Origin of the sequence: Afipia sp. Root123D2, assembly GCF_001425835.1 — a bacterium.
GTDB lineage: Bacteria > Pseudomonadota > Alphaproteobacteria > Rhizobiales > Xanthobacteraceae > Afipia.
This window is the reverse complement of sequence record NZ_LMDP01000002.1, coordinates 55,810-171,152: the sequence shown is the minus strand read 5'-3', so window position 1 is coordinate 171,152 and position 115,343 is coordinate 55,810. Positions and strand designations below refer to the sequence as shown.

Here is a 115,343-nt window from a genome sequence, read left to right as displayed (position 1 = left end):
TCGCATTACCGCCGCTGTTCGTCAATCAGTTGACGCACGTCATCCTGCGTAATGTGCTGGATGGTTGCGACGCCCCGTTCGTTTTGCGCGCCGGTGAACTGTTCTTCCGGCCCCAGCGCATCACGCTCAATCAGCAATCGCTGCTGGCGGTTGATGAGGAATGGATCGGGAGCGAAAACCCGGTGCCGACCACGCCGCTGTTGTCGTTGCTCGAAATCCCCGAAGAAGCCCAGATCGACATCATCGACGACGAGAATTCCGACAGCTATTGGCGCCGCAGCGACATGTTCGACATGGGACTCGATCTTACTGGAGGCGGGCGGGGTCCGGCTGCTGTCGCCGAAGTCATGACGCGCTGGGTCGCGCATCTGCTTGCCGTCGATGTGACAATCGAGCCGCTGACGGAGTTACGCGACGTCAGGTTGACCTGGTATGTCGGGCTGGATTCTGAAGCAACCGCGATCGGCGACCAGCTCTGGAACGGCGAAGAGCTGGACGATCAGGCCGCTGGCCGGGTGGCAGGACTTTTCCGGTTGCTCTTTTCGGACGAAGCGGTTGCCAGTCACAGTTTGGAGAATGAACCGGTTTATCTCATTATGGCGACGACGCCGGAGAGGATACTGCGGATGAAACCACAGAACCTGATTACCGGGCTGCCCATCAAGCATCTGGAGGTGGTCAGTTGAGCTCCGCCGCTGCCCCGCTGCTGTGTATTCCTGTCGGCGTAGTGGTGGAGCGTCGTAAGGCGGAATCTGAGTGGACCGATTTTATCTGGCGGGCCGTTGGTGTTCTGCCAGGAGAGCCCGACATGGAACCCTGGACGACATTGCGCGAACAGGAGGACACCACGCTCTTCTATGTTGGAAGTGCTTCGGTCGATCTCTACCGCTCGGAGACCCAGCGCTACCGCGAAAATCTCGCCTCCGGCGCAGCGAGCATCTGGGTGGTGATGAGTCCATCCGAAGGGGCGTGGCCCTATGCGGTGACCGCCACCACGGCCGATCCGGCGGAAGGCGAAAGTTTTACCGAAGCGGCAACCAACCTTGTCGAGCCGGTACCGATGCCGGAGGTTATCCGTGATGCGATTGATCGCTTCATCGCCGGGCATCACGTCGAGAGGGAAGAGTTCGTCAAGCGCAAGCGCGGCAACGCCGATCCCGAGGCGCTGGCACGGCGCGTGCTGAGAGGCCGGGACGAATGAGCAACGAAGAATTTCTCAACAGGTGGTCCCGTCGCAAGCGCGACGCGGAGATTTCTCACAAACCTCTGCCCCCGGCATCTGTTTCGGGTCCGCCGGAGACGGAGGATGCTCGGAGCGCGGTCGAGTCCGGGATTGAAACTGCCGACGAATTCGACCTCTCAGCGTTGCCGCCGCTCGACTCGATTACAGCGGCCACCGATGTCACCGCGTTCTTGCGCAAGGGTGTTCCGCTGGCGTTGAGCCGTGAGGCGCTCCGTCGTGCATGGCTCGCCGATCCGGCAATCCGCGATTTCGTCGGGCTTGCCGAGAACGCCTGGGACTTCAACGACCCAAACGCGATGCCGGGATTCGGACCGCTCGATTACACCCCGGAGCAGGTGCGTGATTTGGTCGCAAGGATTGTCGGTAGTCCGGAGAGGGTGGTCGTCGAGGACGATGCGAATTCTGCTGCGTCGCAGCTACAGCAGGATGCCGTGAATTCCGCCAATGCGGAGTCGAATGAATCTTCCGATCAAGAAACGGTATCCAGTGCAACCGAGTCAGTCACCGATCAGTCAGAAAACGAGTTAGAGCACGTGGACGCTGGTACTACGGCCTTGCCAAGCTCTTTCACGGCCATTCGCGACAGCGAACCTGACATTTCTTCTGTTGTGCATCGCACGCATGGAAGTGCGCTTCCACAATAGCCATCGTCGCGACCGCTGCGACAAACGGCATAGTCACCGGCTATAGTGGGCCATTGACGACCACCACCGCGCGGGCCTAGCTTTGAATGGTTCCAAAGTGAAGAAGCGCATCCGCGCTCACTCGGAAAAACGAATATGCGCGATTCTGGACTAGATCGAGCAATTCAGATGGCGGGGGGCGTAGCCGAGCTCGCCCGCCGGATTGGCATTCGTCAGCCTTCGGTATCGAACTGGAGCAGGGTTCCAGCGGAACGTGTGGCCGCTGTTGAAGCTGCGACCGGTATTTCGCGCGTCCAACTTCGTCCCGATTTGTACAGCGAGTTAGCCGTGGCTGATGAGGTTCACGATATCGATGTGGCCCGTGCCCAGGAATACGCACTGCTTGCCACGCTGTTATCCCGAACCCCATCAGCGAAGTTGATCGCGCAGCTCGCAAAGCTGCGTGGCGATGCGACGCCGCTGGGGATCGCGCATGCCCGCCTTGGCGATGTGGCGTCGAAGATCGCTCCTGCCACTATCGAGCGCGAGTATTTTGATCTTTTCATCGGTCTCGGACGCGGCGAGCTATTGCCCTACGCATCGTTCTACCTGACCGGCTTTCTCAATGAGCGGCCGCTGTCGCGCCTGCGGCAGGATCTGGCTGTGCTCGGTATCGAGCGTGTCGAAAACAGTTTCGAGCCGGAGGATCACGCAGCGACGCTTTGCGAGATCATGGCCGGTTTAGCCGGTGGACGTTTCCCCGCTTCGGCGGACGCGCAGCGCGAGATGTTTGAAAAGCATATCGCGCCATGGATGGGCCGTTTGTTCGCCGACATGGAGAACGCTGAAACCGCGAATTTTTACCAATCGGTCGGGTCGCTCGGCCGGATCTTTCTGGAGATCGAAGCGGAGGCCTTTACGATCGCCAATTGATCGGCAGTCGAACGGCCACAAGGAGGACGTGCGATGAAAGATAACGACAAAGCAGCCGTTGGCCGTCGCGATTTTCTGCGCGGTGTCGGCATCGGCGCACTCGGCGCCGGAGCGGCCGTCGTATCGCCGCTGATGTCCGAGGCAAAAGCCGATAGCGAGACGAACGATGAGAAGCGCAAGGCGCGCTACAACCCCAATTCGGCGGACATCAAAGCTTATTACCGCGTGAATCGTTACCCCAAATAGCGGGAGGCGGCCGTGCTGATCAAAAGAACCCAACGACAAAACTCCCAAGCGGTGCGTCAAGGTTCGGCGACGGGAACGCTTGCCGATCGGGGGCATGGCCTCGATCGCCGAACATTTCTGCGCCAGTCCGGTCTGGCTGCGGGCGGTCTGGCTGCCTTGAGCACTTTGCCCGGCAACGTTCGCAAGGCTGAGGCAGCGGCCGCAGGGCCGCTCGCTTCGGGTGCAACGGTGCGCAAGAGCATCTGCACTCATTGCGCCGTCGGCTGCACCGTCACGGCCGAGGTGCTGAATGGCGTCTGGATCGGTCAGGAGCCAAGCTGGGATTCTCCGATCAATCGCGGTTCGCATTGCGCCAAGGGTGCGTCAGTGCGTGAGCTTGTGCATAGCGATCGCCGCCTTCGCTATCCGATGAAGCTCGTCAACGGGCAGTGGACTCGCGTGTCGTGGGAGACCGCGATCGATGAGATCGGCGACAAGCTGATGCAGATCCGCGAGAAGTCGGGCGCGGAATCGGTCTACTGGCTCGGCTCGGCCAAGATGACCAATGAAGGGTCGTATCTGTTCCGCAAGCTCGGTGCTTATTGGGGCACGAACAACACCGACCACCAGGCGCGCATCTGCCATTCCACAACGGTCACCGGTGTAGCCAACACCTGGGGCTACGGCGCGATGACCAACAGCATCAACGATATGCGCAATGCGAAGACGTTGGTCTACATCGGCAGCAACGCCGCCGAGGCGCATCCGGTCGGCATGCAGCACATGCTCGAATCGAAGGAGCTCAACAAGGGCAACTTCATCGTATTCGACCCGCGCATGACCCGTACCGCGGCGCACGCAACCGAGTATGCGCGCTTCCGACCCGGTACAGACATTCCGGTTCTGTACGGGATGATGTGGCACATCCTGAAGAACGGATGGGAGGACAAGGAATTCATCAAACAGCGCGTCTACGGGTTTGACGATCTCCGTAAGGAAGTCGAGAAGTGGAATCCGGAAGAGGTCGAGCGCGTTACCGGCGTGCCCGGCGTCCAGATGGAACGTATCGCCAAGGCGTTCGCCACCGAGAAGCCGGCGACACTGATCTGGTGCATGGGCCAGACCCAGCACTCGGTCGGCACAGCCAACGTGCGGGCGAGCTGCATTGCGTTGTTGATGACAGGTAACGTCGGAAAATCGGGCACTGGCGCCAACATCCTTCGCGGCCACGACAACGTTCAGGGCGCAACCGACGTCGGCCTCGATATCGTGACATTGCCGTTCTATTACGGCCTCGCGGAAGGCGCCTGGAAGCATTGGGCGCGGGTCTGGGAAACGGACTTCGAATGGCTGAAAAGCCGGTTCGACGATCCGAAAATGATGAACACTCCCGGTATTCCGCTGACGCGCTGGTTCGATGCCGTGATCCTGCCCAAGAGCGATGTCGCCCAGAAGGACAATATCCGGGCGATGTTCGTGCAGGGCCACGCCAGCAACAGTATCACCCGCATTCCGGAATCGATGAAAGGACTGAAGGAGCTCGAGCTTCTGGTTATCGCCGATCCGCATCCAACCACTTGGGCATCTCTCGCCGTGCAGGCCGGCCGTAAGGACGGCATTTACATCCTGCCGGTTGCCACGCAATTCGAGTGCAAAGGTTCGCGCATCGCGACCAACCGCGCAATGCAGTGGGGCGAGCAGATCGTCAAGCCGATCTTCGAGTCGAAGGACGATCTGGAGATCATGTATCTCGTCGCCAAGAAGCTCGGCTTCGCGGACAGGATGTTCAAGAACATCAAGGTCGAGAACAACCTGCCGGAGGCGGAAGACCTTCTTCGCGAAATCAATCGCGGAAGCTGGTCAACCGGCTATTGCGGCCAGTCTCCGGAGCGCATCAAGGCGCATATGAAGAACCAGGACAAGTTCGACCTGGTGACCATGCGCGCGCCGAAGGATCTGCCTGACATCGGCGGCGACTATTACGGACTGCCGTGGCCATGCTGGGGCGCGCCCGAAGTACGCCATCCCGGTACGCCGCTTCTGTACAACACCAACCTCGCGGTCATGGACGGTGGCGGCACCTTCCGCCCGCGCTTCGGCCTCGAGCGCGAAGAGAAGTTGCCGGACGGCACGACTCGCAAGGTCAGCCTGCTGGCCGATGGCTCCTACTCGAAGGATTCCGAGATCCAGGACGGCTACCCGGAGTTCACGCTGGCCAGCCTGAAGAAGCTCGGCTGGGATACGGATTTGACCGAGGCTGAAATGGCCGTGATCAACAAGGTCAATCCGGCAAATCCGGATGCGGTGTCATGGTCGATCGATCTGTCCGGCGGTATCCAGCGCGTCGCGATGAAGCATGGCTGCGTGCCTTACGGCAACGGCAAGGCGCGCATGAATGCATTCGGCCTGCCGGACCCGATCCCGGTGCATCGCGAGCCGATCTACACGCCGCGCGTCGAACTGGTGGCGAAATATCCGACGCTGCCCGATGCCAAGCAGTTCCGTCTGCCCAACATCGGCTTCTCCGTGCAGAAGGCGGCGGTGGAAAAGGGCATTGCCAAGCAATTCCCGCTCATTCTGTCGTCCGGTCGCCTTGTGGAATACGAGGGCGGTGGTGAGGAAACGCGAACCAATCCCTGGCTGGCCGAACTGCAGCAGGACATGTTCATCGAGATCAGCACGGCGGACGCCGCTGACCGCGGGATCAAGGACGGCGGCTGGGTCTGGGTGACCGGCGCGGAGAACGGCTCGAAAGCCAGGATGAAGGCGCTGGTGACCGAACGTGTCGGCAAAGGCGTCGCCTGGATGCCGTTCCACTTTGGCGGCTGGTTCCAGGGCGTTGATATGCGCGGCAATTACCCGAAGGGCACCGATCCGATCGTGCTCGGCGAAAGCGCCAATACGATCACCAGCTACGGGTACGATCCCGCGACCGGAATGCAGGAACCAAAAGTCACTCTCTGTCAGATCGTCGCGGCATAAGGAGCAGCAACCATGGCCCGGATGAAATTTCTCTGCGACGCCGACCGCTGCATCGAATGCAATGCCTGCGTCACCGCCTGCAAGAACGAACACGAGGTACCTTGGGGCATCAACCGCCGCCGCGTGGTCACCATCAATGACGGTAAGCCCGGCGAGCGATCGATCTCCATGGCCTGCATGCACTGCACGGACGCGCCCTGCGCGGCCGTCTGTCCGGTGAACTGTTTCTACACCACGGCCGACGGCGTCGTGCTTCACTCCAAGGATCTTTGCATCGGTTGCGGATATTGCTTCTACGCGTGCCCGTTCGGAGCGCCGCAGTATCCGAAGGTTGGGAATTTCGGCTCGCGCGGCAAGATGGACAAGTGCACGTTCTGCGCCGGTGGCCCGGAGGCTGACGGCAGCAAGGAAGAATATGAGAAGTACGGCGCCAATCGCCTCGCCGAAGGCAAGCTGCCGCTCTGCGCCGAGATGTGTTCGACCAAATCGCTGCTGGCGGGCGACGGCGAAATCATTGCCCAGATCTACAAGGAAAGGGTGACCAAGCGGGGTTACGGCTCGGGTGCATGGGGCTGGCAGACAGCCTACCGGGAGACGATCGCGTCGTGATTCATAAGGCCGGAATGGCTGCGCGGGGGCGCGGCTGACAGAAATCGAGGGAGAACGCTCATGGCGTCTTTTGCAAGGTATCTCCGCTTCGTCACTGGCGCCGTGGCTTTCTTCCTCATGATCGCGTTGTCCGTTCCTGTGACCGCGCAGCAGCCAACACAGGTCAATCCGACCGCCAGTTCAGTCAAGGAGCAGCAATTGCTGCAGGAACTGAACCGGATCCAGGGCCGGGTGAGTATTCCTGACAAACGGTCAGGCGTTCTCGAGCAGCCGGCCGGCCGCGACTGGCGGTATTTCCACAGCGTGACATTGCGCTGGGTCGGCGCGATTGCCATCGTCGGAATGCTTGCCGCTCTCGTCATTTTCTATCTGATGCGCGGCATGATCCGCATCGAGGGTGGTCGATCGGGGCGCACCATTGTCCGCTTCTCGGGATTTGAGCGGTTCGTGCACTGGATGACCGCGACCTGCTTTATCATTCTGGCCATTTCAGGTCTAAACATTACCTTCGGCCGGCCGCTGTTGTTGCCGCTGATCGGGTTCGACGCGTTCTCCGCATGGTCACAGTGGGCAAAATACGCCCATAACTATCTGAGCTTCCCCTTTACCATCGGGGTGATCCTGATTTTTCTGATGTGGATTGGCGGCAATATCCCCAACAAGGTCGATATCAAGTGGCTCAAGGAAGGCGGCGGCATGGTCGGCCATGAGCATCCGCCGGCCTATCGCTTCAACGCCGGGCAGAAAGCAATCTATTGGATCGTCGTGATTGGAGGCGGCGCGGTTGCCATCACCGGGTACCAACTGATGTTCCCGTTCTATGCCACGAATATCGAAGGTATGCAGTTTGCACAAATCGTTCACGCAGTTGTGGGCGTGCTGTTCGTGGCCGTCATGCTGGCGCATATCTATATTGGCACCATCGGAATGGAGGGTGCATTCGAGGCAATGGGCGAGGGAACGGTCGACCTGAATTGGGCCAAGGAACATCACAGCCTGTGGCTCGAAGAGGAGAATGCGCGAACGGGCGCCAATAAGACGCGCCATCAGCCGTCATCGACACCAGCGGAGTAACGGAGTCGCTTCGTTGTAAATTTCGGACAGTCGCTGGATTTTCGGACGACCGGTTATTTTGGAGAGTACTTCATGAAAGCCTTTTTGCTGGCGTGTGCTTGCGCCGTCATCATTGCGCTTGCCGCGGTCCCAGGTCTCAATATCGTTCAAGAACCGGTCAGCGCTGCATTTTCGACGTCAGGCGTTCGTCTCTAGCGCATCGAGCCTAGTATTAGGATGTTCGCCAAATCGGGCGAACGGCGGACGGACAAATATCCGTGCATGACCGATTCAGCTTCAGCCGGCTGTTGAAGTGGGCGCGAATCGAGCCGCAAATTCAGGTCTTCGACACGGCAACTCCCGCGCGATTTAGGCGGGAATCATGTCCTGGCTTGTGATTTCTGAAGGGCAAAACGGCCTAAAAGGCAGGTTTATCCCCATTTCAGTGCGTTAAATTGGTGTGCCGCTCAACTGGAAGGGTTGAAATCGGGTACTGTCAATCGCCCGAATCAACGGAGATCAAATGGCAACCCAGATGACAAAATCGCAGCTGATCGAAAAGATCGCTGCGTCGAACGAGATTTCGAAGAAGGAAGTCAAAGGCGTTCTCGAATCGCTGGCATCGATTGGCTACAAGGAACTGAAGAAAAGCGGGGTGTTTCTTGTCCCCGGCTTCGCAAAGTTCGTTGTGATCAAGAAGCCGGCAACGAAGGCACGCAAGGGCACAAACCCCTTCACCGGTGAGCCAATGACGTTCAAGGCAAAGCCGGCTCGAAAGATTGTTCGCGCGCGTCCCGTAAAGGCTGCGAAGGACGCTGTATAAAGCGCGGAGCGAGGACCTTCCTTTGAGGTCTTCGCTTCTTGATCTCAGTCGGGAGCGTGTTAAAGCGCTCCCGACTGAGTTCAGGAGAATCGAATGGCGAAGAAAGCTACAAAGTCTGCAAAGAAGGCCCCGAAGAAGAAGCTGGTTCGCCGGCCATTCTCGAAAGACGACATCAAGGCCTTGAGAGCACACTCTAAGTCCAGAACGCCCGTCGCCAAGATTGCAAAGCAGATGAAGCGCACAGAGGGCTCGCTGCGTCAGAAGGCGCAGAAGCTCGGCATAGGCCTCGGTCACCAGCGCTGACTTGACGGTATCGCGCGCGCGCGGAGCTGCATCGATACAGATGTGCCGCCTAAGCAGCCAGGCTGAGGCCTGAGGTTTTGACGCGATTGCGACCGGCAGCTTTAGCTTCATAAAGGGCTTCATCGGCGCGAATAAGCAGCGATTGAATCGTTTCGGCTCCCGTGGAGTAAGCGATTCCGGCGCTGACAGTCGTTCGGATGGAGCCCGAAGACGTCGGAATCGGCATGGCTTCGATTTGCGCTCTTATCCGCTCAGCGATAGCTGCCGATGTTCGCGGGTTTGAATTCGACAAGACGATACAAAACTCCTCGCCTCCTATTCTCGCGGCAAGATCGGTTGTGCGGATATTTGCACGAATGAGTCCAGCGAAGGCTTTGAGTGTCTGGTCGCCGGAATCGTGCCCGAACCGATCATTGATTGCTTTGAAATGATCCAGATCCATCGCCACGAGAGCAGTATCCATCGGGACATTGTCCTGTGGATTTTCAAGGAGTGCCCTGCGATTCAAAAGCCCGGTTAGAGCATCGGTCATTGCCTCTCGTTTGTGCCGGTTCGCAATGCGCGTCTGATTGAGGGTGAGTGACAGGGTTCCGATGCCGGTCAACCCGACGATCACGACGATCGAGTTTATGTCTTCCGCCCAATTGGCCGGTCTCGATGTCAGAATGAATTGACCCTGGCTGGCAAGCGCGTAACCGCACATGATGAACGATGCCGATACTATGAAATAGAGCGTCGCATTGGCGGTCATCAGAAGCGGGGCCTCTGCTCGTGCCGCCCAATATTGACGAGCGGTGGCAATGAGCAGCACGCCGATCAATGTATTCCCGGCAATTGTTCCGATGCCGGAATAGCCTGTTGCGAACGCGATGACTGTAGTCGCGACGCTAAGCGTAACGATAGCAACTGTGATGGGCCAATTGGCTTGATCGGAACAGAATTTGGCCGATCCTGCATAGAGCAACCCAAATCCGACAATCAGAAGCGAGAACGATGCGGACAGGATCGTGGCATCGTATTTTTCAACGACGCTGCCGAAGAGCACTACCCCCAGCACGAGAAAAGCAAGACCGATCGACCAGTTGAGCAGGTGGGTTTCGGCCCTTCCGACAATCCACATCATGAAAAGTGTGAGGCCAAGGGACGCACCCGAAAAGCCAATCGCGATGAGAACCGAAAACTGATCGAGAAGCATGACGGTGGTGCCACTGACTTAAGCCAAAAGGCCTTATACGTCAGCGATCGTTACCTAATCCGAGAACGCCGGGCGGTTCACTTCCTAAGGTAATCAAACGGTTACGGATTCTGCGCGAATTGGACATTTTGAAACACATGCCGGCTTTGACCGAGGACGACCATGAAATTCAAATTCGCTCTTGCTGTGCCTTGTCCAAAGGTGTCGAACGGCTAAGCGGGCATGTTTCGTTTTTAAGTTCGATAGATTCAGATGTCGTGAGACAAACAGACACGAAAGAAGTTCCGATGGCATCCATGGTAAGCCGCATCGCTGTCGTTCAAGGGGCGGATAGCGAAAGCATTCAAAAATTGTTGGCGGCAGCCGTAGCCCATTGGCGCGTTGGGGGAACTAGAGTCACTGGCGTGACTGCGGAAGCTCACGGCTTGCCCGATCGAACATGCAGTGCAGGCCTCCTGCGGGGGATCGGTTCGGGCGATCAGTTTCCGATCTACCTCGAGACGGCGCCGCCCGGTACGTCATGCCACCTTGATGCCCGCGGAGTAGAAGCTGCCTGCGCATCGATCATTGACCAGATTGCGAACAGCGATCTGGTCGTTCTTAGCAAATTTGGAAAGCTTGAAGCGATGCGGAAAGGACTTTTTCCAGCCTTCGAAGCCGCAATTGCTGCGGGGAGGCCGGTCTTGACCGCTGTGTCAGCCAAGCATCGCAGTGCCTGGCAGGCTTTTGCCCCTGCGGCCACTTATCTTGAGGCAGACAAGTCAGCGCTGACGGATTGGTGGTCTCGCTTGTCTTCCGCCTGATCGGGCAGGGTGGGACAAGATGCGACGTCACGAGAGGCGCTGAGAGTCTCTTCAACTCAGCTGAGCCGCGTGGACATGCCGGGTTTGTTAAGCGTCGAGATCCGAGGGTGCGGCCTCTGGGGTGGGCGGCGAATAGTCGGCGCATCGGCCCGCGATCACTCACGAAACGGTTCTTACCATGTCCTCGTGGAGTTCTGAGCAGCAACCTTTTTCGAGGGGAGGGGCGCCTGTGTGCTCCGGTCGCGCCTTGTCGGCAGGTTGCTTGACTTGTTATAACAATCTGCCAATGTCCTGACTAATGGCCAAAAGGCCGATTTCAGGGAGGATTGAACAATGAGGAATTGGCAATCGACGCGACGCGACTTTCTGACCGGTACGGTCGCGGCATCGGCACTTGCGGTCGCGGCACCCAGCCTGATCCGGAGCGCGCGGGCGCAGGGCGGGGATCTCGGCGCCTACACTTCGGCGAAGATCAACTGGAAGCAGTGCGCCGGCGAGACCATCACCGTTGCGGTGATCCCGGCGAGTTATTTCGACAACCTCATTTCACTGGCGTCGCAGTTTCAGGCGCTGACCGGCATCAATGTGCGGTTCGAGAAAATCCCGCCGGCGCAAATCCGCCAGAAGGCGGTGATCGATCTGACATCGAAGACCGGCACCTACGCGACCCACGCGGCCGACCCGATGTACTATTCGCTCTATGTCGCGAACAAATGGGTCGAACCGCTCGATAAATACGCGAACGATACCTCACTGACCGATCCGTCGTGGTTCAAGCTGGACGATATCATCCCGGCGTGGCGTGCCGCCAATAGCATGGACGGCAAGCTGTATGGCGTGCCCTACGATGGCGAAGTCACCGTGCAGGTCTATCGGAAGGATCTGTACGACGCCAAGGGCCTGAAGCCTGCGGACGATCTCAAGACGTTCGTCTCGAATGCTGCGGCGCTGCATGCGCCCGACAACCGTGTCTGGGGTGCCGCGCTGCGGGGTCTCGCCGGCGCGGGTCAGAACATCTACATCTATTCCTCGATCTTCCGTGAGTTCGGTGGTGAATGGTTCAAGGGCGGAAAGCTCACCCTGAACGGACCAGAGGCGGAAGCCGCGCTCGCCTGGTACATCGACGTGATGAAGAAGTATGCGCCGGCTGCGGCGCAGAACTGGAACTGGCCCGATATCGCCGACGCGTTCTCGCAGGGGACGATTGCGACCTACATCGATGCGCATTCGTCGGCCTCCGTCATTAACAACGTCGAGAAGTCCAAGGTGGTCGGCAAGATCGGTTATGCCCGCTGGCCGAAGGGTCCGTCAGGCAAGCGCGTGACTTCGATCTGGAACTGGGGTTTTCCCATCAATGCCGCGCTCACCGACAAGCAGAAGAAGGCGACCTGGCTGTTTATCCAGTGGGCGGCCAGTGCGGAAACGCAGGCACTGACGTCCTATCGTTTCGCTGGTCCAGCCAAGCGTTCGGGCGTCAATCGCGTCTCGCTGTGGCGCGATCCGGATTACGTCAAGCTGGTCAGCGCCTTCGGTGACAATTTCGTCGAGACCGCCCTCGAGTCGTTGCAAAACGATACCGATGTCGACTGGCGACCGCGCGTTCCGCAATGGCCGGCGATCGGCGATACGCTGGCGACGGCGGTGCAGTCTGCGCTGGCTGGTCAGGCCACGGTGAAGGCGGCGCTCGACGATGCGCAGAAGCGCGTCGAACCGATGATGAGAGGCTGACGGCTTCTCCGATGGCTGATCTGGTGGCAACCTTCAACGAGGCGCCCGACCGGGTGTTTGCCGCAAGGGAGCGCCGCTTCGCGGCGGCGCTTCTTGCGCCGGCTTTCGTCGCGTTGCTCGCCACCACGACGTTCCCTCTGTTGTATCTCGTCTGGAATAGCGCTTTTCGCATCGATCTGGCGATGCCGTTCACCAACGGCTTCGTCGGATTCGAGAACTATCACGCGCTGCTGTCCGATCCGCGTTTCTGGTACTCGCTCGCCGTCAGCCTGATTTACACGATCTCGACCGTGGTGCTGCAGGTTGCGGTTGGGCTGGCGCTGGCACTGCTGGTGATCGGCATGAAACGCGGTCAGGCGCTGTTTCGGTTTGTCGCGATCCTGCCGGTCGTGCTGTCACCGGCCGTGGTCGGTATGGTTTGGCGTACCTTCATGCTGGCGCCTGAATTCGGCGTCGTCGATTTTCTGTCGATCAATGCCGGCCTCGGCAGTCAGAATTGGCTGGGCGACCCGACGCTGGCGCTGGTTTCGGTGATCGTCATCCACACCTGGCAATGGACGCCATTCGCCTTCATGGTGCTGCTTGCCAGTCTGGCATCGCTGCCGGATGACATCTACGAAGCCGCGCGAATTGATCGCGCCAATGCCTGGCAGCGGTTCCGGCGCATCACGCTGCCGCTGCTGCGCCCCGCCATTGTCATGGTCATCATCATGCGCACCATGGTTGCGCTCACCGCCTTCGCGGCGATCTTCACCGTGACCGGCGGCGGCCCCGGTACGGCGACGGAAATCCTGAATCTCTATGCCTATCGCAAGTCATTCACCGAATTGTCATTTGGGTATGGCTCGGCGCTCGCGGTCGCGCTGCTGATCGTGACCATCATCATCTCCGGCGTGCTATTTGCGATACGGAGAGCAAAATGATCGGAAAAAGAATTCGCCTGATCGCCGTGCTGCTGATCTCGGCCACACTTCTCCTCGCGTGGGTGTTTCCCATTCTCTGGAGTTTTCTGAATTCGCTCAAGACAGAGCGCGACGTGCTGGCCTATCCGCCGAAGCTCTTCTTCCAGCCGACGCTCAATGCTTATCGCGACGTGCTGTTCGGCGCGGAATCGATCATGCCGAATCTCGTCAGCAGTTTCATCATCTCGATTGGAACGACTGTCATCACGATGGCGATGGCGGTACCTGCCGCCTACGCACTGGCGCGCCTGCGTTTCCGCGGCAAGAAATTCGCCGGGTTCTACGTGCTGGCGACGCAGATGCTGCCGCCGGTCGGCATTATCATTCCGTATTTTCTGATCCTGCGGAACATCGGCTGGATCGACACTTATCAGGGCATCATCCTGATCTATCTGTCGTTCTCGCTGCCGTTCGCGATCTGGCTGCTGGTGTCTTATTTCGAGGATATTCCCTACGAGATGGAAGAGGCGGCCTATCTCGATGGCGCGAGCCGGATGCGGACGTTGTGGCGGATCATCATTCCGCAGGTGCGCGGCGGCATCGCCGTCACCATCGTCTTCGTGTTTCTCAATGCCTGGAACGAGTTTTTGTTCGCGGTCGTGCTCAGCGGAAACACCGTGCGGCCGGTGACGATCGCCATGTTCAATTTCGTGTCCGTTGAGCAGACGCTGTGGGCCAAGCTCGCTGCGGTTTCCGTGCTGGCGATGCTGCCGGTGATCGTGCTTGGTATCGTCGGGCAAAAGCACATCGTGAAGGGATTGACGGTCGGTGCCGTCAAGGGAGGAGGGCGCCGATGACCATGCGCGGTCAGGTTCATCTCGCCAGCGTGGTCAAGACGCACGGCAATTTTCATGCCTTGAAGGGCATCGACGTCCGGATCGAGCCCGGCGAATTCTTCGCATTGCTCGGGCCGTCGGGTTCGGGCAAGAGCACGACGCTGCGCATTCTGGCCGGCCTCGATGCACCGACCTCGGGCCGCGTCATGATCGACGGTGAGGATGTCACCTCGCGCGATGCGCGTGACCGTGACATCGCCATGGTGTTCCAGAGTTACGCGCTTTATCCGCATATGACGGTCGGCGAGAACATCGCGTTTCCGCTGGAAATGGCGGGCATGAAGAAGGCCGACATTGGCTTGGCGGTGCAGGATGCAGCGCGCAAGGTCAAGATCGACCATCTTCTGGATCGCAAGCCCGGACAGCTATCCGGCGGGCAGCAGCAGCGCTGCGCTTTGGCACGTGCGATTGTCCGAAACGCACGATTGTTCCTGCTCGACGAACCGCTATCCAATCTTGACGCCAAGTTGCGGCTGGAGACGCGCGTCGAGTTGAAGAAGCTGCAGCGCTCGCTCGGCGTTACCGCGGTCTACGTCACGCACGATCAGGAAGAGGCGATGACGCTGGCGGATCGTATGGCGGTTTTCATGGAAGGCGAAATTCAGCAGATCGGGCGTCCGATCGATGTGTTCGCCAAGCCAAATTCGGTTGATGTCGCCGCCTTCATCGGAAGCCCGCCGATGAATCTGGTGCCCGCCCGTTATGTAAACGGCATGGTGCGAATCGGCGATAGCGATTTCCAGACGTCGCATTCCGAACAGGGGGAGCGCGATGTGATCGTCGGTATCCGGCCGAGCGCGGTCCGCCTCTCGCCAACGGGTGTGGCGGCCAAGGTCGAACTCGTCGAGCACCTCGGTGACGCCGCTGTTCTCGATCTTGACGTCCATGGGCAGCGGATGCGCGCCCGCGTTGGTGACGAGGGAATTCCCAGCGAAGGCGATGAGGTCTTTATTTCTGCACGCGCTGAGGACATTCATCTGTTCGACGCCGTCACTCGTAAACGGTTGTGAACTGATGACCACGCTCAAGGCACGCACTGCGGCGAGAGTCCGCAAGATCGAGGAGGCCCCCGGGACCCCTCTGCATATCCGCGTGCGCGACGAAATTCGCCGCAAGGTCGAAGTAGGCGAACTGATCGACGGCGACGGCCGGCTGATGACAGAAGCGGAACTGACGAAATTCTTCGGTGTCAGCCGGATCACCATCCGTAGCGCGATCCGCCCGCTGGTCGAGGAAGGGATGTTCGATCGCGAGCGCGGGAAGGGCACCTATCTGCGCTCCAATCGCCCGGAGAACTGGGTCGGCCAGTTGATGGGTTTTTCGGAAACCATCCGGGATGCCGGTTACGTCGCGGGGGCTCGCATCCTGCGCAAGGGCATGACTAATGCACACGATGACGATGTGCGCGACAAGGTGCGCGAGCGTGCGGTCTGGGAGTTGCGGCGCCTGCGTCTGGCTGATGACACGCCAATCGCGATCGAGCATGCATTCTATCCGCCCGACATCGGCCTCGAACTCGAATCACGCGACCTGATTTCGATCATCATGTATCGGGTGATGGAAAACGATCTCGGGTTTGCGATCAAGGAAGCCAATCAGACGATCGGGGCAACGCTCGCTGACAATGACAGTGCGAAGCTGCTCGGCGTGAAACCGGGAAGCCCGTTGCTGTCGATCGAACGATTGACGATGTCTTCCGACGATCGGCCACTCGAGTTCCTTCGCGCCGTCTATCTCCCGGAATACTTCCGCCTCAGCATCAATTTGACGCGACGGCGGACCTGACCGCCATTTTGATGCCTTTCGTCTCCTCAAGGATCGATCTAATGAACAACAAAACGTCCTCCCGCCGCCCGAACATCGTGATCATCCTGAATGACGACATGGGATTTTCCGATATCGGCTGCTATGGCGGCGAGATCGAAACGCCGAATCTGGATCGGTTGGCGGCGAACGGCCTGCGTTATTCGCAGTTCTACAACACCGCCCGTTGCAGCCCATCGCGCGCATCGCTGCTGACCGGCCTGCATCCGCACCAGACCGGGATCGGTATTCTGACATACAACACGGGTCCTGAAGGTTATGCCGGGAACCTCAACAAGAAATGTGTCACGCTTGCGGAAGTGCTGAAGCAGGCGAAATACCGGACCTATCTCAGCGGCAAGTGGCACATCGCCAGCAATCTGACGGAGCCGACCGACGCATGGCCGTTGCAGCGCGGCTTCGACGAATTCTTCGGCACTATCATCGGGGCAGGCTCGTTCTACTATCCAAACACCCTGACGCGCGGGAACGACAATATCGACCATGAGGCTGAGAAGGACCCATCGTTCTTCTATACTGACGCCATCAGCAATCAGGCCGTTGATTACATCAGGGATCACACCAGCAAGCATCCGGATACGCCGTTCTTTCAGTATGTCGCCTACACCGCGCCGCACTGGCCGCTGCACGCGCACCCGGAGGACATCGCCAAGTACAAAGGCCGGTTCGATGCTGGCTGGGACAAGCTGCGCGAAAGCCGTCTGGTGCGGATGATCAGGGACGGCCTGATCCATCCCAACTGGAAACTGACCGATCGCGATTCGACCCAGCCGCCGTGGACCGAAGCTGAGCACCGCGAATGGCTGCTGCGTTGCATGGAAGTCTATGCCGCACAGATCGACCGGATGGATCAGGGCATTGGCCGTATCGTCAAGGCTCTCGAGGACACCGGCCAGATCGACAACACGTTGCTGGTTTTCCTCTCGGACAATGGCGCCTGCGCGGAGGACATCCCCGACACCGTCACGGCGAAGGAGCTTGTCGACAATCTTATGATTGCGCGCGAGACCACGCGTGACGGTAAACCAGTTCGCTTCGGCAACGATCCCAGTCTCATGCCCGGCGCGGAAGATACCTATCAGAGCTACGGCACCGCGTGGGCCAATCTCTCGAATACGCCGTTCCGTCTTTACAAGCACTGGATCCATGAAGGCGGCATCGCGACGCCGCTGATCGTGCACTGGCCGAGCGGCATCGAGGCCAGAGGAGAGCTGCGGCACAATCCCGGTCAGTTGACCGACATCATGGCGACGGTGCTCGATGTCTCAGGTGCGTCATATCCGAAAGTTCACGACGGCAACGAGATCCTGCCGTGCGAGGGCGAGAGCCTGGTTCCGTCGTTTTCGGCAGCCTATCCGCCGCGCGGGCCGCTGTTCTGGGAACATGAAGGCAATGCCGCCGTGCGTATCGGAAAATGGAAGCTGGTGCGGAAGTATCCCGGCCCGTGGGAACTCTATGACATGGAGATCGACCGCACCGAGATGCATGACCTTGCGGCTCAGCATCCGGATCGGGTGAAGGATATGCGTCAGCAATACGATGCATGGGCGAAGCGCTGCGGCGTGATTCCGCGCGAGAAGATTCTCGAGTTGATGAAGGCGCAGGGAGAAACCGCGTTCTGGGAAGAGGACGAGGAAAAGGTGTCCTGAGTAGAGCGCCGAAAGTCCGGCAGTCTCCATCCCGAGGTGTTCATACAAGGATGGTGCTTCAAGGCGACCGATGATGAGCGTGCGACTGACATGTTGCGGGGCCAAAGGCGGGGAGGGCGATCGCTCCGTCAGCCGTCCCGCGATCGTGCCGGCCCGCGCGCCTGTACACTTTCGCTGGCGTGCTCTTGATGGAGGCGCGTTCACCATGGGCACGAACGCCGGCGGTGCCTATCCGCTCGACGGCGAGGGGCCGGCACGGCAAGTCCGGGTCGATGGCTTTGCAATGTCCGCTTATGCAGTGACGAACGCGCAGTTCGGCGATTTTGTGCGCGAAACCGGCTATACGACCGATGCGGAGCGCCTGAACTGGTCGTTCGTGTTTGCGGGTCTTGCCGACGAGGAAACTCGCAGGCAAGTGACGCGGGTGCCAGCGGATACGCCATGGTGGCTGCCGGTACCGCGCGCTTATTGGGCTCAGCCGGAAGGGCCGGGAAGCACGGTCCTCGACAGGCTCGATCATCCGGTGGTTCATGTCTCTTGGCACGATGCCAAGGCATATTGCGTATGGGCTGGGGTCGATCTTCCCTCCGAAGCCGAATGGGAATACGCGGCGCGCGGCGGACTGGACGGTTCGCTCTATCCATGGGGCGATGAGCTACAGCCGGGCGGCGAGCATCGCTGCAACATCTGGCAGGGCGATTTTCCGCGCCACAATACGGCAGATGACGGCTATCCCGGCACAGCGCCGGTGAACGCGTTTCCGGCAAATGGCCATGGTCTCCACAATATGTCCGGAAATGTATGGGAATGGTGCGAGGATGTGTTCTCGCCCGACTACCATCGCAACACTCCGGTCGATAATCCGCTATGCCGCGATGGCAGCGATGCCCGTTCGCTGCGCGGTGGTTCGTTCCTCTGTCATGAGTCCTATTGCAACCGCTATCGCGTCGCTGCGCGCAGCAGTAACACACCGGACAGCACGGCAAGCAATATCGGCTTTCGTGTCGTTCGCCGCGAGCCCGCGATGAGGTTCCGATGACTCTTGTGGCGCCGCGTGAGAGCAAGGAGGGCGAGGCCACAGGAACATTCTTGTTGCCGGCTTCGCTGCGGGCGTTCGTCCGCAATCGTGAGACCGGGCTGGTCATCACCGGAATGTTGATTGGGGTGATCAGCGGCGTGCTGGTCGCGGCCATCGGCCAGCTGAGCCAGCTCGCGCATGTCTTGTTGTTCGATATTCCGGTGGACGGCCATCTCAGCTCCACGCCGGTCATCTCGTGGCAGCGATTGATCTTCGTGCCGATTGCGGGCGGTGTTGTGCTGGCCATTCTTGCGCTTGTGTTCAACAACCGCCTGAAAGGCCAGCTAGCCGACGCCATCGAGGCGAACGCGCTGCTCGGCGGGCGGCTGTCGATGCGTGGCAGTATTTTTGTCTCGATCCAGACTCTTGTCTCGAACGGGTTTGGCGGCTCTGTGGGTCTTGAGGCGGGATACACGCAGATCTGTTCGGCGATTTCCTCGTGGTTCGGCCGCACCCTTGCCGCGCGCCGCAGCGACATGCGTCTGCTGGTCGCCTGCGGTGCGGCGGCGGCAATCAGCGCAGCGTTTTCGGCGCCGCTGGCCGGCGCGTTCTATGCATTCGAGGTAATTCTTGGCGCCTATACATCCGCGAGTCTGGTTTCGGTCATTGCCAGCGCCGTCTGCGGCTGGATGGTCGCCCGTAGCCTGACCCATCAGGCATTTCTGATGGTGCCGGGCTTTCCGACGCCGGTGTCGGTGGAAATGATCGGCCAGTCTGTGTTGATCGGCGTGATTTGCGCGCTGGGCAGCATCGTGCTGATGCTCGCGGTCGCCTATGCCGAGCGGGCGTTTCAGGCGTTGAAGTTCATTCCGACGGCGTTCCGGCCGATCCTCGGCGGAGCCATTCTCGGCGCCATGGCGTTGCTGACGCCGGTTGTCCTCGGCGCTGGCCACGGCGCGATGCAGATCCTTCTGGTGAGCAATCCGAGCTGGATACTGCTGTCGACCGCGATTTTCCTCAAGGTTTTAGCCTCGGCGATTTCGCTGGGATCCGGCTTTCGTGGCGGACTGTTTTTCGCGTCCTTGTTATTGGGCGCGCTGATCGGCGAGCTCTACAGCGTTGTCGCTGCCATGGTCATTCCCAATGCGGCGTTGCAGCCGGGCACTGCCGCGATTGCGGCGCTTGCGGCGTTGAGTTCAGGCGTGATCGGCGCGCCGTTCGCCATGGTATGTCTCGCGCTGGAGATCACGGGCGATTTCTCGGTGACGGTTGGTGCGATCATTGCGTCATCGGTGACCGCGCTCATGGTGCGCGAGCTGTTCGGTTACAGCTTCGCGACTTGGCGCTTCCATCTGCGCGGCGAGGTGATCCGCGGCCCGCAGGATGTCGGCTGGACCAGGCAACTACGTGCGAACACGCTAATGCGCACCGATTTCGAGGCCGCGCCTGCTTTCATGCCAGTCGCCGAAGCGCAGGCGGCCTTTCCGTTGACCACCAAGCAGATCGTGCTGCGCGATCAGGAGGGCCGTTACGCCGGCCTCGTGATGGCTGCCGACCTGCATGCGGTCTCCGATCCGCCAGATCAAAAGCTGGAATCGCTCGCGCGCCAGCACGATGAATTCCTGTTACCGCACATGAATATCCGCGAGGTTACAACCGCTTTTGAAAAGACCGAAACCGATGTGCTCGTGGTGGTCGATCGCAGCGACCGGCGTATCGCAGTCGGCACCATCAGCGAATCCTTTGTGCTTCGCACCTATAGCGAGGAACTGGAGCGGCGGAATCAGGAAATGTTTTTCCGCTAGGTGCAGATCACGGTCGAAGATCCATCTCGATCCGTACGAAATCGCCGCGATACGTTACTTCGCCAAGATAGATCACCCGCTTGTCGGGCGCGAGAAAGATTCTACGCACGTCCGCGACCGGCGAGTTCAGCGGAACTTTGAGAAGCCGTGCGACTTCAAGATCGGCAACCCCAATGGTCAGGGTCTGATGTGCGGAGGCCACGGGCGGATCGCGCATTTCAGTCAGGATCGGAATCACCGTTTGGGTGCGAAACCGCTTGGGGTGTTTGCGGAACACGGTTTCGTCGAGATAGATCGAGATCACGCAATAGGGTTCGCCTCTGCGCGAATGCACGCGGCGCATGAACACGTAGCGCTCCGCGGGAATGCCGTCATCGGGCTTGAGCGGCGCGCGCGCGCGTCCCTCACTGATATTGAGGATTTCCGGCGAGGTCTCGCGATAAACCTCCGCGAGATCGGACAGCGTGGTTTCGACCTTGAGCCAGTGATTGTCGCTGGCCTTGCCGGTGACGAACGTGCCGCGACCTTGCTGCGCTTCGACAAGGCCTTCGCGCGCCAGCAACTCGACAGCCTGGCGCACAGTGACGCGTGAGACCTCGAATTCCTCAGCCAATTCTTCGTTTGCCGGAAGACGGAGGCCTTGTGGCCAGAGGCCACGGGCGATCCGCTGCCGGAAAATGTCGGCAATCTGGGCGTATTTCGGGACGTGGCTTTCCTGCATCAGCTTCATGGTCCGGCCGTTCGTCCGCTTCCGTTGGGTCATGTATCCTCGAGAATGAGCGACGCTCCCTTTTCACCGATCATCAGGCTGGTCGCGTTGGTGTTGGCCGAGGTGATCAGCGGCATCACCGATGCATCGATGACCCGAAGCCCGTCAACGCCCCGCACGCGAAGCTGCGGATCGACGACGGATTGCGGATCGCTTCCCATTCTGCAGGTTCCGACACAATGAAATACCGTGCCGCCCGTTGTAGAAGCAAATGTCCACAGATCGCTGGGCGAGGCCGCGCCCTGTCCGGGCAGAACTTCCTTGTCCCACAGGTTGCGGAAGGATGGCTGGTGGAAGATATCGCGCAGCATCTCGAGACCTGCGACGATGGTCTTGCGGTCGCCCTCTCGATCGAAATAGTTCGGCACGATGGTCGGCTGATCGAAAGGATCGGTCGAGCGGATCGCAAGATACCCGCGCGATTCAGCGTGGCATTGCCAGACCGAGGCGGTGAAGCCGGGATAAGCATGGAGTGGCGTACCCGGCTTGTCGACTGATAGCGGCATGACGTTGAATTGCACATCGGGCCTGCGGCCATCGGAGTATTGCGTGCATGCCGCGCCGCCGACCTGACCCGCGCCGACGGTCAACGGACCTGTGCCGGAGAACAGCCACTGCAGTCCCATGCGGGTGAGGCCGACCGGACTCCTGACCTGATTGTTGAGCGAGATCGGCTCTTTGAGCCGTACGATCATGCGCGCCTGATAGTGGTCCTGCAGATTGCGGCCGACTTCCGGCGCATCGACAAGCGTGTCGATGCCGTGCTGTTTCAGCAAGGCTGAAGGGCCGATGCCGGACAGTTGGAGCAATTGCGGCGATTGCAATGTACCGCCGCAGAGAATGACTTCGCGCGTCGCGCGTGCGGAATGCGTGTGCTTTCCGCGAATCCATTCGATGCCGGCGGCGCGATGGCCGGTGAACAGCACGCGGCTGGCCTGTGCCCGGTCGATCAAGGTGAGGTTCGGCCGATCGAGCACGGGATGGAGAAAGGCCCGTGCCGAGCTCGATCGCCAGCGCGATCCGATGCCGAGCTGATATTTGCCGACGCCGTAGGTCGATGCGCCGTTGAAATCGGGATTGTAGGGCAGGCCGTATTCGGTCCCGGCTTTGACCCAGGCTTCGGATGCCGGATTCTGCACCCGCAGTTCAGAAACCTCGAATTCGCCGAAGCCGCCGTGGAACTGGCTGTCACCGCCCTGGTAATTTTCGTAATGTCGGAAATGTGGCAGAACTGCGTTGTAGCTCCAGCCAGTCGCGCCCATGCGCTCCCAGTCGTCGAAGTCCTCATGCTGGCCGCGGATGAAGATCAGTCCGTTGATCGAGGACGATCCGCCGACGATCCTGCCGCGCGGCCAGATGATTGAGCGTCCGCCGATATGCTCGCCCGGCTCGGTGGCAAAGCTGCGCGAAAAACGATCGTCGTAGATCGTGCGATAATATCCGACCGGCAGCTTGATCCAGATGTTGCGATCCGGACCGCCGGCTTCGAGCAGCAGCACGCGGCACGACGGATCTTTCGACAAACGATTGGCGACGATGCATCCGGCGGAGCCGGCTCCGACGATGATGTAGTCGTATTCGCTGACGGCGGTGTTGGTCATCGCTGATCCGGTCACGCGGTGCGAAGGTTGGCGATGGATTCGATGTCGGGCGTCAATCCCAGGCCGGGTTCGTCGCTCAGCGTGATTGCGCCATCGACAACGTCGGCGACGGGGCCGCAGAAGCGGTCGCGCAGTGGATTATCGTTGGAATCGATCTCGAGCAATCCATCACCACCGACGGCCGCGAGCAGGTGGGCCGATGCCAGCAATCCGATGCCGCCGCCGAGATAGTGCGGACAGAATCGACGCCCGGCCGCGAGTGCATTGCGCCCGATGGTCACGCACTCGCTGAGCCCGCCCCATTTGGCGGCGTCCGGTTGCACGACCGTGATGGCTCCCTCGGCAATCAGTTGCGCGAAGCCATCGCGGCTGGCGACGTTCTCGCCGGCGGCCAGCGGCATCGAAACGGCGCCGGCCAGCTTGATCCATTCTTGACGCGGCCTGTCGGCGCGGATCGGCTCTTCCAGCCATGCAAGATCGAACCCGGTGAACCCGTCCGCACGTTTCAATGCTTCATCGAGATCCCATGCCTGATTGGCATCGGCGGCGAGTGAATCGGTGCCGACGATCGCACGAAGCTGTTTGAGGTTGTCGCGATCCTGTGCGGCATCGAAACCGATCTTGAGCTTCAGCGCACGATGTCCACGCGCGAGTGCGGCCTCCGCCATCGCCGCCGATCCGGTGGGGTTAATGCCGCTGGCATAAACACCAAAGCGCGGCGAGGTCCCGCCGAGCAACCGCCACAATGGCTGGCGCTGGCGCCTGGCGAACAGATCCCACAATGCGAGATCGAGGCCAGCGATACTATGGGCGAACGGACCCGGCTCGCCGCACTGCAGTGCGAGCACATCGAGCCGCGCTGTTAGTTGCTGAAATATCTCGCCCGGATGGCCGATTGAAACGTTCTCGACCAGTGGCGCGATAATTTCATTGACGATGCGGACGCGATGCTCGGCGCCGACCGCCGGAAAGTTCGACCAGACTTCGCCCCAGCCGATGACGCCGTCCGTGTCCTCGATCTGAACGAAGACGGCAGGGCGGTTGAGCATGCGCCCGAACGAGGTGACGACCGACGTCGACAGTGGAAAGCGATAACTCGAAGCGCGCACGGTGCGGATAGCAAATTGTTCTGCTGACATGGTTGCCCGGAGCGTTTTGCTTCTCTTGTATGGTCATCCTATTTATAGTATGACTACGCCGAGAAGATCAATGCGGATTTCGGAAACAGCCGGCCCTCATGTCAAAAAACGCTGCTTCTCGCTTCATTCTGGGGTGTGCGCCGTGGCTCGGCGTGATCGTGCTGTGGTACGCCGTTCGCCTCAGCGGCCTCGTCAATCCGGCGCTGATTCCCGCTCCGCACCAGGTCGCGGTGCGGTTCTATGAGCTGCTGTTTCACGGCGGGCTGCTGATCGATATCTACGCGTCGACCAAACGCGTGTTTTTCGGTGTCGTGCTCGGCATCGCCGCCGCGGTCCCGGTCGGCTTCGCGCTCGGCTGGTACCGTCCGGCGCGCACCTTCGCCGATCCGATGGTGAATTTCTTTCGCGCCTTGCCGCCGATTGCGCTGATCCCGCTCGTGATCGTCTATTTCGGAATCGACGAGGTCGCGAAGCTGGTCATCCTGTTCTATGCCTCGTTCTTTTCCGGCGTCATCGTGATGTACGAGGGCGTCTCGCAGATCACGCCGCTGTACATCCGCGTCGCGCAGACGCTGGGCGCGAACCAGCGCGAGATTTTCGCCAAGGTCATCGTGCCGCTGACCGTCCCGCATATCCTGACGGCATTGCGCGTCGCGCTCGGTGTCGCGTGGGCGACGCTGGTGGCATCCGAACTGATCGCCGCTCAGCGCGGCCTCGGCGCCATGATCCAGAACGCATCGACCTATTTCCTGCTCGACGTCATCTATGTCGGCATCATTTGCATCGGCACCGTCGCGCTTCTGATGGATATGGCCTTGCGCAAGGTCAGCACTCATCTTCTCAAATGGCAAGACAGGGCTGTCGCATGAGCGTTACCAACGATCCTGGGCCGCTGGCGCGTTTCGAGCATGTCTCGCTGTCTTTCGATACGCCGAAGGGCATGCTCAATGTCGTCGATGATGTCACTTATGACATCCGCGAGAATGACTTCATTGCGATCATCGGCCCGTCCGGTTGCGGCAAGACGACGATGATGAGCATGCTTGCTGGTTTTCAGAAGCCGAGCGGCGGCCAGGTGCTGTATAACGGCCAGCCGGTCCGGGGACCCGGGCCGGAGCGCGGCGTGATCTTTCAGGAATACGGCGTGTTTCCGTGGCTCACCGTGCGCCAGAACATCGAGTTCGGCCTGAAGCTGAGCGCCAACCACACGCCGGTATCGGAACGTCGCGACATCTGCGAGCATTATCTGTCGCTGATGGGCTTGAGCGATTTCGCCAATGCGTTTCCCAAGCATCTGTCAGGCGGCATGCGGCAGCGGCTCGCGATCGCGCGCGCCTATGCGGTTAAGCCGCAATTCCTGCTGATGGACGAGCCGTTCGGCGCGCTCGATGCGCAGACGCGCTCGAACATGCAGAACCTGCTGCTGCAGGTGCTGGCGACCGAAGGCAAGACGGTGATGCTGATCACCCATTCGGTCGATGAGGCGATCTATCTTGCCTCGCGCATCGTGGTCGTCACCGCGCGGCCGGCACGGATCAAACAAATCATCGACATACCCTTCGGGTATCCCCGTGACGAAAGCGTTCAGGAAAAGCCGGAGTTTGGCGAGCTGCGCAGCCATATCCGGGAACTCGTGATGAGCGAATACCGCGCACAACAGGCCCAGACCAGGGCCGTCTCATTTTCCGAATAACCAACAAGCTTCTGGAGGAGATGAACAATGCATAGAAGGCAATTTTTGACCACGACCGCAGGCGTCGCAGTTGGTGCCATGATCGGCGCTCCGGCAATCGCGCAAGCGAAAACCAAACTGCGGGTCGGCTATCTGCACACCGTCGCTGTGGATGGCCAGATCTGGACCGGCGTCGATCGCGGATCGTTCGACAAGCAGGGCCTCGAGCTTGAATTGCGTCAGTTCAACACCGGCCTCGAAATCTTCCAGGCCTTGATCGGGGGCAGCCTCGATGTGCTGGCCACCGGCGCGGTGCTTTCGAACTTCCCGGCACGCGGGCAGGGCAAGGTGTTCCTCATCAACGATATCGAGGTCGCGACCGCCCAGCTTTGGGTGCGCTCCGACCAGGGCATCAAGACCTTCGCCGATCTCAAGGGCAAGCGCATCGCGACCGCAACCGGCACCACCGCGCATGTCTTCCTCGACAAGGCATTGCGCGCCAACAAGGTTGATCCCAAGGAAGTCGAACTCGTCAACCAGAACATGTCGGCGGCGGTGACCGCGTTCATCTCCGGATCGGTTCCGGCGGTGGCGCTGTGGGTACCGTTCAACGTCACGGTGCGCGACAAGGTGCCGGGCGCGGTGAAACTCGCCGATGCGTCGGCTTACTATCCGCAGGCGGCGATCATCGGCGGCTGGGCAGCGCGCAACGATTACTATGGCGGCAATCAGGAGACGCTCGCCAAGCTGATCCGCGGCTGGGCCGAGGCTAACGACTACATCATCGCCAACAGCGGGCCGGCGATGGAGGCGCTACAGAAGAACCACTATCCGCAGACGCCGCTCAGCGACATCAACGAACAGTTCAAGGCGCAGAAGATGTTCTCGTCGAAGGACTGGAAGCGGATGTATTCGGACGGCACCGTGGCCAACTGGCTCCAGCAGTCCACCGACTTCTTCATGGCGAATGCCGGCGTCAAGGATTTCACGCCGGCCAAAACCTATTTCGATCCGAGCCTGTACCTGAAGACGGTGGCCTGAGGCGGCTGCATCTGTCCGGCCCGGCGTGTCACCACGCCGGGCCGATCAGGCGCCGACGATACGCCTTGAGGCGGCGTCCTGCGCCATTTTCCAAGAACATCAGATAAGAAGTTTGTTCCTGGCGGCAGAAATGCCCGCCAATAGCGAATTTCCGTGCGTTGATCTCCGCGAAGTCCCCGTCAGCCGCCATCCGGGACGCAAGTCCCGGATGGCGGCTTGCCGACTTGATACCCATAATCGGTTGGCGTAATTGAATACAATGATTCAATTCGCCATACGTCTCGAGCATAGTGGCGATTGAGACTCGGGGAGCGACGCTGTGCCGCGACTGACGGTGACGAAATCGGAGCTGATGCCGGAAGGAAGTGACGCGATCTTTCGCAAATTCATTCATGATTTTCTGGCCTTCAGCTCCCGCGTGGGCCAGTGCCGGGCGGGTTTTGGCGAGCGGCTGGGGATCTCGGGCATCGCTTATACGACGCTGATATCGATCGCTCATCTGCAGGGAGAGAAGGGCGTCGGCGTGAGCCGCATTGCCGAGCACCTCCATCTCTCGGGCGCTTTCGTCACGATCGAGGTGTCGAAGCTGGTCGAGGCGGATCTCGTCAAAAAGCGGGTCAACAAGAGCGACCGGCGCCGCGTTTTGCTGACGGTCACGCCAAAGGCGAGGCGGCTGCTCGACGAGCTTGTCACTGTGCAGGCCCCTGTCAACGACGCGCTTTTCGATTGCCTGAGCGCCGCCGAATTCCAGCAATTGTCGTCGATGATGGAGCGTCTTGTGCCCTGTGGCGACAAGGCGGCTTCGATGCTCGCTTTCACGGCGAAGTGGTCGAAAGCGCAGCCTGAGAAGGCAAAGGCAGCCGCCCCCGCGGACAAGCAGAAAAATAAAAAGCGCGCGGCTTGACCGCATTTCAATAATAGCTTTCTATCAAAGCAGTTATTGGGAACAGGACGGCCGTCGGCGCGACGGCCATGCGGGTGTGATCATGAGCGGCAATATCCAGGTTACCGTCCACGAGCGCGGCGGCTCTTCGGCTCGATCGTTTGAGATCAAGGATCTCGTGATCGCGGGCTGGACCGGGCGCGATCCTGTCGCGCGCGACAAGCATATTGCGGAGCTCGAGGAACTCGGAGTGCCGCGGCCGGCCTCGACGCCGATCTACTACCGTGTCGCCGCGAGCCGTCTCGTCACTGCGACGAGCATCGAAGCGAGCGGCGGCGAGTCGAGCGGCGAAGTGGAATTCGCGCTGATCCGGGCGGGCGGGAAGTCCTACGTCGGCGTCGGGTCGGATCACACCGACCGCAAGGTCGAGACCTACAACATCACCGTCTCGAAACAAATGTGTGACAAGCCCATCGCGCCGGAGGTCTGGCTCCTCGACGACGTTCTCCCGCATTGGGACAGCCTGGTGCTGCGCTCGTTTGCGACGATCGACGGCAAGCGCGAGCTTTATCAGGAAGGGACGCTCACCGGCATGTTGCCGCCGGCTGAATTGATCGAGCGCGGATTCGGCAAGGCGGGAATGCCGGACGGCACCCTGATGTTTGGCGGCACGTTTGCCGCCAAAGGCGGCATCCGCCCGGCGTCACGGTTCGACTACGAAATCGCCGATCCGGTCCTGAACCGCACCATCACGCACGGTTACGAGATCGTGTCGCTCCCGATCCTCGGCTAGGGATCGCCGTCACCGGGAAACCACACTCTCCACGGCGGAGGCGACAGCGAACAGTGTCGCGTCCTGGCCGTGCTCTTTCGCCAGCATGAGTCCGACAGGGGCGGCATTGTCGCCGCGCGCAATCGGCAGCGAAATCGCGCAACCATCGATCATGTTGATGAGTGTGCAGTTGCGCAGGGAGAGCAGGTTCAGGCGTCCGAATTCACCGTCGTCCACAAGGTCTTCCAGTCTGGGCGGCAGGATCGCGACCGTGGGCATCAGGACGGCATCATAAGGCGCGAACCGCTGCGTCGCGCCGGCGATCAGTGTGCGCCGTTGCGCGACAAGATCGAGATAGTCGGCGGCAGTTTGCTTTGCACCGCGCTGGATGCGCACCAGAACGCGCGGATCGTATTTCGCCGCTGCCTTCTCGATAAGTTCGCGGTGCCAGGCATAGCTTTCCGCTGCCGGAAATCCGCCTTTGGCATTGATTTCAGCGACCCGGCTGAATTCCGGGACCGCGATCCTGTCGATCCGGGCGCCTGCGTCGCTGAGGCGGGCGATGGCGGTGTCGAACGCGCTCGCAACGTCATCGTCGATGTCGTCGAACGCGACATTCGTGGCAACAGCGAAGCGCAAACGATTCAGCGCCGGCGCGTCACGGCGGGCAAGTGGTGTTCCCGATAGAATGGAATCCAGTGTTTCGCAGCAGGCGACGGACCGCGCGATAGGTCCGATCGAATCGAGCGACGTTGCCAGCGGCAGGCAACCGTCGAGCGGGACGCGCGCGGCTGTCGGCTTGAATCCGACCAGCCCCGTGAACGCCGCCGGAATCCGGCAGGAGCCGCCGGTGTCGGTGCCGATCGCTGCATGGGCCATCCCGTCGGTGACGGAAATGGCGGCGCCGGACGACGAGCCACCGGGCGCTCGGCCGGTTTTGCGATCCCAGGGATTGCGTGGCGTGTCGTAATGCGGGTTAAAGCCAAGGCCCGAGTATGCGAATTCGGACATGTTGGTTCGTCCGATCAGCACGAAGCCGGCTTGCCGCAAGCGGGCGACGATCGTGGCATCGGCGGTCGCGGCCGGTGCATTTTCCAGCGCTTTCGAACCGGCTCTGGTTTGCTGCCCGCGGATATCGAACAGATCCTTGATCGAAACCGGAATGCCGGCATAGGCGGAGGGGGCAGCACCGCTGCGGCGCAATTCATCCATCGCGGACGCCGAAGCGAGAGCGGCCTCCCGATCGAAAGCGATCATCGTGCGTGGGCCTTCGCCTGCCGGATCGGCAATGCGTTCGAGGCACGCTTCGACGAGTTGCCGGGATGTCGTGCGGCCGTTTGCAAGATCGTCGGCCAGCGATGCGAGGGTCGATGTGTGCTTCATTTTGTTTTCATTTCCGCGACTGCTTGAGTGCAACCTATAGCGACCACGCCCGCCTCGAACAACTTTGCCGCAGCCGATATTCTGGTTCTTGACAGGCAATGTCTCTCTCATATAGCTTTATAACAAAGCTATCAATAACGGGGGGAGGAATGGCCGAGACCGCAGATCAGAACTCCCGGGCGCTTCGGCGGGCGCTGGGCCAGTTTGCGACCGGCGTCGCCGTCATCACGGCGGAAGCGGCGGACGGCAGTGTCATCGGCCTGACGATGAGCTCGTTCAATTCCGTTTCGATGGATCCTCCACTCGTGTTGTTCTCGATCGACCGCAAGGCATTCAGCCTCGCGGCAATGTCGGAAGCGAAGGGCTATGCGGTCAACATTCTTGGTTCCGATCAAGAGCATCTATCGAACAAGTTCGCCAAGGCGCTCGGCGACAAATGGACCGCTGTCGAACACACGCTCGGATATTGCGCGGCGCCTTTGCTCGCGGGCGCTCTCGCGCATTTCGAATGTGAGCCGTACGCGCAGTATGACGGCGGCGATCACGTGATTTTCGTCGGCCGCGTCGTGCGATTCGCGGCCGAGACCACCAGCGACCCGCTGATCTTCTTTCGTGGCTCTTATCGCGGGCTCGCCAAACAGGAACGCAGCCCCCAGTGGCCGCTTCCAATGCACTACTGACATTCCGAAACGGAAACCGATCGAGGGAAGCAATGATTAAAACCGGTGCTCAGCATATCGCCAGTATTCGCGACGGTCGCGAGGTTTATCTCGACGGTCAGCGCGTGAGTGATCCGACGACGCATCCCGCCTATCGCTCCGCGATCGGTTCGATCGGAAAAATGTTCGATTTTCAGAGCGCGCCGGAAAATCGCGATCTGATGACCTTTGAGACCGAGACCGGGACGCGCGCCAACCGGATTTGGGAGTTGCCCAGCTCTTATGAAGCGCTCGTCAAGCGCCGCAAGGGTCTGGAAGCATGGACCGAACTGCACGCCGGCTTCATGGGGCGCGCGCCGGATCACGTCGCGTCCTGCATTGCCGGCATGTACATGGGTCTCGAGGTTTTCGAGGGGTATGATGCCGACCGTGCCCGTGCGCTGGCCGATTACTTTCGCTATGCGCGGGACAACGATCTTTATCTGACCTATGTGATCATCAATCCGCAAGCCGATCGCTCCAAGAGCGCGGCCCAGCAGGCCGATCCGTTTCTGTCCGCGGGCGTCGTCGATCGCGACGCCGAGGGCATCACCGTCCGCGGCGCGAAGATGCTCGCGACCGGCGGCATCATGGCGAATGAGGTGTTCGTGACCTGCATTCAGCCGCTGCAGCCCGGTGATGAGCGCTACGCGATCTCCTTCGCGGTGCCGATGAACATCAAGGGATTGAAGATCCTCTCGCGTAAATCCTACGAAGCTGCGGCGCCGTCGGTGTTCGACAATCCGCTGGCGAGCCGCTTCGACGAAAACGACGCCGTGCTCTATTTCGACGACGTGAAGGTGCCATGGGATCGCGTTTTCATCGTCGACAACATCGACATGTGCCAAAAGCAGTTTCATGCGACGCCTGCGCACGTCTATCAGAACTATCAGGCGATGATCCGCCTCTCGGTCAAGTTGCGTTTCCTCGCCGGCATTGCGTTGCGGACTGCCGAAACCAACGGCATTGTGGGCTTTCCGCAGGTGCGCGAAATGCTCGGCCAGGTGGCCGCAGAGGTCAGTATGGTGGAAGCGCTGGTGGTCGCGATGGAGACCAAGGGCCAGCAGCGGGGCGCTTACTTCGTGCCGGATCGCCAGATGCTGTACTCGGCGCAGGTGATCACGCAGCAGCTCTACGCCAAGATCAACAATGCGCTTCGCGAACTGGCTGGCGGCGGCATGATCATGCTGCCGTCGTCGGTGAAAGATTTCGAGAATCCGGAGCTCGCAAGGCTGATCGACAAAACGCAGCAATCGCCGGCGGCGAGCGCGGCCGACAAGGTGAAGTTCTACAAACTTGCGTGGGACGCCGTCGGATCGGAGTTCGCCTCACGCCATTCGCAGTATGAAATGTTCTTTGCGGGCGCGACCTTCGTTACGAAGGGACATGCGTTCCGCTCATATGACTGGAAGTCCGCATCTTCTTTGCTGGACCAGATGTTATCGAGCTACGATATCAACGATGAACTGGCGGGCGCCGGCAAGCCGTCCCGCTCCGTCGCTTAACCCGAGGAAAGTACAATGGCAGTCAATAAGGCTCACGACGAATTTCATGCTCTCGATATGTCGAGCGGATGGGAAACGCCGCCGGGATATCCCGCGGGTATTCAGCAAAAGATTCTGGCGGGCGCGCTGGACGAGGCCAACAAGCGGGGAACCCGCACGCGTATTCTGCGATTTGCACCGGGCGTCTACACGACGAAGCCTTTCGTGCACGAATACTGGGAAGAGGTTTTTCTGTTCTCGGGCGATCTCACGGTCGGCAACGACGAGAACGGCAACGGTGGTGAATCTTTCAAGCCGCACACCTATGCGTGCCGCCCGCCTGGCGCTTTCCACGGTCCGTTCAAATCCGAGAAGGGCTGCCTTTTGATGGAAATCCACTATTTCGATCCCGCGTAATCGCGCGGGGCTACCCTCCATGGTTGGCCCCGTCCGGATCTCGCGCGTCGTTGCTTCGGCGCGCGAGTCTTTCGGTCCGCCAGGTCGCGAGGCCAGACTTGACTACCTTTGGAGTTTAGCTATGATTTTTTTGTATTTTCGACTGCCAAAGGCAAGCATGTCAGCCTCGCTCGCCGGCATTTTTGGTAACGCTGAATTCGGAGAACCCCGAACATGATGCAGTCGAAGATTCTCGATACGAGCTTCCGCTCAGCGCTGTCTCGCATGGCAAAGAACAAGCGCCTGCTTGCCTATGACAAGCCGGTCGATCAGCACCTTGAAGCGACAGCCATTCTGAAGAAATTCGATGGACGCGAAGCGATCCTGTTCTCGGCGGTCAAGAACAACACGACGCCGGTGATCGGAAACCTGCTGAGCTCGAAGGAAAATTGCGAAGCGGCATTCGGACTCGATTTCAATGGCATCCGCGGTCTGATCCAGCGGGCCATGAATGCGCCGATCGAGCCCGTGCTGATGGACAAGGCCCCGGCCCAGGAAGTCGTGCTGAAAAGCGGCTTCGATATTGGCAGCTTATTGCCGGCCGCCTTCCACGCCCCAGGCGATGCCGGGCGTTACATCACGGCGGGCATCGTGGTGGTGAAGGATCCTGTGACGGGTGTCTACAACGCGTCCTATCATCGTTTGCAGATCATCGGGCCGGATCGTGTCGCCATCAAGCTCGACCTTGGCCGGCATCTGCGCGCCGCCTTCGAGCGCGCCCAGCAGAAGGGTGAGGATCTGCCGGTGGCGGTTTGCATCGGCACGGATATCGCCCTGCATTTCACGGCGGCGACGATGGGTTCGCAAATGCCGGAATCGGCGGACGAACTGGCGGTTGCGGGCGGCCTCGCGGGCAAGGCGCTCCCGGTTGTGAAGGGCGTCACGCAGGATCTTTTGATCCCGGCTGAAACCGAATTCGTTCTCGAAGGGAAGATCCTGGCGAACGAAGCCGTGCCGGAAGGGCCGTTTGGCGAATTCATCGGTTTCGCCGCGCCGGCCGCCGACGCACCGGTTCTGCAAATCACCGCCGTCACGCATCGCAAGAAGCCGATCTATCATATCATCAACGGCTTTGGGCGTGAGACGATCATGCTTCGGAAGTATGTGCTCGAAGCGAGCCTGCTCAAGGTTTTGCAGTCGGCGATTCCGAACGTTGTTGACGTCGAGATGACCGTCGGCGGTCTGCATCGCTTCCACGTGGTCATCCAGGTCAAAAAGACCAGCCGTCAGCACAACGGCCTGCAGCGTAACGCCATGCTTGCCGCTTTCGGTGCCCTGAAGGATCTCGATCTGGTGACCGTCGTCGATGACGACATCGATATCCGCGACGTTCATGATGTCGAATACGCGGTCGCGACCCGTATGGAAGCGTCGAGCGACCTCGTCATTATTCCTGCGGCAAGAGGCCACGAGTATGTGCGCGTCAGCAAGGACGGCATCCGCACGAAGTTGGGAATTGATGCGACGGTGCCGTTCGAAGATCAGGCGAAGTTCCGGCGCGTCGAGTTCGCGCCGACCGAGGTGAAGGAAACGGCATTCAACGCCGATCCCGCCACGGTGTTGAAGGTTCTGAACCTTTCCTGATCGATCGCTGAAATCCAGCAGAAAATAGAAGATTTTCCAAAGGGAGGGGTCCATGAAGAAAGTTACTCTTGCAGTTATTTCCATCGCAGCGCTGTTCTGCAGTGCTGCGTCCGCAGAAACCTGGCCGAGCAAGCCGATCAAGCTTGTCGTTCCTTACGCGCCGGGAGGCTATACCGACGGCGTATCGCGCATCACTGCGCGATTCATGGAGAAGGATCTCGGACAGACCGTCGTCGTCGAAAATCGCGCGGGTGGCGGCGGCATCGTCGGCACCGACTTCCTCTCGAAGTCGGCGAACGACGGTTACACGCTCTGCGTATGCAGCGTCGGGGCGGTTTCCGTCGCTCCGGTCGCTCAGAAAACGTCCTACGATCCGCTGAAGAGCTTCCGGCCCATCAGCATCGTCAGCACGATTCCGCAGACTGTCATCGTCAACCCGTCCCTGCCGATCAATTCGATCGAGGAACTGGTGTCCTACGCCAAGGCGAACCCCGGTAAGCTCAACTACGGCTCCAGCGGAGCAGGCGGATTGATGTACTTCTCCGTCGCGCTTTTCGAGGCCCGCACCGGAACCAAGATGGTCCACGTTCCGTTCAAGGGCGGAGCGCCGGCAACCGCGGCGGTCGTATCCGGCGAGGTCAATCTGACCTTCACCAATATGACGGACGCGCTGCCGCAGATGGAAGCAAAAACGGTGCGTGCGCTTGCGGTCACCTCGAAAGACCGCAGCGAGTTCACGCCGCAGTTGCCGACCATCGCCGAGAAGATTCTGCCGAATTATAATGTTGAATCCTGGAACGGCGTGATGGCCCCGGCCGGTACGCCGGAAGCGATCATTCAGAAGCTTTCGGCCACTTACAAGAAGATGGCCGCCGATCCTGAAGTGAAGAAGCAGATGGCAGTTCTTGGCGCGTCGACTGTGTTCACGACGCCGGATGAATATCAGGGGCGGATCAACGCGGAAGTTGAGCAGTGGAGGACGCTGCTCAAGGAGATTTCCGGCAAGAAGTAACGCGGCATCACGCGGCGTTGCTGTCAATCTCTCAATGATGCGCGGGGAAGTGGGCGAACCCACTTCGCCGCGCTGGAGGTAACGATGAAGCCGTTCGCCTGGCGGGGGAATACAGACTTCTATTCGGGGCTGTTGCTTGCGGGCATCGCCGTTTTTGCCCTCATTTATGTCCGTACGCTCGACATCGGAACAGTACATCAAATGGGGCCGGGCTATTTCCCGCTCGGTCTCTCGCTCATCCTGCTCGGCATGGGCCTTGTTCTGATCGTCAAGGGTGTTTTGTCCGGCGGACCGCCGGTCGAGACGGTCCATTTGAAGCCGCTGTTCTTCGTTCTGCTGTCCTTCGCTCTGTTCGGCGTGCTGATAGAACGCGCGGGGTTGATCTGCGCAATTCTCGCACAGGTGCTTGTCGCGCACTTCGGGTCGCGTGAAACGCGCCTTTCCCAGAGTCTCATTCTCGGCGTCGGGCTCGCGGCCGTATCGTCCGTGCTGTTCGTTTTGCTCCTCAAGATACCTGTCAGCTTGCTGCCATGATCGATATTTTCGCTTCACTAGGGCACGGGTTTGCGATCGCAGCGACCCCTGGAAACCTGCTTTTCTGTCTGATCGGCGCGGTCTGCGGCACGCTCATCGGCGTGCTTCCGGGATTGGGGCCGGTCGCGACGATCTCGCTGTTGCTGCCCGTGACGTTCGCGCTCGACCCTATCGGCGCGATCATCATGCTGTCGGGAATTTACTACGGCGCGCAATACGGCGGCTCGACAACCGCGATCCTCGTCAACATACCGGGTGAATCCACATCGGTCGTGACAGCGGTCGACGGCTACAAGATGGCACAGCAGGGCCGCGCCGGAGAGGCGCTGGCCGTTGCGGCGATCGGCTCTTTCATCGCCGGGTGTATCGGCACACTGGTGATCGCACTCGCGGGACCGCCGCTTGCGCTCATGACGCAACAGTTCGCATCGCCGGACTATTTCTCGCTCATGGTGCTCGGTCTCGTCTCGGCGGTCGTGCTGGCCAACGGTTCGATGTTCCAGGCCATCGCGATGATCTTCCTGGGGCTGCTCCTCGGAATGGTCGGGATGGACATCAATACCGGCCAGCCACGATTGACCATGGACCTGATCGAACTGTCCGATGGCATCAATTTCGTGGCGCTCGTGATGGGCCTGTTCGGCATCGCGGAGGTGATCGCGAACCTCGAACTGGTCTCATCGCGTATCGTCAATCATTCAACCATCAACAGCATTTGGCCCTCGATGAAAGTCCTGCGCGGGGCATGGGCTTCCGTGATGCGCGGTACGCTCATCGGGACGATCTTCGGCATCTTGCCGGGCGGCGGTGCAACGATTGCGGCATTCTCGGCTTATGCGCTGGAAAAACGCGTCGCGAAGGATCCGTCGCGCTTCGGCAACGGGGCAGTGGAGGGCGTTGCCGCGCCGGAGGCGGCCAACAACGCCGCTGCCCAGACGTCGTTCGTGCCGCTGCTCACGATGGGGATTCCGACCAGTGCAACGATGGCGCTGATGATCGGCGCTCTCACGCTGCATGGCATCGCGCCCGGTCCCATGGTGATCTCGCGCCAGCCCGATTTGTTCTGGGGCCTGATCGCAAGCATGTTCATCGGCAATGCCATGCTCGTCATCATCAACCTGCCGATGATCGGAATCTGGGTGAAGCTGTTGTCGGTGCCCTATCGGCTCCTCTATCTGATCATCCTGGTCGTCTGCGCGATCGGCGTGTTCTCGGTGAACAATTCGTCATTCGATATCTACATGACGGTCGGTTTCGCTCTGCTCGGCTATATCCTGCGAAAGCTCAACGCCGAGCCGGCGCCGCTTCTGATGGGGTTTGTGCTCGGTCCGATGCTCGAGGAGAACTTCCGTCGCAGCCTTATCACCGCGCACGGCAACACCATGGTGTTCTTCGAACGTCCGATCAGTCTCGCGCTGCTGATTATCAGCGCCGGGCTTCTGCTTTCCATTGCGTTGCCTTCGATCGTTCGCTGGCGCGGCGAAGTCTTCAAGGAAACCTGAGGCCTTCAAACAAACCTGGCTGATTTGGATCGACGTGCCGAGCCGCCGCGGCCTTCGGCGGCTTCAAACACTCGGGAATCGGCCGCGAGGGTGGCGCGTGGTCGCTCGATTTCTATTCCGAATGAAGACCGTCTGCACTTACGCAGCTTGAAGACAGGAACGGTTTAAAGAGATGGTATCGACTTCTCGTGTTATGCCGGCTGAGGCCCGAAACGGGGGCAATATTCTGGTTTCGGCGCTTCGCCTGAACGGCATCGACCGGATATTCGGCGTGCCGGGGGAAAGCGCGTTGCCGATTTTTGATGCGCTTTACGGCGACAACAATCCGATCCAGTTCGTGGTTTGCCGCCATGAGGCGACCGCCTCGCATATGGCCGAGGCGGACGGCAAGATGAGCGGCCGCCCCGGAATTTGCATCGTGAGCCGCGGGCCGGGTGCGGCGCATGCGATGATCGGTCTGCACACCGCCTATCAGGACTCGACGCCGATGATCCTGATTATCGGCCAGGTGCCGCGCGCGCATCGCGGCCGGGAAGCCTTTCAGGAATTGAACTACACGCGGGTTTTCGCCGATATGACCAAGTGGGTCGGCGAGATCGAGAGCGCCGATCTCATTTCTGAATATGTGAGCCGCGCCTTTCACATTGCAACGCAGGGCCGCCCTGGGCCCGTCGTTCTTTCGATTCCCGAGGACGTGCTGAGCGAGATGAGCGGTGTGAGCGACGCGGTGCCCGCTATCGCGGCGGAGACCGCACCTATGCCTGCGCAAATGCTGCAGGTTCGCTCCTTGCTGCAAGCCGCGAAACGTCCGCTCGCGATCGTCGGCAACCTCGGATGGACTGCGGAAGCAGCAGACCGTTTCAAGGAATTTGTCGCCAGGAGCGACATTCCCGTGATCGCCGGATTCCGTTCGCAGGACATTCTCGACAACCGCAGCGATCAGTATATCGGCGATCTCAGTCTGGGCGGGAGCGCCGCGTTGCGCGAGCGCGTCAAGAATGCCGATCTGTTGCTGGTGATCGGCGATCGTCTCGGCGACGTGACGACGAAGAGCTATACGCTGCTCGACGCTCCGGTCCCGAAGCAAACGCTGATTCACGTTTTCCCGGGCGCGGAGGAACTGGGGCGGGTTTACACGCCGACGCTTGCGATCCAGTCAAAATCGTCGCACTTCGCCGACGCACTGGCAGACATCGAGCCGCTCGACAGCAGCGCCTGGCGGCAGTGGCGCGAAGAGTGCAGGGCTGCCTTCGTCAATTATCAGAGCAACCCGCCGAAGGCTGCCGGTTTCGATCTTTCACAGGTCATTCGCTTTCTTGCCGAACGTTTGCCGGACGATGCGATCGTCACCAACGGTGCCGGCAATTATTCGATCTGGCTCCACCGTTTCTATCGTTACCGGAAACTCGGCACTCAAATTGCTCCGAAGTCCGGCGTTATGGGATACGGCCTGCCGGCCGCGATCGCGGCCAAGCTGCGCCACCCCGGCCGCGATGTCGTGTGTCTCGCCGGCGATGGTTGTTTCACCATGGCCTCGCCGGAATTCGCCACCGCGGTTCAACGCAACCTGCCGATCGTGGTGATCATCGTGAACAACGGCATGTACGGCTCGATCCGTATGCATCAGGAAATCCATTTTCCGGGGCGGCCGAGCGGAACGATGCTTCTCAATGCGGATTTCGCGCTGCTCGCGCAATCCTATGGCGCGCACGGCGAAGCCATCGAGCGTGACGAGGATTTTCCGGCTGCTTTCGAGCGCGCGGTGAAGGCCCGTAAGCCGGCAATTATCGAATTGCGCGTGAACGCCAATCAACTCACGCCGGATCGCGTCTTGTGAGCAGCCAGCCGCGCAAATCCGGGCCAGGCGCGGCCTTGACGGCTCCGGGCATTCTGGTGTGAGTCGCTGAGGACGAAGATATGGACCACAGACCATGCAGCCTCTTCAGAAGCGGCTAATCGTTGGAATAAGCGGCGCTTCCGGCGCCGTGTACGGCGTGCGGTTGCTGGAGGTGCTGAAGGATTCCGGCATTCAGACCCATCTCGTGATGTCCAGGGCCGCCAGGATCACGCTCGCGACCGAGACCAGCTATAAGGTGAGCGATGTCGAGCGGCTCGCAGCCGTCGTTCATTCCAACGAAGACATCGGCGCGGCGTGTGCGAGCGGCTCCTTCCATACGCTCGGGATGGTCATCGCGCCTTGCTCGGTGAAGACGATGTCGGAAATCGCGACAGGCGTCACCGGGCACCTGATTTCACGCGCAGCCGACGTCGCCTTGAAGGAGCGCCGTCGCGTCGTGTTGCTGTTGCGCGAGACGCCGCTGCATCTCGGTCATATCCGCTCAATGGCGGCGGTTACGGAAGCCGGCGCGGTTGTGTTTCCGCCGGTGCCGGCTTTCTACGCCCGCCCGGCATCGCTTGAGGAAATGGTCGACCACACGATCGGCCGTGTTCTCGATCTTTTCGATATCGACGCGGGCCTTGTCCGCCGATGGACGGGAGAGCGTTCGCGTCCGAAAGCGAAAGCGGACGAATAACGCCTCAGTCGTTTTCCAGGATTGAGCAGGAACGCATGGATCAACCCTTCGAACTCGATAATCCGTTCTGGCAGTTTTCCCTGAAAGTCTATGCCGCGCCCGGTGTTGCGCAGGAATGCCTGCTGCTGCAGGACGAGTCAGGCGTCGACGTGAACATGCTGCTCTATTGTGGCTGGCGTGGTGCTGAGGCGGATGTTCTCTCGGCTGCGACGATCGCGCATTTGAACGAGGCCGTACGCGCATGGCGCGCGGATGTTATTGGTCCTTTGCGGGCGGTTCGTCGAAGCTTGAAGGGCATGGCGTCGCTCGACCAGGCGGTTATCAAGGATCTTCGGGGAAAAGTTCAAAGCACGGAAATCTTCGCCGAGCAGGTCGAGCAGGCGATTCTGTTTGGCCAAACGGCTCCGGATTATCTGCGCAGCGACAAGCCTGCCGAGGCAATCGACGCCAATCTGAATTTGTATTTGAGCAGCCACGGCCAAACCGCGGCCGCGGCACCCGCTTTCAGGTCGGCTGTTCTTGCAATGGACGCCAAATCCTAGACGAGCAAAATCCTGGACAAGGCCGCTGCTTCGGGCTTTTTCACGTCGGAGGTTTTGAAGCAACGTCCGATGTCACTTTGACCGGGCTACGTCAGGACACGTGATGAGCCGTCGGGCATGCGGAAACTGAACGCAAGGTGCGGCTCGGCACTCTGTTTCACCTCCGCCAGATGTCCGGCGCCGAGTTCGTTGAGCGCGGCCCGCAGTTCTTCCGAATGTGGGTGATGCAGGATCACCTGTTCCAGCACTGGCCCGAGGAACGCCATTGCGTTGGCCGGCGGCGGCCCTTCCGACCATTGGATCAGCGACGGAAAGCATCCGTCGAATGCCGTCATCCCGCTCTCCGGCACGGTGATACGCCAGGAGCGTGCACCGCGTGACATCGCCAGGATTTCTCCGAGGTCGACGCGGCTTGCCGCATGCGCAGCGGCGACGTCCGGTGTGCTGAGCACCCAGCTCACCGGCCGCGGGCGCTCTGCCAGTTTCCTGGCCTGACGCGCGTCGTCCATTCCGAACCATCGTGCGCGGCGTGGCCGGATGCCCGCCGGATCGATTGCGAGCAGCTCCAGAAAAACACCGTCACCGACCCGCAGCACATGGTTGTGGGTGCCCATGTCGGCGTGTTGGCTGCCGGGCGGGGCGTCGATTCCCAATTGCTGGCGAAGATAGGCCGTGCCTTGAGGCAGGTCGGCGGCGCCGACGGTGACGTGGTCAAGCTGAAGCATCGGGCTTCCTTTAGATGGGTCAGCGGAAATGACCTATTGACATAACAATATATCATATGGTGACGTAAAGGCATGAAAGTTCCGATCCCAAAATATTTTCTCATTCGCTCGGTGCTGGAATCCCGCATGGAGCGGACGTTCGCCGTTGGCGACCGGCTTCCGTCAGAAGCTGAGTTGGGGAAGGAGTTCGAGGTCAGCCGCATCACCGTGCAGCAAGCCCTGACCCTGATGGAGCGGGACGGACTGGTCAGGCGCGAGCGGGGGCGCGGCACCTTCTATCTCGGGCCTCGCGTGCGTCGTCAGGATGTCGAGCCGAACCAGCTCCTCCAGTCGCTGATCAGGAGCCAGCCGAGTGGCTCGGCGCGGGTGATTTCGACACGGGTGATGCAGGCCTCGCCGCTGGTCGCGGCTCGCCTGAATCTCGAGAAGGACGCGCCGGTCGTTTCCGTCGAACGCGTCGGCATGATCGGCGACGAGCCGATCCTGTACATCTACGCCTATCTCCCCGTCGATGTCGGGCAGAAGCTGCTGGAAGACGAAAGTCTGATGACGCGCTTCACCCTCGGCGAACTCGTGAACGATCTTTGTGGGGTCGTGATTGGTTCGGTGGTGCAAACGATCGCGGCGACGCTCGCGGATACCACATATGCCAAGCATCTGGGCGTCGAGATCGGTTCGCCGGTTCTCGAAGGCGAGCGCACATACTGCGACGAAAACGGTCGTCCCGTCGTTTTCAGCGACGCGTTCTATCGCGCCGATCGCCATCGTTTCGTCGTCAACGTCGAAAGTCAGCCGGCTGGAGCCGGATCCAAATCATCATCCAAGAAACGTCAGACATGGAGGGTTGCATGAACCGAATTTTAGTTGCGCTCCTATTTTCAGCTGCTTTGTCAGTTCCCGCGTCCGCGCAGGCGCCACAGGGGTCCGTGACTGTCATTAATCCATTCACGGTCGGTGGTCTTACCGACCTGACGGTTCGCTTCATCGTCAACAAGATGCAGTCCAAATTTCCCGCAGGCATCGCGGTGTTGAATCGCACCGGCGGCGGCGGCTCGATCGGTGTCACTGAAATCGTTCAGGCCAAGCCGGACGGAACGACGATCGGCATTGCGCCTACCGCGGCCCTGGTGGATCAGCCGCAGATGAACAATCTGCCGTACAAGACGCCGGATGATTTCGAGCCGATCGTCAACACGATCACGTACTATCAGTTTCTTGCCGTTCGCGGCGATGCGCCGTGGAAGACCATCAAGGAGCTGATCGACGCGGCTCGCGCCAAGCCAGACTCGCTCCGCTTCGCTAGTTCCGGCATCGGTACCGCGGCGCACATGAATCTCGCGCAGCTTGCGGACACGAGCAAGGCGAAATTCGTCCACGTGCCGTTCTCGGGATGGTCTGAAGGCAGCGCCGCGCTGCTGGGCGGGCACGTTGACGCGCTGACAATCAATCCGGGAGAAGGGCGGCAGCTGGCGAACAGCGGCCGCATCAAGATCCTGGCTATTTTCGCGCCGACGCGAAGCCGGTTCTATCCGGATGTGCCGACGTTCAAGGAAGTCGGCTACGACGCCGGCGTGAGCTTGAGCTTCGTGTTCCTGGCTCCGAAGGGCATTCCCGACGGGACCAAGACCTACATCCATGATGCCATCAAGACCGTGTTGCTCGACAAGTCCTTCCAGGACTTCGCGCACTCCAGAGAGGTCGATGTCAATTATCTCGATGGGCCGGCCGCGAAGGCGATGCTGATGAAGGAGTATCATGCGCACTCCGACCTGCTCGGTGCGCTCGGTTTGAAGGCAAAATGACATGCATCGGCGTGCGTTCAGCCTGAGTGTTGCGGCTCTGGGGGCGGTCTATCTCTGGCTGGCGCTTCAATTGCCGCTGCACACACTGAATGGCCCGGGCGCCGGATTCTTTCCGATTGTGATCGGTGCGGCGCTCGTGGTCTGCGGCATCGTGGCGAGCCTCCGGCCGGGAGGATTGGTCGCGGGAGAGGTCATTCGTGACGGCTCCCGCGGGAAAATCCTCACGGTTTTTGCCGGGATGATGCTGTTCTGTCTGCTGCTCCCGCGCCTCGGATACATCATCAGCGGGGCGCTGATCATGTTGGCCGCGCTGAAGCAGTTCAATGTGTCGTGGAAGGCTGCGGTGGCGATCTCGGTCGTGAGCGCACTCGCAACCTACGGCCTGTTCGTCACAGTACTTGGCTTGCAGCTCCCGCGCGGCAGCTGGCTCAGTTTGTGATGTTGGTTTGCTCGTAGAAGCAGGGATCTAGGGCGACAATTATGAACCATCTGCTGGACGGACTGGCACTCGGATTCTCGGTCGCGCTGACGCCGATGAATATCTATGCCTGTCTCCTCGGCGTCGCGTTAGGGTCTCTCGTCGGTGTGCTTCCCGGAATCGGGCCGAACGCCGGCATGGCCTTGCTGATTCCGCTGACATTCACGATGCAGCCGGATGCTGCGATCATCATGCTCGCCGGAATCTATTACGGCTCGATGTATGGCGGCTCGACCACGGCGATCCTGGTCAACGTGCCGGGGGAAGCCGCATCGGTCATGACGGCGGTCGATGGCTATCAGATGGCGAAGAAGGGCAGGGCGGGGCCTGCGCTCGCGATCTCCGCAATCGGCTCCTTTGTCGCCGGAACGCTGGGAATTTTGGGAATTGTCCTCGTCGGACCATGGCTCGCGGAATTTGCGCTGAGCTTCGGACCGCCGGAATATTTCGCGGTTGCCGCTGCGGGACTTTTCTTTTTGTGCGGCCTGGCCGGAAATTCCATGACCATTGCCGCACTCATGGTGGCGGTGGGACTGGCGATATCGACCGTCGGGATCGATCCTGTCAGCGGCTCACAACGCTTCACGCTGGGCTTTACCAACCTCGCGCAAGGCCTCGACCTCATCCCTGTCATCATGGGGCTGTATGGAATCGCCGAAGTGCTGTCGATGATCGAGGAAGGTGTCGAAAAGCCCCGGCTGGAGACGGTGAGGTTCCGTGACCTCGTGCCTTCACTGACGGAATTCCGTCAATCGACGTGGCCGATCATTCGAGGATCGGTGATGGGATTCTTCGTCGGCCTGATACCGGGGCCTGCGACCGTGATGTCCTCGTTCATGTCGTACCGGCTGGAAAAAGCCCTGTCATCGACGCCCGAACGATTTGGACACGGAGCCATCGAGGGCGTGGCCGGCCCCGAGAGCGCGAACAATTCGGCGACGGCCGGCGCAATGGTTCCGATGTTTTCGCTCGGCATCGCGTTCTCGCCAGCGACAGCCATGCTGCTTGCCGCACTCGTGATCCACGGCGTTCAGCCCGGCCCGCTGTTCGTCGTCCAGTCTCCGGAAATCTTCTGGGGCGTCATTGCCAGCATGTATGTCGGGAATGTGCTCCTGCTGATCCTCAATCTTCCGCTGGTGCACATCTTCGTTTCGCTGCTGAAGCTTCCGCAGCATGTGCTGGCATCGCTCGTTCTGCTGTTCTGTCTCGTCGGCGTCTATTCGCTGAACAACAGCATTTTCGATGTCTGGGTCATGATCGTCATGGGTGCCGTAGGGTTCCTGCTTCGAAAACTCATGATCGACCCGTCGCCGCTCGTGATCGCCGTTGTTCTCGGCCCCATCATGGAAAAATCGCTCAGGCAGTCGATTTTCATGGCGAACGGCGATGCGATGTATCTGCTCAACCGTCCCGTCAGCATTGCAATCGTTGCTGCCGTTGTCGTCGTCGTCATCATCAATCTGCTGTTCAAGGCAAGTCAGGCCCGCAAGGCGGCGCTGGCCGCCGGCGATCGCCAGATCGGCCGTTGATCTACATATCCCTGAAGACATCCTGGAGAAGAAAATGCCTAAAATGAAGGGTTTGCGACAGATCTCTTACCTCGATTGCATCGGGGGTGGTCAGGTCTACGTCCAGGGCAACTACGCCTATATCGCTCACATGGATTCGCCCGCGGGCACATCCATCGTCGATATCAGCGATCCGGCAAATCCGAAGCAGGTTGCGCATATCGCGATTCCGCCGGGCGTGCACAGCCACAAGGTCCGCGTCGAGAACGACTTGATGCTGGTGAACTGGGAATGTCCGCCGCCATACATCCTCGACGAGAATTTCCAGGGCGGACTTGCGATCTATGACGTCTCTGATCCGCGTAATCCGAAACAGATCTGTTTCTGGAAAACAGCCGGCACCGGCGTGCATCGCTTCGATTTCGACGGCCGCTACGCGTACATCACGCCTGAAGTGGAAGGCTATCACCTCAACATCGCGATGATTCTCGATCTCGAGAATCCGACCAAGCCGCGTGAAGTCGGGCGCTGGTGGATGCCGGGCCAGTGGGTGGACGGAGGAGAAACTCCCGACGAAGGCAACCGGATGACCTGGTGCCATCAAATCCTTCGCAGGGATAACCGGCTCTATATCGGCTATTGGCACGCGGGCATGGCGATCGTCGACATCGAGGATATGAGCAAGCCGAAACTCGTTTCCCGCCTTGATTATTGCTCGGTCTATGCTCACCCCTGTCATACGGTGCTGCCGATTCCGTTTGAGGTCGCCGGCCGCAAGCTCGCCGTCGTCGCTGACGAGGACGTCCGCAAGAGGCGGCCGTCGCCGCCGCCGTTCCTCTGGATCGTCGATATCACCGACGAGCAGCATCCGACTCCGGTTTCGACGTATCAGATCGAGGGGCTGGAGAACATTAACATGCCGGAGTTCACCGGCTGTCACCAGCCGGCCGAGCAGGTCTACAGCACCGAGATTCCGGTCGCATGGTTCGCGCACGGGTTGCGCGTGGTCGATATCAAGAACCCGCACGCGCCGAAGGAAGTGGCCTACTTCGTTCCGGACACGCCGCAGGGCTTCGATCGGCCGCAGACCAACGACGTTTTTCTGACGCGCGAAGGTCATATGTATCTGATCGACCGCAACAAGGGCATGCACATTCTCGAGCGAACGTAACGGACCGGGGTGTTGGCGGTCGTTGATGGTGGCTCGCGTGCATGGCACGCGGCCGGTTCTGAGTTTGTCGATGTCAGGAGTCGAAAATGAATGCGCCCATGGAAAGTTCGAACGTTTCTCGCGAAGCGATCGACCTGTTGAAGAAGCTCGGCGCTGTGCCGCCGTTTGCGGCGCAGGGAGGCGTGGTTGCACGGTCGCCGATTGACGGCCTGACGATCGGTCATCTGCCGGAAGCCAGCGCCGATGATATGCGCAAGACGATCGAGCAGGCGCATGCCGCTTATCTGACATGGCGCAGCGTTCCGGCGCCGCGTCGCGGTGAACTGGTGCGCCTTCTCGGCGAGGAGCTGCGCCGTTCCAAGGACGACCTCGGCCGTCTGGTGACGATCGAGACCGGCAAGATTCTCTCCGAGGGACTCGGCGAAGTGCAGGAGATGATCGATATCTGCGATTTCGCCGTCGGATTATCGCGGCAGCTCTATGGCCTCACCATTGCCACCGAGCGGCCGGGCCATCGCATGATGGAGACCTGGCATCCGGCCGGCGTCTGCGGAATCGTAACGGCCTTCAATTTTCCGGTTGCGGTCTGGTGCTGGAACGCAGCTCTCGCCCTCGTGTGCGGCGATTCCGTCGTCTGGAAGCCGTCGGAGAAATCGCCGCTGACGGCCTATGCGGTGCAGGCCGTGATGGAGCGCGCGCTGGCGCGGTTTGGCGATGCACCGGCCGGGCTTGCCGGACTCGTTCAGGGCGGCCGGGCCGTCGGCGAGGTTCTTGTCGATCACCCGAAAGTCGCGATCGTATCCGCCACCGGTTCGACGCGTATGGGCCGGGAAGTGGGGCCGCGGGTCGCAGCGCGCTTCGGCCGTTCCATTCTCGAGTTGGGCGGCAACAACGCGGCGATCGTCACGCCGTCCGCCAATCAGGATCTCGCGCTGCGCGGCATCGCGTTCTCGGCGATCGGTACGGCAGGACAGCGGTGCACCTCGCTGCGGCGGCTGTTCGTTCACGACAGTATCGCGGATGGCTTCGTCGCCAAGCTGCGCAACGTTTACGCGTCGGTTGCGATCGGCGATCCCTCCCAGCCATCGACCCTGATCGGCCCGTTGATCGACGCCGCCGCCTATCAGGCGATGGAGAAAGCGCTGACCGAGGCGAAGGCGCTCGGCGGCAAGGTTCACGGCGGCGGACGCATCGACCGTGCCCTGCCATCGGCGTACTACGTGGCGCCGGCGCTGGTTGAGATGCCACAACAGCAAGGGCCGGTCCTGCATGAGACTTTCGCACCGATCCTCTATGTCATGCGCTATCGCGACCTGACCGAGGTGATCGCTCTGCACAACGGCGTGCCGCAGGGGCTGGCATCGTCGATCTTCACGACCGACATTGAGGAAGCGGAAACCTTCATGTCGGCGGCAGGGTCCGATTGCGGCATCGTCAACGTCAACATCGGTCCGTCCGGTGCCGAGATCGGCGGCGCGTTCGGCGGCGAAAAGGAAACAGGAGGCGGTCGCGAATCCGGATCGGATGCGTGGAAGGGCTACATGCGCCGGGCGACCAACACGATCAACTATTCGCGTAACCTGCCGCTCGCGCAGGGCGTCAAGTTCGACGTCGGATAAGGATGCGGTGATGAATGCATCGATCATCCTCGACGCCGGGTTTCGTGCTGCGCCCCGGATTTCGGCCATCGAGGTTTCCGAAATTCTCAGGATCACCAATCATGCGAACGCCCTGAAGAGCCAGGGACAGGACGTGGTGGTGCTGGGCGCGGGAGAGCCGGATTTCGATACGCCCGACGCGATCAAGGTTGCCGCGATATCCGCCATCGAGCGGGGCGACACCAAATACACTGTGCTCGACGGCAGCCGGGCGATGAAACAGGCCGTCCAGCAAAAGTTCGAAGCCGAAAACGGACTGAAGTTCGCGCTCGACGAGATCACGGTTGGCGCAGGAGCCAAGCAGATCATCTTCAATGCGTTCATGGCGACGCTGCAGGATGGTGATGAAGTGATCGTCGCCGCTCCGTTCTGGACGACCTATGCCGACGTCATTGCCATCTGCGGCGGCAAGACCGTCGTCGTCAAGACGACGGAGAAGGACGGCTTTCGTTTGACGCCGGAAGCGCTCGCAGCGGCGATCACGCCGCGCACGCGCTGGCTTCTTCTGAACTCGCCATCGAATCCCTCGGGGGCGGCCTATGATGCCGAGGCGCTCGATAAACTTGCTGCGGTTCTCAAGCGCCATCCCCAGGTTTGGCTGATGGCCGACGATATTTACGAGCACATTCTCTATGACGACGCGGTCTTCGCCACGCCGCGTCAGGTCGCTCCGCATCTTGCGAACCGCATCCTCACCGTCAACGGCGTATCCAAGGCCTACGCCATGACCGGCTGGCGCGTGGGATATGGCGCCGGCCCCAAGGCCTTGATCGCAGCGATGGCGATCGTTCAAAGCCAGAGCACGTCGTGTCCGTCGTCGGTCAGCCAGGCCGCCGCTGCGGCCGCGCTGTTGGGGCCGCTGGATATCGTTCGCGAGCGTTGTCGCGAATTTCAACGGCGGCGGGATTTCGTTGTCGCGGCCTTGATTACCACCGATGGGTTGGCTTGCCGGACTCCGGAGGGCGCATTCTATGCCTATGTGAATTGTGCCGGTTTGCTGGGGCGTGCCACGCCGCAGGGTCACCGTCTGACCAGCGACATCGATGTCTGCCGTTATCTGCTGGACAGCGTCGGCGTGGCGGTCGTGCCCGGAACCTGCTTCGGGCTGGCGCCGTACTTCCGGCTCTCCTACGCGACCTCGGCGGCGGTACTCGAGGATGCCTGCAAACGAATTGCGCGCGCCTGCGCGCTGCTGCAATAGAAATAATGGCGAGCTTTTTGCCAATCTCAGCGACAGGTGCCGAATGAAGATGTCCGATAGATCACGCGTGCGCAGTGGAGCGCGCATCCTCGTCGACGCGCTGAAGGATCACGGCGTCGAGATCAGCTTCGGCGTTCCCGGAGAAAGCTATCTCGCGGTGCTCGATGCAATGATCGATAGCTCGATCGAGTTCGTGACCTGCCGTCAGGAGGGCGGCGCGGCGATGATGGCGGAAGCTGTCGGAAAGCTGACCGGCAAGCCGGGAATTTGCTTTGTGACACGAGGGCCGGGCGCCACCAACGCGTCGGCCGGGATCCACGTCGCCAAGCAGGACTCAACGCCGATGATCTTGTTCGTCGGCCAGATCGATTCTGATTTTCGCTATCGCGAGGCTTTTCAGGAAGTCGACTATCATGCGTTCTTTGGTTCGATGACCAAGCTTGTCATCGAGATCGATAACGCGGCCCGTATCCCTGAGTTGGTGGCGCGGGCGTTTCGTGTCGCGACGCAAGGACGCCCGGGGCCGGTCGTCGTGGCGTTGCCGGAAAACATGCTGACCGCCGAAGTGACCGTTGCCGATGCACCTGTGTCGGAGCCCGCCGCTCCGCATCCGGGTGAGACCGACATGGCGACCCTTGGCCGGATGCTCGAGAAAGCCGAGCGGCCTGTTGTCGTGGTTGGCGGAAGCCGCTGGTCGGAATCGGCGGTTTCCTATCTGATCGACGTTGCCGAAACGCTGGATCTTCCGGTCATCACGTCGTTTCGCCGGCAGATGCTGTTTCCGGCCCATCACCGATGCTACGGCGGCCATCTCGGGATCGGCCCCAATCCAAAACTGCTGCAACGGATTCGCGAGTCGGATCTCGTGATCCTGATCGGCGGGCGTCTCGGCGAGATGCCGAGCCAAAGCTACGGTCTGTTCGATATTCCGCAGCCGCAAATGCCGTTCGTCCACATCCACCCGGATGCCGACGAGCTTGGCAAGGTGTATCAGCCCGTCCTCGCGGTTCAAGCGACGCCGGAAACCTTTGTCTCCGCCCTTCACCGTTTGGCGCGGCAGCAGAAGGCCCACACCGCCCAGGGCTGGACCAACGCGTTGCACGCGGAGGATGAGGTCTGGACCGAGACGCCTGGTGAAAATCCCGGCGAGGTTCAGATGGGCGAAATCGTGACGTGGCTTCGCGGGAATTTGCCGCCGGATGCGATTCTGACGAATGGTGCGGGTAATTATGCCGGATGGTTGCATCGTTACTATCGCTTCGGCCGTTACGGCAGCCAGCTTGCTCCGAACTCGGGCTCGATGGGGTATAGCGTGCCGGCCGCGATCGCGGCCAAGCTTGTGCGCAAGACGTCGACGGTGGTGGCGTTCGCCGGCGATGGCTGCTTCCAGATGACGTGTCAGGAACTGGGCACGGCCGTTCAGCACGACGCAGCCGTTATCATCATCGTGGTGGACAACGGAATCTATGGTACGATCCGTATGCATCAGGAGCGCGAGTATCCGGCGCGTGTATTCGGGACGTCGATGGTGAATCCGGACTTTGCTGCATTGGCCAGGGCCTACGGCGCGCATGCCGAAACCGTGACGGCGACGGCGGAGTTCGGGTCGGCTTTCGAGCGTTCGCGAGCGTCAGGAAAAGTGGCCCTCATTCATGTCAAACTTGATCCCGAGGCGATTTCGCCCACGACCACCTTGTCCACGCTGCGGGCGCGTTCGATGGCTTCCTGAATCGGCACGAGGCGACGATGTGCGGCTTCCATGATTTTCCGGATGGCAATTTCTTCAGGCGGGCCAGGCCGCCTTCGGCGGCGCTGATCGCCCGGACGAGACTGGTCGAGAAATCGATGACGGGGGACTCTGTGCCGGACGAGGCATGGGAGACATTCTTTACGCCGGTTTGCGGAGCGATCGATCTGCGGCATTTCGAGCGGATGTTCAAAAGCCGGCAAACCGCCTTGGCCTTTCTGTTCATGCAGTCGAAGGCCCGGCCCAGCCTGCGCGAGAAGCCGAAGTTCGTCTGCGCAACCGACGATCTTTGAAGGCGGTTCATCCGCGATTTTCGACATCAGCTTATTTTGACGCCTGAGTGAGCCCGGCGCGCCGGGATTCTCGACCCAGCCATTCGGCAATTCATCTACAACAGACCCGTCAAAGCTGATATCAACGCCATCATAGAGGCTGATGTTGTCGGCTTCCTTACCGGGATGATGCGACTGGCGCCTGGCGAAACAGAAGAATTTCGACTGCGCGGCGTCGCGCCTCAATCTTTCAAAGACCTAGCTAGAAGGAACGGATCCATGGTCAATCGACTGCAGTTCTATATCGACGGTGCCTGGGTGGATCCTGTCACCAAGAAAACGACGCCGGTCGTCAATCCTGCCACCGAAGAGCCGATGTACGACGTGGCGTTGGGATCAAAAGCCGACGTCGACAAGGCCGTTGCCGCGGCCCAGCGGGCGTTCGTGACATTCTCCCAGACCAGCCGCGAGGAGCGCGTGGCGCTGCTGACGAAGGTCATCGAGGTCTATAAGGGACGCATGAAAGACATCGGCGCCGCAGTCTCCGATGAGATGGGCGCGCCGCTGCCGTTCGCCGAGAAATTCCAGGCCGGCGCCGGTCTCGGCCATATCATGTCCACGCTCGAGGTGCTGAAGAACTACCAGTTCGAAGAACCTCTGGGATCCGCGATGGTCGTTCGTGAGCCGGTCGGCGTCATCGGCATGATCACGCCGTGGAACTGGCCGCTCAACCAGATCGCCTGCAAGGTCGCGCCTGCGCTTGCCGCCGGATGCACCATGATCCTGAAGCCATCGGAGTTCACGCCGAGTTCGGCCTTGATCTTCGCTGAAATCCTGCATGAAGCCGGTGTGCCAAAAGGCGTGTTCAATCTGATCAACGGCCTTGGCCCCGAGGTCGGCGCCGCGATGAGCGAGCATCCGGGCATCGACATGATTTCCTTCACCGGCTCGACGCGGGCCGGCATCGACGTGGCCAAGCGTGCCGCGCCGACCGTGAAGCGCGTCAGCCAGGAACTGGGCGGGAAATCGCCGAACGTCATCCTCGAGGACGCCGATCTCAACAAGGCGGTCGCGGGCGGCGTTGCGCACATGTTCAACAACTCCGGCCAGTCGTGTAACGCGCCGTCGCGGATGATCGTGCCGCTGTCGAAGATGAAGGAAGTCGCCGCCATTGCCAGGGGCGTTGCCGAGAAGACCAGGGCCGGCGATCCGCGCGCCGAAGGCACCAACATCGGTCCGGTGGTCAACCGCACGCAGTGGGACAAGATTCAGGGTCTGATCCAGAAAGGCATCGACGAGGGCGCGACACTCGTCGCAGGTGGTCCCGGCCTGCCGGAGGGCGTCAACAAAGGCTTTTACGTGCGCCCGACGATCTTCGCCGATGTTACCGACAAGATGACCATCGCCAACGAGGAAATCTTCGGGCCGGTGCTGGTCATCATGGGCGCCAAGGACGAGGACGAGGCGGTCAAGATCGCCAACGACACGCCGTACGGATTGGCGGGCTACGTGTCGGCAGGCACCGTGGAACGCGCGCGCAAGGTCGGCCGCCAGATCCGCGCGGGTAACGTCAATCTCAATGGCGTCCCCAATGAGCGCACGGCGCCGTTCGGCGGCTACAAGCAATCCGGCAACGGACGCGAGTGGGGCAAGTTCGGCCTTGAGGAATATCTCGAGGTCAAGGCCATCGCAGGCTTCAACGCAGCCTGATCCGGTTGGCGGAAACTCTCACCGGCCGGGCCAAAAGCCCGGCCGGATCGTTTGATAGGTATTTTAAAGGCAGAGAAAAATGGAATACGTGAAGTTTGGAAAAACCGGACTCGACGTTTCGCGGTTGTGTCTCGGATGCATGACCTATGGCGTTCCCGATCGCGGCAATCATAGCTGGACTCTTAACGAGGAGCAGAGCCGTCCGCTGATCAAGCAGGCGCTCGAACTCGGCATCAATTTTCTCGATACCGCCAATGCCTACTCCGACGGCACGTCAGAGGAGATCGTTGGCCGCGCCATCAAGGATTTCGCCAAGCGGGACGAGATCGTACTGGCCACCAAGGTTTTCATGCGGATGCGGCCCGGCCCGAATGGCGCCGGCCTGTCGCGCAAGGCGATTTTTGTCGAAATCGACAACAGTCTGCGCCGGCTCGGCACCGACTATGTCGATCTCTACCAGATCCATCGCTGGGATAACGGCACGCCGATCGAGGAAACGCTGGAGGCGCTGCACGATGTCGTCAAAAGCGGAAAGGCCCGTTACATCGGCGCGTCGTCCATGTACGCATGGCAATTCAGCAAGGCGCTCTATACGTCCCGCATGAATGGCTGGACCGAGTTCGTCAGCATGCAGGATCATGTCAATCTTCTGAATCGCGAAGAGGAGCGGGAGATGCTGCCGCTTTGTGCCGATCAGAACATCGCGGTGATGCCCTGGAGTCCGCTTGCGCGCGGCCGCCTGACCCGCGCCTGGGACGAGGCCAGCGAGCGACAAAAGACCGATGAATTCGGTAAGACGCTTTACGTGCAGGCGGCGGAGGCCGACCGTCAGATTGTAAATCAGGTTGCCGCGATCGCCAAGGCGAGGGGTGTTTCACAGGCACAAGTGGCGCTGGCGTGGGTGGCGCAGAAACCCGGCATCACCGCGCCGATTATCGGCGCATCGAAGCCCCATCATCTCACGGACGCGGCCGCCGCACTGTCGCTGAAACTGACGCCGGACGAGATTGTCACGCTGGAAGCGCCCTACGTCCCGCACCACGTCGTCGGCTTTCAATAACGAATTACCGACCCGATTGGGCTGTTCGTGAATGCGGGGTGACGGTGCCTGTTCGCCTTCACCTGGTGGGCGGTTCGTCATTCGGGCAGCGGGCAGGCGTCGTCGGCTAATTCTCTCTCTTTTTCGAAGTCGCGAAGAGAACCACCGTCTACGGTTGCGAGGCCGCGTCCGCAACGGTGGGCGATGCTGCACTGCATTCATTTATTCGGTCCATATCAAAGCTCGTTGGACAGTATCGCCGATAATCGATTTTCGATTGACAGTCGCTTTATCGATGTGGCCGAATGGCTTTATGAGCGAAATACGGGTGAGTTTTACCGGCGATGACGGACGGCTTGGGCCGCGCACCCTGACCTCTGCGGTACTTGAGCGGTTGCGCGCCGATATTCTGACAACCAAACTGTTGCCGGGCCAGAAGCTCAACGTCGCCAATCTCGCAAAGCAGTTTTCCGTCAGTCTCGCGGCTGTCCGTGAGGCCCTGTCGCGGCTGGTGGCCGACGGGCTGGTTCAGGCATCCGATCAGCGCGGCTTTCGTGTCAGCCCCGTTTCGCAGGCCGACCTCGAAGACGTCACGCAAACGCGCATTGATATTGAAGGTCTCGCGCTGCGCCGCTCCATCGAGCGCGGAGACGCGAACTGGCTGGCGTCGGTCGAGCGGGAGTTCGAGGCGCTGTGTGCAATTCCATTCCTCGATGTTGATGGGCTCAATATGCACAACGAGGGCTGGATTGTGCGGCATCGCATTTTTCACCGGACGTTGGTGAATGCGTGCGGCTCACTTTGGCTTCTCGGGTTTCGCGAGGTGCTGCACGAGCAAAGCGAGCGCTATCGCCGGCTTTCGATCAGCCGCGAAGCCAACAAGCCACGTAATGTCGAAGCGGAGCATCGCCGGATCGTGAACGCTATTTTACGGCGCGATGCGGATGCCGCGGTTGCTGCACTGGCCGATCACTTCATGACGACGATGCGCTTCGTAAAACTCAACGAGCCGATTCTGGAGATAAAGCGCGTCGAATGACCGGGCGTATCCGGCCCACGATATTCAAGTAAAAGTAGGGGAGGAAAATAATGATGATTGCACGTCGCCATCTGCTGGCATCCTTGTTCGCCGCTTCGTTTTTGGTTCAGCCCGCCGCCTCGTTCGCGGCCGATACGATTCGCGTCGGTTTGCCGACGAAAACCTATTGGCCGACCACCGTCGCTGAAACCGCCGTGCGGCAGAAGCTGTTCGAGAAGGAAGGCCTGAAGGCCGAGTTGACGATTTACCGTGGAGGCGCGGAGGCTTTCGAGGCGATGGCCGCCGGTGCTGCCGATATCATCCTCGATCCTCCGTCGCTGGTCGCGGCTGGCCGGAAAAAGGGCGTGCTGTCGAAGGTCGTCGCCAATGCGTCGATGGGCAGCTTCGGCTGGCAGTTGATGGTGAAAGCAAATTCGCCGCTCACCGTTGAGGATCTGAAGGGCAAGAAGGTCGGCATCACGTCGGCCGGATCCGGTTCGGACGTGCTGGCGCTGTGGACCATCCAGAACAAGAAGGTCGATTTCTCCCGGGTTCCTGTCGGTGGCGGCGGACTCGTGCCGAACCTTCTGGCCGGGAACATCGATGCCGCGGTGGTCTATTCGCCATTGAGTTTCCAGATCAGCAAGTCCGGTGAAGCGAAGACGATCCTTGATTTCGCCAAGGCAGTGCCGCCGAACATGACATCCGGATGGGTCGTTCTCGACAAGTTCGCGAAGGAAAAGCCCGAGGTCGTTCAGAAGGCCGTCAATGCGATCTACGGTGCGCTGCAATTCATGCGCAACAATCGTGAGACCACGGTCAAGCTGATCGCGGACTTGTATGAAGTGCCGCCGGAAATCGCGGCAGCTGAGTACGACAATACGATCATGAAGCTGGACACTGATGGCGGCATGTCCGGAGACAAGGTGCTGGAAGCGGTGAGCAAATCGATTGAACTGGCGAAGCTCGGGGGCCTGAAGGATATTGCCCCGGTCGAGGAGGTCATCTCCACCCAGTTCAAGCCTGTTCCGACCAAGCCTTAAGATCCGCAGTGACCGGAACACTCGGATTTAAGGTCGCGCGCATCGCCGTGGTGGCAGCCTTCTTTCTATTGTGGGAAGCGCTGTCACGCACGGGGGCGGTCAATCCGCGTTTGCTCCCTTCGGCGTCGGACACGTTGCTGACGCTTGCCGACCTGCTGCAGCGTGCGAGCGTGCTGAATGGTCTTGCGGTGACGGGAACCGAGGTGCTGCTGGCCTTCGTCATGGCGGTTCCGGTCGGCGCCGTCATCGGAATCCTGATCGCTGAGAATCGTTACTTCTCGGATGTGTTCAAGCCCCTGCTGTTCTTCGCGTTCAGTATTCCGAAGTCGATCTTCCTGCCGATGTTCATTCTGGTTCTTGGCGTCGGCTTTTCGCAGAAGGTCGGCTTCGGATTCGTCTCGACGATCTTCATCGTCATCATGTCGACCACGGCGGCCGTCGAGTCGGTCAAGGTCGAGCACCTGACGGTCGCTCGCTCCTATGGAGCGACGCCTCTGCAGACAGCGTTTCGTGTTTATCTTCCCAGCATGCTGCCGGTGCTTCTCGAAGCGCTGCGCATCGCGATGATCTTCAATATGACGGGCGTGATGCTGGCGGAGATGTATGCCTCGCGGGAGGGCATCGGTCACATGATCGCGAACTGGGGTGAAAATTTCCAGATGAAACAACTGCTGGCCGGCGTCGTGCTGATCTCGGTCATTGCCGTCATATTCAACGAACTCGTCAGATGGGTAGAAACACGATGCAGCCATTGGCGAACATAACGCCGCTGAAAGCTCCACCGCGCGCGGGGTCGATTCAGGTCTCGAACGTCGGTCAGGTCTTCAGGAGCAGCAAGCAGGACGTTGTCGCGCTTGAGAATATTTCGATCGACATCAAGCCGGGACGCTTCGTCGTTCTGGTGGGACCGAGCGGCTGCGGAAAGTCGACGCTCCTGATGATGATGGCCGGGCTGCGGCAGCAGACGTCCGGTTCGGTTCTGGTCAATGGCGCGCCCATCGACAAGCCAGATCCTGACCGCGTCGGCGTCGTGTTCCAGGAAGCGAGCCTGTTTCCGTGGCTGACCGCCGAGGAGAATGTCGAGTTTCCGTTGACCCTTCGCGGCACGCCCAAGGCGGAACGCCGCGCCAAGGCGCAGGATGCCCTCAAGCTGGTCGGGTTGGACGGCTTCGGCAAACAGCATCCGCATGAACTGTCCGGCGGCATGAAGCAGCGTGTATCGATCGCGCGCGGTCTTGTTCAGGACCCGCCCGTGCTTCTGATGGATGAACCGTTCGCAGCACTCGACGAGCAGACGCGTATGACGATGGGCGATGAACTGCTGCGCATCTGGGGCGCGACCGGCAAAACCGTGGTGTTCGTCACCCATAGTTTGACCGAGGCGGTCTATCTTGCTGACGAAGTGCTGGTCATGTCGGCGCGCCCGGGGCAGATCGTCGATCGCCTGCAGGTGACGCTGCCGCGGCCCCGCACCTATGACATGCTGAGCGGTGACGTCTTCGGCACCCTGCGCGACCGCATCTGGCGGCATATCCGCAAATCGGCTTGAGGCCATCGATGTCCGCGCGAACGCTCAGACACCTGATTGTCGTTTCCCTGATCGTGCTGTGGGAGATGCTACCGCGTCTCGGCCTGATTCCGGAATTGTTCCTGCCCTCGTTGTCCTCGACACTGGCGGCGGGCTGGAATGATGCAGGGGAGTACGGTCACGCATTGATGGTGACGTTGTACGAGGTCGCGGTGTCGATGGTGCTGGCGTGCGGCGGCGGAATCCTGTGCGGCGCGATTGTCGGCAGCCTGCCGCGATTGCGTGTGCTGATGATGCCGATGGTTTCGAGCCTCTACGCCATTCCGCTCGTCATTCTTTATCCCGTCTTCAACGTGTGGTTCGGCATCGGCTCGGAATCGAAGATCGCGTTCGCCTCCATTTACGGATTTCTGCCTACAATGCTGGGCACGGCGGCGGGAATCCAGACCATCGATCCGCAGCTTCTGCTGGCCGCCCGCAGCATGGGCGCGACGCTGCCCCAGCGGCTGATCCGCGTCATCATTCCGGCGGCAATCCCGACGGTCCTGTCGGGCCTGCGTATCGGAGGGGCTCTCGTTATTGTCGGCGTGGTGGTTTCCGAAATGCTGATTTCGTCCGCCGGCATCGGCTTTCTGATTTCACGCTACCGCACGATTCTCGACAGCCCGCATGTCTTTGCCGGCGTGCTTCTGGTGCTGCTGATGACCGTTGTCTTCAACGCGTTTGTAAGATGGATCGAGCGTAAGGCCTCGATCTGGCAGACCGGCACGCGCGCCGGACAACAGGCAGCCGGTGTGATGCAGGCCGGCGCAATACCGACCGCAGCCTGAGGAGTAACGGGTGTTCGATCTCACCTTGTCGTTCGACAATGGCCCCGAGCCGGATGTGACACCGGCAGTGCTCGATGTTCTTGCGCAGCGCGGCCTCAAGACGACGTTCTTCGTGATCGGAGAAAAGCTGCAAGACCCCGAACGGAAGCGCCTTGCCGATCGCGCGCACGGTGAGGGCCATTGGATCGGAAATCATACCTATACGCATTCGGTGCCTTTGGGACGGATGCGCGGCAGCGATGTTGCGGAACGTGAAGTCGGCCGGACACAGCAGGCGCTCGGTTCCTTGTCGCATCCGCAGCGCTGGTTTCGACCATACGGCGGCGGCGGAAACCTGAGCGATGGATTGTTGCAGGCGCAAGTGGTGCGTTACCTCGTGTCAGGCGGCTATAGCTGTGTGCTCTGGAATGCCATTCCGCATGATTGGGACGATCCCGAAGGGTGGGTGGATCGCGCGTTGTCCCTGTGTGGGTCGCAGCCGTGGACCCTGATGGTTCTTCACGACCTGCCGACCGGTGCAATGAAGCACCTCGCGCATTTTCTCGATCGCGCGATGGAGGCCGGGGCGCGGTTTCATCAAGAGTTTCCACCAGCCTGCGTGCCTATCCGCTCAGGTGAGATCGTGCAGTCCGTCGATTCTTACGTATCAAACATCGAAGAGAGCAACCTATGAAAATTGCAAGTTTCAAGGCGGGATCAACCGCCAGCTACGGCATCGTCACCGATTCCGGCATCATTGATGCCGGTCGCAGGTTGTCCAGCTATCCGACCTTGCGGGCTGTGCTGGAACGCGGCGCGATGGCAGAGTTGAAGAAGCTGCAGGGCGAAAAAGCCGATTACGCACTCTCGGCCGTTCAGTTGCTGCCGACCATTCCCGATCCCGACAAGATATTCTGCATCGGCGTGAACTACGCCACGCATCTGGCGGAAAGCGGCCATCCGACGCCACCTCATCCGATGATCTTCACGCGCTTCGCCAACAGCCAGGTCGGCGCCGGCCAGCCGATGATCCGGCCGCTGGAATCCGAGCGCTTCGATTATGAAGGTGAAATGGCGGTGGTCATCGGCAAGAGCGGCCGGCGCATTTCGCGCGAGACGGCCCTTTCGCATGTCGCGGGTTATGCCTGCTATAATGACGGCAGCATTCGCGACTGGCAGCGCCATACCTCGCAGTTCACACCGGGCAAGAATTTCGCCGCGACCGGCGCGTTCGGCCCGTGGATGGTGACGACCGATGAAATCCCGGACATCAGCACCCAGACCATCGCGACCCGTCTCAACGGTGTTGAAGTGCAGCGCGCGCCGATCTCCGATCTCGTGTTCGACGTGCCGGCCCTGATCGCATACTGCTCCACTTTCTCCGAACTTGTCCCCGGCGATGTGATCGTGACCGGAACGACCGGCGGCGTCGGTGCCTATCGCACGCCGCCGCTCTGGATGAAGGGCGGAGACGTTGTCGAAATTGAAGTCTCGGGCATCGGCATTCTTCGCAACCCGGTGATCGACGAATCCGCAAGCTCGGCTGGACAGGCTGCCTGATCCGTCGACGGCCAAAGAATAAGGAAGAATATCGTGAGTTTGCCAAAACACATCCTGCCGACCACCGTCGTTGGAAGCTATCCGCAGCCTGAATGGCTGGTGGATCGTGCCTTGTTGTCGAAGTCGGTGCCGCGTACCCGCATGCACGAGATGTGGCGCATTCCCGAGGATCGTCTTGAGGAAGCCCAGAACGATGCAACCGTCGTCGCCATCCGCGATATGGAACGCGCGGGCATCGACATCGTGACGGATGGTGAAATTCGTCGCGAGAGCTATTCCAACCGCTTCGCAACCGCGCTCGAGGGCATCGATGCGGACAACCCGGCGATGATCGTGGCGCGAACCGGCAACAAGACCACGCCGGTGCCTCGCGTTGTCGGAAAGGTACGGCGGGCTCGTCCGATCGAGCTGAGCGACATGGAATTTCTTCGGCGCAATACCGACCGGGCAGCCAAGATCACCTTGCCGGGACCGTTCACCATGAGCCAGCAGGCCAAGAATGAGTTCTACAACGACGAGGAAGAGCTCGCGATGGCTTTCGCCGAGGCCGTCAATGAAGAGGCCCTCGATCTGCAGAAAGCCGGCGCGGACGTTATTCAGCTCGACGAGCCGTGGGTCCGCAACAATCCGGAAGTGGCCAAGCGCTACGCTGTGAAGGCGATCAACCGCGCGCTCAAGGGAATTACCGTGCCGACGGTGGTCCACCTGTGTTTCGGCTACGCGGCCGTGGTGCCGGGTTCGACCAAGCCGACGGGATATTCCTTCCTTTCTGAGCTGGCGGATACGACTGCAAATCAGATCTCGATCGAGGCGGCGCAGCCCAAACTGGACCTTGGCGTGCTCAAGGACCTGTCGTCGAAGACAATCATGCTCGGTGTTCTCGATCTCGGGAATCCGGAGATCGAGTCGGTCGAGACCGTGGCGGGCCGGATTCGAAACGGCTTGAAGTATGTCGCGGCCGAGCGGCTGGTGCCTGCGCCGGATTGCGGGATGAAGTACATGCCGCGTCATATTGCGTTCGGAAAACTCAAGGCCATGAGCGACGCAGCCGCCATCGTCCGCAAGGAAATCAGCTAAGCGGGCCTACAGACTGCGCGGGAAACCTGTCGGGGGTGCGGCCGCCGGGCGTCGAAAACGACTCTCGCGCTGCCCGCACTCTCTGAGATCGCGCGAATTCGTGTGGAGGCGATTGAGGAGATTCTAAAACAGGGAGCGATAGTGCAATAATCATGTCGCTCCCGACGCTGATCGAAGGGCAATTTTCTTTTTTTCGATAACGCATTGTATTCCTCGGGAAACGGGCCTTAATCGAGCCTATCAGCATCGAAAATCTTGAAAAATCTGTAGTCCGCAAGATTTCGTCGCTTTGGTGAATCGATCCGACCTGTGACGCGACAATCGCAGTGGCCGGTAGTTCGCTCCCGGGGTTTGCTTGCGATGACCAAGTTGGAATTTCCAAACTCGACGCTTACGACCGATCAGTGGGAACAGGTCAATCGGCTCGCGACATCCTTGAATCACGAGCAGGCCATCTGGATCAGCGGCTATTTTACCGGTCTGAGCCATCAGGCACGTACCGCAACGGCCGCTTCGGATATCGCTACTGCGCTTGTGCCGCCTCCGGGAGGTGAACCGACCGCTGCGCCCGCAACGCGCCTCCTGACGGTGCTGTTCGCCAGCGAGACCGGAAACAGCAGGGCGCTGGCCAAATCACTTACCGAAGCAGCCAAAGGGAAGGGCATCGAGGCGCGGCTCGCCGACATGGCTGACTACAAGACGCGTGGCCTCAAGGACGAGCAGGATTTGCTCGTCATCGCCAGCACCCATGGCGAGGGCGATGCTCCGCAGACAGCGGTGGGCTTTTTTGAATTCCTTGAGAGCCGCAAGGCACCCAAGCTGCCGCAACTTCGCTTTGCGGTTCTGGCGCTGGGCGATTCGACTTACGAGCGTTACTGCGAGGCGGGCAAGCGGATCGATCGGCGGCTCGAGGAACTGGGCGCGCAGCGCCTTGCGGATCGCGTCGATTGCGACGTCGATTACGAAGACGCCGCTGCCGCCTGGATCGCAGCGGTTGTCGATAGCCTTGCGCCGGCGGCACAAACAACGGTGTCCGTCGCAGCTTCGGCAGCGCCGGTGCGGAGCGGCACGTCGGCGCCTGCGACATTCGACAAGAAGACCCCGTTTCAGGCTGAGGTCATCGACAATATCGTGCTGACCGGGCGCGGTTCGACCAAGGAAACCCGCCATATCGAACTGTCCCTTGCCGAATCCGGACTGACCTATCAGCCCGGCGACGCGCTCGGCGTCGTGCCGCGCAACGATCCTGCGCTCGTTGCCTCGCTGCTGGAGCGGCTGTCGCTGTCAACCGATGCCCCGGTGACGGTGAAGCAGGGCGCGACAAGTCTTGGCGAGGCGCTTGCCGGGACCTTCGAGATCACGGCGGTCACGCCTCGCTTTCTCGACCATTGGGCCGAGGTGACCGGCGCCGCGGAACTGCAGGCGTTGCGCGAAGGCGATCAAAAGGAGGCGCGCACGGCCTTCCAGCACAATCATCATATTCTCGATATCGTCAGCCGTTTTCCCGCGCCCGGCATCGACGCTGCGCAGTTCATCGCCGGCCTTCGGCCGCTGCAGCCGCGGCTCTATTCGATTGCATCGAGCCTTGCCGCGGCGCCGGACGAGGCGCACCTCACGGTCAGCACGGTGCGTTACGCGCTGCATGATCTGCAGCGCACTGGTGTCGCGTCCGGTTATCTTGCGGCGCGGACCGAGGACGACGCCACGGTGCCGGTCTACATCCAGTCCAACGATCACTTTCATCTGCCGGCCGACGACGTGCCGATCCTGATGATCGGCGCCGGCACCGGCGTTGCGCCGTACCGCGCCTTCATGCAGGAGCGGGAAGCGCGGGGCGCGTCGGGCCGTTCGTGGCTGTTCTTCGGCGAACGTAATTTCCGCAGCGATTTTCTCTATCAGGTCGAGTGGCAGGAGTTGCTGAAGAACGGCGTCCTGAGCCGGCTCGATCTCGCCTTCTCGCGCGATGCCGCGCCGAAGACCTACGTGCAGGACAGGTTACGCCGGCAGGGCCGCGATGTTTACGCATGGCTTGAGGAAGGCGCATTGCTCTACGTCTGCGGCGACGGCACGCATATGGCGCCCGATGTCCATGCCGCACTCACGGATATTGTTGTTGAACACGGTAGGCTCGATCGCGACGGGGCAGCCGCTTATCTCTCGGCGTTGCAGCGCGATCGCCGCTATCGGCTCGACGTGTACTGAGGCCAAATGAATGGACGTAAAGACACAGCCGGATCGTAGCCGGGACGTTTCCCAACCTCTTGACAGGCTCGGACCGGACGAAACGCTGAAAGCCAACAGCGATTATCTGCGCGGCACCATCAAGCAGAGTCTGGCCGACGAAGTTACCGCGGCGGTGACGGCCGGCGACGGCAAGCTGATGAAGTTTTTCGGCATCTATCAGCAGGACGACCGCGACATCCGCGACGAACGCCGGCGGCAGAAACTCGAAGCTGCGTTCTCTTTCATGGCGCGTGTGCGCCTGCCGGGCGGGGTGTGCAGCCCGAGCCAGTGGCTGAAGCTCGATGAGTTGGGGCGCGCCTATGGCGGCGACACGCTGCGGCTGACGACGCGTCAGACTTTCCAGCTTCACCGCATCATGAAACATAACCTGCGACCCGCTCTGCAGGGCCTGCGCGATGTCCTGCTCGATACCAAGGCAGCCTGCGGCGATGACACTCGCGGCGTGATGTGCACGGTCAATCCCGATCTGTCGAAGCTGCACGCCGAGGTCTATACGCTCGCCAGGCAGGCAAGCGATCACGCCGCCCACAGGACAGGCGCCTACAGCGAGATCTGGTATGGCGCGGAGCGTCAGGACACTGATGGTCCGGAAGAGCCGTTTTACGGGCGCACATACATGCCCCGGAAGTTCAAAATCGGCTTCGCGATCCCGCCCAGCAACGACATCGACGTTTACAGCCAGGACCTTGGCCTGATCGCGATTGCGCAGGACGGCAAGCTCAAGGGATTTAATGTGGGGATCGGCGGTGGCCTTGGCCGCACCGATCAGGCGCCGAAGACCTATCCGCGCCTTGCCAATGTGATCGGCTATATCGACGCCGACCAACTGTTCCCGGCGATCGACGCAGTGATGTCGGTTCAGCGCGATTACGGCGATCGGGTCGACCGTTTGCACGCCCGTTTCAAGTACACCATCGACGACAAGGGCCTCGACTGGATCAAGGGGGAGATCGAGCGGCGGCTCGGTTTTGCGTTTGCCCCCGCACAGCCCTACACGTTCACATCGAACGGCGATCCGCTCGGCTGGATCAAGGGCGAGGATGGACGCGAGCATTGCACGCTGTTCATCCAGAATGGCCGCGTCATCAACACGCCGGATCGTCCAATGATGGATGGTTTGCGCGCCATTGCGCGCGTCCACAAGGGGACGTTCCGCATCACGCCGAACCAGAACCTCATTATTTCCGATATCGTCCCCGAGGACCGGCCTGCCATCGAAGCGTTGATGAAGCAATACGGCCTCGATGAGTTCGAGACCCGGAGCGGACTGCGTCTCAACGCGATGGCTTGCGTCGCGCTGCCGACCTGCGGTCTGGCGATGGCGGAGAGCGAACGTTATCTGCCTGATCTCATCACCAAGATCGAAGTCATCCTCAATACGCACGGCCTGAAGGATGAGCCGATCACCATCCGCATGACCGGATGCCCCAATGGCTGCGCGCGGCCCTATATCGCCGAGATCGGCCTGACCGGGCGCGCCCCGGGCAAGTACAACCTTTATCTCGGTGGAGGTTTTCACGGCCAGCGCCTCAACAAGATGTATCTCGAGAACGTCGGCGAGAGCGCGATTCTCGAAGCACTCGACAAGACGCTTGGGCACTACGCCCGCGATCGCAAATCCGGCGAACGGTTCGGCGATTTCGCCATTCGTGCCGGTTATGTCGCCGAGGTGAAAGAGGGACGGTTTTTCAACGATTGATTGGGCAGGGCGCATCGCGCTCGCCAAACGGTTCGAAGTTCGTAGCAGAAAGGTGATTAGTATTATGTCGAATGCCAATGCAAACCCGCTCGTGACCGCAGACTGGGTCAAGGACAATCTCAACAATCCCAAGGTGCGGATTTTCGAGGTCAGCGTCGATCCCGGCGTTTACGCCAAGGCGCATATCCCGGGTGCGTTCAATCTCGATTGGCACGTCGATCTGGTCGACACCGTGAATCGCGACATCGCCTCGCGCGAAAAGCTGCAGGCCACGCTGCGCAAGGCCGGAGTCGAACCCGACACCACCATCGTCATCTATGGCGACCACAACAACTGGTTCGCCGCTTGGGGCGCGTGGGTACTCGATGTTTACGGCCTTGGCGCCAACGTCCAGCTACTCGACGGCGGCCGCAAGCTGTGGGAGGCGCGCTCGCTTCCCGTGACGGCGGATGTGCCGTCGTTCCCGGCGTCTTCGATCACACTGTCCGAACGCAATGAAAAGCTGCGGGCGCGATTGACCGATGTGCTGGCGATTGCCGAAGGGCGCGTTGCCGCCAAGCTGATCGACATCCGCTCGCCCGACGAATATCTCGGCAAGATCTTCGCGCCAGAAGGTGTGAAGGAGCTTTCGATCCGCGCCGGCCATATTCCGGGCGCCGAGAACGTGCCATGGGCGACCATCGTCAATGACGACGGCACCTTCAAGCCGATCGACGAAATCCGCAAGATCTACGCCGCCAAGGGTGTCGATGGTTCGCAGCCGGTCGTGACTTATTGCCGGATCGGTGAACGGTCGAGCCATTCCTGGTTCGCCCTGAAGCGCATCCTCGGCTATGAGGTCCGCAACTATGATGGCTCGTGGACCGAATACGGCAATTCGGTCGGCGTGCCGGTGACCAACAAGAGCGGAACGATCTGGCTCGGCAAATAAGCCGGTACGGCGCTCGCCGCCGCTTATTCGTCTGTCCGATCCTGAAAAGGCATGGCCAATCCGGCATGCCTTTTTGTTGTTCCGGGCCTGTCAGGGTCTCGTCGGCCAGCCCTCAGGGCCGATTTGTGTTTCAGTTGAAGTCCTTTAAATATGCGGCGGGTCGATCGGCGCTGTATCCCAAGGCGGCAGACCCGTACTGCCCTGGCATTTTCCTTACGAAAGTCCCGAACGTCATGTCCGAACCCACGAAGCTGGAAACCATCGCGGCCGCGAACGGCATCGCCGCAGACACGAATTTCGGGGCGGTAACCCCGCCGATGTATCTGTCGAGTACCTTCGTCTTCCCGGGCTTCGAACGCAGCGGCCCGCATGAGTACACCCGTACCAGCAATCCAACCCGCGCATTGCTCGCCGATACTCTTGCCAAGCTCGAGGGCGGCGCGGGCGCGGTGGTGGTCTCCTCGGGCATGGCGGCGGTCGATCTCGTGCTGTCGCAGTTGTCGCGTGATGATCTCGTGATTGCGCCTCATGATTGCTATGGCGGCACCCACCGTCTGTTGCTCAGCCGGCGTGACCGTGGCCACTTCAGGGTCGTGTTCATCGATCAGAACGACAAGGCGGCGCTTGCCGCCGCGTTCGAGGACAAGCCCAGGCTCGTGCTGGTCGAGACCCCAAGCAATCCTCTGATGCGCATCGTCGACATCCGGGCGATTGTCGCGCAGGCCAAGACAGCGGGCGCCAAGGTCGCGGTTGACAACACGTTCCTGTCGCCGGCGCTGCAGCGGCCGCTCGCGCTGGGCGCGGATTTCGTGATCCATTCGACGACGAAGTATCTCAACGGGCACTCGGACGTAGTCGGGGGTGCAGTGGTCGCGGCCGATGCCGCCGATGTCGAGAAGCTGGCGGCCTGGTCCAATATCGTAGGCACCTCCGGCGCGCCGTTCGATTCCTATTTGACGCTCCGCGGTATTCGCACGCTGTTTCCGCGCATGGAGCGGCAGCAGCAGAGCGCGCAGGCGATCGCCGAATTTCTGGCCGGGCATCCGCGCGTCGCCGCGTGCCATTATCCGGGCTTGCCCGCGCATCCCGGCCATGCTGTCGCCAAGGCCCAGCAATCCGGCTTCGGCGCGATGCTCAGTTTCGAGTTGCGAGGCGGCGGTGAGGAGGTCGGTCGCTTCGTTGAAGCGCTGCGGGTTTTCAGGCTTGCGGAATCGCTCGGCGGCATCGAAAGCCTGGTGGCTCATCCCGCGACGATGACGCACGCCGGCATGTCGGAGGAAGCACGCAGAGCCGCCGGCATAACGAGCGGCCTGATACGGCTTTCGGTCGGTCTGGAGGCTGAGGCCGATTTGATCGCCGACCTGAAGGACGCTTTTGCAGGGATGGGAAAGCAGAACGTTTGAAGATACGTTCAGTTTTCCGAGACCAGCTTCAGTCCGATCACGCCGGCCAGAATGAGGCCGATGCAGAGCACCCTCAGCGGCGAGGTGGAATCGCCCAGCACCGCCATTCCCAAAATCGCGGTGCCCGCCGCGCCGATGCCGGTCCAGACCGCGTAGGCGGTCCCCAGCGGAAGAGTACGAAGCGAGTGCGACAGCAGAACGACGCTCGACAGGCCGGTGACGACCGTAAACAGCCCGGGGATCCATTGCGTGAAACCGGCAGACCATTTCATGCCGAATGCGAATGCGATTTCGAGAAAGCCGGCGAGGCTTAACAGGGCCCATGCCATGGGACAAATCCGTTCATTGATGCGCCGGCAGTGCTGCCGCGCGAAGTCGGGAAAGTGTTGTGATGCGAGAGGACCGCGTCGGATGCGATTTCCTGATGTGACCAGACGCGAGCTGGCGAATAGAAATGCCTATTCGCCAGGAACTCGCGTATGGAAACTCAAGCTGCTCTGGCGACAGCTGCGGGGGTTAAGCGGAACGAAATGCCAAACCGATTGAAGGCATTCATCAAACCGATCGCAAATGTCAGATCGGAGAGTTCCTTATCGCTGAATTCGGCAGCGGCGGCCTCATAGTCGGCATCGGGAACACCGGTCTCGGCGACGCGCGTAACGGTTTCTGCCCAGGCGAGCGCGGCGCGTTCGCGGGTGCTGAATACGTTGCCTGCCTCGCGCCACGCCGGCACGAGGACGAGCTTGTCGACGGCAAGGCCGTGTTTGAGAAGATCGCGGGAGTGCATATCGATGCAATAGGCACAGCCATTGATTTGCGAAATCCGCAGGTAAACAAGATTGACCAGTTCGTTGGGAAGGCCGCTTTTTTGAAGATAGACGTAGACACTTCCGAAAGCCTCGTGACCTTCGGGAGAAGCCTTGGTGTAGTCGATGCGATTGCTCATGATGAATCCTCACTCCTGGTTGACGGATTCGATCATGCTTTATCTTGGTCCATCCAAGAAGGTCCATAACTCGTGTCCTGCACTAGGCCATGATTTTTCGGATGCCCTCTGGAGAGAGTGCGCGCGCCTGCAATCAACGACCGCCAAAAATCAGATCAATTTCAGGATCCGCTTTCCGAGCGTTTCGGCGGAACGCTGAGAGTCGATGTTCGTGAAACCGACGAGCAGGGCCGAGGCGCGATCGTCGCCCGTCGCCCAATCCGTCAATGCTTCTGCGTACAAACCCGCTTCGCGCATCTGCGCGACAAGCCGGCGGTCCGAGCGTCGCCCTGGCGGCCTCAAGATCAGGTGCATGCCCCCCGGCTGTGAATCAATTCGCATGTGTTTGCCCAGCACGCTTTCGAGGCCTGCCTCAGTCGCCCGCCGGCGCTCGGCATAAAGCTTTCGCATCCGCTGGATATGACGTGCGAAGTGCCCTTCGGTCATGAAGGCCGTGACAATCGCCTGCGTCAGTTCGGGGCTACCACTGGCGAGGGCTTCGGTGATTTGCTCGAACCGTTCGGCCTGCGCTTCCGGCACGACCAGATAAGCCAGCCGCAGGCTCGGGAATAACACTTTGCTGAACGTGCCTGAATAGAGTACGCGCCCGTCACGATCCAGACTCTTCAGCGCGGGCAGGGGACGGCTGACATAGCGGTATTCGCCGTCGTAATCATCCTCAATGATCCATGCGTTATTTCGTGCAGCCCAATCCAGCAACGCCAGGCGCCGGGGCAGGGACAAAGACACGGACAGCGGACTCTGGTGCGCAGGCGTGATGACAGCTGCGCGTGCCCGTGGGACCAGCTTCATTCCGTCGGAAACAATCATGCCGTCCTGATCCACCGGCACCGCGACTGTTGCGATATTCATATGGCCCAGGATTTCTCGCGTCGGCGGATACCCGGGATTTTCAAGCCATACGCGATCTCCCGCCTTCAGCAGCGATTGTGCGATCAATGCGATGCTGTGACGATATCCCGATGTCACGAAGATCTGAGATGGGGAGCAGCTGATCCCGCGCGATACCTGAAGATATGCGGCGATTTGTGCGCGCAGCTCGGGTAGGCCGCGAACCGAGGGATGCACCATGTCAGATGGCTGCATCGCGCGCGCGCACCGCGCACTCAGGCGGGCCCAAATCTTTCGGGGAAATACATCCAGGGCAGGCAAGCCCATTTGAAACGGCAAGATCGTATCTGGTCGAAAGCTGACCGCATCGATGCCGCTGCGGGATTGCGGAATGGGAGCCGGAAGGGGAGTTTGCGGCTTGAGGTCCGGCCTGACGATGGTGCCTGCCTGGCCGCGTGCCTGAATGTACCCCTCGGCAGCCAACAGGGAATAAGCTGCCTCGATCGTCCCTCTTGCGAGCCCCAATTCCTTGGTCAGCGCCCGTGCCGATGGAATGCGGTCACCCGGCTTCAGCACGCCGCTCGCGATAGCGCCTCGAAACCTACTGTAAATCTGGCGATAAAACGGCTCGGCTGCTGTTGGATCCAGCGGCGAAATCTTGCTGACTCGAGCAATCGTCATGGACTAGCGAACCCTGCATGTGACTTGGAAATGATTGTACCATGGTGCTCTCAGGCCGTCGTACAAGCAATGAAAACGTCATATCCAGCCTTTGCGTCATCACGAACGTCCTGGGAAGAACGCGATCCGCCTGCAGTTTACGGAGGCTGACGAACGCGAGTTCGCGCGCGGCAATCATGGATCAGTAGGAATGTCCATTCATGGACCTTGGCGTAGGCCATGAGGAGTATACGTGACAGGTCATGAATGCCGTGGTGTCCACGCTTCAGGTATCAGTGACGATTTGAAATAGTTGGAAACGAGCAGATGACAAAAATCCTGCATGTGAGTTGCAGTCCTCGTGGAGAAGCATCCGAGAGCTACAGGCTCTCTCAGAAAATCATTGGATTTTTGCTCAAGCGCGAGCCTGCCGCCGTCTTGACAAGCAGAATTGTGGGTGACGGCGCTATCGCGCCTGTCGACGAAGACTACGCTATATCGCAACAGTCGTCCGGGGATATCTCTCAGGCCGGTTCCATGGCTCAATCCGAAGAGCTCATCCGGGAGTTAGAGAGTTCGGATCTGGTGGTCATATCGACTCCCGTGCACAACTTCACGATTCCTTCCGGGCTGAAGGTGTGGATAGACCACATCGTTCGGGTTCGTCGAACCTTCGACATAACCCCCCAAGGAAAAGTAGGATTGTTGCGCGACCGCCCGATCTTTTTCGCGGTATCGTCCGGCGGGCGATACTCCGGCGAGCGCACACGTCAGCCTGATTTCCTGACACCTTATCTAAAATCCGTTCTCGGTATCATCGGCCTGCATGATCTGACTTTTTTCTCCGTACAGGGCGTTGCCTTTGGTCCGGCTGCCGTCGCTGAGGCGAGAGCCAGGACGGGCCGGGTGCTGGAAGAGTATTTCATACCGGCAGCCATTAAATCTTTGGTTTGATTCGCCAATCCTGAGCGATGGGGGATCGATGCTGACGCTGAAATTCCCGGCCGGTCAATAAAATGGTTCCCCCGGTCGAGGGAATGCGGTTCAATCGACGCGCGCGCTCGGCACCTTACCGTATTTCGAGTGCAATCGACGAAGCAGGGTTTCGGCTTTAGGGCGAACGATTGTGGAGATTGTCTTGACCCGTTCTCACAAAAATTCTTGCCGGCTGAATGCGGTGACCAGCCGGCTTTGTCGGCGACGGTTTCTCGCGGGCACAGTCGCGGTGGTGTTGCTCGCCGGTTGCGATCAGAAAGCTGAGCAGGCCGCTGCGCCAGCGCCGCCAGCGGTTACTGTTGCGCAGCCGATCAAGCGGGTGGTGACTGACTGGGATGAGTTCAGTGGCCGCTTCGAAGCCATCGAGCAGGTCGAGATTCGCGCTCGCGTGACGGGATTCGTTGAAAGCGTCGAGTTCAAGGATGGCGCCGTCGTTCAGATCGGCGATCTTCTCTATGTGATTGATCCGCGGCAGTACGAGGCTGTTGCGGAGCAGGCTCAGGGACAACTCGCCGATGCCAAGGCGAAGGTCGATCTCGCTGAACGGGAGTTGGCGCGCGCCGAGTCGTTGATTCAGACGCAAGCTGTCGCTGAAGCCATTGTCGATCAGCGACGGCAGCAGCTTCAGTCGGCCAAGGCGGCCGTACTGCAGGCCGAAGGAACGCTGCGGCGCGCGGAACTGGATGTTGAATTCACCAAAGTCAGGGCTCCGATCGCCGGGCGCATCAGTCGTCATCTGGTGACGGTGGGAAACCTGGTGCAGGGAAGCGAAAGCGGGGCAACGCTGCTGACCTCGATTGTTTCGATGGATCCGATCCACATCTATTTCGACATGGATGAATCGATTTATCTCAAGAACAGCAGGCTGTGGTTCGAAGGCAAGCGGCCGAGCTCGCGCGATACGCCAAATCCGGTGCAAGTGATGCTCGCCGGTGAAACCAAGCCCTCGCACAAAGGGACAATGGATTTCCTCGACAACCGGCTGGACATCGGCACAGGCACGTTACGCGGCCGCGCCTTGGTCGACAATCACGATCTGTCGATATTGCCGGGGCAGTTTGCCCGTGTCCGCGTCCTCGGCAGCGCGCCTTATGAGGCATTGCTGCTGCCGGACACCGCCATTGCAACCGACCAGTCGCGCAAGATCGTTTTTGTCGTCAAGGGCGATGACACGGTAGAGGCGCGCCCCGTCACCCTCGGCCCGCTGGATGACGGCCTGCGAGTGGTCAGGGAGGGATTGAAGCCTGACGATCGGGTCATTGTCGAGGGACTGCAGCGTGCGCGTATCGGAGCAAAAGTGACGCCGCACACCGCAACTTCGAGCAGCAGCGGCGCGAAGCGATGAACCTCGGCAACCTTTCCGTCAACCGGCCTATTCTGGCGATGGTGCTGTCCATCGTTCTGTTGATCGTTGGCGCGCTGGCCTACACCACGCTGCCTGTCGCAGAATATCCGCAGGTCGCGCCGCCCACCGTCGTTATTTCCACGCAATACCCCGGTGCTTCGGCACAAACGGTATCCGAAACGGTCGCGACGCCGATCGAACAGGAGATCAACGGCGTCGAGGACATGCTGTACATATACAGCCAGGCCACCTCGAGCGGCCAGCTGAACATCACCGTGACCTTCAAGCTCGGCACCGATCTGGACAAGGCGCAGGTGCTGGTACAGAACCGCGTCGCGATCGCTCAGCCGCGGCTGCCGGAAGAAGTGCAGCGCGTTGGGGTCGTCACCCGCAAGAACAGCCCCGATCTGCTGATGGTCGTGTTCTTGCTGTCGCCGGATGACACCTACGATCAGCTTTACATTTCCAACTACGCACTGCGGCAGGTGCGCGACCAATTGCTGCGGCTCGATGGCGTCGGCGACATCACCATCTTCGGCGCACGCGATTACTCGATGAGGTTGTGGCTCGATCCTGACAAGATTGCCGCGCTCGGCATGACCGCCGGCGAAGTGGTTGCCGCGGTGCGTTCACAAAATCTGCAGATTGCCGGAGGTCAGGTCGCGGAGCCGCCCATCAGCGACCGTGCGTTCGCGCCCAATCTCACCTTCACCGGTCGTCTGAAAGATACCGCTCAATTCGGGAACATCATCATCAAGGCCGGTGCTGACGGACGGACTGTGCGGCTGCGCGATGTCTCGCGGATCGAACTCGGTGCGCTGGCCTATACCACCAACAGCTTCCTGCTGAGGAAGCCGGCGATCGGCCTTGCGGTATCGCAGCGGCCGGGCTCGAACGCGCTCGGTACTGCAAAGGCGGTATCGGATACCATGGTTCAGCTGAAGGCCAATTTTCCCAAAGGCCTTGAATATAACATCGGCTACAATCCGACCGAGTTCATTGCGCAGTCGGTCAGCGAGTTGATCAAGACCATCTATGAAGCGATGGTCCTTGTTGTGATCGTTGTGCTGGTGTTCCTGCAGGGCTGGCGCCCGGCGATCATTCCCATTCTGGCTATACCGGTGTCGCTGGTCGGAACCTTCGCCGTCATGGCGGCGCTCGGATTCTCCATCAATAACCTGACGCTGTTCGGACTGGTGCTCGCAGTGGGTATCGTGGTCGACGATGCCATTGTGGTGGTTGAAAACGTCGAACGGCATCTCGCCGAAGGCAAGGGTCGCCGTGACGCGGCTCTTCTCACGATGCAGGAGGTGGGCGGCGCGTTGGTCTCGATTGCGTTGGTGTTGTGCGCGGTGTTTGTTCCGACGGCCTTTATTGGCGGCATTTCAGGACAGTTCTTCCAGCAATTCGCCATCACCATCGCGGTCGCGACCGCAATCTCGTGCTTCTGCTCTTTAACCCTGTCTCCCGCGCTGGCGTCGCTGATCCTCGAGCCGCACCATGAAAAGAGACCGCCGGCGCGCTGGAATTTTATCAGCAGGGGATGGGGGGCTTTCACTGGGGCCTTTAACCGGGGGTTCGATAAACTCTCCCATGGCTACGCCCGCGCCGCGGATTTCGTGATCAAGCACTCCGTGGTGATGCTGCTGGCATATGTTGCGCTGATCGGATCCGCTGGCTGGCTGCTCTATGTCACGCCGCAAGGGTTCATTCCGGCGCAGGATCGCGGCTACGTCATCATCGCCGTGCAACTGCCGAGCGCGGCTTCGCTGGCGCGCACCACTGAAATCGTTCGCGAGGTTGAACGCATTTCGCTTGATGTGCCCGGCGTTGTCCGTGTCGCGTCGTTCGCAGGCTTCAACGGTGCGACGAGAACACTCGCCAGCAACGCCGCTGCGCTATTTCCCGTGTTCGACGACGCTGAGGAGCGAGCCAAGACAGGCAATACGTCAGCCCACATCACGGCGGAACTGCGCAAGCGGCTCGCTAGCATTGAAGGTGCCGTTGTTATCGTCATTCCACCGCCGGCCGTTCCGGGGATCGGAACCGGCGGTGGTTTCGCCATGCGCATCCTGGACAACCAGGGCAGGGGTCCGGAGTTACTTGCAGCGGCGACCGATGAACTCGTGGCAGCCGCGCGCAAGGCGCCCGGGCTAACCTCGGTCTTTTCGCCGTTCAGTGCGAATACGCCGCAGGTGTTCGTCGAGATTGATCGCCAGAAGGCCCAGATGCTCGATGTACCGGTTCAGAACGTCACCGAAGCGATCGAGGTTTATTTCGGATCATCCTACGTCAACGATTTTAACATTCTTGGCCGTACCTATCATGTCACGGCGCAGGCCGATCTGCCGTTCCGCAAGCAGACCGTCGATCTCGCACGGCTGCAGACCCGCAATACCGCGGGCAACATGGTGCTGCTCGGCAGCGTCGTGAATTTCCGCGACACCGCAGGACCGGACCGCGTCCCGCGCTACAACCTTTATCCGGCGGCGGAACTGCAGGGTGACACCACGCCCGGGACCAGCTCTGCGGCCGCAATCTCGATCATGAAAAAGCTCGCCGATGAGACGCTGCCGAGCGGGTTCAATTTCGAATGGACCGATCTTTCGTATCAGCAGGTGACCGGCGGCAAGTCCGGACTCTATGTGTTCCCGATCTGTGTGCTGTTCGTGTACCTCGTGCTGGCTGCTCAATACGGGAGCTGGAGTCTACCGTTTGCGGTGATCTTGATTGTGCCGATGTGCCTGCTCGCTGCGACGATCGGTGTGCGCATCATGGGGCAGGACATCAACATTCTCACCCAAATCGGATTTGTGGTTCTGGTTGGATTGGCTGCGAAGAATGCGATTCTGATTGTCGAATTTGCCCGCGATATCGAGCACGAAGGTCGCGGTCAGCTCGAGGCGGTGATCGAAGCGTGCCGGTTACGCCTGCGGCCGATTCTGATGACGTCCTTCGCCTTTATCCTTGGCGTGCTGCCGCTGGTGATCTCGTCGGGTTCCGGCTCGGAGATGCGGCAAGCAGTCGGCGTCGCTGTGTTCTTCGGAATGCTCGGCGTCACGCTGTTCGGCCTCATCTTCACGCCGATTTTCTATATCCTGGTGCGCAGACTGGTGCCGGGTTCGGTCGTTGTCGACAAATAGAAATCATCGGCCATCGCGTTGCGTTTGCGCGCATGGTCTCACGCGCCATATAGCCCGCGATGTCGCACGTCGCCCCTTTGATCTCGTGTCGACATGCCGGTGCCGCACGTCATTCTTGCTGTAGCTGGAACGCTTCGTGAGGGGCGGACTTTAATCCCAACGAGCAGGATATAGTCGCGATATCAATGCGAGCGTGCCCCATTGACGGTCGCGTTCGTTCCATGCAAATAATTCACAAATCTGAACGCTTGCCGTAAATCTGTACGACAGCGGATCGGAACTGCAGCAAGCAAAAGCAGACAACGTGGGAGGATCAAGGTGGTGGCAATACGTCGGATGATGGCGGTGATCGCCATATTTGCTGTTTCGTCGAGTGTTGCGCATGCCGCTGAGCCGATGCGGTTGCGTGTCGCCGATTCATTTCCGAAGGGGCACTACCTCGTAAAGTTGATTCTCGAGCCGTGGATGGAAGAAGTTCGAAAGCGCACGAACAATGCCGTGACATTCGAACATTACCCAGCTCAGCAACTGGGCAAAGCTACCGACATGCTGAAGCTGACGCAAACCGGTGTGGCTGATATCGGCTACGTCGCCCCTGCATACGCGGCTGAGAAGATGCCGGTGTCGGAAGTGGCAATGTTGCCGGGTGCTTTCACCCATTCTTGCCAGGGGACCCTTGCTTACTGGAAGTCGGCTCGCAGCGGTGTCATCGCGGAGCAGGATTATGCGAAGAACAACATCCGGCTGCTGCTGGCTGTGGCCTTGCCGCAGTACAGGATTTTTACGATCAAGGCGCCGGTCAATACCGCTGCCGACGTGGTCGGCCTGAAGCTGCGCTCGACCGGCGGTGCGCAGGATCTGACGTTGCGCGCTCTCAGTGCAGTGCCGGTTCGTATGGCCGCGCCGGATGCCTATGAATCGCTATCTCGCGGCACGCTGGATGGGTTGCTCTTTCCGCTCGAGAGCGTCGTTGCATATGGCGCCGACAAGCTTGTGAAGTATGCGACCGATGGCGTCGGATTCGGCAGCTTTATCGTGTCCTACTCGATTAGTGACGCTGCCTGGAAGAAATTGTCGCCCGAGGTTCAGAAGGCCATGGTGGACGTGGCGGAGGAGATCGTGCCGTCCGCCTGTAAGCACGTTCAGGACACGGACGAGGAAACCAAGAAAAAGCTCGCTGCGCACGGTGTAACGTTTGAAGCCGTGCAACCCGACGCGCGCGCCAAGTTCAATGACCTTCTCAAGGGTGTTGCCAAGACCTGGGCTCAGGGGCTGGACGCACGCGGCAAGCGGGGAAGCGACGCGCTGAAGGAATATGACGATCTGGTCGCCGCTATCCCGGCCAAGTAATTCTCCGAATACGTGACAGCAGTATCGCTGACAGGCCGCGCCAGAGGCGCGGCCGGGGAGGAAGCGTGATCAACGGAATCATAAAGGCGCTCGGGACGATCGAAAAGATTGGCTCGTTCATCGCCGCGATGTTCATGTTTCTCATCATGGTCATCGTCTTTAGCGATGTGGTGATGCGCTATGTGTTCAACCGCCCGTTCTCCTGGGCGTATGACCTCATCGCGCTTTATCTGATGGCGGGGGTGTTCTTCCTCATACTGTCCGAAGCCTATGCTTCGAATGCCCATGTGAATGTTGATATTCTTCAGCAGAAGCTGTCGCCTGTGGGCATTCGCCTGACAGAAATGGTGACTTGCATCATCGGAATTGTCGTCTTTTCACTGATCGCCTGGTTCGGCTGGCAGCGTACTCTCGACAGTTACAGGGCGGCTGATGTCATGGCCGGTGCAATCCCGTGGCCAATGTGGCCGTCGATTGGATTGGTGCCTCTCGGCGCAGGCTTGTTGACGTTCCGCCTGGCGCTGCACCTTGTCGGCCATCTCCTCTCGTTGCTCACGGGCAGGGACATCATTCCGTTGCCGACATCCCATATCGCTTCCGAAGCGGAAACCTTCGAATGACCGTTGTTCTTTGTCTTGCCGTACTGTTCGGCCTGCTCGCGATCGGAACGCCCGTGGGGTTCGCCATGGCCGGGGCGGGTTCGCTCGGTCTCTATATGCTTGGCGGCATGTCCGTGCTTACAGGCATCCTGCAGACCGCGCCGTTGTCCGCAGTGACGTCTTACGAGCTCATCACCATCCCGATGTTCCTGCTGATGGCGGAACTGGTGTTGATGAGCGGTATCGCCGACGATCTGTTCCGCGCGACGTCGGCCTGGGTTGGCCGAATCCCGGGCGGTCTTGGCATGGCGACCGCGTTGGCGGGAGCCGGCTTCGGCGCGATCTGCGGCACCTCGACGGCATCCGCCGCGACGCTGTCCTCGACCAGTCTTCCTGCCATGCTCAAGCAAGGTTATGAGCCACGGATGGCCGCAGGCGTCGTTGCCATCTCCGGCACGCTGGCCATGCTGATCCCGCCCTCGGTTGCACTGGTGATCTATGGTCTGCTTGCCGAAGTGAATATCGGTGCGCTGCTGGTGGGCGGTGTGATCCCGGGCCTTCTCGTCACCGCGACCATCATGCTGACGGTCTGGTTCCTGGCCTGGCAGGATCCCTCGCGGGCGCCTGGCGGGCCACGGGTTTCGATGCGTGAGAAATTCCGGATGCTGCGCATTGTCGGACCGATGCTGCTGCTGTTCGGCATGGTCACCGGGGTTATTTATACAGGCATCGCGACGCCGACCGAGGCGTCGGCTCTCGGAGCGTTTTGTGCGTTCTGTCTCACGATCTGGATGCGCAAGATGTCGTGGGCGGGCTTGTATCGTGCGCTGGTGCGCGCGGCTCACGGCACCTGCATGATTTCGATGATTCTGCTCGGAGCCTACATCTTCGGGTATTTCTTCACGCTCGCCCAGGTGACGCAGGATCTCGTTGCATGGGTCGGTGCCCTCGATGTGTCGCGCTGGCTGATCATGGCGCTGATTCTGTGCGGCTATATCGTGCTTGGGTCGTTCATGGACCAGATTGCGATTCTGGTCCTCACCGTTCCGATTGTCCTGCCGCTGATCAAATCGCTCGGATTCGATCCGCTCTGGTTCGGCGTGGTCAAGATCGTGACAGCGGAAGTCGGCATGATCACGCCGCCAGTCGGCCTGAACTGCTACGTCGTGGCCCGCTATTCAGGCCGCCCGGTCGCGGAGGTCTTCCACGGCACACTGCCGCATTTCATCGCCCACATATTCGCGATCGCCATTCTGGTGGCGTGGCCGCAGATCATTCTATGGCTGCCGATGAAGATGGGCTACTGAGCGCTCTTCGCGAAACAATAAACATGAACATGGGAGAGACTGCATTATGACCAATAAGAGTTCAATTGCTGTCGCGGCCGTGATGGTTGCAGCATGGCTGTCGAGCGCAAGCGTCGCGACGGCCCAGCAGAAGATCACGCTACGGTTCGCGGATAGCTTGCCGCATGGCCATGTCATTCACGAACTGGCCGGAAAGCCCTTCATGGAGCTGGTGACCAAGGCAACGAACGGCCAGGTAACCTTCCAGCATTTCCCCTCCGAACAACTCGGCAAGGCCAAGGACATGGCGCAACTCACGACCGCTGGCGTCGCTGATATTGCCTATGTCGTTCCATCCTATTCGTCGGACAAGTATCCGCTGACGGCCGTCTCGGAGCTTCCCGGAATTTTCCAGACCCAATGCCAAGGCTCGCTCGCCTTTTACAAGCTGTCGCACAATGGCGGAATCCTCGAGACAAAGGAATTCCTGCCCAACGGGCTCCGTCCGCTGGTGACCATTGCTCTGCCGGCTTATCAGATTCTTCTGTCGAACCCGCGCCCGATTGCGAAAGCAGCCGACCTCGAAGGCCTGAAGATTCGCACGGCAGGCGGCGCGATGGATCTGATGATGCGTTCCATCAAGGGCGTGCCGGTTCGCATGGCTGCGCCCGAGATTTATGAGTCGATGACACGCGGTACGCTCGACGGCGTCGTGCTGTCTTACCAGAGCACGCTCTCCTATGACCTCGGCAAATTGCTGAAGTCCGGAACATCCGGCATGAATTTCGGCACCGCGCTGATTACCTATTCAATAGGCGAGACCAAGTGGAAGTCGTTGCCCGAGAACGTCCGCAAGGCGTTGGCCGAGGCCGGTGAGCAAACGACCCGCGAAGGCTGCAAGCGCTTCGAGGAAGGTGAGCGGGTGGCCGGCGAGAAGGTGCAAAGCCAGGGCATGAAGGTCATCAATTTCAGCGATGCCGATAACAAGGGGTTTGCGTCCGCCTTTGCCAGCGTCGCGGATTCCTGGGCCAAGGATACGGACAAGCGCGGTAAACCGGGCACCGAGGTGCTGAAGGCGTTTACCGCGGCACTGGCCGCGACCAAGTGAACCAGCGTGGCAGGGCCGGGGCGCAGGCTGCTGCAACTGGGGCGAAAGGCCCGTTGGCGGGAGTCAGGGTGATCGATCTGACCAGTGTCATGATGGGGCCTTACGCCACCATGATCCTGGGAGATTACGGGGCCGACGTCATCAAGGTCGAAAGCCCTGAAGGCGACGTGATGCGCTATGCCGCTCCCATGCGCAGTCCGCGTATGGGAGCGATGTATCTCCAGGGCAATCGAAACAAGCGGTCGATCGTTCTGGACCTGAAGAAACCGCGTGGCCGCGAGGCATTGCTGCGGTTGAGTGAGACCGCCGATGTCTTCGTCCATAACGTGCGGCCTGCCGCGATGCGGCGGTTGAAGCTCAGCGCCGACGATCTGCTCGTGGTCAATCCACGGCTCGTTTACGTCGCCCTGCATGGGTTTGGCGAGGAAGGGCCCTACGCCGGGCGGCCGGCTTATGATGACTTGATTCAGGGGCTGACGGCGCTGCCGGCTCTGGTCGGCAAGATCACCGGCGAGCCACGCTATTCACCCGCCACGATTGCCGATCGCATTGTCGGGTTGAACGCGACCCACGCCATTCTCGCCGGGCTGCTGCATCGCGACCGCACCGGCGAGGGGCAGGCGATCGAAGTCCCGATGTTCGAAACCATGGCGCAGTTCGTGCTCGGTGACCACATGGCTGGACGCAGCTATGACCCGCCGCTCGGCCCGCCGGGATATTCCCGGTTGCTCGCGCCCGATCGGCGTCCCTATCGAACGCGCGACGGTTACATATGCGCACTGATTTATACGGACAAGCATTGGGACGCCTTCTTCAGTGCCATCAAGACCGATCCGGAGCAGCGCGATCCACGTTTCAAGGACATGTCGGCACGCACCCGAAATTACGACCACGTCTACAAGTGGCTCGCCGACCTGATCGAGACCCGCACGACAGCAGAGTGGATGCGCCTGTTCGAGGAAGCCGATATTCCTTGCGGGCCGATGCATGACCTCGACAGCCTGATCGACGATCCGCATCTGTCCGAGGTGGGATTTTTCCGGGAGATCGACCATCCCACCGAGGGCAAGCTTCGCGTCGCGGGCCCGGCGGCGCGCTGGAGCCGCACGCCGTCGTCGATCCGCAGTTGTCCGCCGCGGCTTGGTGAGCACGGTGATGAAATCCTGCGCGAGGCGGGCTTCAGCGACGGTGACATCGAAGCGCTGGCCGGAGAGGGCGCTATGGTTCGCGATTCCGGCTAGCAGATGACGGTCCGTCACTTTGGGTGCCGGAGCGCTATCCGTTTGGTGTGCGGTGGTCCGGCTACTTCGGTTCAACCAACCCCAGAATTTTTATCGCGGCGCGCAAATGCGGCTTGTCGATCATCTTTCCGTCGATCTTGACGACCCCGGAATTCGGATTGTCGTCGAACGCCTTGACGATGTTCCGTGCCCAAACGACCTCTTCGTCGGTTGGTGTCATCGCGGCGTTGACGACATCGACGTGCTTGGGATGAATCACGGCCTTGGCGAGAAACCCGTCACGCCGGGCCGCGACGGTCTCGTCCTTGAGCGCGGCGAGGTTGTCGATGTCGGTGGCGATGGTGTCGATCGCCACCACGCCCGCTGCCGCCGCGCTGATCAAGCACAGGTCCCGCGCGAGCAGGAACGGGCTGTGGTAGCGCCCGTCGGTGCTGTTGCGTGACGCGCCGAGCGAGGCCGCGAGATCCTCGGCGCCCCACATCATGCCCCACAGCCGCGAACTGGCACCTTCGTAGCTGTGCAGCTTGAGCACGGCTTGTGCGGTCTCCGTTGCGACGACGACGATGCGGGTCGACTGCGTCTCAAGCGCAGATGCCGCTTCAAAGGCGTCGAGATAGAGCGCGAGGTGATTGACGTCGGCAGGGCCGGCGCATTTCGGCAGGACGATGCCGTCGGGCCGACCTGGCATCACGGCGGCAAGGTCCGCAAGTGTCAGTCCAGTATCGAGCGCATTGACGCGAACGTAGAGCTTCTGCCCGGCCTTCCGCGCATCGAGCATTCCACGGGTGATGGTCCGCGCCGTCGCCTTCTGATCGGGCGCCACCGAATCCTCGAGATCGAGGATCAGGGCATCCGCTGCGGTTTTCTTCGCGCTCTCGAATTTGCGGGCGCTGTCGCCCGGAACGAACAGGAATGACCGCATCGGTTCAGGCCTTCGGCTTGCAATGCATCAGGCCGGTGCGCCGGCAACTGGCGACGACCTCGCCGCGCTGGTTGGTCGCGGTGTGTTCGAATTCGACAATACCTTGATTGGGGCGCGACTTGCTGAGACGCTTGGAAATGATTTTGGTGTGCGCCTTCAGTGTATCCCCATGGAACACCGGCTTGGGGAATTTGACCTCGGTCATGCCGAGGTTGCCGACCGTGGTGCCGAGCGTGGTGTCGTAGACACTCATGCCGATCATGATGCCCAGCGTATAGAGGCTGTTGAACAGACGCTGTCCGAATTCAGTGTTCTCCGAGAAATGCGCATCGACGTGCAGGGGCTGCGGGTTCTGCGTCAGCAGGCTGAACATCGTATTGTCCATTTCGGTGACCGTACGGCTGAACTCATGGTGAAATTCATGGCCGACGATGAATTCCTCGAAGTATAGACCTGCCATCTGTAGCTCCCTTCTATTGAGTGTCGGATATTTCTGGTTATCGGATGATTCCGGCGTTTCGCAGCGTTGCGATGCGCCCGCTGTCGATGTCCCAAGCAGCGAGCAAGTCACCAGTATCGCCGCGGCATTGCTGTGAACTGCGCGGCAGCGGTGGGCTTGTCCGGCTGAAGCGGGGTCCGGGCGCCGGCTGCATCACGCTGTCGATCTCAACGAAGGTCCGTCTCGCCTTGTTGTGCGGGTGATCGGGAGCTTCCTGCGCCGAGAGGACGGGCGCGAAACAGGCATCGCTGCCTTCCAGCAGTTCGCACCATTCCTGCCGTGAGCGCTGTGCGAATGTCTCCGCCAGGATCGCCTTTGCTTTAGGCCAGTGGGCGCGATCGGCAACGTCGGGGAATTCGGCCGGATCGATCCCGATGCGTTCGAGCAGGACCGTACGGAATTTCTCCTCGATCGGGGCGATTGCGACATACTCGCCATCGGCGCAGCGGTAGACCTCGTAATGAGGTGCGCCGGAATCGAGCAGATTGGCGCCGCGCGGGGCATTGTGGATTCCCGCGCCAATCATGCCGAAAAGGGATGTCATCAGCGTCGCGGCGCCATCGATCATCGCAGCATCGACGATCTGGCCGCGGCCGGAGCGCTGCCGCTCGACCAGAGCGCACATCATGCCGAAGGCGAGATATAGCGCGCCGCCGCCGTAGTCCCCGACCAGATTGAGCGGCGGAGCAGGCGGCTCGCCGGCGCGGCCGATGGCATGAAGTGCGCCGGTCAAGGCAATGTAATTCAGATCGTGCCCCGCCACGGGTGCCAGCGGCCCATGCTGGCCCCAGCCGGTCACGCGGCCAAAGACCAGGCGGGGGTTTCGTTTGAAACATTCGTCAGGCCCGAGGCCGATCCGTTCCATCACCCCGGGACGAAATCCCTCGATCAGCCCGTCCGCCGACGCGATGAGATCGAGCGCGCAGGCCACGCCATCGGCGTGCTTGAGATCGATGGCCACGGCTTGCCGGCCGCGCGCCAGCAGGTCGAATTTTTTCGGCTTGTCGATGCCGAGACCACTGGGCTGGAGGCGGTCGATGCGGATCACGTCGGCTCCGAGGTCAGCCAGCAGCATGGCGGCCATCGGCGCCGGCCCGACACCGGCGAACTCAACAATGCGGATTCCGTGAAGCGGTCCTTGAGCGGACGGTGTGGTCGTGCCGCCGAGTGTGGTGTGTTCGGCCGCATCGGTTTTGCTGTTCATGGCTGTCGTTCCTGCATGAAGGCCGATCGGCTCAGGTTCTCCCGATGTTCCGGAGCGGCAATGCCGATCATCCGTCGCGCGCGCTCGCGCAAGCTGCACCCGGCCAGTTCGGCGACACCCCATTCGGTGACGATAGCATCGACGTCACCGCGCGCGGTGGTGACCGTTTCCACATGCGGCACGATGCGGCTGCGTCCGTTGGAAACAGCCGGCAGCGCGATGATTGCGCGGCCGCCGGGTGATGCGTTGGCACCGCGTACAAAGTCGACCTGACCGCCGATCGCGCCGACGGCCACACCATTCAGTGTCTCGGAATTGACGCTGCCGTCGAGCCCAACCTGTAGCGCGGAGTTGAGGGCAATCAGTTTGTTGATGCGCGCCAGCACGCCGGCCGCATGAGTGTAGGATGTCGGCCGAACTTCCACCGCTGCATTGTCATGGGCGAAGTCGTAAAGACGTTTTGTCCCGATCAACTGATTGGTAACGGTCATTCCCGCGTCGATGCCCTTGGCGGCATTCGTCACGACGCCGCGCTCGATCAGGTCAACCACGGCATCGTTGATAAGGCCGGAATGAATCCCGAGATTGCGCAAATGCGACAGGCTCGAGAGAATGGCGTCGGGAACCTTGCCGACGCCGAACTGCAGTGTCGCACCATCCGGAATCAGACCGGCTGCGTACATTGCGATCTTGCGCGATACGTCATCGACCGGGGGCGATGCCAGTTCGACCGGACGATGGCGCGCCTGGACGCGGACATGCAGGGGGATGTCCTGCGGCCACTCCGCGCCAAAGGTCCAGGGCGCGTCCGGATTGATTTCCGCGATGACGACGCGCGCCCGCCGCGCCGCATCCAGCACATAGTCGTTTGACAGGCTTGTGCTCAGTCCGCGGGCCGGATTCCGCGACGAGAGCTGGATCAGAACGACGTCGGCTCGATGGCGTCCTGCGGCAAAGTCGGCGCAAAATGCACTGTAGTTGCTGGGCACGATGTCGAGGCGGCGAGCCTTGGCCAGCACCCGGGCATTTCCGATCACGCCATAGCTTAGAAACTCGATCCCGGTGGTCCGGTCGGGCGCGAACGTGTCGGTAAAGACCGGGCCCACCATCATTGTGAAGGACGGTAGCCGATCTTTCTGCGCCACAATCGCTTCGGTGAGCGTGCGTGGCTCGGCGGTTGCCTGACCGCACACGACGACATCGCCCGGTTTGATCAGGCCGGCGAAATCGAGTTCATCCACCGGGATAACGTCGGCCATGGCGATGCCTGCCTGCGCTGCCGTAACTTAGTAGGACTTCGGCAGGCCGAGTACGCGCTCGGCGATGAAGCTCAGGATCAATTGCGGACTGATCGGCGCGATACGCGGAATGAGCACTTCACGCAGATAGCGCTCGACGTGAAACTCCTTGGCATAGCCAAAACCGCCATGGGTCATCACCGCCTGCTCGCAAGCCTGAAAACCCGCCTCGCCGGCGAGATACTTCGCAGCGTTGGCAGCCGCGCCGCAGGGCAGGCCGTTGTCATATTGCCACGCGGCGGACAGCGTCATCAGCCAGGCGGCTTCAAGCTCCATCCAGTTCTTCGCCAGCGGATGCTGGATCGCCTGGTTCTTGCCGATTGGCCGATTGAAAACGATGCGTGTCTTCGCATAGTCGGCTGCGCGCGACAGTGCGAGCTTGCCGAGGCCGACCGCTTCGGCGGCGATCAACACTCGTTCGGGGTTCATGCCGTGCAGGATGTATTCGAAGCCGCGTCCTTCCTCGCCGATGCGATCCTCCATCGGGATTTCAAAATCCTCAAAGAACAATTCGTTGGAGTCGACGACCTTGCGACCCATCTTTTCGATCTCATGCACCTTGATGCGCTTGCGGTCGAAATCGGTGTAGAACAGGCTGAGGCCATGGGTCGGACTGTTGACCTCTTCCAGCGGCGTGGTGCGCGCCAGCAGGAGGATTTTGTGTGCGACCTGCGCGGTCGAAATCCAGACTTTCTGGCCGTTGACGATGTATCGGTCGTTTTTGGCTTCGGCCCGGGTCTTGAGTTGGGTCGTGTTGAGACCGGTGTTGGGCTCGGTGACCGCGAAGCAGGCCTTTTCCCGGCCCTCGATCATCGGCGGCAGCATCCTTTTGCGCTGCTCGTCGGTACCGAACACCACGACCGGATTCAACCCGAACACGTTGATGTGGACTGCTGAGGCCCCCGACATGCCGGCTCCGGATTCGGCGATGGTGCGCATCATGATGGCGGCTTCGGTGACGCCCAGCCCCGAGCCGCCGAATTCCTCTGGAATGCAGATGCCGAGCCATCCCGCATCCGCCATCGCTTTGTGAAAGTCGTGCGGAAAGCCGCCTTCGCGGTCCTTGTTCAGCCAGTAGGCATCGTCGAAATTGGCGCAAATCTTCTGAATCGCTTCGCGAATGGCTTCCTGATTTTCCGTCGGTGCAAAGTTCATCGGTTCAATCCTGATTGTTGTTGCTGTCATCCGGGCCAGTCGTCCGGATCACGCCTTCGTTGAAAAGCCGGGAGATTTCCTCATCCCCAAATCCGGCCTCGCGGAGAATTTCGCGACTCTGTTCGCCCAATCTTGGAGCGAGGCGCGAGGGCGTTGCGGGCGTGTCCGACCAGGTGGTTGCGACACGCATACTGCGAATAGCTCCTTCACTGGGATGTTCGGCAACGGGGAAGAAGTCTGTTTCGACCAGATGGGGGTCGTCCAGGATGCTCAGCAGGTCATGGACCGGCATCGAAGGGATGTCTGCCTTGTCGAGCAATCGCATCCACTCCGCAGTCGTTCGCGTCGCGAAGATGCGTCCAAGCTCCGCATAGACCGCGTCGATATTGGCAAGCCGTCCGGCGAATGTCGCAAACATCGGATCGGCTCGCAGGTCGTCGCGCCCACTGACATCGAAGAAGCTGTTCCATTGCTTGTCGTTGTAAACGATGACGCTGATGTAGCCGTCGCTGGTGGGATAGGGGCGGCGATCCGGCGACATCTGACGGGAATAGCCGCCCTGGTCCAGTGGCGGTTCGAAAGTCAGGCCGCCGAGATGGTCGCTCATCACAAAGCCAACCATCGTCTCGAACATCGGGATGTCGACGCGCTGACCTTGGCCGGTGCGCTGGCGATGCAGCAGGCTGGCCAGAATCGCGCCGACTGCGGACAGGCCGACGACGCGGTCGGCGAGCGCGGTCGGCACGTAGCGTGGTGTCCCGTCGCCGGCGCGTGCGATCAGGTGCGACAGTCCGGAGGCGCCTTGGAGCAGATCGTCATAGGCGGGCTTGGCCGCATAAGGCCCTTGCTGGCCGAAGCCGAACATGCCGGCGTAGACGATGCGCGGATTCACCGCAGCGACGCTGTCGTAGTCGAGTTTCAACCGGGCCATGGCCTGCGGGCGCACGTTATAGACCAGCACATCGGCCGTGCTCGCAAGCCTCAGCAACGCGTCGCGTCCCGCAGGTGCCTTGAGGTCCAGCGCGATGCTGCGCTTGCTGCGGTTGGCGTTGAGAAAGATCGGACCCATGCCCGGATGTCTTGTCGGGCCGATTTGGCGGGTGATGTCTCCATCCGGCGATTCAACCTTGATGACGTTCGCACCGTAGTCGCCGAGCATTTGCGTTGCATACGGCCCCATCAAGACCGAGGTCATGTCGATGATCTTGATGCCGTCCAGCGGTCCCATACTGAAAATTGCCCCTGAGAGATATGACTGACCGGCAGCAGTTACTGGTGCATTGTGCAGACGGCGGCGCGCTGCGATGCGGCCCGCGATGACGGCAACCTAGCTACCTTCCTTGCGTACTGCAATTCAGAAAAATGGTATAAGTTCATATATATGAACATAGGGGATTGCCGGTGGGGCATGGCTGGCCGTGCCCGGAAGGGCGCCGGTACCTGCCGGATTACGGAAAAGCACATTGTCGGCGGCGCATCGTCGCACGACTCCATGCATGATCGACGCCGGCTAAGCTGCAAAGCAGGATTCGCGGAAAATGAGCCGTCGGTCTGCGGAGTTAGCCCTGGCGCGGAGCAGGCTGCCGGGTTTTTGCGGGCTGCCGACGGCGAGGTCCCGTGTCCGCGACGAAGGGCCGGTAACCCATCAGCCGGGAAATCTCCAGGCCGGCATCGTGCGCAATGGCGCTGAATTCCGCGACCCGGGTTTTCGAGCGATCGGTCGGGGCGGCAAGTCCGACGGCCGCGACCAGCGTGCCCGAACTGTCGAAGATCGGCGCGGCGAAGCCAGAAACGTTCATGGTGCCTTGGTCGGCGGTGACTGCCACATGCGTGCGCCGGACTTCTTCCAGAATTTCCCGCAAACGCGCCCGCCGGATTTCGGAAACAGGTGTGTGCTTCACCATTTTGACCGTTCGCATGTATTCGTTCAGCCAATGGTCGATCTGGAATGCCAGCAGGACACGCCCCACCGCAGACCACAGCAGCGGACGCGAGTCACCCACCGTTGCAGTAAAACGAAGGGCGGTTGGGCTCTCTATCTTTTCGACATAAATCGCCGATTTCTTGTCGCCGGACATCACGGCCAGCACGGCTGTTTCCTGGGTTGTGTCGACCAGCCGGCGCATGATCGGGCGCGCCAGGTCCGCAAAACTGAGGAAGCGCCGGGCAGCAATGATAGCGCTGGCCATTCCGTAGGCTTCAGGTCCGAGCTGGTAAAGGCCATCCACAAAGGTCAGGTGATTGCTCGCCAAAAGGCCGCGCAGCAGGTTGAGAAGGCTGCTCTTCGGAACGCCGAGGCTTTCACTGAGTGTGGCCAGCGACGCGCCTGTCGGGCGCGAGCACAGATCGTCGAATATCTGCACGACGCGTGTGACGGAGCGTGGCGCTGCTGCTGCGAGTTCGGGGTTGCTTTTGGTTCCGCCCGACACTGGAGTCATCATTTTCCATCGTTCCTGCGCGTATCAGGGAGACTCGACCCATGATGCCTGCATATGAATTGCACGCAGTGTGGGATGGGTCAACATTGTGAACGATAGACGGATTTCTGAATAGCTGGGACGGCGGATTTAGCCGCACAGGGGCGGTGCCGGCCTTCATCCGAGGCAGTGGAAGGATCGCGGGCAGCCGGGCTCAGGTTTCGCCAAGGCGCGGTGGCAGCACAAGCGTCAGGATGGCGTGTTCGGTGGTCTCGTCGAGGGAAACATGGCCGCCCAATTGTTGCGCGCGGCGCTGCATGTTGCCAAGACCGCTGCCCTTGCCGAAGGCTGCCATCTTGCTCCCGTCATTCTTTACCTTGATCACGGCCGTACCATTGTTTCCGGCTGAACCCTTGACCTTGATATGGCTCGCGGGACCATGTTTGAGCGCGTTGGTGATCGCTTCCTGAAGGATTCTCAGGATCGAAAGTGCATTGCCGGGGGTCACTCCGCTGACCTCGGGCAGATTCTCCATCGACCAACTGAGATCGATGCCAAGCCGACGCATTTGCGGGGCGAGTCTCTCCCGGAAACCAGCAAGCGCCAGCAGAAGATCTCCTTCTCCAAGATCGAGTGCGTTGATCACGAGCCGCAGGTCGTTGAGTGCTTCGCGTGCCGCGCGTTCGATCCCCTGACGTTCACCGGTATCGCGCTCCGCCAAGGCGATGATCGAAACCAGATGTCCGCTTAGTCCATCATGAAGGTCGAGCATCAGCCGTTCCCGCTCTTCCTCGCGCGCAGCCTGCACGGTGCGAATTCTCTCCTTGTCGTTGAGAATCGACAGCTCGGCTTCCTGTTCTTTCAATCGCAGTCGTAAGGTTTCGTTTTTGTTGTCGAGCTCATTCAGGCTTGCGGCGAGCCGGCCCATGAGCAGGACCATGATGGCAACGATGATCGGCGAGCGCAGGTACGTGCCGAGCAGAAACCCGCCTTTGACCACGCCGAGAACGATCCCGACATCGCGCAGGCCCCACCAGCCGATCAGGAAAAAGGTCAGCGCCAGAAGCGTGCGTCCCCATTCTCCCGCACGAAGCGCATCGCGCGCCAAAAGTCCGGCGGCTGTGAAGTGTCCTCCAATGACGATCAGGACGCTGATAATCGCGCCGGTAAAAGGCGGCAGTACACCGGTTGCAACGCTGCCGATCAGAAGGAGAGGCAGGAGTGGAACGGCTGCCTTGAGCCAGGCTGGTCTCGGCACGCCGTTGATCGCAAGCGCCAAGCCGACAGCCATCAGTCCGAACGTGGATAATGTCAGGACAAGATAGGGCCTGATAAACGCCAAAGCGGGAGGCGAAATGGGTACGCTCGGAAAACCGAGCACCAGACTACAGCCGCAAATCAGGAGCAGCCAGCAGAAAACCGGGTCATGTCTGCGTGTGGCCCAAACGGTCGCAATGCCGATGACGATCAGAATATGAAGCGCATGGATGATTGCGCGCAGGCCGCCATTGCTGAGCACACCCAGCCAGCGGTTCTGTGCAACCGCCTTTTCTCCCACGACGTATACCCGTGAAAGATAACCTGGGACCGCACCGTCATTGCGCTCAAGTGTGAGCACAAGGCGCCCGGTGCTGCCCGGTGCCGCCATTGGCAAGCGCAACAGATGTGTGGTTCCGGATGACGCATTCCCCCAGAATCGCGCATCGTTTCCGTCAAGAGACTGGCCGTCGAGTTCTGCCGTCAGATTCTGGCGAACGGCGGGAATGAGCAAGAATTGCTGCTCGGATGAGGAGGATGGATACTTGATGTCCAGGACATAGCGCGCCTTCGCCGGACCGTATGCGTGCTTTGACGACCATGCGTGTGGCAGCGTCACTGTTTCCGGCTTGCCACCGTCAATGCTGAATTGTGCGTTGACGAATTCGATTGCGCCATCCGGATGGGGAAATTCCACGAATTGCGGCGCACATGCCAGCAGTAGAGCAACGAACCCCAGGATTAGAAGGCGTGAAAGCCGGGGCAGGGCTTTGGTGTCACTCGCCATCGTTACAGCCGGATCAGACCTAGCCGCGTGGCTTCAAAGACAGCTTCGGATCGATTGGAAGCTTCCAGCTTGCGGTAGATATTTCTGATGTGGACCGGAACGGTCTGTCGCGAGATCCCAAGCCGTTCTGCCAACTCGCTATAGGTGAAGCCCTTGGCGATACCCCACAGGATGTCCATCTCGCGGGCGGTCAAGATGTCATTCTTCAGTTCGATGGACTTACCGGGCTTGGAGCGTTCGGCAAGACGTCGCACCAAAACGCGCGCAATACGCGATGAAATCGGCGATTGCCCTGCCATCAATTCGGTAATCGACTCGATCAGATCGATCGAATCTGCATCCTTGAGAAGATAACCTGACGCGCCAGCTTCGATCGCGGCGAGGACCGTCCGTTCATCGGCAAGAACGGAGATGACCATCGCTTCGGCGGCCGGCTGTTTCCGGCGGAGGGTGCGGATTGCATTGATGCCGTTGCCGTCGGGCAGGTTGAGGTCCGTGATCAGGAGATCGATATGGTGGGTCTCGATCGCGGTCAGGGTTTGAGCGAGGGTGGCACATATCCCGACGAGCTTGCCGCCTTGCCAGCCCTGTACGATGCCGGCGAGCCGCTCGCGCACCGGACCGTCGTCTTCTGTAAGTAAAATGTGCAAGATCTGTTGGCCTGCGTCGGCTGATTGTCCGGCCGTCATCTTCCGCCTTCCGTCTTCAGCCCGGCCCCGTTTTGTTACCACTGCATGTGCCCGCCTACGCCTCATCCTGAAGCCGCAAAATACCCGATTAATGGTATCACGGTGGAACCCGGATGGTGAGCGGCTTCCCACAGTTCTTCACCGTTCCGACCTAGGTCGTTCGCTCGCATCAGCGGTGGTCTTGGGTGCCGCGGTGAATATTCTTGTTTCATCAGGCAAATCGTAACGACAAGGTCGCGTCAGAAAGCCTGCATCTTCCTGTTCCGGTCAATTGTGCCTGCACCGCAATTCTGGCAGTTATCAAAATAAGACCATCTTGGAAGCAAACGAGGACGGACATGCCAGGGGTTGGGACAGAGGCGCCGTTACGCCGCAATACGATTGCCGACGCAGTTCGCCGTGCCGCGAGGAAATTCAGGACGCGCATCGCGCTCACATTCGCTGACCGGCGCTGGACCTATACCGATCTTGACGAGGCCGCGGGGCGGGTCGCCCAAGCCCTAATCGATCTCGGTCTCAAGAAGGGTGATCGGGTCGCGGCCTATGCTCGCAATTCCGATGCTTACCTCTTGCTCTGGCTGGGGTGCGTGCGCGCCGGTTTCGTCCATGTTCCCATTAATTATGCGCTGACCGCGGGCGAACTGCGCTACATCGTCGGCCAGTCGGGCGCTCGCGCGCTGATTTACGATGCTGACCTGTCGGCGACCGTGGATCACATCCGCGGCGACGGCACGGTCGTGTTCTTCGGCGGGTTTTCCGGTGCGAAGCCTGGCGAACTGGACGTGCTGGCGGTTGCATCGAACCGTGCTGCTCCGCGGCTCGATGAATGTCTCGCCGACGATACCGATCTGGCGCAATTTCTTTATACGTCCGGCACAACCGCCGCGCCGAAGGGCGCTGCGATGACCCATCGGGCCTTCATGGCGGAGTATGCCGCTTGCATCATCGAGCTCGAGATGAGCGGCGCCGATGTCGCGCTCGCGGCGCTGCCGCTTTATCATTCCGCTCAGATGCATTGCTTTTCGATGCCGCAGCTTCTGATCGGCGCGACGACCCATTTGATTGGCTCACCGGCTCCGGAAACGGTCCTGCGTCTGATCGAAGAACATCGCATCACGTCCTTCTTCGCGCCGCCGACAGTCTGGGTCAGCCTGCTTCGTCATCCTGATTTCGCCAAACGTGATCTGTCGTCGCTGCGCAGCGTGTTCTATGGCGCGTCGATCATGCCGGTCCCGGTTTTGGAGGAACTGCGCCAGCGGTTGCCGGGAGTTCGGCCGTTCAATTGTTACGGCCAGAGCGAGATCGCGCCTCTCGCCACGGTGCTGCGGCCGGAGGAGCATGATGCGCGGCCGGCTTCGGCCGGTCGTCCGATTATCAGCGTTGAGACCCGGATCGTCGATCCCGACATGAACGACGTTCCACCCGGCGTGCAAGGCGAGATCGTTCACCGGTCTCCGCAACTGCTGCTGGAGTATTGGGACAAGCCCGAGGAAACCAGGGAAGCATTCCATGGCGGCTGGTTTCACTCCGGAGATGTCGGCTATTTCGACGAGGAGGGCTATCTCTTCGTCGTGGATCGGATGAAGGACATCATCAAGAGCGGCGGTGTCGTGGTTGCCGGCCGCGAGGTCGAGGATGTTTTATTCAAGCATCCCTCGGTCTCCGAAGTCGCCGTGATCGGCCTACCGGATCCGAAATGGATCGAGATGGTGACAGCCATCGTCGTGCTGCGGCCCGGTCATCAACCGGATGGGGCAGGCCTGATTGCTCATTCGCGCGAGCATCTGGCCCCGTTCAAAATTCCAAAGAAGGTGATTTTCGCTGAAACATTGCCGCGCAACACGGCGGGTAAAGTTCTCAAGCGCGAATTGCGTGTTGTTTATGACGAGCAGGAATAGCGACGCGATCCGCTGCGGTGCTGTTGCAGGCCGCGATTGACCTGCCGCCTGTCGCGATCGTCTGGCGTTTAGACCGCTTTCGCAGGCGCCTCGTGGTGCTCAGTCAATGACAACGCGCGCAGATCGAGTGATTCACCACGAAGATCGGAGATAGCCGTCACGGCGCGATCGCGATCGTCATGGAGAAGGCGCCCGAGATTGGCGACGGCAGACTCCGGATCGCGCTTCCGGATCGCGTCGAGCGTTCCGATCATCAGGTCCGCGCTGAGCCGGCGAATCTCGCGTGTCCGATAATCAAGCGGCGCTTTCCAGATCGTGGTCCACACCGTGTGGTTGGCAAGGTCGGTCAGGAGTTCGACCAGGAGCTCGTTTCCGGACCCTCGGGCGATCGTCTTCACCGCACGCGTGGTGATCCGGGCGAAGCCCATCGGGTCGTCGACCTCGACCATTTTTTCCAGTTCGGCGCATCGGCGTGCAAGCGTTTCCACGTAGCTCTCGATCGGCGATGTCGCCATCGTTTTGACTGCAAGCATGGAAAGCGCGGTGCGAACGTTGAAAAGGTCGGCGATCGACTTCAGCGACAGCGGTCGCACATAAGCGCCGCGTCGTGGCAGCAGGTCGATCAGGCGCCGGCGCTCAAGGATACGGATCGCTTCGCGGACCGGTCCGCGGCTGACGCCGAAACTCTGAGCGAGATCGAGTTCAACCAGACGCTCTCCGGCCTTGCGGCGGCCGGCGACGATTTCGGCGCCGAGTTCTTCGGCGACCTGCTCCGGAATCGTTCGGGGAGCAAAGCTTCTACCGAGCTCGCTGTCCTCGTCGGTCATCAACTTCCGGAAGGTCGCCGCCATGTCATTGCTCCTTATACCGATTCGAGCATTCGGCCCGGGAGACTTTTAACCTGACGGTCAATTGTTGACAATTAACAAAAAGTGATGCTTCCTAGGTCTGCCAACGTCGCAGGGCAACATGGGTCTGCGGCTGGCCGAAATTGTATTGCTTGCGGCCCGGAGACCGGGTTCTCGAGCAATAACAACAACGTGACAGGAACTCCGGCGAAAGATCGGGGGCGGTCAGGGAAGGAGTACGCCGATGGGGTCATCCCATTCAGGAAGATTCTTCACGGGCTTCGCTTTTGCGACGTTGCGTTGCGGCATTGTCGCAGCACGCCGACATCCAGGCTGGATCACGCGCCGGGCTCAGTTTTGCAGGTGCCGACCTGTGTCCCGCATCAGCCTCGAGGCGGCCCGGGCATGACGTCCGTCAGCGACGCACACCACGTAACGGAGCGCGGCGGTGACCCGCGAGGGGATCTGCGGTCTCCTCTTTTGGATGTTCGCGGTCTGTCACTTTCGTTCGCGACTGCGGACGGCGAGTTGTCGATCATTCGCGATGTGGATTTTTCCGTCGCGGCCGGCGAGCGAGTGGGGATTGTCGGTGAGAGCGGGTGCGGGAAAACCGTGACCGGCCTTTCGCTGCTTCGCCTTCTCCCGCCGCAGTCGGCGCGGCTGTCCGGTCAAATCCTGTTTGAAGGCCGTGATCTCGCGACCCTGTCGGCGCGGCAAATGCGAGCGGTGCGCGGGCGCGATATCGCGATGATCTTCCAGGAGCCGATGAGCGCGCTGGATCCGGTGTTCACCGTTGGCGATCAGATCAGCGAGGCGTATCGGGCACATTTCCCCGTCAGCCGCGCGGAAGGGCGCGAGCGCGCCATTGCTGCGTTGGCCGAGGTGGGCATTCCCGCGCCGGAGCGGCGGTGCGACGAATATCCGCATCAGTTGTCCGGCGGTATGCGTCAGCGCGTGATGATCGCGATGGCGTTGATCTGCGAGCCAAAGCTCCTGATCGCCGATGAGCCGACAACGGCGCTCGATGTTACGGTCCAATCCCAAATCACCGATCTTCTGCGCGCCTTGAGTGAGCGGACCGGAACGGCGCTGCTGTTTATTACCCACGATCTCGGCGTCGTTGCCGAAACCTGCACCCGCATGATCACCATGTATGCGGGTGAAGTCGTCGAAGATGCGCCGGTTGACGATGTTTTGCTGCGGCCGCGTCATCCATACACATCCGGCCTGTTGCGCTCGCTTCCCAGCCTCAGTGCGCGTCGAAGCGTTCTGCCGTCGATTCCGGGGCGTGTCCCTTCGCCTACAGCCATGCCGGCCGGTTGCCGCTTCCGGCCGCGGTGCCCCCATGCGATCGAGTCCTGCAAGGAACGACAAGAGATGATCGAGATAGGTCCCTCCCGTCGTGCGAGTTGTTGCCGTGCTGAGACGATCACCCTGGCTGGAGCGGTCAACTGATGGCATCGGTGCTCGAATCGACGCAGGTCTCTGACAATCGACGTGATCCGATTCTGACCGTGCGTAATCTGCGCATCCTGTTTCCGACGAGAGATGGCCGCGATACGGTCAAGGCGATCGACGGTGTCGACTTCGACGTTCATGCCGGCGAGACGCTTGGCATCATCGGAGAGTCCGGCTCGGGAAAAACCACACTGGGCCGCGCGCTGGTCTCGCTGATCCAGCCGACCGAAGGGCAAATCCTTCAGGATGGGGTTGATCCGACGACTCTTCCTAAGGGGCAATTGCGCAAGCATCGGCGCGATTATCAGATTGTGTTTCAGGACCCGAACGCGGCGTTGAATCCGCGAATGACAATTCTGGACAGCGTGATTGAGCCCGCCGAGACGATCGGGAAGGGAAGTGACTCATCGCGCCGCCAGGACGGCTTCGCCGCACTTGCTCGCGTCGGACTGTCGCCCGAAATGGCGGATCGGTATCCACATCAGTTGTCAGGCGGCCAGAAGCAGCGCGTCAACATCGCGCGTGTTCTGATGCTGCGGCCGAAAGTCATTGTCTGTGACGAGGTCGTCGCCGCACTCGATGTCTCGATCCGCGGCGATGTGCTCAACCTGTTCGCCGATCTTCAGCGCGAGTTCGGCCTCACTTACGTTTTCATCACCCATGACATCTCGGTGGTGTCCCACATCTCGGACCGGATCGCGGTGACCTATCTCGGCAGGCTGATGGAACTCGGCCCTGCCGAAGACGTGATTGACGCGCCGCTGCACCCTTATACGCAGGCGTTGCTGTCTGCCGAGCCGATCTCGTTGCCATCGACGATGCGGACGAACCGCCGGGTTATTCTCGAAGGCGAAATTCCAAGCCCGGTGTCGCCCCCGTCGGGCTGCCGCTTCAGGACGCGGTGTCCGGTCGTCCAGCAGCGTTGCAAGGACGAGATGCCCGCTTGGCGCGAATTGAAGCCCGCTCACTGGGTTGCCTGTCATTTCGCCGCTGAGAACCGCGCACAACACAGCAATCTCGAGATCGCATTACACATGAAACAGGGAGGATAGAATGGCGGAGTCAATCCGGATGCCGGGGACCTTGAGCCGGCGCGATCTGCTGGCGCTCGCTGGCGGCGTGGCGCTCACCAGCGCGACGGGCATGTCGGCCTTCGCGCAGGAGGTCGCGAAAAAGGGTGGTGTTCTGCGGCTTGCCGCTCCGGCCAATCCATCCTCGCTCGATCCAACGACGGGCGGCGCTGGTTCCGACCACACCATCCTCTGGACGATGTATGACACGCTGGTGGAATGGGACTACGCCACACTCAAGCCCAAGCCGGGCCTTGCGAAGTGGTCCTATCTTGATCCGAAAACGATGGTCCTCGACATTTCAAAGGACATCAAATTCCACGACGGCACTCCGCTTGATGCCGAAGCAGTGAAGTTCAACCTCGACCGCAACCGCACGGACCAGCGTTCCAACATCAAGGCCGATCTGACCAGTGTGGAATCAGTCGAGATCACGGGGCCGCTGCAGGTCACACTGCGTCTCAAGAATCCTGATACCGCTCTGCCCGCAATCTTGTCCGATCGCGCCGGCATGATGGTTTCGCCGACCAACATCAAGGCTCTCGGCAACGACACCAACCGCAAGCCCGTCGGTGCCGGGCCATGGAAGTTCGTGAGCTGGGCCGACAATCAGAGCATTGTCCTCACGCGCAATGAGACCTACTGGCGGCCCGGCCGGCCGTACCTCGATGGCATCGAATTCTCGATCATTCCGGAACTCGCTACCGGATTGCGTTCGGTGGTCGCTGGTGAAAACGACATGGCGTTTTCGTTGCCAGCGCGCCTGAAGACCGTGATCGATCGCGCCAAGAATCTCCAGACCGTGACCGGCCCAACGCTGTATTGCATCCAGCTTTACTTCAACTATGGACGGGCGCCGCTCAACAACGTCAAGGTTCGACAGGCGGTCAACTTCGCGATCGATCGTAATGCGTTCGTGAAAGCGACGCTGAATGGTCTTGGTGAGCCGGCGACGATGACCTTGCCGAGCACTCACTGGGCTTACGACAAGTCGGTATCCACGCTTTATCCGCATAATCCCGACAAGGCGCGTAAGCTCCTCGCGGAGGCAGGATTCAAGGATGGTCTCGATCTGACCATCGGTGGCTATACGGATCAGGATTCGGTTCGCCGCAGCGAAGTGCTGCAAGCCCAACTCAATCAGGCAGGCATCCGTCTCAAATTCACGCGCGGAACCATCGCCGAGATCAGCGCGCAGTTCTTCGCGACCGAGAAGAAGTTCGACGTCTTGCTGTCCGCCTGGACGGGCCGCCCCGATCCCAGCATGACCTATGCACTCGGGTTCGACAAAGGCGCTTACTACAATGCCAGCCGCGAGGCCGATCCTGAACTGGTCAAGCTCATTCAACTGAGCCGGGAGAGCGAGGATCTCGAGGAGCGCGCAGCGGTGTTCGCAAAAATTCAGCGTTTCGTGATGGAAAATGCGCTCTCGGCCCCGCTCGCATTCCAGTACGAACTCGACGCGCTCGCGACCAAGGTGAAGGGCTACAAGCCCAACCTGTTGGGCAAGCCGAAGTACGAAAACATCTCTCTCGGCTAAGAAAAAATCCGGCGCCATCGTTCGCGATGGCGCCGGCTCTCGCAATTTCTCCCGACGGTGTTCGCCCCATGTCTCTGGCATCCAAGCGCAAAGTGATTTCACGCCGGCTGTTTCAGTCGATCCCGGTGATCGTGCTGGCGACCTTCATCGTCTTCGGCTTGCTCAAGCTGGTCCCCGGCGATGTCGCGGTCACGCTCGCTGGAGACAACGCATCGGACGAGCGTATTGCAGAAATCCGCCATATCTACGGTCTCGACCGGTCGTTTCTGGTTCAGTACGGCTCATGGCTGTGGAAGGCTATTCACGGCGATCTGTCAGCATCGCTGGTGTCCAGCGAGCCGGTTATTACATCGATCGCTCGCTGCCTGCCTCACACATTGCTGATTGTTGCGCTGGCCATGATCATGGCGCTCGTTATCGGCATTCCGCTGGGCATTGCCGCGGCGAGCAAGCCGGGATCCTGGCTCGACGGCTTTGTCATGGCGATTGCATCGCTCGGAGTCGCCGTGCCGAATTTCTGGCTCGGAATGCTGATGGTGGCGTTCTTTTCCCTCACCCTCAATTGGTTGCCTGCCACGGGAGCGGTGCCGCTAACGGAGGATCCTTGGGGAGCGCTCAGTCACGCGATTCTGCCGGCATGTGCGCTTGCCTCGGGCGGCATCGCCGAGGTCGCCCGGCAGTTGCGATCATCGCTGGTGGAGATCCTGTCATCGCAGCAGGTTCGCACCCTTCATGCCAAAGGATTATCGCCGTCTTCGATCCTGTGGCGGCATGGATTGAAGAACGTCAGTGTCAACCTGCTGACCGTGATCAGCCTTCTCGCTAACCGGATGCTCGCCGCGACTGTGGTGGTCGAGGCGGTGTTCGCCATCCCCGGTATGGGAAGCCTGATCGTCAACGGCGCGATCCACCGCGATTTTCCTGTCGTACAGGGAGTCGTTTTCTCGATGGTGCTGATCGTCGTCACGCTCAACCTTGTCACCGACGTCCTCTACAGCGTGCTCGATCCGAGGATTGCGTGACATGACAGATGCGACGATTGTTCACGGCCGGAGAATAGGGTGGCAGACGAAGTTCTGGCGCTGGTTTCGCTCCGATCTGCGCGGCGCGTTGAGCCTCTCGTTCCTATCGGCGCTGATCGTGATCTCGATTTTGGCGCCGTGGATATCACCCTATTCGCCGATCGGGCAGGATTTCGATGCGACGTTGGCGCCGATGTCGGCAGCGCATTGGCTCGGCGCCGATGATCTTGGCCGCGACACCCTGAGCCGGCTGATCTATGGCGGGATGGCCTCTCTCTACGCGAGCTTCCTTGCGGTCGCCATCGCCATTCTGATTGGTGTTCCGGTCGGCCTGTTGGCCGGCTACATGGGCGGCTGGGTCGATGAGGCCATCAGCCGGGTCATCGACAGTTTTCTATCGTTCCCCGCCATTGTTCTCGCCATTGCCGTGACCGGCGCGCTCGGAATCGGCCTGACCAACGGCATGATTTCGGTCGGCATCGTATTCGCTCCGCAACTGGCGCGGCTGGTGCGGGCGCGGACGCTGGTTGTGCGTCATGAACTCTATGTCGATGCCGCGCGATGTTTCGGAGTTTCGACCGGCCGCATCTTGTGGCGTCATATTTTGCCGAACACCATTCAGCCGGTCATCGTGCAGGTGACCCTCCTGTTGGCCGGAGCGCTTCTTGCCGAAGCAAGCCTGAGCTTCCTCGGCCTAGGCATCCAGCCGCCGAATGCGAGCTGGGGCGCGATGCTCGCGCGCGCCTATCAGAATATGGAGATAGCGCCCGAGCAGATGTATCCGCCGGGGCTGGCAATTTTGTTCACCGCGCTGGCGTTCAACACGCTCGGTGAATCGCTGCGTGTCGCGCTCGATCCGACGATGAGACGCCGCTAAGCAACAAGGAAAAAGACATGGCGACCCGCTTGAACGAAAAAGACTACATGGAGCAGCTTCATGCGCTGTGGAGCAAGGCATGGCCCAAGGGCACGCCGCGCACGCCGCAATATCCGCACGGCGAGATCGCGCTGAGCGAGTATTTGCGGGCGTGGGCCAGAGTGCAGCCCGAGCATCCGGCAGTGATTTTCTATGGGCATGTTCTGAGCTATGCCGATCTCGACCGGCAGAGCGATCGTTTTGCCGCGCTCCTGTCGAAGAAGGGTGTACGCAAGGGCGATCGGGTTGCGGTGTTCCTTCCCAATTGTCCGCAATTTCATATCGTCTTTTTCGGAATCCTGAAGCTCGGTGCGATTCACGTTCCGGTCAGCCCGCTGTCGCGCGCGTTCGAACTTTCTTACGAACTGAACGATACCGATGCCGAGGTGATCGTCGCGCTCGACCAGTTGATCGAGACGGTCCGCCAGGTGAAGGGTGAAACGAAGCTGCGGGAAATTATTGTCACCAGCTTCGCCGATGTTCTTCCGGCCAAGCCCGCCATTCCGGTCCCGGACTCGGTTAAGTCACCGCGCATTGCCATTCCCGGCGCAACCGATCTGTTGCCGGCGCTGGCTGCAATGGGAGAGGTGGGGCCGCAGCCGCCCGCCGGTCTCGATGACATTGCCGCGCTCAACTACACCGGCGGCACCACGGGCATGCCCAAGGGCTGTGTTCATACCCAAGGCGACATGGTCTACACTGCGGCGGCGAACTACGGCATTGCGCTCAATACCGATTCAAAGAGCGTATTCTTGTCGTTCTTTCCGGAATTCTGGATCGCGGGCGAGAATTTCGGCCTGATCTTTCCGCTGTTCGCCGGGGCCACGCTGGTGTTGCTGGCGCGCTGGGACCCGATGAGCGCGCTTGCGGCGATCGACGAATACAAGGTGACCATCACAGCGATGCCGGTCGATGGCGCTGTGGAATTGATGGACCATCCTCGGTTCAAGGAATTCAACCTCTCGTCGCTTAAGCAGATCCGCGTGGTGTCCTTCGTCAAGAAGCTCAATCCTGAATATCGGCGCCGCTGGAAGGAGCTGACCGGCACCATTCTCGCCGAAAGTTCGTGGGGCATGACCGAAACCCACACCTCCAACACCTTCACCACCGGTTTTCAGGACAACGATTTCGACCTGACGTCGCAACCGATTTTCGTCGGACTGCCGGTGCCGGGCGCGGAATTCAAGATCACGGATTTCGAGACAGGTGATTTGATTCCGATCGGCGGCGAGGGCGAGATCCGTGTGCGGACGCCGTCGCTTCTGAAAAGCTACTGGAACAAGCCCGAAGCGACGGCTGAGTCGCTGGTCGATGGCTGGCTGCGAACCGGCGATATCGGTTTGATCGATAGCGATGGCTTTCTCCATTTTCTCGGCCGCCGCAAGGAAATGCTCAAGGTCAAGGGCATGAGTGTATTCCCGCCCGAGATCGAGGCATTGCTTGGTCAGCATCCCGCAGTTTTGGGCTCCGGCGTCGTCGGGCGCGAGGATGCTGACAAGGGACAGGTCCCGGTCGCCTTCATCCAGCTCAAGCCCGAGGCAAGAGGCATGACCACGCCGGAGGAAATTCAGGCGTGGTGCAAGGAGCGGATGGCTGTCTATAAGGTGCCGGAGATCAGAATTATCGAAGCGTTGCCGATGACCGCGACAGGCAAGGTCAAGAAGCAGGAGCTGAACGTGTCGGCATCCTGATCCGGTCCATCTGTCTTGTCGGAAATGGCAGCATTGGTGCGGCCGTTTCCGAATTCACGTGCTGTCGTGTGCGTTTTAACGGAAAGAAACGATGTCCTTTCGCAAACTTCTGATCGCCAACAGGGGCGAAATTGCAATCCGTATTGCGCGGGCTGCTGCCGACGCAGGCTTGGCGTCGGTTGCGGTTTACTCGGCTGACGACGCGCTGTCGCTTCACGTCCGTGCCGCCGACGAGGCGCGCGAGATTCCGGGGCGTGGCGCCCGCGCCTATCTCGATATCGAGGGCGTGATCGCGGCAGCGAAGGCTGCGGGTTGCGATGCGCTGCATCCCGGCTACGGCTTCCTTAGTGAAAATGCCGACCTGGCGAGGCGATGCGCGGAAGAAAAGATCGTTTTCGTCGGGCCGAATCCGTCGGCGTTGCAATTGTTCGGTGACAAGGTGGAAGCCAAGGCGTTGGCGAAGCGCTGCGGCGTACCCATCATCGAGGGCACGGTCGGACCGACCACGCTGGATGAAGCGAAGACGTTCTTTGCGTCCCTCGGCAAGGGCGGCGCAGTAATGATCAAGGCCATGGCCGGTGGCGGTGGTCGTGGTATGCGCATCGTCGAGGATGCATCGAAGCTCGAAGAAGCCTATGCGCGTTGCCAGTCCGAGGCAAAAGCGGCATTCGGCAGTGCTGGGGTCTACGTCGAGCGGCTGATCCGCAAGGCGCGGCATATTGAAGTGCAGATCATCGGAGATCGGCACGGCGCGGTCAGCCATTTGTGGGAGCGCGAATGCACGATCCAGCGCCGCAACCAGAAGCTGATCGAGGTCGCGCCGAGCCCGTCGCTCAGCGATGAGTTGCGCGAACGGATCGTTGATGCGGCGAAGCAGCTTGCTGCCGCAGCGAACTACGACAGCCTCGGAACGTTCGAATTTCTTGTCGATGGTGAGGTTGCCGGCGACGAGTCCGCATTTGCCTTTATCGAAGCCAACCCGCGTCTCCAGGTTGAACACACCGTCACCGAGGAGGTGCTTGGTATCGATCTGGTGAGGTCGCAACTTGCGGTCGCCGCTGGCGCGACACTGGCATCGCTCGGCCTGAATCAGGCGGCGGTGCCCGCACCACGCGGTTACGCCATGCAGCTCCGTGTCAATATGGAGGTGATGGACGAGCAGGGGCAAACCAAGCCGACCGGCGGTGTGCTGGCGGTGTTCGATCCGCCGTCCGGCCTCGGCGTCCGTATCGATACCTTCGGTTACTTCGGATACAAGACCAGCGCCGCATTTGACTCTCTGCTGGCCAAGGTGATCGTTCATGCATCTGTGGCGCAATGGGCTGATGTCGTGGCGAAAGCGTCACGGGCGTTGCGTGAGTTTCGCATCGGCGGTGTCGCCACCAACATTCCATTCCTTCAGGCCGTGCTGGCGCATCCTGATTTCATCGCCAATCGCATCAGCACCAGCTTCGTCGACAGCCATGTCGCCGCACTTGTGGGCGCCGCGAAAGAAACAGCGCCGCCGCTGTTTTTCTCAAACGACAGCGCAATGGATGGCAATGGCGATGCTGAAAAATTCGCCGGGCCGGCAGTCGGTCCCGCCGGCTCGGAGTCCGTGGCCGCGCCGTTGCAGGGAACGGTGGTCGTAATCGAGGTCGCCGAGGGTGATCTGGTTCGTCCGGGACAGCAGATCGCTGTTATCGAGTCGATGAAGATGGAACATCTCGTCACGGCGCCGCACGGCGGCAAGGTGACGAAGATCGCCGCGGGAGACGGCGTCACGCTGATGCAGGGCGATCCGATCGTATTCATCGAACCGGCCGAGGTCGGTGGACATGATGCGGAGGAGGAGACGGAAGTTGATCTCGATCACATCCGCGCCGATCTCGCGGAAAACATCGCGCGTCACGCCAATACGCTTGACGAAAACCGGCCGGCTTCCGTGGCGCGCCGGCGCAAGACCAATCAGCGGACGGCCCGGGAGAACATCGCGCAACTCGTCGACGACGGATCGTTCGTTGAATACGGGTCGCTGGCGATCGCGGCCCAGCGCCGCCGCCGCGCGCTTGATGATCTGATCAAGAACACGCCGGCCGATGGCCTCATCACCGGCGTTGCGACCGTCAATGCCGACAAGTTCGGTGAGCAGGGCGCACGCTGCATGGTGATCTCCTACGACTACACCGTGCTGGCCGGTACCCAGGGCCACATGAATCACAAGAAGATCGACCGCATGCTCGGCCTCGCCGAGCAATGGCAGATGCCGCTGGTGTTCTATGCCGAAGGCGGCGGTGGCCGCCCCGGCGATACCGACAGGCTCGGAATGACCGGCCTCGACGGTCCGTCCTTCGTGCAGTTCGCGAAACTCTCAGGCCTGGTGCCGGTGATCGGCGTCGTCTCGGGTTATTGCTTTGCGGGTAACGCGGCGATGCTTGGTTGCTGCGACGTGATTATCGCCACGAAGAATGCGTCAATCGGCATGGGCGGACCGGCGATGATCGAAGGTGGCGGGTTGGGCGTCTATCACCCGGCTGAAGTCGGACCGGTGTCGTTCCAGTCGCCGAACGGCGTCGTCGATATTCTTGTCGAGGACGAAGAGGAGGCGACCGCCGCCGCGCAGAAATATCTGTCTTATTTCCAGGGGGCAGTAACCGACTGGAAAGCTCCGGATCAGCGCCTGTTGCGCCGTGCGATTCCGGAGAACCGGTTGCGCGTTTACGACATACGCACTGTCATCGATCTTCTCGCTGATGAGGGATCGGTGCTCGAAATCCGCCGCGATTTCGGCGTCGGCATGATTACGGCCTTCATCCGGATCGAAGGCAAGCCGTTCGGGCTGATCGCCAACAATCCGAAACATCTCGGTGGGGCGATCGACGCCAATGCAGGGGACAAGGCAGCCCGTTTCATGCAGCTATGCGACGCCTTCGACATTCCGATCGTCTCGTTGTGCGACACGCCGGGATTCATGGTCGGACCGGAGGCCGAGAAAACCGCGATCGTGCGCCACGTGGCGCGCATGTTCGTGACCGGTGCGAGCCTGACGGTGCCGCTGTTCGGCGTTGTCCTGCGCAAGGGATATGGTCTTGGGGCGCAATCCATGATCGGCGGCGGATTCCATGCGTCCTTCTTCACGGTGGCATGGCCGACCGGGGAGTTCGGCGGCATGGGTCTGGAGGGTTACGTCCGGCTCGGTTTCCGCAAGGAAATGGAGGCGATTGCCGATCCGGTCGAGCGCGAGGCCTATTATAAAGACAAGGTCGCCCAGCTTTACGCCAACGGAAAGGCGGTCTCCATCGCCTCCGTTCTCGAAATCGACGAGGTGATCGATCCTGCGGAAACGCGCAACTGGATCATGGCCGGCTTGCGCTCGATGCCGAAGCCAGCGCCGCGCGACCATCGCAAGCGGCCCTGCATCGATACCTGGTAAAACAGAACATCGATAACGGTTGAAGCAAATGGTGGGCACAGCGTGCCCACCATTTTTGTTTGCCGTCGATCACGGCACCGCAGCCGGATGGCGCAGCGCACTAAATCTTCCACATCGGTCCGGGAGCCAGGTCTGCGGATTTTTCGTAGGTCGGGTGCTTGCAATGCCGGATTATTTGAAATACTTGTAGTACACCAGTGAAATACTAATAGGGGCAACCTTTGGATACGCGCAGTTCCACTCGCATCGATAGCGATGTGCTGGTCGTTGGCGGAGGTGCTGCCGGCGTCGCGGCTGCGATTGCCGCTGCCCGTCAGGGATTGAGCGTCACGCTCGTCGAACGCTATGGATTTTGCGGTGGCGGAGCGGTGGCCGGGCTGTCCGGCACCGTTTGCGGTCTCTATGAGGCAACGAACAACACAGCCGCCGGACCGAAGCAGGTTGTGTTCGGCTTTGCCGACGAGTTCTGCCGCAGGCTGGAAGCGATGGGCGGGCTCGCCGATCCGGTGCTCTACGGCAAGACCTGGGCGCGTGTTCACGATCCGCTCGTGTGGCGCGAAGCCGCCGATGCCATGCTGCGCGAGGCCGGTGTCCGTATCGTTTTCCACGCGGTCGCCAACGATGTCCACATGAACGGCGACAAGATCGAAGGGCTGGGTATCTGGACCAAGCAGGGGCCGGTCGACGCGCGCGCCAAGATCGTGATCGACGCCAGCGGCGATGCTGATGTCGTCGCGATGGCCGGTCTGCCGAATTTTGTCGGCGACGACGGCAAGGTTCAGAACCCCACCATGATCTTCCGGATGATGGGCGTCGATGTTGAGCGCTTCACCGCTGAATACGGCACCGATACCATTATGCCGGAAAAAATCTCCGCCATGATTCGCGCCAAGCACAATGCCGGCGACTACAAGCTGCCGCGCGCGAAAATCTGGCTGTTTGCGACCACGCGGCCGAACGAACTCCTCTGCAATTGCACGCGTGTGATCGGGCCCGATGGGCGCGAACTCAATACGCTGTTCCACCAGGATTTCACCGACGCCGAAATCGAGGGACGGCTTCAGGCGCGGGAATATGCCCGTTTCTTCCACGATAATCTGGTGGGATGCGAGAATGCGTTCCTCAACGATACCGGGGTTCAGGTCGGCGTACGGCAGACCCGACAGGTTTCCGGCGTCAAGCGGCTGACGAATTCCGATGTCGTGCAAGGCACCAAGTTTGCCGATGGCATTGCGGTTTCGCCGTGGCCGATCGAGTTGCACGCCGGTGAGAAGCCCAAGGTCGAATGGCTCCTCAATGATTATTACGAAGTTCCTTACGGTTGCTTCGTTCCCGAGCGCGGGGAAGGGCTTCTTGTCGCCGGTCGCTGTCTGTCAGCGGAGCATGAGGCAGTCGCATCCGCGCGCGTCACGGCACAATGCTTCGCCTACGGCCATGCCATCGGCCACGCCGCCGTCATGGCCGTTCGCAACAACATCGCGCCGCGCGACATCGATGGCCGGGACGTCAGGGCCGCCGTCAACGCCGATGGCGCCCGTATCGGCTGATAAGGACACTCGTCAATGATCCAGTCTGACATCAAGGGCGCGGTCGCTGTCGTCACCATCAACCGCCCCGAGCGCCGCAACGCGCTGGGGTCTCAGTTGATGCACGATCTCGGCGCAGCATTGGCGGACGCCGAGCGCAACGATGCCATCAGTGCCGTGGTGCTGACAGGCGCGCCGCCAGCCTTCTGCGCGGGCAGCGATCTGAAGGAGCTTGCGGGCCTGTCGATCGCCGAAATGTGCAAGCATGAATCGGACACGGCGGCTTTCGCGCGGGCCATCGGTTATCGCGCCAAGCCTGTGATCGCAGCGGTCGAAGGCTATGCGCTCGGCGGCGGGTTCATTTTGGCGGCGTCCTGCGACATCGTGGTGAGCGCGTCGAATGCGCGCTGGCATTTGCCCGAGGCGCCGAACGGCTGGCTGCCGCCCTGGGGATTGACCGCATTGCTGATGCGTGTTGGTCCGGTGCGCGCGCGCCGACTGACATGGGGAGCGGCGCCGATCGATGCGGTCGAGGCAGCGCGGATCGGGTTGGTCGATGACGTGACCGAGCCGGGCGCGGCGCTCGGCCACGCAGTGGATGTCGCCAACGGTTTGGCTGCGGTCCCGCGAGAAGCGATCGCGTCCACCAAGCGCTTCTTCGAGCCCTTCGTGATGGCCGATGCGGAGCGTCTCGACGAAGTCGCAACCCGGGAATTTGCATTGAACTGCGAGACGCCGAGTTCTCGCCAAACCTTCGAACGTTTTACGGTGAAATCGTGAGCAAGATCGTCGATGCTGCGACTGCGGTCGCTTCAATACAGGACGGGTCCACAGTCGGTTGCGTTGGTGTGATCGGGTGGGTCACGCCGGACGCCCTGCTCAAGGCGCTGGGCGACCGGTTTCGTCACAGCCAGAGTCCGAAGAATCTGACGTTCTACTTTCCGGTCGGGACCGGCGATGCCCAGGGCATCAAGGGCATGGATCACGTCGCGCAAGAAGGCCTGATGAAGCGTATCGTCGGCGGATCCTATATCAATCCGGTGGATCCGGTGACCGGCAAGCGCCCGGAACTGATGCGGCTGATCCGTGAGAACAAGATCGAAGCCTATTCGTGGCCAATCGGAGCGACCATGCACTGGCTTCGCGAGGTGGCGCGGCGCAGCCCCGGTTATATGACCCATATTGGGCTCGGCACTTACATTGATCCCGAAAACGGCGGCGGCCGGTTTACCGAGAAGGCGCACGACGATCTCGTCCGCAAGATCGATTTTGAAGGCCGGCCGTATCTGTTCTATCCGTCGTGGAAGCTGGACACCGTCTTTATCTACGCTTCATCGTCCGACGAATTCGGAAATCTGTCATTCGAGAACGAAGCGCTGGTGTCTTCCAACATCGCGCTGGCGCTGGCGGCGAAAGCGCACGGCGGCCGTGTGATTGCGCAGGTGCGTCGGTCCGTGCCGTATGGCGCACGGCCTGCGTCAGAGGTCCGTATTCCGGGTGTGCTGGTCGATGCAGTGGTGGTCGATCCTGCCATGATGATGACGACCGACGTCGCATTCGATGCTGCTTTTTTTGGCGGGAAGCGAAAGCCGTTGTCTCAGCTTCCGCCGATTCCGCTGACGGCCGACAAGGTCGTGGCCCTTCGGGCTGCGAAGGAGGTTCATAAGCGAGAGCTTTCGATCTTCGGTTTCGGCGCCGCGGCCGACGTTCCTCTGGTCATGGCGGAGCAGGGCATCTTCGAAGGCGATGGCCTGAAAGATTACTGGTTCACCACTGAACATGGTTCGTACGGCGGCATCGTCATGTCGGGCTGGCAGTTCTCGGCCAACCTGAACCCTGACGCCATTCTCGACGGGGTCAGCCAGTTCGACGTGATCGATGGCGGATTGTGCCGCTTCGCGGCACTTGCTTTCGCACAGTTCGATCAGCGCGGAGTGGTCAACGTCTCCAAGTTCGGTGTCGCTAACCCCGGTGCCGGTGGCTTCATAGATATCGCGGAGAGTGCGACGCGGCTGGTGTTCACTGGCACCTTCACCACCGGTGGGCTTGAAGTGAGCTTTGAAGGCGGAAAGCTGCGGATTGTGAAGGAAGGCAAGGTGCGCAAGTTCACCACGCAGGTGGAGCACATCACGTATTCGGTGATCGGCGGCGTGAAGCGCGGGCAGACCGCGCAGGTGATTACCGAACGTGCGGTTTTCGAGGTGGCTCCGGAAGGATTGATTTTGACAGAAGTCGCGCCGGGAATTGACGTCCGCCGCGATGTTCTCGATCAGATGGAGTTTGCGCCCTGGAAGGTGGCGGACGATCTGAAAATGATGGACGCGCAGTTCTTTATCGAACGGCCGCTACAGGCCAAGGCTGGATGAAGGCCAGGTGATGGCGGCAGCCGGCTGGAATGCCGCCTGAACCTGCGGACTCCGCTTAGGGGGTCGAGCCTACGCTGACTTCGAATATCCTTCGGGTATAGGCTTCGATCTGGTCCATCAGGGCAAGGACATTCGAGAGGGCTTTCTTCTCATCCTGCCGCGCAACGGCCCGCGCGCGTTCTGCGTGAAGGTGGCCCATCGCGCCGAGATTCTGCAAATCTGACTCATAACGGTAGTAGAAGCGCCGCGACATCGCATGAAGCGGCGAGATCGATCGTGCCGCAAACGGGTTTCCAGCTGCTTTCGCGATCAAATTGTTCGCCTTGAAGACTTCGCGAAGATATTTTTCCAGATTGCCTTGCTCGCCGGCGGCCTCGATTTCGTCGGCCATGGCGAGCAGACGCTCGCGGTCCGCAGACATGATGCGGCGAGCGGCGCGGGTCGAAATGAACGCCTCAAGCTCACGCCGGAATTCGATCACCAGCAATTGTTCATGGGTTTTGATCTCCGTGATCATCAGCCCATGCCGCGGCAATATGCTGACGAGGTAATCCGCCTGCAGGCGCTTGACCGCCTCGCGAACCGGCGTGCGGCCAATACCGATCTTCTCAGCCAGACCTTCTTCGGACCAATGGCTGCCGGGCGGCAGTTGCAACGTAACGATCATCTCCTCGAGTCGTCGGTGTGCCGTGTCCGCCTGCGACTCGGGGGGAAGGGCAATCTCAGCCTTTTTAGCCATGTGAAAAGCGAAACCTTTGTAAGTGGTAAGTAGCGAAGTGATCTGGTCACGATTGCGAATATCCCCGGCTGCGCTTTGGACTCAAGCATTCGGCCCGGGTGGGCAATGCGCAACTATATCTTAGTCGCCATTGCCGTGCTGGCTTCAATAACAGGTCGAAATCGTCCCCCTCCCATCACGTGCCGCCCGTCCATCCGAAGGGCTGCCCGTTCAATAGCGGGTTGACGAACCTTTTGTAAGATATTACTAGTACGTCACTCGAATAATACAAAAACTATAGGGAGGAGTTCGTGAAAATGCTCGGGTCGAAGGGAACCCTGCTTGCAGGGATAGTCGCCTCTGGATTGCTGTTGGGGCAGGGGGCGCAAGCTGAGAACGTCGTCAAACTTGGACAGATCGAAGCATTGACCGGCGCCACCGCGACATACGGATGGATGTCGGCGCAGGGGACGAAGGTCGCGGTTGAAGAGATCAACGCCAAGGGCGGATTCAAGGTCGGCGACAAGACCTACAAGATCGAATTGCTGCAGATGGATACGCGCGGCGAGCCGCGGGAAGCGACCGTCCAGTTCCGCAAGATGATGGAAGACAAGGTCCGTTTCGTCTTCGGGCCGTTTCTAACCAACGTGTTCAACGCGATCGAGCCGATTGCCAATCAGAACAACGGCAAGTTTCTGTTGTTCGCCGGTGCCACGTCCGCGCACAACGCGCTCGGCAAGCCGGATCACGACTATCTGCTGCGCACCTGGAACTGGGATGCGGGCCCTGTCGGCTTCGGCAAGCTGATGGTCGACTATTTGAAGAAGCTGAACACCAAGAAGGTGGCGATGCTTTTCCAGAACGATGCCTTCGGCAAGACCGCCGTGGACATCTACACCGGCCTCTTCAAGGCCGCCGGCATCGAACTGCAGGTTGAATTGTTCGAACCGGGCACCAAGGATTTCAGCGCCGCGCTTGCGAAACTTGCCGCTGGCAAGCCGGACATTCTGTTCCCCGGCTACTCCGACGCGGTGCTGTATGACATCGTGAGGCAGTCCACCGAGTCCGGCTTTGGCAATCGCTTCTTCCTCGTTCGCGGCTCGATCGGCCCCGCGCTCAAGAACAAGGACGCGATTGCGGACTACATCGCCTATGTTCCGAAGTACTTCGAGAGCGCCGAGAAGACCGAGCCGAAGGTCAAGGCTTTCATCGAAAGCTACAAGAAGATCTTCAAGCGGGATTTCCCCTACGATCAGGCTCCGCTGTGCTCATCGTCCTGCTACGATCACGTCTATATGCTGGTGGAAGCCATGCAGAAGGCCGGCACTGTTGATGATGTCGCCAAGATCCGCGCTGCGCTCATGAGCATGACTTACGACGGGCTGTGGAAGATCAAATACGACAAGACCGGCGAAGCCGTGTTCGGATTTGACGTCATCCACGTGAAGAAGGGCGGAGTGATCGAGACCGTCCAGTACGATCCGACCAAGGAATAAACCCGATCGTGGCGCTCCGGCTCTGCCGGAGCGCTTGCCTCCCAGGAGCGCTTTTCCGTCGACATCGGAAGGGTTCTCTCCAGGTGTGTCTTTTCAACGGACATCATTTCAATGACGCAGCTAGTCATCGGGCAGATGCTGAACGGTGTGATCGTGGGCTCGCTCTACGGCATCATCGCGCTCGGCGTGACGCTTACATTCGGACTGACCGGTATCGTGAACTTCGCCCTCGGCGCCTTCATGATGCTCGGTGCATATGCGACGTGGTATTTGTACGACGTGGTCGGTTTTCCATACCCCGCGGCTGTTCTCGGTGCGGTGATCGTCGTCAGTATCGTTGGCTACATCTCTGATCTGGCGCTGTTTCAGTTCACGCGCGGTAATCTGGTCAACGGCCTGCTGGTCTCGATCGGCATGATCTCGGTGTTCGAGGCGCTGGTGCTTGCGGCGTTCACGACAACGCCGAAGGACCTCACCTATGTGCTGCCGGGTGCACTCCATGTTGCCGGCATCGTCCTGCCGAAAATCAAGGTCGCGGTCTGTGCGGTGTTCCTTGTGGTGATTTTCGGCACTTATCTGGCGCTGACGCGCACCTGGCTCGGCCGCGCTGCATTCGCCTACGCGCAGAATCCCGAAGCCGCGGCGTTGATGGGCATTCGCACCGGGCGATTGCAAACCATCGTCGTTGTTTACTCCACGGCGCTTGCCGGGCTTGGCGGCGGGCTTTACGCCAGCATGTATTCGATCGAGCCGACGATCGGCTCCGCCTATATTCTGAAGGCCGTCGAGGCCGCGATCCTTGCCGGTGTTGGTAGTGTCATCGGTGCGCTCGGCGGCGGCATCATTCTCGGCATCAGCGAGAACATTGGCTCCGTCTTCTTTCCATCGGCGTTCCGGGATGCTTACGGTCTTGTGTTCCTGATCGCCATTCTTCTTGTCCGCCCGAGCGGCCTGTTCGGAGATCGGTCATGAAGTACGCCATTGCAGTGGGCCTGTTGCTTGCCATTGCCGCACCCGCGGCGATCCACAGTGACTCGATTCTGGCCATCGCCATCTACGGGTTCATGGCAGCATCGCTGGCCGTGAGCTTCAACCTGATCTTCGGCTTCACCGGCCAATTGTCGATGTTCCATGCGGCGTCATTCGGCGTATCCGCCTATGTCGTGACCATTCTGGTGACGACTTTTAAGTGGAATTTCTGGCTGGCCATCGTGCCGGCTCTCGCGGTGGTGGCAGTTCTGTCGCTGATCGTCGGAACGATCTGCTTCCGCTTCAAGCTTAAGGAATTCTATTTCGCCGTCGTCACCATGGCATTCTCAGAGGTGCTGCGCCTGATCACGCTGAACTGGAACAGCGTCACCAACGGGTCTCTCGGCATTACGGTGGTCGACAAGCCCAGCATCTGGACGCCGTCAGGCAGTATGGCGATTTCAAGCGGTGTCGCCTGGTACTATCTGACTCTGGCGCTGTTGGTGGTGGTTTACATCGTCTGTCAGCGCGTCCTCGCGTCGTGGATCGGGCGGTGTCTGGCGGCGATCCGTCTTAACGATCAGCTCGGCGAAACTCTCGGCATCGACGTTTTCAAGTACAAGCTCCTGAGCTTCGGGGTCGGCAGCGTATTGGCCGGACTGGTCGGGGCGTTCTACGGTTTCTATTCCGGCTTCGTCGAGCCGCATTATTTCTCCATTCCGCTGGGCCTCGACATCATCGCCATGGTGCTGCTGGGCGGCGTGAATTCGCTGATTGGACCGGTGATCGGAGCACTCGTGCTTACAGCCTTGCCGCACGTCATCGAACTGAGCGCGGAACTTCGAATCGCGCTCTACGGCTCCATTCTCATCTTTGTCATTCTGGTAATGCCGAAAGGTATTGTCGGACTACTTACGAGCAGAAAAAATGCTGCTTGATATCCAGAACCTGACCAAGCGCTTTGGTGGTCTGACTGCCGTCTCGAACGTCTCCTTCGGGATCGAACGGGGGGAGATCATCGGAATTTTCGGGCCGAACGGGTCCGGCAAAACGACGACTCTCAGCTTGATCGCCGGCATTCTGAAACCGACCGCGGGCGCTATCCTGTGGAAGGGCAGCGATATCAACGCGCTGACGCCATTCGAGGTGGCTCAGCAGGGTCTGGTGAAAACATTCCAGAACCCGCAGCTCTTTTCCGAGCTGACGGTCGCGCAACACATGCAGATTGCTTGTCATCTGCACGTCAAGCGCGCGCTCGGTGCAAAGCGCCTGCAGACGCTGTTCGGTGGGATGCCCGCCGAGCTCGATCGCACGTTGACGCGCAAGATCGACCAGATGCTCGAACTGTGCCGGCTGGCAAACCAGCGCAACGATGAAGCCGGCGCACTGTCTTACGGCGGAGAGAAGATGCTCGGTGTGGCGATGGGCATGGTTTGCGATCCAGAGTTGCTGTTGCTCGACGAACCGGCCTCGGGCCTTGGGCATGACGAGATCACCAACCTCGATGCGGTTCTGCGTGACCTGAAATCGCACGGCGTCACCCTGTGCATTATCGATCACAAGGTTGGCTTTCTTGGCAGGCTCGCCGATCGCTCGATCGCGCTCCACCATGGCGCCGTCATCGCAACTGGAAAAACCGAAGACGTTCTCGCGAACGAGGCCGTTGTCGCAGCCTATCTGGGTAAGAAGCATGCTTGATGTATCGAACCTCAATGTCAGCTACGGCAAGCAGAAAGTCCTTAGAAACGTGGCCTTCCGCCTAGACAAAGGCGAAGTCGTCACTCTTATCGGCTCGAATGCCGCCGGAAAATCGACGACCCTGCGAACGTTGGCTGGCCTGAAGAAATTGGATTCGGGCAGCATCAAACTCGACGGGCGCGGCATTGAAGCGCTCCCGACCGTCGATCGTGTCAAGGCCGGGCTGGTTCTGGTGCCGGAAGGCCGCCAGATTTTTCCACGGCTGACGGTCCACGAAAATCTTCTGATGGGCGCGTATCATCGGGACGATCGCGACGATGTCGATGACGATCTGGAACGGGTATTTGTGATGTTCCCTCGGCTTCGCGAACGCCGTATTCAGCGAGCCGGTTCGATGTCCGGCGGGGAGCAGCAGATGCTTGCGATCGGCCGTGGGCTGATGTCGCGACCGAGATTGATGCTCCTCGATGAGCCGACTCTCGGTCTCGCGCCGATTATTATCGAGGAGTTAGGGCAGATCGTCCGCAATCTTGCGAGCGACGGTCTGACCATTTTGCTCGCTGAACAGAACGCGGTGATGGCTCTTGGCTGTGCCGACCGCGCGTATGTCCTGCAATCCGGAAATATCGTGACGTCGGGTAATGCCCGAGACCTCTCGGAGACGGCCGAGGTCAAGCAAATGTATCTCGGCGCCTGACAGCGCGCGCTGTATCGGAAGATCCATGAGTGAACAAGACGTCGTAAGACTTGAGAAGCGGGACAGCATCGCCGTTGTCACCATGCTGCGCTCCGCGCGCCGCAATGCGATGGATCAGACGCTTGTCGATGGCGTGAAAGCCACGCTACTGAAACTCGATCGAGATGAGGACGTCTCGGCGATCGTTCTCGTCGGCGCCGCGCCGGGGTTTTCCGCCGGCAGCGACCTTAAGTTCATCAGCGCGCTCGATCTCGAGGCAATGGGCCGCTTTGAGCAGGAATGCGGCGATCTCGGGCGTCTGATCGGCTATCTGAGCAAACCGGTGGTCGCAGCGGTGGAGATGTTCGCGATCGGCGGCGGATTCACGCTTGCGACGTCTTGCGATGTTGTTGTTGCCGGACGCAGCTCGAGCTGGAGCCTGCCGGAAGTGCCGCATGGCTGGCTAACGCCGTGGGGCATCAAGTCGCTGGTCGCGCGCGTCGGTCTGGTCAAGGCGCGGCTCTTGTGTTTCTGCCTCGAGCCTCTCAGTGCCGAAGATGCCCGTGCCATCGGTGTGATCGATTATTGTTGTGATGACGGCGAGGCGCTGACCACCTCGATCGGCATTGCCGAGAAGCTGGCGAAGCTGCCGCGCCCGGCTGTCGCTGCGACCAAGCGCTTCTTCTCGAACTATCTGATGGATGACGCCGAAGCGATGGATTTCGAAGCCAACCGGCTGTTCCTGGATAATTGCCGCGAGCAGGCGGCACAGGTGACGTTCGATAAATTCCGGCAGCGCTGAGCGCTGCAAACCCGATACCACAGACCCCCAAGGAGCGGCCTCATGCTTCTCGACCTCAACGAAGACGAAACTCTGTTAAAAAACGGCTTGGAGCAATTTACGGAAGGGGCGTTGCGGCCGCGGATCAAGCCTTTCGCTGACAAGCACGAATTCCCGACCGATCTGGTCAAGGAATTCCTCGCGCTCGGCTTCATGGGAACGGCTTACGACCCTGATTTCGGCGGTGGCGGGCTTGGCACGCGGGGTGCCGCGATTGTCGCCGAGACGCTGGCGCGCGCGGAGCCCGGCTTTGCCGCGATCTATCTCTGCAACAGTGCGCCGATGACGGTGATTGCCCGTTACGGCTCCGACGATATCAAAAGGAAATGGCTCGAACCGCTTTGCCGCGGCGATTTTATCGCATCGTTCGGGGTAACCGAGCCGAGCGGTGGATCGGATGTCGCCAGCATCAAGATGCGCGCGGTCGAGGACGGCGACTCTTTCGTGCTGTCCGGGTCGAAGGTATTCTCCACCAATGCGGGCACCGCCTTGCACGGGGTATCGACATTCGTTGCAGTGACCGACCCCGAGCTCGGCGCGAAGGGTCTCTCGACGTTTGTGG

Annotated in this window: 103 protein-coding genes and 2 pseudogenes (2 of these 105 only partly in view); 83 read left to right on the top strand and 22 right to left on the bottom strand. The window is 60.4% G+C overall.

The features are described from left to right. The 10 genes from ASC80_RS09975 to ASC80_RS09930 form a co-directional block, all read left to right on the top strand. Positions 1-686: the 3' portion of a DUF6352 family protein gene (locus tag ASC80_RS09975; protein WP_056296260.1), read on the top strand. The gene continues 322 nt to the left of window position 1, outside the view; the window shows 686 of its 1,008 coding nt (coding positions 323-1,008); its start codon lies off the left edge, out of view; it ends in the stop codon at positions 684-686. Next, a complete protein-coding gene (locus tag ASC80_RS09970; protein ID WP_056296258.1) occupies positions 683-1,201 on the top strand; it encodes a DUF3305 domain-containing protein in 519 nt (172 codons plus the stop codon). The genes ASC80_RS09975 and ASC80_RS09970 overlap by 4 nt, the downstream gene beginning before the upstream one ends. Continuing rightward, positions 1,198-1,887, top strand: a complete 690-nt coding sequence (locus ASC80_RS09965; RefSeq protein WP_056296255.1) for a DUF3306 domain-containing protein — start codon at positions 1,198-1,200, stop codon at positions 1,885-1,887. The genes ASC80_RS09970 and ASC80_RS09965 overlap by 4 nt, the downstream gene beginning before the upstream one ends. 135 nt (positions 1,888-2,022) lie before the next feature. After that, a complete protein-coding gene (locus ASC80_RS09960) occupies positions 2,023-2,799 on the top strand; it encodes a molecular chaperone TorD family protein (protein ID WP_056296252.1) in 777 nt (258 codons plus the stop codon). A 33-nt stretch (positions 2,800-2,832) separates the two neighbouring features. Beyond that, positions 2,833-3,045, top strand: coding sequence for a twin-arginine translocation signal domain-containing protein (locus ASC80_RS09955; RefSeq protein WP_056296249.1), 213 nt, complete (start codon positions 2,833-2,835; stop codon positions 3,043-3,045). 12 nt (positions 3,046-3,057) lie between these two features. After that, complete coding sequence (locus ASC80_RS09950) at positions 3,058-6,006, top strand: formate dehydrogenase subunit alpha (protein WP_056296246.1); 2,949 nt, start codon at positions 3,058-3,060, stop codon at positions 6,004-6,006. A 12-nt stretch (positions 6,007-6,018) separates the two neighbouring features. Beyond that, positions 6,019-6,615 (top strand): formate dehydrogenase FDH3 subunit beta, encoded by a 597-nt coding sequence (gene fdh3B / locus ASC80_RS09945; protein WP_056296244.1) that lies wholly within the window; start codon positions 6,019-6,021, stop codon positions 6,613-6,615. Positions 6,616-6,675: 60 nt separating this feature from the next. Continuing rightward, positions 6,676-7,689, top strand: coding sequence for a formate dehydrogenase subunit gamma (locus ASC80_RS09940; protein WP_056296241.1), 1,014 nt, complete (start codon positions 6,676-6,678; stop codon positions 7,687-7,689). A 502-nt stretch (positions 7,690-8,191) separates the two neighbouring features. Continuing rightward, a complete protein-coding gene (locus tag ASC80_RS09935; protein ID WP_056296239.1) occupies positions 8,192-8,491 on the top strand; it encodes an HU family DNA-binding protein in 300 nt (99 codons plus the stop codon). A gap of 93 nt (positions 8,492-8,584) precedes the next feature. After that, on the top strand, positions 8,585-8,794 hold the full coding sequence (locus ASC80_RS09930) for a hypothetical protein (RefSeq protein WP_056296236.1): 210 nt from the start codon (positions 8,585-8,587) through the stop codon (positions 8,792-8,794). Between the two features lie 49 nt (positions 8,795-8,843). Here ASC80_RS09930 and ASC80_RS09925 read toward each other — a convergent pair whose 3' ends face one another. After that, complete coding sequence (locus ASC80_RS09925; protein WP_056296233.1) at positions 8,844-9,989, bottom strand: GGDEF domain-containing protein; 1,146 nt, start codon at positions 9,987-9,989, stop codon at positions 8,844-8,846. Between the two features lie 119 nt (positions 9,990-10,108). Between ASC80_RS09925 and ASC80_RS09920 the strand changes: the two genes are divergently transcribed. The 9 genes from ASC80_RS09920 (at position 10,109) to ASC80_RS09880 (ending at position 20,614) form a co-directional block, all read left to right on the top strand. Beyond that, positions 10,109-10,792 (top strand): DUF2478 domain-containing protein, encoded by a 684-nt coding sequence (locus ASC80_RS09920; protein WP_244487240.1) that lies wholly within the window; start codon positions 10,109-10,111, stop codon positions 10,790-10,792. A 333-nt stretch (positions 10,793-11,125) separates the two neighbouring features. After that, positions 11,126-12,520: an ABC transporter substrate-binding protein gene (locus ASC80_RS09915; RefSeq protein ID WP_056296227.1), complete on the top strand. Its 1,395-nt coding sequence runs from the start codon at positions 11,126-11,128 to the stop codon at positions 12,518-12,520. 11 nt (positions 12,521-12,531) lie between these two features. Next, a complete protein-coding gene (locus ASC80_RS09910; RefSeq protein ID WP_056296221.1) occupies positions 12,532-13,443 on the top strand; it encodes a carbohydrate ABC transporter permease in 912 nt (303 codons plus the stop codon). Continuing rightward, positions 13,440-14,279: a carbohydrate ABC transporter permease gene (locus tag ASC80_RS09905; RefSeq protein ID WP_056296220.1), complete on the top strand. Its 840-nt coding sequence runs from the start codon at positions 13,440-13,442 to the stop codon at positions 14,277-14,279. Before ASC80_RS09910 ends, ASC80_RS09905 begins: the two co-directional genes overlap by 4 nt. Then, on the top strand, positions 14,276-15,328 hold the full coding sequence (locus ASC80_RS09900) for an ABC transporter ATP-binding protein (protein WP_244487239.1): 1,053 nt from the start codon (positions 14,276-14,278) through the stop codon (positions 15,326-15,328). The genes ASC80_RS09905 and ASC80_RS09900 overlap by 4 nt, the downstream gene beginning before the upstream one ends. 4 nt (positions 15,329-15,332) lie before the next feature. Next, positions 15,333-16,103, top strand: coding sequence for a GntR family transcriptional regulator (locus ASC80_RS09895; RefSeq protein WP_056296217.1), 771 nt, complete (start codon positions 15,333-15,335; stop codon positions 16,101-16,103). Positions 16,104-16,144: 41 nt separating this feature from the next. Then, positions 16,145-17,791, top strand: coding sequence for an arylsulfatase (locus ASC80_RS09890; protein WP_056296215.1), 1,647 nt, complete (start codon positions 16,145-16,147; stop codon positions 17,789-17,791). 205 nt (positions 17,792-17,996) lie between these two features. Further along, on the top strand, positions 17,997-18,830 hold the full coding sequence (locus tag ASC80_RS09885) for a formylglycine-generating enzyme family protein (RefSeq protein ID WP_056296212.1): 834 nt from the start codon (positions 17,997-17,999) through the stop codon (positions 18,828-18,830). Beyond that, positions 18,827-20,614: a chloride channel protein gene (locus ASC80_RS09880; protein ID WP_056296207.1), complete on the top strand. Its 1,788-nt coding sequence runs from the start codon at positions 18,827-18,829 to the stop codon at positions 20,612-20,614. The genes ASC80_RS09885 and ASC80_RS09880 overlap by 4 nt, the downstream gene beginning before the upstream one ends. Before the next feature lie 7 nt (positions 20,615-20,621). Here the strand turns inward: ASC80_RS09880 and ASC80_RS09875 are convergent, their stop codons facing one another. From ASC80_RS09875 to ASC80_RS09865, 3 genes are read right to left on the bottom strand one after another with little or no spacing between them, the layout of a single operon-like run. Continuing rightward, complete coding sequence (locus ASC80_RS09875) at positions 20,622-21,377, bottom strand: GntR family transcriptional regulator (RefSeq protein WP_244487238.1); 756 nt, start codon at positions 21,375-21,377, stop codon at positions 20,622-20,624. Then, a complete protein-coding gene (locus ASC80_RS09870) occupies positions 21,374-22,984 on the bottom strand; it encodes a GMC family oxidoreductase (protein WP_056296205.1) in 1,611 nt (536 codons plus the stop codon). The genes ASC80_RS09875 and ASC80_RS09870 overlap by 4 nt, the downstream gene beginning before the upstream one ends. A gap of 11 nt (positions 22,985-22,995) precedes the next feature. Then, a complete protein-coding gene (locus ASC80_RS09865) occupies positions 22,996-24,123 on the bottom strand; it encodes a mandelate racemase/muconate lactonizing enzyme family protein (RefSeq protein WP_056296202.1) in 1,128 nt (375 codons plus the stop codon). A gap of 98 nt (positions 24,124-24,221) precedes the next feature. Here ASC80_RS09865 and ASC80_RS09860 point away from each other — a divergent pair, with 98 nt between their 5' ends. The 3 genes from ASC80_RS09860 to ASC80_RS09850 all read left to right on the top strand — a co-directional run bounded on the left by ASC80_RS09860 (position 24,222) and on the right by ASC80_RS09850 (position 26,836). Further along, positions 24,222-24,992: an ABC transporter permease gene (locus ASC80_RS09860; protein WP_056296199.1), complete on the top strand. Its 771-nt coding sequence runs from the start codon at positions 24,222-24,224 to the stop codon at positions 24,990-24,992. 71 nt (positions 24,993-25,063) lie between these two features. Then, positions 25,064-25,816: an ABC transporter ATP-binding protein gene (locus ASC80_RS09855; RefSeq protein WP_244487283.1), complete on the top strand. Its 753-nt coding sequence runs from the start codon at positions 25,064-25,066 to the stop codon at positions 25,814-25,816. Between the two features lie 27 nt (positions 25,817-25,843). Beyond that, positions 25,844-26,836: an ABC transporter substrate-binding protein gene (locus tag ASC80_RS09850; protein ID WP_056296193.1), complete on the top strand. Its 993-nt coding sequence runs from the start codon at positions 25,844-25,846 to the stop codon at positions 26,834-26,836. Between the two features lie 28 nt (positions 26,837-26,864). Here the strand turns inward: ASC80_RS09850 and ASC80_RS09845 are convergent, their stop codons facing one another. Then, complete coding sequence (locus ASC80_RS09845) at positions 26,865-27,125, bottom strand: hypothetical protein (protein ID WP_156464340.1); 261 nt, start codon at positions 27,123-27,125, stop codon at positions 26,865-26,867. Positions 27,126-27,155: 30 nt separating this feature from the next. Between ASC80_RS09845 and ASC80_RS09840 the strand changes: the two genes are divergently transcribed. Both ASC80_RS09840 and ASC80_RS09835 read left to right on the top strand, forming a co-directional pair. Next, entirely contained in the window at positions 27,156-27,740 is a 585-nt protein-coding gene (locus tag ASC80_RS09840) for a MarR family winged helix-turn-helix transcriptional regulator (protein ID WP_056296188.1), read from the top strand. 82 nt (positions 27,741-27,822) lie between these two features. Continuing rightward, the gene (locus tag ASC80_RS09835; protein WP_082512496.1) at positions 27,823-28,512 is read left to right on the top strand and encodes a DUF2848 domain-containing protein; all 690 of its coding nucleotides are present in this window, start codon (positions 27,823-27,825) and stop codon (positions 28,510-28,512) included. A 9-nt stretch (positions 28,513-28,521) separates the two neighbouring features. On the opposite strand, the gene ASC80_RS09830 is transcribed toward ASC80_RS09835, so the two are convergent. After that, the gene (locus ASC80_RS09830) at positions 28,522-29,874 is read right to left on the bottom strand and encodes an amidase (RefSeq protein WP_056296187.1); all 1,353 of its coding nucleotides are present in this window, start codon (positions 29,872-29,874) and stop codon (positions 28,522-28,524) included. Between the two features lie 149 nt (positions 29,875-30,023). Here ASC80_RS09830 and ASC80_RS09825 point away from each other — a divergent pair, with 149 nt between their 5' ends. From ASC80_RS09825 to ASC80_RS09780, 11 genes and pseudogenes are all read left to right on the top strand, one after another. Continuing rightward, entirely contained in the window at positions 30,024-30,554 is a 531-nt protein-coding gene (locus ASC80_RS09825; protein WP_056296182.1) for a flavin reductase family protein, read from the top strand. 32 nt (positions 30,555-30,586) lie between these two features. Further along, a complete protein-coding gene (locus ASC80_RS09820; protein WP_056296181.1) occupies positions 30,587-32,077 on the top strand; it encodes a 4-hydroxyphenylacetate 3-hydroxylase family protein in 1,491 nt (496 codons plus the stop codon). Positions 32,078-32,092: 15 nt separating this feature from the next. Then, positions 32,093-32,473, top strand: coding sequence for a cupin domain-containing protein (locus ASC80_RS09815; RefSeq protein WP_056296178.1), 381 nt, complete (start codon positions 32,093-32,095; stop codon positions 32,471-32,473). A 213-nt stretch (positions 32,474-32,686) separates the two neighbouring features. Beyond that, entirely contained in the window at positions 32,687-34,096 is a 1,410-nt protein-coding gene (locus ASC80_RS09810) for a UbiD family decarboxylase (RefSeq protein ID WP_056296174.1), read from the top strand. A 52-nt stretch (positions 34,097-34,148) separates the two neighbouring features. After that, a complete protein-coding gene (locus ASC80_RS09805; RefSeq protein ID WP_056296172.1) occupies positions 34,149-35,108 on the top strand; it encodes a Bug family tripartite tricarboxylate transporter substrate binding protein in 960 nt (319 codons plus the stop codon). Positions 35,109-35,192: 84 nt separating this feature from the next. Further along, the gene (locus ASC80_RS09800) at positions 35,193-35,642 is read left to right on the top strand and encodes a tripartite tricarboxylate transporter TctB family protein (protein ID WP_056296169.1); all 450 of its coding nucleotides are present in this window, start codon (positions 35,193-35,195) and stop codon (positions 35,640-35,642) included. Then, positions 35,639-37,144, top strand: coding sequence for a tripartite tricarboxylate transporter permease (locus ASC80_RS09795; protein ID WP_156464339.1), 1,506 nt, complete (start codon positions 35,639-35,641; stop codon positions 37,142-37,144). Before ASC80_RS09800 ends, ASC80_RS09795 begins: the two co-directional genes overlap by 4 nt. Before the next feature lie 50 nt (positions 37,145-37,194). Then, positions 37,195-37,269, top strand: a pseudogene (locus tag ASC80_RS24755) (aldehyde dehydrogenase family protein); the annotation flags it as partial. 68 nt (positions 37,270-37,337) lie between these two features. Then, entirely contained in the window at positions 37,338-38,981 is a 1,644-nt protein-coding gene (locus ASC80_RS09790) for a thiamine pyrophosphate-binding protein (RefSeq protein WP_056296166.1), read from the top strand. 94 nt (positions 38,982-39,075) lie between these two features. Next, positions 39,076-39,678 carry a UbiX family flavin prenyltransferase gene (locus ASC80_RS09785; RefSeq protein WP_056296163.1) on the top strand — a complete coding sequence of 201 codons (603 nt, stop codon included), beginning with the start codon at positions 39,076-39,078 and terminating at the stop codon, positions 39,676-39,678. A gap of 35 nt (positions 39,679-39,713) precedes the next feature. After that, positions 39,714-40,220 (top strand): TIGR02444 family protein, encoded by a 507-nt coding sequence (locus ASC80_RS09780; RefSeq protein ID WP_056296161.1) that lies wholly within the window; start codon positions 39,714-39,716, stop codon positions 40,218-40,220. A gap of 86 nt (positions 40,221-40,306) precedes the next feature. On the opposite strand, the gene ASC80_RS09775 is transcribed toward ASC80_RS09780, so the two are convergent. Then, positions 40,307-40,945 carry a VOC family protein gene (locus ASC80_RS09775; RefSeq protein ID WP_056296158.1) on the bottom strand — a complete coding sequence of 213 codons (639 nt, stop codon included), beginning with the start codon at positions 40,943-40,945 and terminating at the stop codon, positions 40,307-40,309. A gap of 72 nt (positions 40,946-41,017) precedes the next feature. Between ASC80_RS09775 and ASC80_RS09770 the strand changes: the two genes are divergently transcribed. The 8 genes from ASC80_RS09770 (at position 41,018) to ASC80_RS09735 (ending at position 50,492) form a co-directional block, all read left to right on the top strand. Further along, positions 41,018-41,797, top strand: a complete 780-nt coding sequence (locus tag ASC80_RS09770; RefSeq protein WP_056296154.1) for a GntR family transcriptional regulator — start codon at positions 41,018-41,020, stop codon at positions 41,795-41,797. A gap of 74 nt (positions 41,798-41,871) precedes the next feature. Further along, the gene (locus tag ASC80_RS09765; protein WP_200941178.1) at positions 41,872-42,747 is read left to right on the top strand and encodes a tripartite tricarboxylate transporter substrate binding protein; all 876 of its coding nucleotides are present in this window, start codon (positions 41,872-41,874) and stop codon (positions 42,745-42,747) included. 1 nt (position 42,748) lies between these two features. After that, complete coding sequence (locus tag ASC80_RS09760) at positions 42,749-43,186, top strand: tripartite tricarboxylate transporter TctB family protein (RefSeq protein ID WP_056296148.1); 438 nt, start codon at positions 42,749-42,751, stop codon at positions 43,184-43,186. Between the two features lie 41 nt (positions 43,187-43,227). After that, positions 43,228-44,754, top strand: a complete 1,527-nt coding sequence (locus ASC80_RS09755; RefSeq protein ID WP_056296145.1) for a tripartite tricarboxylate transporter permease — start codon at positions 43,228-43,230, stop codon at positions 44,752-44,754. A gap of 34 nt (positions 44,755-44,788) precedes the next feature. Continuing rightward, positions 44,789-45,904: an LVIVD repeat-containing protein gene (locus tag ASC80_RS09750; protein ID WP_056296142.1), complete on the top strand. Its 1,116-nt coding sequence runs from the start codon at positions 44,789-44,791 to the stop codon at positions 45,902-45,904. An 86-nt stretch (positions 45,905-45,990) separates the two neighbouring features. Further along, positions 45,991-47,523, top strand: coding sequence for an L-piperidine-6-carboxylate dehydrogenase (gene amaB / locus ASC80_RS09745; protein WP_056296141.1), 1,533 nt, complete (start codon positions 45,991-45,993; stop codon positions 47,521-47,523). A 10-nt stretch (positions 47,524-47,533) separates the two neighbouring features. Next, positions 47,534-48,763: a pyridoxal phosphate-dependent aminotransferase gene (locus ASC80_RS09740; RefSeq protein ID WP_056296138.1), complete on the top strand. Its 1,230-nt coding sequence runs from the start codon at positions 47,534-47,536 to the stop codon at positions 48,761-48,763. A 43-nt stretch (positions 48,764-48,806) separates the two neighbouring features. Further along, positions 48,807-50,492, top strand: a complete 1,686-nt coding sequence (locus tag ASC80_RS09735) for a thiamine pyrophosphate-binding protein (RefSeq protein WP_502690951.1) — start codon at positions 48,807-48,809, stop codon at positions 50,490-50,492. Here ASC80_RS09735 and ASC80_RS23665 read toward each other — a convergent pair. Then, positions 50,414-51,028: a hypothetical protein gene (locus ASC80_RS23665; RefSeq protein WP_156464338.1), complete on the bottom strand. Its 615-nt coding sequence runs from the start codon at positions 51,026-51,028 to the stop codon at positions 50,414-50,416. The two genes, ASC80_RS09735 and ASC80_RS23665, sit on opposite strands and share 79 nt — an antisense overlap. Positions 51,029-51,061: 33 nt before the next feature. Here ASC80_RS23665 and ASC80_RS09725 point away from each other — a divergent pair, with 33 nt between their 5' ends. From ASC80_RS09725 to metB, 14 genes are all read left to right on the top strand, one after another. Beyond that, positions 51,062-52,492 (top strand): aldehyde dehydrogenase family protein, encoded by a 1,431-nt coding sequence (locus tag ASC80_RS09725; RefSeq protein ID WP_056296135.1) that lies wholly within the window; start codon positions 51,062-51,064, stop codon positions 52,490-52,492. Between the two features lie 79 nt (positions 52,493-52,571). Then, positions 52,572-53,552, top strand: a complete 981-nt coding sequence (locus ASC80_RS09720) for an aldo/keto reductase (protein ID WP_056296132.1) — start codon at positions 52,572-52,574, stop codon at positions 53,550-53,552. A gap of 31 nt (positions 53,553-53,583) precedes the next feature. Continuing rightward, complete coding sequence (locus ASC80_RS09715; RefSeq protein ID WP_244487237.1) at positions 53,584-54,570, top strand: GntR family transcriptional regulator; 987 nt, start codon at positions 53,584-53,586, stop codon at positions 54,568-54,570. 50 nt (positions 54,571-54,620) lie between these two features. Next, a complete protein-coding gene (locus ASC80_RS09710; protein ID WP_056296128.1) occupies positions 54,621-55,592 on the top strand; it encodes an ABC transporter substrate-binding protein in 972 nt (323 codons plus the stop codon). An 8-nt stretch (positions 55,593-55,600) separates the two neighbouring features. After that, the gene (locus tag ASC80_RS09705) at positions 55,601-56,356 is read left to right on the top strand and encodes an ABC transporter permease (protein ID WP_056296125.1); all 756 of its coding nucleotides are present in this window, start codon (positions 55,601-55,603) and stop codon (positions 56,354-56,356) included. Beyond that, the gene (locus ASC80_RS09700; RefSeq protein ID WP_056296122.1) at positions 56,335-57,141 is read left to right on the top strand and encodes an ABC transporter ATP-binding protein; all 807 of its coding nucleotides are present in this window, start codon (positions 56,335-56,337) and stop codon (positions 57,139-57,141) included. The genes ASC80_RS09705 and ASC80_RS09700 overlap by 22 nt, the downstream gene beginning before the upstream one ends. A gap of 8 nt (positions 57,142-57,149) precedes the next feature. Further along, a complete protein-coding gene (locus tag ASC80_RS09695) occupies positions 57,150-57,950 on the top strand; it encodes an ABC transporter permease (protein WP_056296120.1) in 801 nt (266 codons plus the stop codon). A 10-nt stretch (positions 57,951-57,960) separates the two neighbouring features. Beyond that, entirely contained in the window at positions 57,961-58,623 is a 663-nt protein-coding gene (locus ASC80_RS09690) for a polysaccharide deacetylase family protein (protein ID WP_056296118.1), read from the top strand. Then, complete coding sequence (locus ASC80_RS09685) at positions 58,620-59,489, top strand: fumarylacetoacetate hydrolase family protein (RefSeq protein WP_056296115.1); 870 nt, start codon at positions 58,620-58,622, stop codon at positions 59,487-59,489. The genes ASC80_RS09690 and ASC80_RS09685 overlap by 4 nt, the downstream gene beginning before the upstream one ends. Positions 59,490-59,522: 33 nt before the next feature. Further along, positions 59,523-60,566, top strand: coding sequence for a 5-methyltetrahydropteroyltriglutamate--homocysteine methyltransferase (locus ASC80_RS09680; RefSeq protein ID WP_244487236.1), 1,044 nt, complete (start codon positions 59,523-59,525; stop codon positions 60,564-60,566). A gap of 360 nt (positions 60,567-60,926) precedes the next feature. After that, positions 60,927-62,768 (top strand): assimilatory sulfite reductase (NADPH) flavoprotein subunit, encoded by a 1,842-nt coding sequence (locus tag ASC80_RS09675; protein ID WP_056298629.1) that lies wholly within the window; start codon positions 60,927-60,929, stop codon positions 62,766-62,768. A gap of 10 nt (positions 62,769-62,778) precedes the next feature. After that, a complete protein-coding gene (locus ASC80_RS09670) occupies positions 62,779-64,509 on the top strand; it encodes an NADPH-dependent assimilatory sulfite reductase hemoprotein subunit (protein WP_056296110.1) in 1,731 nt (576 codons plus the stop codon). A 64-nt stretch (positions 64,510-64,573) separates the two neighbouring features. Further along, positions 64,574-65,440, top strand: coding sequence for a sulfurtransferase (locus tag ASC80_RS09665; RefSeq protein WP_056296108.1), 867 nt, complete (start codon positions 64,574-64,576; stop codon positions 65,438-65,440). A 233-nt stretch (positions 65,441-65,673) separates the two neighbouring features. Continuing rightward, positions 65,674-66,843: a cystathionine gamma-synthase gene (gene metB, locus ASC80_RS09660; RefSeq protein WP_056296106.1), complete on the top strand. Its 1,170-nt coding sequence runs from the start codon at positions 65,674-65,676 to the stop codon at positions 66,841-66,843. An 8-nt stretch (positions 66,844-66,851) separates the two neighbouring features. On the opposite strand, the gene ASC80_RS09655 is transcribed toward metB, so the two are convergent. The 3 genes from ASC80_RS09655 to pdxR all read right to left on the bottom strand — a co-directional run bounded on the left by ASC80_RS09655 (position 66,852) and on the right by pdxR (position 69,361). Beyond that, positions 66,852-67,172 (bottom strand): DMT family transporter, encoded by a 321-nt coding sequence (locus ASC80_RS09655; RefSeq protein WP_056296103.1) that lies wholly within the window; start codon positions 67,170-67,172, stop codon positions 66,852-66,854. A gap of 158 nt (positions 67,173-67,330) precedes the next feature. Beyond that, positions 67,331-67,789 carry a carboxymuconolactone decarboxylase family protein gene (locus ASC80_RS09650; protein ID WP_056296100.1) on the bottom strand — a complete coding sequence of 153 codons (459 nt, stop codon included), beginning with the start codon at positions 67,787-67,789 and terminating at the stop codon, positions 67,331-67,333. A gap of 150 nt (positions 67,790-67,939) precedes the next feature. Further along, a complete protein-coding gene (gene pdxR / locus ASC80_RS09645) occupies positions 67,940-69,361 on the bottom strand; it encodes a MocR-like pyridoxine biosynthesis transcription factor PdxR (RefSeq protein ID WP_056296098.1) in 1,422 nt (473 codons plus the stop codon). Between the two features lie 306 nt (positions 69,362-69,667). On the opposite strand from pdxR, the gene ASC80_RS09640 reads away from it, so the two are divergent. From ASC80_RS09640 to ASC80_RS09605, 8 genes are all read left to right on the top strand, one after another. After that, positions 69,668-70,294 (top strand): FMN-dependent NADH-azoreductase, encoded by a 627-nt coding sequence (locus ASC80_RS09640; protein WP_056296096.1) that lies wholly within the window; start codon positions 69,668-69,670, stop codon positions 70,292-70,294. Positions 70,295-70,517: 223 nt separating this feature from the next. Then, the gene (locus tag ASC80_RS09635) at positions 70,518-71,681 is read left to right on the top strand and encodes an efflux RND transporter periplasmic adaptor subunit (protein WP_056296093.1); all 1,164 of its coding nucleotides are present in this window, start codon (positions 70,518-70,520) and stop codon (positions 71,679-71,681) included. Then, positions 71,678-74,824 carry an efflux RND transporter permease subunit gene (locus ASC80_RS09630; protein ID WP_056296090.1) on the top strand — a complete coding sequence of 1,049 codons (3,147 nt, stop codon included), beginning with the start codon at positions 71,678-71,680 and terminating at the stop codon, positions 74,822-74,824. Before ASC80_RS09635 ends, ASC80_RS09630 begins: the two co-directional genes overlap by 4 nt. Positions 74,825-75,160: 336 nt before the next feature. Further along, positions 75,161-76,174, top strand: coding sequence for a TRAP transporter substrate-binding protein (locus tag ASC80_RS09625; RefSeq protein ID WP_056296087.1), 1,014 nt, complete (start codon positions 75,161-75,163; stop codon positions 76,172-76,174). Positions 76,175-76,239: 65 nt separating this feature from the next. Then, on the top strand, positions 76,240-76,794 hold the full coding sequence (locus ASC80_RS09620) for a TRAP transporter small permease (RefSeq protein ID WP_156464337.1): 555 nt from the start codon (positions 76,240-76,242) through the stop codon (positions 76,792-76,794). Next, positions 76,791-78,080, top strand: coding sequence for a TRAP transporter large permease (locus ASC80_RS09615; RefSeq protein WP_056296084.1), 1,290 nt, complete (start codon positions 76,791-76,793; stop codon positions 78,078-78,080). The genes ASC80_RS09620 and ASC80_RS09615 overlap by 4 nt, the downstream gene beginning before the upstream one ends. A 46-nt stretch (positions 78,081-78,126) precedes the next feature. After that, the gene (locus tag ASC80_RS09610; RefSeq protein ID WP_056296083.1) at positions 78,127-79,167 is read left to right on the top strand and encodes a TRAP transporter substrate-binding protein; all 1,041 of its coding nucleotides are present in this window, start codon (positions 78,127-78,129) and stop codon (positions 79,165-79,167) included. Continuing rightward, on the top strand, positions 79,164-80,408 hold the full coding sequence (locus ASC80_RS09605; protein ID WP_283805044.1) for a CaiB/BaiF CoA transferase family protein: 1,245 nt from the start codon (positions 79,164-79,166) through the stop codon (positions 80,406-80,408). The genes ASC80_RS09610 and ASC80_RS09605 overlap by 4 nt, the downstream gene beginning before the upstream one ends. A 61-nt stretch (positions 80,409-80,469) precedes the next feature. Here ASC80_RS09605 and ASC80_RS09600 read toward each other — a convergent pair whose 3' ends face one another. The 9 genes and pseudogenes from ASC80_RS09600 to ASC80_RS09560 all read right to left on the bottom strand — a co-directional run bounded on the left by ASC80_RS09600 (position 80,470) and on the right by ASC80_RS09560 (position 90,768). After that, complete coding sequence (locus tag ASC80_RS09600) at positions 80,470-81,330, bottom strand: HpcH/HpaI aldolase/citrate lyase family protein (protein WP_056296080.1); 861 nt, start codon at positions 81,328-81,330, stop codon at positions 80,470-80,472. A 4-nt stretch (positions 81,331-81,334) separates the two neighbouring features. Beyond that, positions 81,335-81,817 (bottom strand): annotated as a pseudogene (locus ASC80_RS09595) (MaoC family dehydratase); the annotation flags it as partial. A gap of 10 nt (positions 81,818-81,827) precedes the next feature. After that, positions 81,828-83,033 (bottom strand): CaiB/BaiF CoA transferase family protein, encoded by a 1,206-nt coding sequence (locus ASC80_RS09590; RefSeq protein WP_082512493.1) that lies wholly within the window; start codon positions 83,031-83,033, stop codon positions 81,828-81,830. Next, entirely contained in the window at positions 83,030-84,292 is a 1,263-nt protein-coding gene (locus tag ASC80_RS09585) for an acetyl-CoA hydrolase/transferase family protein (RefSeq protein ID WP_056296071.1), read from the bottom strand. Before ASC80_RS09585 ends, ASC80_RS09590 begins: the two co-directional genes overlap by 4 nt. Before the next feature lie 27 nt (positions 84,293-84,319). After that, a complete protein-coding gene (locus ASC80_RS09580) occupies positions 84,320-85,486 on the bottom strand; it encodes an acyl-CoA dehydrogenase family protein (RefSeq protein WP_056296068.1) in 1,167 nt (388 codons plus the stop codon). 4 nt (positions 85,487-85,490) lie between these two features. After that, positions 85,491-86,714, bottom strand: a complete 1,224-nt coding sequence (locus ASC80_RS09575; protein WP_056296066.1) for a CaiB/BaiF CoA transferase family protein — start codon at positions 86,712-86,714, stop codon at positions 85,491-85,493. Between the two features lie 331 nt (positions 86,715-87,045). After that, positions 87,046-87,924: an IclR family transcriptional regulator gene (locus ASC80_RS09570; RefSeq protein ID WP_502690950.1), complete on the bottom strand. Its 879-nt coding sequence runs from the start codon at positions 87,922-87,924 to the stop codon at positions 87,046-87,048. A 193-nt stretch (positions 87,925-88,117) separates the two neighbouring features. Further along, on the bottom strand, positions 88,118-89,947 hold the full coding sequence (locus ASC80_RS09565; RefSeq protein WP_056296062.1) for a sensor histidine kinase: 1,830 nt from the start codon (positions 89,945-89,947) through the stop codon (positions 88,118-88,120). 2 nt (positions 89,948-89,949) lie between these two features. Next, positions 89,950-90,768: a response regulator gene (locus tag ASC80_RS09560; RefSeq protein WP_349509655.1), complete on the bottom strand. Its 819-nt coding sequence runs from the start codon at positions 90,766-90,768 to the stop codon at positions 89,950-89,952. 206 nt (positions 90,769-90,974) lie between these two features. On the opposite strand from ASC80_RS09560, the gene ASC80_RS09555 reads away from it, so the two are divergent. Then, a complete protein-coding gene (locus tag ASC80_RS09555; RefSeq protein WP_056296056.1) occupies positions 90,975-92,534 on the top strand; it encodes a fatty acyl-CoA synthetase in 1,560 nt (519 codons plus the stop codon). Between the two features lie 68 nt (positions 92,535-92,602). Here ASC80_RS09555 and ASC80_RS09550 read toward each other — a convergent pair whose 3' ends face one another. Continuing rightward, positions 92,603-93,385 carry a GntR family transcriptional regulator gene (locus ASC80_RS09550; RefSeq protein WP_056296054.1) on the bottom strand — a complete coding sequence of 261 codons (783 nt, stop codon included), beginning with the start codon at positions 93,383-93,385 and terminating at the stop codon, positions 92,603-92,605. A 402-nt stretch (positions 93,386-93,787) separates the two neighbouring features. On the opposite strand from ASC80_RS09550, the gene ASC80_RS09545 reads away from it, so the two are divergent. The 10 genes from ASC80_RS09545 (at position 93,788) to ASC80_RS09500 (ending at position 108,383) form a co-directional block, all read left to right on the top strand. Then, positions 93,788-94,837 carry an ABC transporter ATP-binding protein gene (locus ASC80_RS09545; protein ID WP_082512492.1) on the top strand — a complete coding sequence of 350 codons (1,050 nt, stop codon included), beginning with the start codon at positions 93,788-93,790 and terminating at the stop codon, positions 94,835-94,837. Then, positions 94,837-95,892 (top strand): ABC transporter ATP-binding protein, encoded by a 1,056-nt coding sequence (locus tag ASC80_RS09540; RefSeq protein WP_056296049.1) that lies wholly within the window; start codon positions 94,837-94,839, stop codon positions 95,890-95,892. The genes ASC80_RS09545 and ASC80_RS09540 overlap by 1 nt, the downstream gene beginning before the upstream one ends. 1 nt (position 95,893) lies before the next feature. Further along, entirely contained in the window at positions 95,894-97,450 is a 1,557-nt protein-coding gene (locus ASC80_RS09535) for an ABC transporter substrate-binding protein (protein ID WP_056296046.1), read from the top strand. 68 nt (positions 97,451-97,518) lie between these two features. Then, positions 97,519-98,472: an ABC transporter permease gene (locus ASC80_RS09530; RefSeq protein ID WP_056296043.1), complete on the top strand. Its 954-nt coding sequence runs from the start codon at positions 97,519-97,521 to the stop codon at positions 98,470-98,472. Position 98,473: 1 nt separating this feature from the next. After that, on the top strand, positions 98,474-99,349 hold the full coding sequence (locus tag ASC80_RS09525) for an ABC transporter permease (RefSeq protein ID WP_056296042.1): 876 nt from the start codon (positions 98,474-98,476) through the stop codon (positions 99,347-99,349). Positions 99,350-99,366: 17 nt separating this feature from the next. Further along, a complete protein-coding gene (locus ASC80_RS09520; RefSeq protein ID WP_056296039.1) occupies positions 99,367-101,079 on the top strand; it encodes an AMP-binding protein in 1,713 nt (570 codons plus the stop codon). Positions 101,080-101,170: 91 nt separating this feature from the next. Further along, a complete protein-coding gene (locus ASC80_RS09515; RefSeq protein ID WP_056296036.1) occupies positions 101,171-104,491 on the top strand; it encodes a carboxyl transferase domain-containing protein in 3,321 nt (1,106 codons plus the stop codon). A gap of 221 nt (positions 104,492-104,712) precedes the next feature. After that, positions 104,713-106,038 carry an FAD-dependent oxidoreductase gene (locus tag ASC80_RS09510; protein ID WP_056296034.1) on the top strand — a complete coding sequence of 442 codons (1,326 nt, stop codon included), beginning with the start codon at positions 104,713-104,715 and terminating at the stop codon, positions 106,036-106,038. A 15-nt stretch (positions 106,039-106,053) separates the two neighbouring features. After that, the gene (locus ASC80_RS09505) at positions 106,054-106,797 is read left to right on the top strand and encodes an enoyl-CoA hydratase/isomerase family protein (protein ID WP_056296031.1); all 744 of its coding nucleotides are present in this window, start codon (positions 106,054-106,056) and stop codon (positions 106,795-106,797) included. After that, positions 106,794-108,383, top strand: coding sequence for an acyl CoA:acetate/3-ketoacid CoA transferase (locus ASC80_RS09500; protein ID WP_056296028.1), 1,590 nt, complete (start codon positions 106,794-106,796; stop codon positions 108,381-108,383). Before ASC80_RS09505 ends, ASC80_RS09500 begins: the two co-directional genes overlap by 4 nt. A gap of 55 nt (positions 108,384-108,438) precedes the next feature. On the opposite strand, the gene ASC80_RS09495 is transcribed toward ASC80_RS09500, so the two are convergent. Next, positions 108,439-109,122, bottom strand: a complete 684-nt coding sequence (locus ASC80_RS09495; protein WP_056296025.1) for a GntR family transcriptional regulator — start codon at positions 109,120-109,122, stop codon at positions 108,439-108,441. Positions 109,123-109,418: 296 nt separating this feature from the next. On the opposite strand from ASC80_RS09495, the gene ASC80_RS09490 reads away from it, so the two are divergent. The 7 genes from ASC80_RS09490 to ASC80_RS09460 form a co-directional block, all read left to right on the top strand. Continuing rightward, entirely contained in the window at positions 109,419-110,597 is a 1,179-nt protein-coding gene (locus tag ASC80_RS09490) for an ABC transporter substrate-binding protein (RefSeq protein WP_056296022.1), read from the top strand. Positions 110,598-110,708: 111 nt separating this feature from the next. Further along, a complete protein-coding gene (locus ASC80_RS09485; protein ID WP_056296019.1) occupies positions 110,709-111,569 on the top strand; it encodes a branched-chain amino acid ABC transporter permease in 861 nt (286 codons plus the stop codon). Then, a complete protein-coding gene (locus ASC80_RS09480) occupies positions 111,566-112,504 on the top strand; it encodes a branched-chain amino acid ABC transporter permease (RefSeq protein ID WP_056296016.1) in 939 nt (312 codons plus the stop codon). The genes ASC80_RS09485 and ASC80_RS09480 overlap by 4 nt, the downstream gene beginning before the upstream one ends. Next, positions 112,494-113,264 (top strand): ABC transporter ATP-binding protein, encoded by a 771-nt coding sequence (locus tag ASC80_RS09475; RefSeq protein ID WP_056296013.1) that lies wholly within the window; start codon positions 112,494-112,496, stop codon positions 113,262-113,264. Before ASC80_RS09480 ends, ASC80_RS09475 begins: the two co-directional genes overlap by 11 nt. Continuing rightward, positions 113,257-113,961 carry an ABC transporter ATP-binding protein gene (locus ASC80_RS09470; protein WP_056296009.1) on the top strand — a complete coding sequence of 235 codons (705 nt, stop codon included), beginning with the start codon at positions 113,257-113,259 and terminating at the stop codon, positions 113,959-113,961. Before ASC80_RS09475 ends, ASC80_RS09470 begins: the two co-directional genes overlap by 8 nt. Positions 113,962-113,986: 25 nt before the next feature. Continuing rightward, the gene (locus ASC80_RS09465) at positions 113,987-114,742 is read left to right on the top strand and encodes an enoyl-CoA hydratase/isomerase family protein (RefSeq protein ID WP_056296005.1); all 756 of its coding nucleotides are present in this window, start codon (positions 113,987-113,989) and stop codon (positions 114,740-114,742) included. A gap of 42 nt (positions 114,743-114,784) precedes the next feature. Next, on the top strand, positions 114,785-115,343 hold the 5' end (the start) of the coding sequence (locus ASC80_RS09460) for an acyl-CoA dehydrogenase family protein (RefSeq protein WP_056296003.1). 584 nt of this gene lie beyond the right edge of the window; the window shows 559 of its 1,143 coding nt (coding positions 1-559); its start codon is at positions 114,785-114,787; its stop codon lies off the right edge, out of view.

Bases quoted from the DNA above. Each gene is read 5' to 3' on its own strand.
- ASC80_RS09965 (WP_056296255.1), top strand. From the start codon at position 1,198: ATGAGCAACGAAGAATTTCTCAACAGGTGGTCCCGTCGCAAGCGCGAC.
- ASC80_RS09960 (WP_056296252.1), top strand. From the start codon at position 2,023: ATGCGCGATTCTGGACTAGATCGAGCAATTCAGATGGCGGGGGGCGTA.
- ASC80_RS09955 (WP_056296249.1), top strand. From the start codon at position 2,833: ATGAAAGATAACGACAAAGCAGCCGTTGGCCGTCGCGATTTTCTGCGC.
- fdh3B (WP_056296244.1), top strand. From the start codon at position 6,019: ATGGCCCGGATGAAATTTCTCTGCGACGCCGACCGCTGCATCGAATGC.
- ASC80_RS09940 (WP_056296241.1), top strand. From the start codon at position 6,676: ATGGCGTCTTTTGCAAGGTATCTCCGCTTCGTCACTGGCGCCGTGGCT.
- ASC80_RS09935 (WP_056296239.1), top strand. From the start codon at position 8,192: ATGGCAACCCAGATGACAAAATCGCAGCTGATCGAAAAGATCGCTGCG.
- ASC80_RS09930 (WP_056296236.1), top strand. From the start codon at position 8,585: ATGGCGAAGAAAGCTACAAAGTCTGCAAAGAAGGCCCCGAAGAAGAAG.
- ASC80_RS09925 (WP_056296233.1), bottom strand. From the start codon at position 9,989: ATGCTTCTCGATCAGTTTTCGGTTCTCATCGCGATTGGCTTTTCGGGT.
- ASC80_RS09915 (WP_056296227.1), top strand. From the start codon at position 11,126: ATGAGGAATTGGCAATCGACGCGACGCGACTTTCTGACCGGTACGGTC.
- ASC80_RS09910 (WP_056296221.1), top strand. From the start codon at position 12,532: ATGGCTGATCTGGTGGCAACCTTCAACGAGGCGCCCGACCGGGTGTTT.
- ASC80_RS09905 (WP_056296220.1), top strand. From the start codon at position 13,440: ATGATCGGAAAAAGAATTCGCCTGATCGCCGTGCTGCTGATCTCGGCC.
- ASC80_RS09900 (WP_244487239.1), top strand. From the start codon at position 14,276: ATGACCATGCGCGGTCAGGTTCATCTCGCCAGCGTGGTCAAGACGCAC.
- ASC80_RS09895 (WP_056296217.1), top strand. From the start codon at position 15,333: ATGACCACGCTCAAGGCACGCACTGCGGCGAGAGTCCGCAAGATCGAG.
- ASC80_RS09890 (WP_056296215.1), top strand. From the start codon at position 16,145: ATGAACAACAAAACGTCCTCCCGCCGCCCGAACATCGTGATCATCCTG.
- ASC80_RS09885 (WP_056296212.1), top strand. From the start codon at position 17,997: ATGGGCACGAACGCCGGCGGTGCCTATCCGCTCGACGGCGAGGGGCCG.
- ASC80_RS09880 (WP_056296207.1), top strand. From the start codon at position 18,827: ATGACTCTTGTGGCGCCGCGTGAGAGCAAGGAGGGCGAGGCCACAGGA.
- ASC80_RS09875 (WP_244487238.1), bottom strand. From the start codon at position 21,377: ATGACCCAACGGAAGCGGACGAACGGCCGGACCATGAAGCTGATGCAG.
- ASC80_RS09870 (WP_056296205.1), bottom strand. From the start codon at position 22,984: ATGACCAACACCGCCGTCAGCGAATACGACTACATCATCGTCGGAGCC.
- ASC80_RS09865 (WP_056296202.1), bottom strand. From the start codon at position 24,123: ATGTCAGCAGAACAATTTGCTATCCGCACCGTGCGCGCTTCGAGTTAT.
- ASC80_RS09860 (WP_056296199.1), top strand. From the start codon at position 24,222: ATGTCAAAAAACGCTGCTTCTCGCTTCATTCTGGGGTGTGCGCCGTGG.
- ASC80_RS09855 (WP_244487283.1), top strand. From the start codon at position 25,064: ATGCTCAATGTCGTCGATGATGTCACTTATGACATCCGCGAGAATGAC.
- ASC80_RS09850 (WP_056296193.1), top strand. From the start codon at position 25,844: ATGCATAGAAGGCAATTTTTGACCACGACCGCAGGCGTCGCAGTTGGT.
- ASC80_RS09845 (WP_156464340.1), bottom strand. From the start codon at position 27,125: ATGCTCGAGACGTATGGCGAATTGAATCATTGTATTCAATTACGCCAA.
- ASC80_RS09835 (WP_082512496.1), top strand. From the start codon at position 27,823: ATGAGCGGCAATATCCAGGTTACCGTCCACGAGCGCGGCGGCTCTTCG.
- ASC80_RS09830 (WP_056296187.1), bottom strand. From the start codon at position 29,874: ATGAAGCACACATCGACCCTCGCATCGCTGGCCGACGATCTTGCAAAC.
- ASC80_RS09825 (WP_056296182.1), top strand. From the start codon at position 30,024: ATGGCCGAGACCGCAGATCAGAACTCCCGGGCGCTTCGGCGGGCGCTG.
- ASC80_RS09820 (WP_056296181.1), top strand. From the start codon at position 30,587: ATGATTAAAACCGGTGCTCAGCATATCGCCAGTATTCGCGACGGTCGC.
- ASC80_RS09815 (WP_056296178.1), top strand. From the start codon at position 32,093: ATGGCAGTCAATAAGGCTCACGACGAATTTCATGCTCTCGATATGTCG.
- ASC80_RS09810 (WP_056296174.1), top strand. From the start codon at position 32,687: ATGATGCAGTCGAAGATTCTCGATACGAGCTTCCGCTCAGCGCTGTCT.
- ASC80_RS09805 (WP_056296172.1), top strand. From the start codon at position 34,149: ATGAAGAAAGTTACTCTTGCAGTTATTTCCATCGCAGCGCTGTTCTGC.
- ASC80_RS09800 (WP_056296169.1), top strand. From the start codon at position 35,193: ATGAAGCCGTTCGCCTGGCGGGGGAATACAGACTTCTATTCGGGGCTG.
- ASC80_RS09795 (WP_156464339.1), top strand. From the start codon at position 35,639: ATGATCGATATTTTCGCTTCACTAGGGCACGGGTTTGCGATCGCAGCG.
- ASC80_RS09790 (WP_056296166.1), top strand. From the start codon at position 37,338: ATGCCGGCTGAGGCCCGAAACGGGGGCAATATTCTGGTTTCGGCGCTT.
- ASC80_RS09785 (WP_056296163.1), top strand. From the start codon at position 39,076: ATGCAGCCTCTTCAGAAGCGGCTAATCGTTGGAATAAGCGGCGCTTCC.
- ASC80_RS09780 (WP_056296161.1), top strand. From the start codon at position 39,714: ATGGATCAACCCTTCGAACTCGATAATCCGTTCTGGCAGTTTTCCCTG.
- ASC80_RS09775 (WP_056296158.1), bottom strand. From the start codon at position 40,945: ATGCTTCAGCTTGACCACGTCACCGTCGGCGCCGCCGACCTGCCTCAA.
- ASC80_RS09770 (WP_056296154.1), top strand. From the start codon at position 41,018: ATGAAAGTTCCGATCCCAAAATATTTTCTCATTCGCTCGGTGCTGGAA.
- ASC80_RS09760 (WP_056296148.1), top strand. From the start codon at position 42,749: ATGCATCGGCGTGCGTTCAGCCTGAGTGTTGCGGCTCTGGGGGCGGTC.
- ASC80_RS09755 (WP_056296145.1), top strand. From the start codon at position 43,228: ATGAACCATCTGCTGGACGGACTGGCACTCGGATTCTCGGTCGCGCTG.
- ASC80_RS09750 (WP_056296142.1), top strand. From the start codon at position 44,789: ATGCCTAAAATGAAGGGTTTGCGACAGATCTCTTACCTCGATTGCATC.
- amaB (WP_056296141.1), top strand. From the start codon at position 45,991: ATGAATGCGCCCATGGAAAGTTCGAACGTTTCTCGCGAAGCGATCGAC.
- ASC80_RS09740 (WP_056296138.1), top strand. From the start codon at position 47,534: ATGAATGCATCGATCATCCTCGACGCCGGGTTTCGTGCTGCGCCCCGG.
- ASC80_RS09735 (WP_502690951.1), top strand. From the start codon at position 48,807: ATGAAGATGTCCGATAGATCACGCGTGCGCAGTGGAGCGCGCATCCTC.
- ASC80_RS09725 (WP_056296135.1), top strand. From the start codon at position 51,062: ATGGTCAATCGACTGCAGTTCTATATCGACGGTGCCTGGGTGGATCCT.
- ASC80_RS09720 (WP_056296132.1), top strand. From the start codon at position 52,572: ATGGAATACGTGAAGTTTGGAAAAACCGGACTCGACGTTTCGCGGTTG.
- ASC80_RS09715 (WP_244487237.1), top strand. From the start codon at position 53,584: ATGCGGGGTGACGGTGCCTGTTCGCCTTCACCTGGTGGGCGGTTCGTC.
- ASC80_RS09710 (WP_056296128.1), top strand. From the start codon at position 54,621: ATGATGATTGCACGTCGCCATCTGCTGGCATCCTTGTTCGCCGCTTCG.
- ASC80_RS09700 (WP_056296122.1), top strand. From the start codon at position 56,335: ATGCAGCCATTGGCGAACATAACGCCGCTGAAAGCTCCACCGCGCGCG.
- ASC80_RS09695 (WP_056296120.1), top strand. From the start codon at position 57,150: ATGTCCGCGCGAACGCTCAGACACCTGATTGTCGTTTCCCTGATCGTG.
- ASC80_RS09685 (WP_056296115.1), top strand. From the start codon at position 58,620: ATGAAAATTGCAAGTTTCAAGGCGGGATCAACCGCCAGCTACGGCATC.
- ASC80_RS09675 (WP_056298629.1), top strand. From the start codon at position 60,927: ATGACCAAGTTGGAATTTCCAAACTCGACGCTTACGACCGATCAGTGG.
- ASC80_RS09670 (WP_056296110.1), top strand. From the start codon at position 62,779: ATGGACGTAAAGACACAGCCGGATCGTAGCCGGGACGTTTCCCAACCT.
- ASC80_RS09665 (WP_056296108.1), top strand. From the start codon at position 64,574: ATGTCGAATGCCAATGCAAACCCGCTCGTGACCGCAGACTGGGTCAAG.
- metB (WP_056296106.1), top strand. From the start codon at position 65,674: ATGTCCGAACCCACGAAGCTGGAAACCATCGCGGCCGCGAACGGCATC.
- ASC80_RS09655 (WP_056296103.1), bottom strand. From the start codon at position 67,172: ATGGCATGGGCCCTGTTAAGCCTCGCCGGCTTTCTCGAAATCGCATTC.
- ASC80_RS09650 (WP_056296100.1), bottom strand. From the start codon at position 67,789: ATGAGCAATCGCATCGACTACACCAAGGCTTCTCCCGAAGGTCACGAG.
- pdxR (WP_056296098.1), bottom strand. From the start codon at position 69,361: ATGACGATTGCTCGAGTCAGCAAGATTTCGCCGCTGGATCCAACAGCA.
- ASC80_RS09640 (WP_056296096.1), top strand. From the start codon at position 69,668: ATGACAAAAATCCTGCATGTGAGTTGCAGTCCTCGTGGAGAAGCATCC.
- ASC80_RS09630 (WP_056296090.1), top strand. From the start codon at position 71,678: ATGAACCTCGGCAACCTTTCCGTCAACCGGCCTATTCTGGCGATGGTG.
- ASC80_RS09625 (WP_056296087.1), top strand. From the start codon at position 75,161: ATGATGGCGGTGATCGCCATATTTGCTGTTTCGTCGAGTGTTGCGCAT.
- ASC80_RS09615 (WP_056296084.1), top strand. From the start codon at position 76,791: ATGACCGTTGTTCTTTGTCTTGCCGTACTGTTCGGCCTGCTCGCGATC.
- ASC80_RS09610 (WP_056296083.1), top strand. From the start codon at position 78,127: ATGACCAATAAGAGTTCAATTGCTGTCGCGGCCGTGATGGTTGCAGCA.
- ASC80_RS09600 (WP_056296080.1), bottom strand. From the start codon at position 81,330: ATGCGGTCATTCCTGTTCGTTCCGGGCGACAGCGCCCGCAAATTCGAG.
- ASC80_RS09590 (WP_082512493.1), bottom strand. From the start codon at position 83,033: ATGAACAGCAAAACCGATGCGGCCGAACACACCACACTCGGCGGCACG.
- ASC80_RS09585 (WP_056296071.1), bottom strand. From the start codon at position 84,292: ATGGCCGACGTTATCCCGGTGGATGAACTCGATTTCGCCGGCCTGATC.
- ASC80_RS09580 (WP_056296068.1), bottom strand. From the start codon at position 85,486: ATGAACTTTGCACCGACGGAAAATCAGGAAGCCATTCGCGAAGCGATT.
- ASC80_RS09575 (WP_056296066.1), bottom strand. From the start codon at position 86,714: ATGGGACCGCTGGACGGCATCAAGATCATCGACATGACCTCGGTCTTG.
- ASC80_RS09570 (WP_502690950.1), bottom strand. From the start codon at position 87,924: ATGACTCCAGTGTCGGGCGGAACCAAAAGCAACCCCGAACTCGCAGCA.
- ASC80_RS09565 (WP_056296062.1), bottom strand. From the start codon at position 89,947: ATGGCGAGTGACACCAAAGCCCTGCCCCGGCTTTCACGCCTTCTAATC.
- ASC80_RS09555 (WP_056296056.1), top strand. From the start codon at position 90,975: ATGCCAGGGGTTGGGACAGAGGCGCCGTTACGCCGCAATACGATTGCC.
- ASC80_RS09550 (WP_056296054.1), bottom strand. From the start codon at position 93,385: ATGGCGGCGACCTTCCGGAAGTTGATGACCGACGAGGACAGCGAGCTC.
- ASC80_RS09545 (WP_082512492.1), top strand. From the start codon at position 93,788: ATGACGTCCGTCAGCGACGCACACCACGTAACGGAGCGCGGCGGTGAC.
- ASC80_RS09540 (WP_056296049.1), top strand. From the start codon at position 94,837: ATGGCATCGGTGCTCGAATCGACGCAGGTCTCTGACAATCGACGTGAT.
- ASC80_RS09535 (WP_056296046.1), top strand. From the start codon at position 95,894: ATGGCGGAGTCAATCCGGATGCCGGGGACCTTGAGCCGGCGCGATCTG.
- ASC80_RS09530 (WP_056296043.1), top strand. From the start codon at position 97,519: ATGTCTCTGGCATCCAAGCGCAAAGTGATTTCACGCCGGCTGTTTCAG.
- ASC80_RS09525 (WP_056296042.1), top strand. From the start codon at position 98,474: ATGACAGATGCGACGATTGTTCACGGCCGGAGAATAGGGTGGCAGACG.
- ASC80_RS09520 (WP_056296039.1), top strand. From the start codon at position 99,367: ATGGCGACCCGCTTGAACGAAAAAGACTACATGGAGCAGCTTCATGCG.
- ASC80_RS09515 (WP_056296036.1), top strand. From the start codon at position 101,171: ATGTCCTTTCGCAAACTTCTGATCGCCAACAGGGGCGAAATTGCAATC.
- ASC80_RS09505 (WP_056296031.1), top strand. From the start codon at position 106,054: ATGATCCAGTCTGACATCAAGGGCGCGGTCGCTGTCGTCACCATCAAC.
- ASC80_RS09495 (WP_056296025.1), bottom strand. From the start codon at position 109,122: ATGGCTAAAAAGGCTGAGATTGCCCTTCCCCCCGAGTCGCAGGCGGAC.
- ASC80_RS09490 (WP_056296022.1), top strand. From the start codon at position 109,419: ATGCTCGGGTCGAAGGGAACCCTGCTTGCAGGGATAGTCGCCTCTGGA.
- ASC80_RS09485 (WP_056296019.1), top strand. From the start codon at position 110,709: ATGACGCAGCTAGTCATCGGGCAGATGCTGAACGGTGTGATCGTGGGC.
- ASC80_RS09480 (WP_056296016.1), top strand. From the start codon at position 111,566: ATGAAGTACGCCATTGCAGTGGGCCTGTTGCTTGCCATTGCCGCACCC.
- ASC80_RS09475 (WP_056296013.1), top strand. From the start codon at position 112,494: ATGCTGCTTGATATCCAGAACCTGACCAAGCGCTTTGGTGGTCTGACT.
- ASC80_RS09470 (WP_056296009.1), top strand. From the start codon at position 113,257: ATGCTTGATGTATCGAACCTCAATGTCAGCTACGGCAAGCAGAAAGTC.
- ASC80_RS09465 (WP_056296005.1), top strand. From the start codon at position 113,987: ATGAGTGAACAAGACGTCGTAAGACTTGAGAAGCGGGACAGCATCGCC.